Origin of the sequence: Cellulosimicrobium sp. 22598, from assembly GCF_052044445.1 — a bacterium.
GTDB lineage: Bacteria > Actinomycetota > Actinomycetes > Actinomycetales > Cellulomonadaceae > Cellulosimicrobium > Cellulosimicrobium cellulans_G.
On record NZ_JBQEMZ010000004.1, the window covers coordinates 1 to 115,343 of the forward strand.

Annotated in this window: 85 protein-coding genes (1 of these 85 running past the window's edge); 33 read left to right on the forward strand and 52 right to left on the reverse strand. The window is 74.7% G+C overall.

Translation table 11 applies throughout. The annotated features are described in order from the left end of the window. Positions 1 to 211: 211 nt before the first annotated feature. Positions 212 to 1,066, reverse strand: coding sequence for a DUF4352 domain-containing protein (locus ACTJIY_RS05590; RefSeq protein ID WP_440673568.1), 855 nt, complete (start codon positions 1,064 to 1,066; stop codon positions 212 to 214). A 205-nt stretch (positions 1,067 to 1,271) separates the two neighbouring features. Between ACTJIY_RS05590 and ACTJIY_RS05595 the strand changes: the two genes are divergently transcribed. Beyond that, positions 1,272 to 2,717, forward strand: coding sequence for a sensor histidine kinase (locus ACTJIY_RS05595; protein WP_440673567.1), 1,446 nt, complete (start codon positions 1,272 to 1,274; stop codon positions 2,715 to 2,717). A 167-nt stretch (positions 2,718 to 2,884) separates the two neighbouring features. Here ACTJIY_RS05595 and ACTJIY_RS05600 read toward each other — a convergent pair whose 3' ends face one another. Next, entirely contained in the window at positions 2,885 to 5,065 is a 2,181-nt protein-coding gene (locus ACTJIY_RS05600; RefSeq protein WP_440673566.1) for a family 43 glycosylhydrolase, read from the reverse strand. A gap of 294 nt (positions 5,066 to 5,359) precedes the next feature. Here ACTJIY_RS05600 and ACTJIY_RS05605 point away from each other — a divergent pair, with 294 nt between their 5' ends. Beyond that, positions 5,360 to 6,670: an FAD-dependent monooxygenase gene (locus ACTJIY_RS05605; RefSeq protein WP_440673565.1), complete on the forward strand. Its 1,311-nt coding sequence runs from the start codon at positions 5,360 to 5,362 to the stop codon at positions 6,668 to 6,670. Positions 6,671 to 6,702: 32 nt separating this feature from the next. Here the strand turns inward: ACTJIY_RS05605 and ACTJIY_RS05610 are convergent, their stop codons facing one another. Next, on the reverse strand, positions 6,703 to 7,008 hold the full coding sequence (locus tag ACTJIY_RS05610; RefSeq protein WP_440673564.1) for a hypothetical protein: 306 nt from the start codon (positions 7,006 to 7,008) through the stop codon (positions 6,703 to 6,705). 142 nt (positions 7,009 to 7,150) lie between these two features. Here ACTJIY_RS05610 and ACTJIY_RS05615 point away from each other — a divergent pair, with 142 nt between their 5' ends. After that, on the forward strand, positions 7,151 to 7,804 hold the full coding sequence (locus ACTJIY_RS05615; protein ID WP_440673563.1) for a response regulator: 654 nt from the start codon (positions 7,151 to 7,153) through the stop codon (positions 7,802 to 7,804). Between the two features lie 379 nt (positions 7,805 to 8,183). Here ACTJIY_RS05615 and ACTJIY_RS05620 read toward each other — a convergent pair whose 3' ends face one another. After that, a complete protein-coding gene (locus ACTJIY_RS05620) occupies positions 8,184 to 8,705 on the reverse strand; it encodes a hypothetical protein (protein WP_440673562.1) in 522 nt (173 codons plus the stop codon). A gap of 153 nt (positions 8,706 to 8,858) precedes the next feature. Between ACTJIY_RS05620 and ACTJIY_RS05625 the strand changes: the two genes are divergently transcribed. Together ACTJIY_RS05625 and ACTJIY_RS05630 are read left to right on the forward strand one after the other, a co-directional pair. Then, entirely contained in the window at positions 8,859 to 9,851 is a 993-nt protein-coding gene (locus ACTJIY_RS05625; RefSeq protein ID WP_440673561.1) for an SHOCT domain-containing protein, read from the forward strand. Positions 9,852 to 10,015: 164 nt separating this feature from the next. Further along, positions 10,016 to 10,645 carry a glycosyltransferase gene (locus ACTJIY_RS05630; RefSeq protein WP_353708197.1) on the forward strand — a complete coding sequence of 210 codons (630 nt, stop codon included), beginning with the start codon at positions 10,016 to 10,018 and terminating at the stop codon, positions 10,643 to 10,645. A 252-nt stretch (positions 10,646 to 10,897) separates the two neighbouring features. On the opposite strand, the gene ACTJIY_RS05635 is transcribed toward ACTJIY_RS05630, so the two are convergent. The 6 genes from ACTJIY_RS05635 to ACTJIY_RS05660 form a co-directional block, all read right to left on the reverse strand. Continuing rightward, on the reverse strand, positions 10,898 to 13,363 hold the full coding sequence (locus ACTJIY_RS05635) for an OmpL47-type beta-barrel domain-containing protein (RefSeq protein WP_440673560.1): 2,466 nt from the start codon (positions 13,361 to 13,363) through the stop codon (positions 10,898 to 10,900). A gap of 167 nt (positions 13,364 to 13,530) precedes the next feature. Then, on the reverse strand, positions 13,531 to 17,466 hold the full coding sequence (locus tag ACTJIY_RS05640) for a ThuA domain-containing protein (RefSeq protein ID WP_440673559.1): 3,936 nt from the start codon (positions 17,464 to 17,466) through the stop codon (positions 13,531 to 13,533). Between the two features lie 184 nt (positions 17,467 to 17,650). After that, positions 17,651 to 18,817: a multicopper oxidase domain-containing protein gene (locus ACTJIY_RS05645; protein WP_253054435.1), complete on the reverse strand. Its 1,167-nt coding sequence runs from the start codon at positions 18,815 to 18,817 to the stop codon at positions 17,651 to 17,653. 568 nt (positions 18,818 to 19,385) lie between these two features. Continuing rightward, positions 19,386 to 20,252, reverse strand: coding sequence for an alpha/beta fold hydrolase (locus tag ACTJIY_RS05650; protein WP_353708195.1), 867 nt, complete (start codon positions 20,250 to 20,252; stop codon positions 19,386 to 19,388). 114 nt (positions 20,253 to 20,366) lie between these two features. Further along, on the reverse strand, positions 20,367 to 21,482 hold the full coding sequence (locus ACTJIY_RS05655) for a hypothetical protein (protein WP_440673558.1): 1,116 nt from the start codon (positions 21,480 to 21,482) through the stop codon (positions 20,367 to 20,369). Next, a complete protein-coding gene (locus ACTJIY_RS05660; protein ID WP_440673557.1) occupies positions 21,479 to 22,087 on the reverse strand; it encodes an RNA polymerase sigma factor in 609 nt (202 codons plus the stop codon). The genes ACTJIY_RS05655 and ACTJIY_RS05660 overlap by 4 nt, the downstream gene beginning before the upstream one ends. Positions 22,088 to 22,225: 138 nt before the next feature. On the opposite strand from ACTJIY_RS05660, the gene ACTJIY_RS05665 reads away from it, so the two are divergent. Then, the gene (locus tag ACTJIY_RS05665) at positions 22,226 to 23,446 is read left to right on the forward strand and encodes a hypothetical protein (protein WP_440673556.1); all 1,221 of its coding nucleotides are present in this window, start codon (positions 22,226 to 22,228) and stop codon (positions 23,444 to 23,446) included. A 193-nt stretch (positions 23,447 to 23,639) separates the two neighbouring features. Continuing rightward, positions 23,640 to 24,314 carry a histidine phosphatase family protein gene (locus ACTJIY_RS05670; protein WP_440673555.1) on the forward strand — a complete coding sequence of 225 codons (675 nt, stop codon included), beginning with the start codon at positions 23,640 to 23,642 and terminating at the stop codon, positions 24,312 to 24,314. A gap of 109 nt (positions 24,315 to 24,423) precedes the next feature. Here ACTJIY_RS05670 and ACTJIY_RS05675 read toward each other — a convergent pair whose 3' ends face one another. Then, complete coding sequence (locus ACTJIY_RS05675) at positions 24,424 to 24,882, reverse strand: DUF6194 family protein (RefSeq protein ID WP_440673554.1); 459 nt, start codon at positions 24,880 to 24,882, stop codon at positions 24,424 to 24,426. Between the two features lie 39 nt (positions 24,883 to 24,921). Between ACTJIY_RS05675 and ACTJIY_RS05680 the strand changes: the two genes are divergently transcribed. Together ACTJIY_RS05680 and ACTJIY_RS05685 are read left to right on the forward strand one after the other, a co-directional pair. Beyond that, positions 24,922 to 25,743 carry a MerR family transcriptional regulator gene (locus tag ACTJIY_RS05680; protein WP_440673553.1) on the forward strand — a complete coding sequence of 274 codons (822 nt, stop codon included), beginning with the start codon at positions 24,922 to 24,924 and terminating at the stop codon, positions 25,741 to 25,743. Positions 25,744 to 25,910: 167 nt separating this feature from the next. Continuing rightward, positions 25,911 to 27,800, forward strand: coding sequence for a glycerophosphodiester phosphodiesterase (locus ACTJIY_RS05685; protein WP_440673552.1), 1,890 nt, complete (start codon positions 25,911 to 25,913; stop codon positions 27,798 to 27,800). A 64-nt stretch (positions 27,801 to 27,864) separates the two neighbouring features. Here ACTJIY_RS05685 and ACTJIY_RS05690 read toward each other — a convergent pair whose 3' ends face one another. Both ACTJIY_RS05690 and ACTJIY_RS05695 read right to left on the reverse strand, forming a co-directional pair. After that, a complete protein-coding gene (locus ACTJIY_RS05690) occupies positions 27,865 to 29,250 on the reverse strand; it encodes a hypothetical protein (protein ID WP_440673551.1) in 1,386 nt (461 codons plus the stop codon). Positions 29,251 to 29,316: 66 nt separating this feature from the next. Beyond that, entirely contained in the window at positions 29,317 to 30,150 is an 834-nt protein-coding gene (locus ACTJIY_RS05695; protein WP_440673550.1) for a VOC family protein, read from the reverse strand. 150 nt (positions 30,151 to 30,300) lie between these two features. On the opposite strand from ACTJIY_RS05695, the gene ACTJIY_RS05700 reads away from it, so the two are divergent. Further along, positions 30,301 to 31,614, forward strand: coding sequence for an endonuclease/exonuclease/phosphatase family protein (locus tag ACTJIY_RS05700; RefSeq protein WP_440673549.1), 1,314 nt, complete (start codon positions 30,301 to 30,303; stop codon positions 31,612 to 31,614). Between the two features lie 284 nt (positions 31,615 to 31,898). Further along, on the forward strand, positions 31,899 to 33,047 hold the full coding sequence (locus tag ACTJIY_RS05705) for a ScyD/ScyE family protein (RefSeq protein WP_440673548.1): 1,149 nt from the start codon (positions 31,899 to 31,901) through the stop codon (positions 33,045 to 33,047). Positions 33,048 to 33,131: 84 nt separating this feature from the next. Here ACTJIY_RS05705 and ACTJIY_RS05710 read toward each other — a convergent pair whose 3' ends face one another. Both ACTJIY_RS05710 and ACTJIY_RS05715 read right to left on the reverse strand, forming a co-directional pair. Further along, positions 33,132 to 33,674 carry a hypothetical protein gene (locus tag ACTJIY_RS05710; RefSeq protein ID WP_440673547.1) on the reverse strand — a complete coding sequence of 181 codons (543 nt, stop codon included), beginning with the start codon at positions 33,672 to 33,674 and terminating at the stop codon, positions 33,132 to 33,134. Positions 33,675 to 33,765: 91 nt separating this feature from the next. Further along, positions 33,766 to 35,217 carry a pyridoxal phosphate-dependent decarboxylase family protein gene (locus tag ACTJIY_RS05715; protein ID WP_440673546.1) on the reverse strand — a complete coding sequence of 484 codons (1,452 nt, stop codon included), beginning with the start codon at positions 35,215 to 35,217 and terminating at the stop codon, positions 33,766 to 33,768. A 220-nt stretch (positions 35,218 to 35,437) separates the two neighbouring features. Here ACTJIY_RS05715 and ACTJIY_RS05720 point away from each other — a divergent pair, with 220 nt between their 5' ends. Both ACTJIY_RS05720 and ACTJIY_RS05725 read left to right on the forward strand, forming a co-directional pair. Next, positions 35,438 to 37,057: an asparaginase gene (locus tag ACTJIY_RS05720; protein ID WP_440673545.1), complete on the forward strand. Its 1,620-nt coding sequence runs from the start codon at positions 35,438 to 35,440 to the stop codon at positions 37,055 to 37,057. Positions 37,058 to 37,272: 215 nt separating this feature from the next. Continuing rightward, a complete protein-coding gene (locus ACTJIY_RS05725) occupies positions 37,273 to 37,926 on the forward strand; it encodes a chitinase (RefSeq protein WP_253054464.1) in 654 nt (217 codons plus the stop codon). 112 nt (positions 37,927 to 38,038) lie between these two features. On the opposite strand, the gene ACTJIY_RS05730 is transcribed toward ACTJIY_RS05725, so the two are convergent. The 11 genes from ACTJIY_RS05730 to ACTJIY_RS05780 form a co-directional block, all read right to left on the reverse strand. Then, the gene (locus ACTJIY_RS05730) at positions 38,039 to 40,558 is read right to left on the reverse strand and encodes an alpha/beta hydrolase-fold protein (RefSeq protein WP_440673544.1); all 2,520 of its coding nucleotides are present in this window, start codon (positions 40,556 to 40,558) and stop codon (positions 38,039 to 38,041) included. Positions 40,559 to 40,701: 143 nt separating this feature from the next. Continuing rightward, positions 40,702 to 41,511 (reverse strand): HpcH/HpaI aldolase/citrate lyase family protein, encoded by an 810-nt coding sequence (locus ACTJIY_RS05735; protein WP_353708179.1) that lies wholly within the window; start codon positions 41,509 to 41,511, stop codon positions 40,702 to 40,704. A 74-nt stretch (positions 41,512 to 41,585) separates the two neighbouring features. Then, positions 41,586 to 42,806 carry a CaiB/BaiF CoA transferase family protein gene (locus ACTJIY_RS05740; protein ID WP_440673543.1) on the reverse strand — a complete coding sequence of 407 codons (1,221 nt, stop codon included), beginning with the start codon at positions 42,804 to 42,806 and terminating at the stop codon, positions 41,586 to 41,588. Further along, positions 42,803 to 44,875 (reverse strand): SUMF1/EgtB/PvdO family nonheme iron enzyme, encoded by a 2,073-nt coding sequence (locus ACTJIY_RS05745; protein WP_440673542.1) that lies wholly within the window; start codon positions 44,873 to 44,875, stop codon positions 42,803 to 42,805. The genes ACTJIY_RS05740 and ACTJIY_RS05745 overlap by 4 nt, the downstream gene beginning before the upstream one ends. A gap of 53 nt (positions 44,876 to 44,928) precedes the next feature. Then, complete coding sequence (locus ACTJIY_RS05750) at positions 44,929 to 45,981, reverse strand: ribokinase (RefSeq protein WP_440673541.1); 1,053 nt, start codon at positions 45,979 to 45,981, stop codon at positions 44,929 to 44,931. Then, on the reverse strand, positions 45,978 to 47,477 hold the full coding sequence (locus tag ACTJIY_RS05755; RefSeq protein ID WP_440673540.1) for an ADP-ribosylglycohydrolase family protein: 1,500 nt from the start codon (positions 47,475 to 47,477) through the stop codon (positions 45,978 to 45,980). The genes ACTJIY_RS05750 and ACTJIY_RS05755 overlap by 4 nt, the downstream gene beginning before the upstream one ends. Beyond that, positions 47,474 to 48,679: an ADP-ribosylglycohydrolase family protein gene (locus ACTJIY_RS05760; RefSeq protein WP_440697220.1), complete on the reverse strand. Its 1,206-nt coding sequence runs from the start codon at positions 48,677 to 48,679 to the stop codon at positions 47,474 to 47,476. Before ACTJIY_RS05760 ends, ACTJIY_RS05755 begins: the two co-directional genes overlap by 4 nt. 137 nt (positions 48,680 to 48,816) lie before the next feature. Continuing rightward, positions 48,817 to 50,106 carry an ABC transporter substrate-binding protein gene (locus tag ACTJIY_RS05765; protein WP_440673538.1) on the reverse strand — a complete coding sequence of 430 codons (1,290 nt, stop codon included), beginning with the start codon at positions 50,104 to 50,106 and terminating at the stop codon, positions 48,817 to 48,819. 42 nt (positions 50,107 to 50,148) lie between these two features. Beyond that, positions 50,149 to 50,976, reverse strand: a complete 828-nt coding sequence (locus ACTJIY_RS05770) for a carbohydrate ABC transporter permease (protein WP_253054486.1) — start codon at positions 50,974 to 50,976, stop codon at positions 50,149 to 50,151. A 3-nt stretch (positions 50,977 to 50,979) separates the two neighbouring features. After that, positions 50,980 to 51,942: a carbohydrate ABC transporter permease gene (locus tag ACTJIY_RS05775; protein ID WP_253054488.1), complete on the reverse strand. Its 963-nt coding sequence runs from the start codon at positions 51,940 to 51,942 to the stop codon at positions 50,980 to 50,982. Next, positions 51,939 to 53,039, reverse strand: a complete 1,101-nt coding sequence (locus ACTJIY_RS05780; protein ID WP_253054490.1) for a LacI family DNA-binding transcriptional regulator — start codon at positions 53,037 to 53,039, stop codon at positions 51,939 to 51,941. Before ACTJIY_RS05780 ends, ACTJIY_RS05775 begins: the two co-directional genes overlap by 4 nt. Before the next feature lie 265 nt (positions 53,040 to 53,304). On the opposite strand from ACTJIY_RS05780, the gene ACTJIY_RS05785 reads away from it, so the two are divergent. Both ACTJIY_RS05785 and ACTJIY_RS05790 read left to right on the forward strand, forming a co-directional pair. Further along, entirely contained in the window at positions 53,305 to 54,285 is a 981-nt protein-coding gene (locus ACTJIY_RS05785) for a glycoside hydrolase family 19 protein (RefSeq protein ID WP_440673537.1), read from the forward strand. Positions 54,286 to 54,385: 100 nt separating this feature from the next. Beyond that, complete coding sequence (locus tag ACTJIY_RS05790; protein ID WP_439157931.1) at positions 54,386 to 54,829, forward strand: YchJ family protein; 444 nt, start codon at positions 54,386 to 54,388, stop codon at positions 54,827 to 54,829. A gap of 87 nt (positions 54,830 to 54,916) precedes the next feature. Here ACTJIY_RS05790 and ACTJIY_RS05795 read toward each other — a convergent pair whose 3' ends face one another. The 6 genes from ACTJIY_RS05795 to ACTJIY_RS05820 all read right to left on the reverse strand — a co-directional run bounded on the left by ACTJIY_RS05795 (position 54,917) and on the right by ACTJIY_RS05820 (position 61,381). Then, positions 54,917 to 56,440: an FAD-dependent oxidoreductase gene (locus ACTJIY_RS05795; protein WP_440673536.1), complete on the reverse strand. Its 1,524-nt coding sequence runs from the start codon at positions 56,438 to 56,440 to the stop codon at positions 54,917 to 54,919. 114 nt (positions 56,441 to 56,554) lie between these two features. Next, positions 56,555 to 57,847, reverse strand: coding sequence for an ABC transporter substrate-binding protein (locus ACTJIY_RS05800; protein ID WP_253054498.1), 1,293 nt, complete (start codon positions 57,845 to 57,847; stop codon positions 56,555 to 56,557). Between the two features lie 83 nt (positions 57,848 to 57,930). Next, positions 57,931 to 58,764 carry a carbohydrate ABC transporter permease gene (locus ACTJIY_RS05805; protein WP_440673535.1) on the reverse strand — a complete coding sequence of 278 codons (834 nt, stop codon included), beginning with the start codon at positions 58,762 to 58,764 and terminating at the stop codon, positions 57,931 to 57,933. A gap of 85 nt (positions 58,765 to 58,849) precedes the next feature. After that, positions 58,850 to 59,791, reverse strand: coding sequence for a carbohydrate ABC transporter permease (locus tag ACTJIY_RS05810; RefSeq protein WP_253054501.1), 942 nt, complete (start codon positions 59,789 to 59,791; stop codon positions 58,850 to 58,852). A gap of 28 nt (positions 59,792 to 59,819) precedes the next feature. Beyond that, a complete protein-coding gene (locus ACTJIY_RS05815) occupies positions 59,820 to 60,689 on the reverse strand; it encodes a dihydrodipicolinate synthase family protein (protein ID WP_439157928.1) in 870 nt (289 codons plus the stop codon). After that, positions 60,686 to 61,381 (reverse strand): GntR family transcriptional regulator, encoded by a 696-nt coding sequence (locus tag ACTJIY_RS05820; protein ID WP_253054505.1) that lies wholly within the window; start codon positions 61,379 to 61,381, stop codon positions 60,686 to 60,688. Before ACTJIY_RS05820 ends, ACTJIY_RS05815 begins: the two co-directional genes overlap by 4 nt. Positions 61,382 to 61,572: 191 nt before the next feature. Between ACTJIY_RS05820 and ACTJIY_RS05825 the strand changes: the two genes are divergently transcribed. Further along, on the forward strand, positions 61,573 to 62,583 hold the full coding sequence (locus ACTJIY_RS05825; RefSeq protein WP_439157927.1) for a LacI family DNA-binding transcriptional regulator: 1,011 nt from the start codon (positions 61,573 to 61,575) through the stop codon (positions 62,581 to 62,583). A gap of 9 nt (positions 62,584 to 62,592) precedes the next feature. Here ACTJIY_RS05825 and ACTJIY_RS05830 read toward each other — a convergent pair whose 3' ends face one another. Beyond that, on the reverse strand, positions 62,593 to 63,579 hold the full coding sequence (locus ACTJIY_RS05830) for a ketose-bisphosphate aldolase (protein WP_440673534.1): 987 nt from the start codon (positions 63,577 to 63,579) through the stop codon (positions 62,593 to 62,595). Positions 63,580 to 63,662: 83 nt separating this feature from the next. Here ACTJIY_RS05830 and ACTJIY_RS05835 point away from each other — a divergent pair, with 83 nt between their 5' ends. Beyond that, on the forward strand, positions 63,663 to 64,721 hold the full coding sequence (locus ACTJIY_RS05835; protein ID WP_253054511.1) for a LacI family DNA-binding transcriptional regulator: 1,059 nt from the start codon (positions 63,663 to 63,665) through the stop codon (positions 64,719 to 64,721). A 57-nt stretch (positions 64,722 to 64,778) separates the two neighbouring features. Here ACTJIY_RS05835 and ACTJIY_RS05840 read toward each other — a convergent pair whose 3' ends face one another. Genes ACTJIY_RS05840 through ACTJIY_RS05860 form a run of 5 tightly spaced genes read right to left on the reverse strand, consistent with a single transcriptional unit; the run spans position 64,779 to position 70,150 of the window. Next, on the reverse strand, positions 64,779 to 65,423 hold the full coding sequence (locus tag ACTJIY_RS05840) for a class II aldolase/adducin family protein (protein ID WP_047231098.1): 645 nt from the start codon (positions 65,421 to 65,423) through the stop codon (positions 64,779 to 64,781). Continuing rightward, positions 65,420 to 66,919 (reverse strand): FGGY-family carbohydrate kinase, encoded by a 1,500-nt coding sequence (locus tag ACTJIY_RS05845; protein WP_440673533.1) that lies wholly within the window; start codon positions 66,917 to 66,919, stop codon positions 65,420 to 65,422. The genes ACTJIY_RS05840 and ACTJIY_RS05845 overlap by 4 nt, the downstream gene beginning before the upstream one ends. Continuing rightward, positions 66,916 to 67,845, reverse strand: a complete 930-nt coding sequence (locus tag ACTJIY_RS05850) for a carbohydrate ABC transporter permease (protein WP_439157924.1) — start codon at positions 67,843 to 67,845, stop codon at positions 66,916 to 66,918. Before ACTJIY_RS05850 ends, ACTJIY_RS05845 begins: the two co-directional genes overlap by 4 nt. After that, positions 67,842 to 68,810, reverse strand: coding sequence for a carbohydrate ABC transporter permease (locus ACTJIY_RS05855; protein ID WP_052877364.1), 969 nt, complete (start codon positions 68,808 to 68,810; stop codon positions 67,842 to 67,844). The genes ACTJIY_RS05850 and ACTJIY_RS05855 overlap by 4 nt, the downstream gene beginning before the upstream one ends. Before the next feature lie 2 nt (positions 68,811 to 68,812). Then, entirely contained in the window at positions 68,813 to 70,150 is a 1,338-nt protein-coding gene (locus ACTJIY_RS05860) for an ABC transporter substrate-binding protein (RefSeq protein ID WP_440673531.1), read from the reverse strand. A 459-nt stretch (positions 70,151 to 70,609) separates the two neighbouring features. Here ACTJIY_RS05860 and ACTJIY_RS05865 point away from each other — a divergent pair, with 459 nt between their 5' ends. Both ACTJIY_RS05865 and ACTJIY_RS05870 read left to right on the forward strand, forming a co-directional pair. Next, the gene (locus ACTJIY_RS05865; protein ID WP_440673530.1) at positions 70,610 to 72,214 is read left to right on the forward strand and encodes an FGGY-family carbohydrate kinase; all 1,605 of its coding nucleotides are present in this window, start codon (positions 70,610 to 70,612) and stop codon (positions 72,212 to 72,214) included. Continuing rightward, the gene (locus tag ACTJIY_RS05870; RefSeq protein ID WP_440673529.1) at positions 72,211 to 73,857 is read left to right on the forward strand and encodes a fucose isomerase; all 1,647 of its coding nucleotides are present in this window, start codon (positions 72,211 to 72,213) and stop codon (positions 73,855 to 73,857) included. The genes ACTJIY_RS05865 and ACTJIY_RS05870 overlap by 4 nt, the downstream gene beginning before the upstream one ends. Here ACTJIY_RS05870 and ACTJIY_RS05875 read toward each other — a convergent pair. Continuing rightward, positions 73,847 to 74,299, reverse strand: coding sequence for a VanZ family protein (locus tag ACTJIY_RS05875; protein ID WP_440673528.1), 453 nt, complete (start codon positions 74,297 to 74,299; stop codon positions 73,847 to 73,849). The genes ACTJIY_RS05870 and ACTJIY_RS05875 overlap by 11 nt on opposite strands. A 118-nt stretch (positions 74,300 to 74,417) precedes the next feature. Here ACTJIY_RS05875 and ACTJIY_RS05880 point away from each other — a divergent pair, with 118 nt between their 5' ends. Both ACTJIY_RS05880 and ACTJIY_RS05885 read left to right on the forward strand, forming a co-directional pair. After that, entirely contained in the window at positions 74,418 to 75,407 is a 990-nt protein-coding gene (locus ACTJIY_RS05880) for a TIGR03885 family FMN-dependent LLM class oxidoreductase (protein WP_439157921.1), read from the forward strand. Further along, a complete protein-coding gene (locus tag ACTJIY_RS05885) occupies positions 75,404 to 77,107 on the forward strand; it encodes an alpha-amylase family protein (protein ID WP_440673527.1) in 1,704 nt (567 codons plus the stop codon). The genes ACTJIY_RS05880 and ACTJIY_RS05885 overlap by 4 nt, the downstream gene beginning before the upstream one ends. A gap of 48 nt (positions 77,108 to 77,155) precedes the next feature. On the opposite strand, the gene ACTJIY_RS05890 is transcribed toward ACTJIY_RS05885, so the two are convergent. Continuing rightward, positions 77,156 to 77,395: a hypothetical protein gene (locus ACTJIY_RS05890; protein ID WP_253054529.1), complete on the reverse strand. Its 240-nt coding sequence runs from the start codon at positions 77,393 to 77,395 to the stop codon at positions 77,156 to 77,158. A 223-nt stretch (positions 77,396 to 77,618) separates the two neighbouring features. On the opposite strand from ACTJIY_RS05890, the gene ACTJIY_RS05895 reads away from it, so the two are divergent. From ACTJIY_RS05895 to ACTJIY_RS05905, 3 genes are all read left to right on the forward strand, one after another. Next, on the forward strand, positions 77,619 to 78,014 hold the full coding sequence (locus ACTJIY_RS05895) for a hypothetical protein (protein ID WP_440673526.1): 396 nt from the start codon (positions 77,619 to 77,621) through the stop codon (positions 78,012 to 78,014). A gap of 67 nt (positions 78,015 to 78,081) precedes the next feature. Further along, positions 78,082 to 79,218, forward strand: coding sequence for a threonine aldolase family protein (locus tag ACTJIY_RS05900; protein ID WP_440673525.1), 1,137 nt, complete (start codon positions 78,082 to 78,084; stop codon positions 79,216 to 79,218). A gap of 19 nt (positions 79,219 to 79,237) precedes the next feature. After that, positions 79,238 to 79,732 carry a nucleoside deaminase gene (locus tag ACTJIY_RS05905; protein ID WP_253054536.1) on the forward strand — a complete coding sequence of 165 codons (495 nt, stop codon included), beginning with the start codon at positions 79,238 to 79,240 and terminating at the stop codon, positions 79,730 to 79,732. A 54-nt stretch (positions 79,733 to 79,786) separates the two neighbouring features. Here the strand turns inward: ACTJIY_RS05905 and ACTJIY_RS05910 are convergent, their stop codons facing one another. Further along, a complete protein-coding gene (locus ACTJIY_RS05910; RefSeq protein ID WP_440673524.1) occupies positions 79,787 to 80,689 on the reverse strand; it encodes a hypothetical protein in 903 nt (300 codons plus the stop codon). A gap of 90 nt (positions 80,690 to 80,779) precedes the next feature. Between ACTJIY_RS05910 and ACTJIY_RS05915 the strand changes: the two genes are divergently transcribed. After that, positions 80,780 to 81,208 (forward strand): SRPBCC family protein, encoded by a 429-nt coding sequence (locus ACTJIY_RS05915; RefSeq protein ID WP_253054540.1) that lies wholly within the window; start codon positions 80,780 to 80,782, stop codon positions 81,206 to 81,208. Positions 81,209 to 81,302: 94 nt separating this feature from the next. Here the strand turns inward: ACTJIY_RS05915 and ACTJIY_RS05920 are convergent, their stop codons facing one another. Next, positions 81,303 to 90,743 (reverse strand): DUF5979 domain-containing protein, encoded by a 9,441-nt coding sequence (locus ACTJIY_RS05920; protein ID WP_440673523.1) that lies wholly within the window; start codon positions 90,741 to 90,743, stop codon positions 81,303 to 81,305. A gap of 210 nt (positions 90,744 to 90,953) precedes the next feature. Continuing rightward, positions 90,954 to 94,520, reverse strand: coding sequence for a DUF5979 domain-containing protein (locus ACTJIY_RS05925; RefSeq protein WP_440673522.1), 3,567 nt, complete (start codon positions 94,518 to 94,520; stop codon positions 90,954 to 90,956). A gap of 147 nt (positions 94,521 to 94,667) precedes the next feature. On the opposite strand from ACTJIY_RS05925, the gene ACTJIY_RS05930 reads away from it, so the two are divergent. Both ACTJIY_RS05930 and ACTJIY_RS05935 read left to right on the forward strand, forming a co-directional pair. Further along, positions 94,668 to 95,891 carry a glycoside hydrolase family 3 N-terminal domain-containing protein gene (locus tag ACTJIY_RS05930; RefSeq protein ID WP_440673521.1) on the forward strand — a complete coding sequence of 408 codons (1,224 nt, stop codon included), beginning with the start codon at positions 94,668 to 94,670 and terminating at the stop codon, positions 95,889 to 95,891. 23 nt (positions 95,892 to 95,914) lie between these two features. Continuing rightward, positions 95,915 to 96,967: a LacI family DNA-binding transcriptional regulator gene (locus tag ACTJIY_RS05935; RefSeq protein ID WP_440673520.1), complete on the forward strand. Its 1,053-nt coding sequence runs from the start codon at positions 95,915 to 95,917 to the stop codon at positions 96,965 to 96,967. A 26-nt stretch (positions 96,968 to 96,993) separates the two neighbouring features. On the opposite strand, the gene ACTJIY_RS05940 is transcribed toward ACTJIY_RS05935, so the two are convergent. From ACTJIY_RS05940 to ACTJIY_RS05955, 4 genes are all read right to left on the reverse strand, one after another. Continuing rightward, positions 96,994 to 97,272, reverse strand: coding sequence for a hypothetical protein (locus ACTJIY_RS05940; RefSeq protein ID WP_253054549.1), 279 nt, complete (start codon positions 97,270 to 97,272; stop codon positions 96,994 to 96,996). 25 nt (positions 97,273 to 97,297) lie between these two features. Next, positions 97,298 to 98,596 carry an anion permease gene (locus tag ACTJIY_RS05945; protein ID WP_440673519.1) on the reverse strand — a complete coding sequence of 433 codons (1,299 nt, stop codon included), beginning with the start codon at positions 98,594 to 98,596 and terminating at the stop codon, positions 97,298 to 97,300. Between the two features lie 212 nt (positions 98,597 to 98,808). Continuing rightward, a complete protein-coding gene (locus tag ACTJIY_RS05950; protein WP_440673518.1) occupies positions 98,809 to 100,539 on the reverse strand; it encodes a hypothetical protein in 1,731 nt (576 codons plus the stop codon). Between the two features lie 14 nt (positions 100,540 to 100,553). Further along, complete coding sequence (locus ACTJIY_RS05955; RefSeq protein ID WP_440673517.1) at positions 100,554 to 101,456, reverse strand: NUDIX hydrolase; 903 nt, start codon at positions 101,454 to 101,456, stop codon at positions 100,554 to 100,556. A gap of 97 nt (positions 101,457 to 101,553) precedes the next feature. On the opposite strand from ACTJIY_RS05955, the gene ACTJIY_RS05960 reads away from it, so the two are divergent. The 3 genes from ACTJIY_RS05960 to ACTJIY_RS05970 all read left to right on the forward strand — a co-directional run bounded on the left by ACTJIY_RS05960 (position 101,554) and on the right by ACTJIY_RS05970 (position 104,346). After that, a complete protein-coding gene (locus ACTJIY_RS05960; RefSeq protein ID WP_253054557.1) occupies positions 101,554 to 102,630 on the forward strand; it encodes an SPFH domain-containing protein in 1,077 nt (358 codons plus the stop codon). A 2-nt stretch (positions 102,631 to 102,632) separates the two neighbouring features. Further along, positions 102,633 to 103,550, forward strand: coding sequence for a hypothetical protein (locus tag ACTJIY_RS05965; protein ID WP_440673516.1), 918 nt, complete (start codon positions 102,633 to 102,635; stop codon positions 103,548 to 103,550). 151 nt (positions 103,551 to 103,701) lie between these two features. Further along, positions 103,702 to 104,346 (forward strand): zinc ribbon domain-containing protein, encoded by a 645-nt coding sequence (locus ACTJIY_RS05970; protein ID WP_253054561.1) that lies wholly within the window; start codon positions 103,702 to 103,704, stop codon positions 104,344 to 104,346. A gap of 47 nt (positions 104,347 to 104,393) precedes the next feature. On the opposite strand, the gene ACTJIY_RS05975 is transcribed toward ACTJIY_RS05970, so the two are convergent. Together ACTJIY_RS05975 and ACTJIY_RS05980 are read right to left on the reverse strand one after the other, a co-directional pair. After that, complete coding sequence (locus ACTJIY_RS05975) at positions 104,394 to 105,380, reverse strand: hypothetical protein (protein ID WP_440673515.1); 987 nt, start codon at positions 105,378 to 105,380, stop codon at positions 104,394 to 104,396. A 40-nt stretch (positions 105,381 to 105,420) separates the two neighbouring features. Continuing rightward, complete coding sequence (locus ACTJIY_RS05980; protein WP_440673514.1) at positions 105,421 to 107,787, reverse strand: S9 family peptidase; 2,367 nt, start codon at positions 107,785 to 107,787, stop codon at positions 105,421 to 105,423. Positions 107,788 to 107,860: 73 nt separating this feature from the next. On the opposite strand from ACTJIY_RS05980, the gene ACTJIY_RS05985 reads away from it, so the two are divergent. Continuing rightward, positions 107,861 to 108,697: a MerR family transcriptional regulator gene (locus ACTJIY_RS05985; RefSeq protein ID WP_253054567.1), complete on the forward strand. Its 837-nt coding sequence runs from the start codon at positions 107,861 to 107,863 to the stop codon at positions 108,695 to 108,697. Between the two features lie 4 nt (positions 108,698 to 108,701). Here ACTJIY_RS05985 and ACTJIY_RS05990 read toward each other — a convergent pair whose 3' ends face one another. Next, the gene (locus tag ACTJIY_RS05990; RefSeq protein ID WP_440673513.1) at positions 108,702 to 110,171 is read right to left on the reverse strand and encodes a DUF1254 domain-containing protein; all 1,470 of its coding nucleotides are present in this window, start codon (positions 110,169 to 110,171) and stop codon (positions 108,702 to 108,704) included. Between the two features lie 142 nt (positions 110,172 to 110,313). Here ACTJIY_RS05990 and ACTJIY_RS05995 point away from each other — a divergent pair, with 142 nt between their 5' ends. Continuing rightward, on the forward strand, positions 110,314 to 111,249 hold the full coding sequence (locus tag ACTJIY_RS05995) for a transglutaminase-like domain-containing protein (protein WP_440673512.1): 936 nt from the start codon (positions 110,314 to 110,316) through the stop codon (positions 111,247 to 111,249). Positions 111,250 to 111,301: 52 nt separating this feature from the next. Here the strand turns inward: ACTJIY_RS05995 and ACTJIY_RS06000 are convergent, their stop codons facing one another. Together ACTJIY_RS06000 and ACTJIY_RS06005 are read right to left on the reverse strand one after the other, a co-directional pair. After that, on the reverse strand, positions 111,302 to 113,029 hold the full coding sequence (locus ACTJIY_RS06000; protein ID WP_440673511.1) for an outer membrane protein assembly factor BamB family protein: 1,728 nt from the start codon (positions 113,027 to 113,029) through the stop codon (positions 111,302 to 111,304). A 21-nt stretch (positions 113,030 to 113,050) separates the two neighbouring features. Next, complete coding sequence (locus ACTJIY_RS06005; protein WP_440673510.1) at positions 113,051 to 114,895, reverse strand: outer membrane protein assembly factor BamB family protein; 1,845 nt, start codon at positions 114,893 to 114,895, stop codon at positions 113,051 to 113,053. Between the two features lie 167 nt (positions 114,896 to 115,062). Here ACTJIY_RS06005 and ACTJIY_RS06010 point away from each other — a divergent pair, with 167 nt between their 5' ends. Continuing rightward, a protein-coding gene (locus ACTJIY_RS06010) for a GGDEF domain-containing protein (protein WP_440673509.1) crosses the window boundary here: on the forward strand, positions 115,063 to 115,343 show its 5' end (the start). The gene runs 706 nt beyond the window's last position; only the first 281 of its 987 coding nucleotides appear in the window; it begins with the start codon at positions 115,063 to 115,065; the stop codon falls past the right edge of the window.

The following is a 115,343-nucleotide window of genomic DNA, read 5'->3' on the forward strand; positions in this document are numbered from 1 at the left end:
ACCACCACCTGGACCGACGTCACCGGCACCGCGACCACCACCAGCACCGCCGACCCGCTGCGCGTCTACGAGGCCCGGTCCCGCCTCGTCACCGACGACCTGCCCGACTGACACCCGCATCGAACCACCCGCGAGATCGACCCGAGCGGCCGAGATCGACCCTCAGAAGGCCGATCTCGCGACGCACAGGCCGATCTCGCGTGGTGGTTGCTCAGGCGAGCGACACCTCGACGCCTCCGGAGAGGAACGAGTCGTGGAGCGTGATCGTCGCCGGGACGGCGTCGGCGGGGACGTCGAACACGACGGTGCCCTCGACGCTGTTGCCCGGGTTGATGTCGGTGAGGAACGAGTTCGCGTCGCCGAGGTAGATCGCGGCGCTCGAGTCCGCGGAGTGCTCGCGCCCGGCGGTGTCGACGAGCTTCTGGCTGCTGCCGTCGAACATCTGCGCCTGGTCGCCGATGTTCGTCACCGTCATGTGCACGAGCACGAACTGTCCCTGCGCCTGCGCGTTGAGGTACTCGTCGCCGACCGTCGCGACGCCCGTCTCCACGGACGTCACGGTGAACTCGAACTTGCCGTCGCGCACGGCCGTCCCGACGCCCGGCGCCGCGGGCGCCGGCTCGTCCGCGGCGGGCTCCTCCGGGACGGGCTCGGCCTCGGGCGCCTCGTCCGCCGTCCCGGGCTCGACCGCGCCGTCCGTTCCGGCGACGGCGGCGGGCGTGGACGGCTCGTCGTCTCCCCCGCCGCCGAGGCTCGCACCGACGACGGCGAGCAGCACGACGACGCCCACTCCCGTGAGCACCTTGTGCTGCGCGAACCAGTTCTTGCGCGGCGGCGTCGGCCCGACGGGCGGCTGCGCACCGAGGTGCGGCTGCCCGGGCTGTCCCGGGTACGGGGGCTGGCCGGGGTACCCGGCCTGGCCCGGGTACGGGGTCGCGGACGCGTGTCCGGACGCCGCCCCCTGCAGGGGTGAGCTAGAGGGCTGGCCTGCGGGCGCCGTCGGGCCCTGCTGGGCCGGGTGCTGCGCGGGCTGCTGGGGGAACGTGCCCCCGCTGGGTGCGGACATCGTGATCTCCTCGTCTCGGCCGCACCGTGGTCGTGCGGCAGGTGCGGTGGTCGTCGCTGCGTTCGAGGACGATCGTGTCTGCGAGGGGGCGGTCAGCGGATCGGCCGAGCGGGTCGTCCCCGCGAGCCGGTCGGGGGACCCCGAGCGTCGGCCCCGAGCCGATCGGGGGACGTCCGACGTCGGCGCCCGTGCGTATGCTCGCCGCATGTACCCCCCTCCGCAGCAGCCTGGTGGCCCCGCGGTGCCGCCCGGCGCCGCGGGGCCACCGCCGTACCCGGGCCGACCGGCGCCCGGCCCGCCTGTCCCCCCGCCCGGCCCGGTCTCCTACGGCGTGCCGTACGGCCCGGCGCAGCCCGTCCCGTACGACGCCGGGTGGCGCCCGACGCCGGCCCCTCGCCCCGGAGGGGCGCGCCGGTTCTGGTCCGCGGCCGGGACCGCCGTCGCCGTGGCGGCGACGTTCTTCGTGGGCGTGCTGGGCATGTCCTTCGACGCCACACGCCACGGCCCCCAGATCAGCGGCGGCCAGCTCGGGCTCGCGATCCTGTGGATCGTCCTGGCGGCGTGCGTGTCGGCCGCGGTGGTCTGGCGCATCCGCTCTCCGCTCGCCGTCTGCCTCGGCACCGCGGCAGCAGGGATCCTCACGCCCGTCGGCGCGCTCGCGCCGCTGCTCGCGCTGCCGTTCGTCCTCGCGCGCGAGCAGCGCCGTCCGGTGCTCGCCGGCGCCGTCGCGGCGACCGCCGCCGCCGTGGGCGCCTCGTTCTGGCGGGACGCGGCGCGCGGCGGCGACGCCGTGATCTTCTCCTTCCGGCCGACGGACGGCGGAGAGACGTCCTACCTGGCGCCCGCCGGCTACGTCGTCATCGGCGCGCTGCTCGTCGCGGTGTCCGTCGGGGCGGGGCTGGTGCGCCGCTACGCGGGGCGTGCGCACGTCGCGCAGCAGACCGCCGCCGTCGAGACGCGCCGCGCGGAGACGCTGCGCACCCACGCCGAGGACCTGCGCTCCCAGACCGACCAGCTCCGCACCGAGATCTCCCGCCAGGACGAGCGCGAGCTCATCGCGCGCGAGATGCACGACACCGTCGCCCACAACCTGTCGGTCATGTCGCTGCAGGCCTCGGCGCTCGAGGTGACGACCGACGACCCCGAGGTCGTCGACGCCGCCCGGACCATGCGCTCGTCCGCCCACCGCGCGCTCGAGGAGATGCGCGCGCTCATCACGTCGCTGCGCGACGGCGCCGAGCAGTACACCGGCTCCGCGCCGGCGCTCGGCGACCTGGCGACGCTCCTCGACGACGCCCGCTCGTCCGGCGTCGACCTCGCCGCGACCGTGTTCGTCACGGACGCCGACTCGGCACCGCCCGCGCTCACGCGCGCGGTGTACCGGGTGGTGCAGGAGGCGCTGACGAACGTGATGAAGCACGCGCCGGGTGCGCGTGCGGACGTCGACGTGCGCGCGCGTCCCGGGGACGGCGTGGACCTCGCCGTGCGCAACGCCCTGACGGCGGACGCGTCCGGCGTCCCGGGCAGCGGCAACGGGATCGTCGGGATGCGCGAGCGCTGCGAGGCGCTCGACGGGACGTTCTCCGCGGGCGTCGAGGACGGACGGTTCGTCGTCCGCGCCCACCTCCCGTGGGAGCGGCCCGCGCCATAGCTGTCACGCACCCCGCAGGACGAGGTCGGCACCGGCGTCGACGAGCATGCTCCGGACCGTAGGGGCCACGGGCTGCCTCCCGCGGTCCGCGGGCGCGGTCACGGAACAGCACCCGCGGTGCCGCTCATCGGCCGAGCGGCACCGCGGGTGGTCCTCCCAGGATGCGCCTACGCGCAGGTGAGCGCGTCGTACGCGGCCGTCACCTCCGTCGTCGCGCCCGTGACGTCGGTGACGACGACGAGCGCCTCGCCGGCGTCGAGCGCACCGCGGGCCTTGAACGACTGGTAGGCGTTCTTGCCCGGGTCGACCTGGGCGAAGGACCGCTCGCCGTGGTCCGTCCGCAGGGCGATCGCGACGGTCTCGTCGCCGTCGTTGGTCGCGCGGACGGCGAGGTACGGGGTCCCGGCGAGGCAGCGGGGCTGCGCGGTGACGGTGACCTGCGGGTCGACGGGCGGGGCCTCGGCCGGGAAGACGTCGAGCGCGTCGAGCTCGGTGTACCAGGTGAGCTTGGTCAGGGCGACGGTGTTCCAGCCCTCCTTCAGCTCGACCTCGTGCGTCACGGACTGCCAGTTGCCCCACGTGGTGTGCGGGAACGTGACGACGCCGGCGTCCGCGCCGTTCACCGTGACGGTGCTCGACGAGGCGAGCGTGTAGCCGCCCCGCTCGGAGCCGTTCGCGAACCGGACGCCGAGCGTGTACGCCCCGGCCTCGTCGGCGTGGACCTGGAGCGCGACGGAGCTGTCGAGGAAGTCGAGGCCGCCGACCTTCTGCCCGCCCGAGGCGCCCGCGGCGCTCCCGACCGAGCCGCGCGTGATGACGCCGTCCTCGAACTCGTACCGCGTCGCGTCGGACGGGATGACGGGCGGGGCGGACGGGCGCGGGTCGCGGGTCGCGGGGTAGACGTCGAACGCGTCGAGCTCGGTGTAGAACGTCGCACGGGTCAGGGTGATCGTGTTGGTGCCCGCGACGAGGTCGACGAGGTGCTCGGACGTCTGCCAGTTGCCCCACGTGGTGTGCGGGAAGACGACGGTCTCCGCGACCACGCCGTTGACGGCGAGCGTGCTCGTGGAGGGCACGCGCGTCGAGCCGTCGAGGGAGCCGTTGGCGAACCGGATGCCCAGCAGGGCCGGGCCCGCCTCGTCGGCGTGCACCTCGACCGTCACGGACGAGTCCGCGAAGTCCAGGCCACCGACCTTCGCCCCGCCCGACGCCCCGCCGTCGGCCACGACGCGCGCGTTCGTGACGACGCCGTCCTCCGCCTGGTAGCGGTCGGACGCCTGCGGGACGAACGGGACGCCGTCGGCCGTCCACTCGAGGTCCGCGACGTACATCGCGCGGTACGTGAACGCCTCGTTCCACCCGTGGAAGACGAGGACGTCCGAGCCGTCCGGCGCGGTGACGACGTCCTGCCCGCCCGGGCCGCGCACGTCGCCCTGGAACCGGTCGCTCGTGAGGAGCTCGGTCGTCGCCTTGGTCCACGGGCCCGCGAGGCTCGACGCCGTCGCGTACGACGTGCGGTACGCCCCGCCGTAGAAGTCGTTCGCGGAGTAGAAGAGGTAGTAGGTGCCGTCGCGCTCCAGGAGCGTCGGGCCCTCGACGACGCGGCCCTCGTAGGGCGTATCGACGCGGACGAGCTCGACGGGCGGGCCCGTGAGCGTCGTGCCGTCGGGCGAGAGCGGCTGGGCGAAGATGATCGCCGTCTTGCCCGCGCAGCAGTTCCCGTCGGCCTTCCACAGCAGGTAGAGCTGGTCGCCGTCCACGAACGTCGCGGCGTCGATCGCGCCGCCGAGGTCCTCCGTGCCGGCCTCGCCGTTGGGGCAGACGATCGGGTCGTCACCGACGGGGACGAACGGACCCTCGGGGGTGTCGGACAGCGAGAGCCCGATGCACTGGCGCGGGCTCGTCGCGTCGCGCGCCGTGTAGTAGAGCGCGTAGCCGCCCTCGACCGCGGACACCTCCGGGGCCCAGACGCAGCGGTCGGTCGCGCCGCCCGGGGAGAACGTGCACGACTCGCTGACCCACGCGCCGAGGTCGGGCGCCGCGTCGGTCGGGGCGCTCCAGGTGACGAGGTCCGTCGACGTGCGGTGCTGCACGTTCTGGCCCTGGTCGTTGGTCGCGTAGGCGTGGTAGACGCCGTCGACGAGCAGGATGTCGGGGTCGGGGAAGTTGGCGTCGACGACCGGGGAGATCGTCGGCTCGGCGGCGGCCGCCGGTGCCGCGGTGGACGCGGTCGGCAGGGTCGGCGCCGCTGCGGCGGCGGCCGCGCCCGAGACCGCCAGCCCGAGCGCGACCAGCGCGCTCGTGACAGCGGTAGCACGCGAGCGCGCGCGGGACAGGGAGAGCTTCATCGGGTGTCCTCTCGACGATGAGGGGGCAAGAACCCGGGACGGCGTCGACCTCGGGGATTCGAGTGTCCCGGGCCGACCCACACAAGTCAACAACTTCTCGCAAGAATCAACATCCACGCTCCGGGTGCGGGGCGCGACGGGGCGCGAGGTCGTGCGACACGTGGCGACATGGTGCGACACGTGGCGGCGTCGGTGGAGAACGGTCGGCGAGCCGGTTCCCCCGCGCGGGAGGCGCGGAGCCCGCTCCGCCGCCGGTAGCGTCGCGGTCGTGAGCTTCTGCAGCAGGGACTCCTGGTGAGCGCGCGGGCCGTCGTCGTGGGCGGCGGGATCGGAGGGCTCGCGTCCGGCGTGGCGCTCGCGAGCGCCGGATGGGACGTCACCGTGCTGGAGCGCGCGCCGTCGCTCGAACCGGTCGGGGCGGGGATCGCCGTCGCACCGAACGCCGTGCGGGCGCTCGCGGCGCTCGGGCTCGGCGACCGGCTGCGCGACCTTGCCGCCCTCCAGGGCGAGGTCGGGCTGCGCCGACCCGACGGGCGCTGGCTCGTCCGCGCGAACGCCTCCGCCGCGAGCGCCCGGTTCGGCGACCAGACGCTCGTGCTCCACCGCGCCCAGCTCGTCGGGCTGCTCGCCGACGCCCTGCCCGACGGCGCGCTGCGGCTCGGCGTCGACGCCGCCGTCGTGGACCCGGGCGACGCGGGACGGCCCGCGCGAGTGCGGTTGCGCGACGCCGTCGGGCGGGAGGGCGACGGACCACGACAGGGTGACGCGCCCGCGGACGAGGAACGGTCGTCGGACCGGTCGAGCGTCGACGGCGGGTCGCCCGGCAGCACCGAGGAGATCGAGGCTGCGCTCGTCGTCGCGGCGGACGGCATCGACTCGCCGACCCGGCGCCGCTGGTGGCCGGAAGCGCCCGGGCCGGTCCCGGGCGGGTCGACGGCGTGGCGGCTCGTCGCGGACGCGCCGCCGACCGAGCCGGGTGGCGAGGTCGGGAGCGAGACGTGGGGTCGCGGGATCGTCGTGGGAGTCGTGCCGCTCGCCGACGGACGCGTGTACGCCTACGTGTCCGTCGCGGACGCGGCCGGAGTGCCCGCCTCGTTCGCCGAGCTGCGCGAACGGCTCGCCGACTGGCACGCACCCATCCCACGACTGCTCGCCGCGGTGGATCCCGGCCAGGTGCTGCGCCACGAGCTGCGGCAGCTCCCCGCTCCCCCGGCCTCCCTGGTCACCGGCCGTGTCGCGCTCGTCGGGGACGCGGCGCACGCCATGCTGCCGAACGTCGGGCAGGGCGGGTGCCAGGCGCTCGAGGACGCGGTGGTGCTGGGCGTACGGGCGGGCTGCCTCGCGGGGACGAGCCCCGACCGTGGACGCGGTGGCCGCGCGGATCTCGCGGCGGTGCCGGAGGCGCTGCGGCGATGGTCCGACGAGCGGCGGCCCCGCGTCCTGAAGGTCATGAGGATGTCGGCGCAGATGGGCGGGATCTCGCGGACCGTCTCCCCCGTCGCGACGGCCGTGCGCGACCTCGGCGCGCGCCTCGCCGGACCGTGGAGCCCCGCGCTCGGCGCGTGGGCGCTGCGCGGCGTGCTCGGCTGGCGCCCACCGGCCTGAGCAGACGAGCTCCGCGCCGTCGGACGAGCTCCCTACCTGCTCGACCAGTACTCGAAGCAGCGCTGCGCCTCGGTGAACCACGCGTCCTTGCCCGCCGTGAACCCACGCCCCGGTTCCCCGCCGGACTTCCCCACGACCAGGACGGCGAGCGACGGTTCACCGGCGTCGATGCACACGGTCGACACCTTGTCGAGGATCCGCGAGACGTGGCCCGGCAGAGGGATCTTCCGGTCGATCCCCACGGCACGGCCCAGCTCGCCGTACGTCAAGAGCGAGCGGCGCATCGCCGCGACGATCAGCGCCGCGCGCGCCTGCGAGGCCATGAGCTCGTAGTCCACCGTTCTCCTCCGTCGCAACCCGTGGACCGCCGTACGCGGCCCGTGGCGGCACCCAGCATGAGGGACACGAGGTGAACTGTCAGCCACCGGCGCGACACTTCACCCGCAGCACGCCGTGGGCGACCGTCGATAGGGTCGCCTCGTGATCAGGGTGCTGGTCGTCGACGACGACCCGATGGTGCGACGGCTGCTCCGGACGATCCTGCGACCGGACGACATCGAGGTCGTCGCCGAGGCTGCGGACGGCGACGAGGTGGTGACCGCCGTGCAGGCCCACCACCCCGACGTCGTGCTCATCGACCTGCGGATGCCGCGGGTCGACGGCGTGGCCGCCACGCGTTCCGCGCGGGGGCTCGCGGACCCGCCCGGGGTCATCGCCATGACGTCGTTCGACACCGAGGCCGTCATCCTCGACGCCGTGCACGCCGGCGCGTCGGGCTTCCTCGCCAAGGACGCCTCCCCGGAGGAGATCGTGGCCGCCGTGCGGGCCGTCGCTGCCGGCGACGGCGCGCTCTCGCCGCGCGCCGCACGGACCGTAATGGCTCAGGTCAGCGCCGCGCCGGGTGCAGCCGGGCGCCGCGAAGCGTCGGAGAAGCTCGCCGCGCTGACCGAGCGCGAGCTCGACGTCGCGCGGCTCGTCTCGGAAGGCCTCTCCAACGCCCAGATCGCGCAGCGGCTGTTCCTCGGCGAGGCGACCGTCAAGACCCACCTCGCCGCCGCGTCGGCCAAGCTCGGCGTCACCAACCGCGTGCAGCTCGCGGTGATCGTGACGCAGTCCGACACCGGCCCCGCGTAGCGATCAGCTCCCGCACGGTCCACGGGTCGTCGACGTCCGCGACCGCGGTCCCGAGCGGCGGGCGGGCGGAAGCCCGACGTCGGGCGGCCGGCATCGTCCTCGCGGTCGCCCGCGACGCGTCCGGGGACGTCCTGCGTCGCGTCCGGCTCGACGGACCCGACGCCGACGACCTCACCGCGCACTTCCTCGCGTGGGGCGCCGCCCGCGCCGCCGCGGGAGAGACCTGGGCGACCGGAGCGCTCGGCCCGGTGCAGGCGTTCGGCGTCAACGCGCTGCTCGCGGCAGCGCGCGAGGCAGGCATCACCGTGACGACCGGTCGCTGACGCCCGCGCTCCCCACCGCCGGGCGACGCGTGAGTCCTCGGGGACACCGCGGCCGGTCAGCGCGCCGCGAGCGCCTCGCGCAGGATCCGCACGGCCCGGGGCCCGACCCCGTGCAGGGCGAGCAGCTCTCGATCGCTGAGCCGCGCGACGTCGGACAGCGTGGTAATCCCCGCACCGGCGAGCGCGCGCGTGGCCGGGCGTCCGATGGCGGCGGGGAGGTCGCCGACGGACCCCGGCTCCGCGGCGTCGGCCGCGACGAGAGCAGCCCCGAGCCGTTGCGGCGCGCGGGCGAACCACGCGCGCCGCACCCAGTGGTTGGCCTGCTGGCCGTCGAGGGCGGCGAGCGGCACGCTCGCGCCGAGCAGGTGGTCGCCACGGGTCCACCGGCGCCCGGTGGGGTGCTCGGCGAGCACGCGCGCGACGTCGTCGTCCGCGAGGCGGAGCTGCACGACGGCGTCCCGCGTCACCGCCGCGAACCGTCGCCCGCGCACTACGAAGGACACAGTCCCGGTGGCCGCGTCCTCTGCCACCTCGGGCAGGGCGAGCGCGGCCGCGCGGACCTGCGCGAGCGTCGTCATGCCGCCACCCTGCCACGCATCGTGACGGTGCTCGAGGCCAGCACGCGGTCATCGACCGCCAGCCAGGGTGTCGTCGACCGTGTTCGGCGCAAGACGATCGTCGACCCCATGGTCCGCGGGAGCATGACAGCGGTCGCTCGTAGGATCGGGATGATGTCTGACCACACCACGAGGGCGTCCTTCCCGGACCCTCGGCACGACGAACCGCCTCTCCCGCCGTCCGCCGCTCTCGCGCGCAAGGTCGCCGACCAGAGGGCCATCCTGCGGCTGGTGGGCAACGACGGGTCCGTCGACGACCTGCCGCGCACGCCCGAGGGCCTCCTGGCCCCGCCGTCGAGCGTCGGGACGAAGATTCGCAACGGCGTGCTGCTCGTGCTGCTGTCCGGGGGCTTCGTCTGGCTCGTCACGGTCAACGCGTGGGACCACGACGGCTTCTTCCCGTGGTTCTGGAACGTCGTGTGGACGATCTTCCCGTGGGTGTTCCTCGGCCCGCTCTGGGCCGGGTACGCGCGGTCGCTGCGGCGGTCGCGCGACGACGCCCCGCTCTACGCCCAGTACCACCGCAACCGGAAGGCCGCGGTCCGCGAGGAGGGCGTCGTGACCGCGTCGGTCACCGACCGCACGGACTCGGGCGGGGTCGCGCAGTGCGTGGTCCGCGTGCGGCACGGCGCGCTCACGACGACGGTCACGCGTCTCGCGCCGGTGACGAACCTGCTCCCGTCGGAGGTCCCGCAGCCCGGCGACCCGGTGGTCGTGTGGCGCCTGCCCGGGGAGCGGGTCGTGGTGCAGGCGCGCCGCGACCGCACGCGCGCCCTGCACGACGCCGCACGGGCGGCTGCCCCCGGCGCCGTCACCGACGCGCCGGTCACCGCGTCCCCGGTGGCCGAGTCGCCGGTCGCCGAGTCCCTGAGCCCGGTGACCCCGAGGACACCGGAGGACACGCCTGCCTGGGGCTCACCCACGCCGGCCTCGTCGACGACCACGACCACCACGACCCGGACGACCCGCGGCGGGGGCGCTCCCGAGGTCACCCTGCAGCACGGGATCGCGGCGGCGCTCTCGGAGCTCGCGCACCTGCACGCCTCGGGTGCCCTGACCGACGACGAGTTCGCCGCGGCGAAGCGGATGCTGCTCGGCGGGTCCTGACCGACCGGACGCCCCGGCGAGGACGGCGCACCCAACCGACCGGGCGCGCGTCGTCGGACCCACCCCTGCTGCGCCGTCGAGCACGACATCCGTGTCGTTCTGAGCCCGATAACGACGTCGATGTCGTGTTCGGCGCCGGTCCGGAGTCCCGGCAGACTGTCCCCGTGAGCAGCCGCCCGCCCCGTCCCCCGCACCGGACCGGCATGGTGTGGACCGCCGTGCCCGGCGGGGTGCGGGGGCGCGAGCGCCTGACGCCGGTCGTCGACTACCTCGCGGTCCTGCTCGTCCTGCTCGTGCTCTTCGGCGGGTCGGTGTGGTTCGTCGTGTGGCTGCTGCTCCAGGAGGAGGGGGTCGCAGCGGCGGTCTCGTGCTTCCTGGTCGTCGGCTTCGGCGTCGCGCTGATGGCCTACGTGCGCGGGCCGTCGAACCAGGCCGTCGTCCTGCGCCCGCACGAGATCGAGCTGCCGGTGGGGCCGGAGCCGGCACGCGTCGTCGTGCGGTGGGACGACGTCGCAGGGGTGCGGGTGCTGGAGGGCGAGCGGCGTCCGGCGCTGCGGGTCGAGCTGCGCGACGGCGCGCGGGCCCGGCACGCCGAGGGGGAGGACCTGCTCCAGGTCCGCCCGGCGAACGGGCCGGACCCGGACTCGGTCGACGTCGCGGACGCCGAGGCGGTCGCCCGCGTCCTGCGGCACCTGCTGGACCACCCGGAGGACCGCGCGCGCCTCGCGCAGCGCGGCGGGGTGGGCATCGTCCTCGCGTTCGCGCGCCCGGTCTACGGCGACCCACCTGCCTGACCCGGTCGCCGAGGTCGGCCGCCACCCGCCGAGAACGACCCTGCGCGCGGTCGAGAACGACCCTGCTGTCGTGATCGCGCCCAGAACGACAGCAACCCCGTGTTCGGCGGCGGGGGGTGGGGGGCGGGCGGAGCGCGCGGGTGGGGTCGGGGGGGCGGCCGGGGGGACGACGACGGCCCGAGCCCGCACCTGGGGGGTGCGGGGTCGGGCCGTCGTCGATCGGACTGGTTCGGTCGGACCGTCAGGCGTCGGTCAGCGGCGACCGATGTCGGACAGCTCGGCCGCGGCGATGATGAGCTCGCGCTCGGCGTCGTCGAGCACGCCGTCCCACACGAGGTCCTCGGTCACGAGGCTCACGTGGTCGACGAACTCGCGGTGCGTCGGGTACTCGTCGGTCTCGGCGACGTAGTCGTTCACGGTGCAGCCCGTGCCGTCGTCGTAGTTCTGGACGGTGCTGTCGTGGCCGTCGATGATGACGGTCGGACGCACGTCCGAGCCCACGCAGCGGTCGCGGACGAGCTGCAGCACCGTGAAGGTCACCTCGCCCGTCGTGACGTTGCCGACGCCGTCGACGGCGCGGTAGCGGACCACGTGCTGGCCGTCGGCCGCGAACGCGACCGGGGCCGCGTAGCGCTGCCAGGAACCGCCGTCGGCCTGGAACTCGATACGGTCGACGCCCGACTCCTCGTCGACCGCGGTCAGCGTGACCCGGGCGCTGGCGACGAAGTCGCCGTCGCGGGTCCGGCTGCCGCTGACGGCGGCCGTGACGACGGGGCCGTCGGTGTCGCCCGGCTCCTCGCCGCCCGCGATGACGAACGTCGCCGTCTTCAGGGCGGAGACGTTGCCCGCGACGTCCGTCGCGCGGTACGTGACGGTGTGCGCACCGGGGGTCCGCACGGAGATCTGCTTCGCGTACGGGAGCCACTCCCCGCCGTCGACCTGGTACTCGACCGAGGCGACGCCGGAGTCGGCGTCCGTCGCGAGGAGGCGCAGGAAGACGGTCGAGAGGTACTCGCCGGCATCGTTCTTCGTCCCGCCCATCACGCGGTGGTCGACCGTGGGGGCGACGGTGTCGCCGCCCTGGCCGGCCACGACGTCGAACGTGAGGCTCGCGGGCTCCGTGACGTTGCCCGCCACGTCGGTCGCGCGGTAGGCGAGCGTGTGCCGACCCGGCTCGTCGACGACAACGGCCTCGGTGTACTCGGTCCAGCCCGCACCGTCGAGGTCGTACTCGACGGACGCGACGCCGGAGCCGTCGTCGGTCGCGGTGAGCTGCACGGACGCGGAGCCGACGTAGGCGCCGTCCTCGTCCTGCGTGCCGCTGAGCTGCGTCTCGACGACGGGGGCCGTCGTGTCCTCGCCTGCGTCGGCGACGACGACGAACTCCGTGACGGACTCCTCGGACACGTTGCCCGCGACGTCGGTCGCCCGGTAGACGAGCGTGTGCTCGCCGGGCTCGTCGACGACGAGCGGCGCGGTGTACGGGGCCCAGCCGGCGCCGTCGAGGTCGTACTCGACGGTCTCCACGCCGGACGCGTCGTCCGTCGCGGTGAGCGTCGCCGTGGCGGACCCGACGAACGCGCCGTTGTCGTCCTGCTCGCCCGTGATCTCGGCGGTCACGGTCGGGGCGGTCGTGTCCTGCTCGCCGTCCTCGACGACCGTGAAGGTCACCGAGCCGACCTCGGACACGTTGCCCGCGACGTCGGTCGCGCGGTAGGAGACGGTGTGCTCGCCGAGCTCGGTGAACGGCACCGTCGTCGTGTAGGGCAGCCACGCGCCGCCGTCGACCTGGTACTCGACCGACGCGACGCCCGACCCCTCGTCCGAGGCGTGGAGCATGAACGCGGCCGTGCCGATGTACGCGCCGTTCTCGTCCTGCTGACCCATGACCATGGGCTCGACGGTCGGCGCGGTCGTGTCCTCCTCGACGTCGCCCTCGACGACGGTGAACTCCGCGGTCTGGGCCTCGGACGTGTTGCCCGCCGTGTCGGTCGCGCGGAACTGCAGGGTGTGCGCGCCGACCGCGTCGACGAGGAACGGCTCGGTGTACGCCTGCCAGCCCGCGCCGTCGAGGTCGTACTCGACCCCGGCCACGCCGGACTGGTCGTCGGTCGCGTCGAGCGTGACCGTGGCGCCGCCGACGTACGCGCCGTCGCCGTCCTGCTCGCCCGTGAGGAGCGCGGAGACCGCGGGTGCGGTCGTGTCGTCGCCCCCGCCGCCGTCGGTGACGACGAGCTCGCCCCACATCTCGCCGTGGCCGGGGATCGCGCAGAAGTAGCGGTAGGTGCCGGACGTGAGGGTCACGTCCTTCTCGTGCAGCCCGCCGTTCGCGTCGAACGGGCTCGCGAGGATGTTCACGTCGAGGTCGTGGTTGTAGCCAGCCGTCGACGTGTCGAACGTGAGCGTGTGGCTCATGCCGAACGTGCTGCCGGTCGCGATGCTGTTCTCGAACACGATCGTGGCCGGGCCGGCCTCGGCCGTGGCCGGGAAGGACTTGTAGTCGGTCACGCTGTTGTCCGCGGTCCAGGTGAGGACCTGCGCGGCGGCGACGGTGCTGCTCGCGACGGACGAGACGGCGGACGGTGCCGTCGCTGTGGGGGCCGCCGAGGCCGGGGCGACGGTGAGGACCGTCGTCGCGGTGAGTCCGGCGACCGTGGCGGCGAGGAACCGCCGCGCGCCGCGGCGGCGGGGGCCGCCGGGACTGGTACGTCGTTCCATGAGGGTGCACTCCTCCGGGGGTGTCTGGGGTTCTGTCGGGCTGGTCGGGCTGTCCGGGCATGGTCGGGGCGGGCCGTGCAGCCTGCCCCGAGGGGCGCCGTCGTGCGGCACGACGGCGGCCCCGGGGTCGGCGGGGACGGCCGGCCGGCCGCCCCCGCCGGGCGGTGCTACAGGTCCGCCACCCGGACGTCACGGAACTCGATGAGGTCCGAGTTCCCGTGGTTCTGCAGCCCGATGAACCCGCTGTCGAACTGGCGCAGGTCCGTGGGCGGGTCGCCCGCGCGGGACGACTGGATCCCCGGCGCGTTCTCGAACTCGTTGATGACGACGCCGTTGCGGATGATCGTGTAGTGCTGGCCCACGACCCGGATCTCGTACTCGTTCCACTCGCCCTTGGGCTTCTCCCCGCCGGTGTTCAGGCCGACCGGGTCGAAGTTGTAGACCGAGCCCGTCTTCTGCGGCTCGCCCGTGGGTCCGTCGTAGATCTGGATCTCGTGGCCGCAGTAGATCGCGACCCACGCCGGTGAGGTCTGCCCCTGGGCGCACTGCGCGTCACCCGGGTCGTTCGGGTTCGGGAACCGGGTGAACACGCCGGTGTTGGCGTGGTGGTCGCCCGCCGAGACGTCGCGGTACAGGAGCTTCACGGAGAAGTCCCCGAGCTCCTCGCCCGCGTACCAGAGCATCCCCAGGCCGCCGCTCGACTTGAGCGAGCCGCCCGGCTCGAGCGTGAACTTGCCGCCCGGAGCCTGGTACCAGTCGTACAGCGACTCCTGCGTGCCGTCGAAGATCGTGCGGTACCCGCCGGGGTACGCGCCGATCTGGGACCGGGCCGCCGCGTCGACGAGGCGAGCACGCTCGCGGTCGCTGATGCGGCTGTCGTCGTACAGGCCCTTGGCCACCGACTCGACGTGCGCCAGGAACCGGGCGTGGGTGCGCCACTCCTTCTCGTCCTGGAACAGGTCGGCGATGTTGCACGCGCCCAGGTCACGGTTCTCGACCGTGGAGTCCACGTCGCCGAAGAACACGGTCTCGCGGTCGTCGGGCAGCGTGCACGACGGCGAGCCGTCGGTCGTGACCGTGGCCGTCGAGCCGTCGGCGTACGTGACGGTGAGCTTGGCCTCGTAGTTCTTGACGCGCGGGTACTTGTGCTTCGGGTTGGCCTGACGCGAGGTCGAGCCGTCGCCGAACTCCCAGAGGTAGGAGACGCCACCGGAACGCGCTCCGGTGAACTGCACGGTCAGCGGGTCGCCCTGGATGCTCGTCGCGGACGCCGCCGGGGCCGGGGTCGGAGCCCCGCCCTGGTAGGTGATCCGCATGAGCTTCTGGTTCGGGTCGAGGCTGAAGAAGCCACCCGCGTAGTCGACCAGGTACAGCGCGCCGTCCGGACCGAACTTCGCGTCCATCCAGCTCTGCAGCAGCCCGTCACCGCGGCCGCCCGGGATGATCTGGCGCAGGTCCTCCATGAACACGGGCGCGTCCAGGTTCTCCGGGTCGACCGTCACCGCGACGCGGTTGTTCGAGTTCGACTGGTCGCCGATGAACCACTTGCCCTCCCAGTACGACGGCCACGCGACGTCGGACTCGGGGTCGACCTGCGACTGGCGGTAGGTCGGGCCGGACATGACGGCCTGGCCGCCACCCCGCAGCCACGGGATGGTGTAGGTCGCCTCGCTGTCGACGTACGACGGGATGCCGTTGCCGCGGTCCGGGAACACCGGGCCGCCGCCCGAGGGCGAGTACCAGATCATGTTGTCGCGCACCGGCGGGAGGTCGACGAGACCCGTGTTGCGCGGCGACGTGTTCTTCAGGTTGTCGCAGTCGTACCAGCCGGTGAGGACGCTCGCGTCCTCGTTGCTCCGGTCGCGGTACGGCTGCCCGTTACCCATGCAGTACGGCCAGCCCTGGTTGCCCGCGGACGTGATGATCGTCGCGGTCTCGTACTTCGCCGGGCCGAGGTCCGGGTTCGGGAGCGTCGCGTCCGGCCCGACCCAGGCCGCGGTCAGCCAGTCCGTGTCGGGGTCGATCTGCAGGCGCGAGATGTTGCGCACGCCCATGACGTAGATCTCGGGACGCGTCTTGTCCGCGGGGTACTCGCCCACGGGGAACAGGTTGTCGTCCGGGATCGTGTAGGTGCCGTCGTCCTCGGGGTGGATCCGCAGGATCTTGCCGTTGAGGTCGTTCGTGTTGCCGGCGGTGCGGCGCGCGTCCTGGAAGCTCAGGCCCGCGTACTCCTGCGTCCAGTTGTTGCCGGAGTAGCCGCTCGAACCACCGGACGAGTTGTTGTCGCCGGAGCCGATGTAGAGGTTGCCCTTGCTGTCGAACGCCATGCCGCCGCCCGCGTGGCAGCAGCTGTGGATCTGCGTCTCCCACTCGAGCAGGTCGACCCGCGTGCTCTGGTCGATCGTCGGCGTCGCGGGGTCGTAGGTGAACCGCGAGACCGTCCGGTAGCCCACGCGACGCTCACGGTCGATGTTCTCGTGCGGCATCCAGTACACGTACAGCCAGTGGTTGGTCGCGAAGTCGGGGTCGGGCACGATGCCGAGCAGGCCCTCCTCGTTCTTCACGAGCTCGTCGCCGCTGCCGCGGTTGCCCATGACGTCGAGCGTCGTGAGGAGCTTCGCCTCACCCGTCTCCGGGTCCCACTGGTGGATCGTGCCGCAGCCGAGGCCCACGTTCGGGTCGCTCCACGGGACGATCGGGCCGGTCGGGCAGGCGCCGCGGCCGATGTAGAAGACCGTGCCGTCGGGCGCGATCGTCAGGCCGTGCTGCTCGCCGTTCTGGTCGAGCGTGCCAGCCGTGTTCACCTTCGACAGGCGCTCGGCCTTGTAGTTCGACGCGATCGTGGCCTGGCAGTCGCCGCGCACGACGCCCGTCGTCCACTGCAGCGCGCCGAGGAGGTGCTCGCGGAACGTCGCGTCCTGCCAGCTCTCGGGCGTGCCGCCCATGCCGGTGAAGAACGAGCGTCCGCCGTCGTAGTCGCGGCACCACGAGACGGGCTGGAACGGGTTGGTCGTCGGGCCGGCGTCGGGGCCGGGCTCGAGCGTCGCGACCGTGTGCACGTCACCGGTCGGGTCGTCGGCCCAGTCCAGCCACCTGTCCTCGCGGTCCCACGTGAGCGGGAGGTCCGCCGTCGCGGGGTGCTGGCGGTCGACCAGGTCGACCGTGCGCTCCTCGAGCGGGATCTCCGGGTCGGGCTGCTCGACGGAGTCGGGGCCGAAGATCGAGAACTCGGCGAGCTGGACCTCGGCGTCGCCCGAGTTCGCGGTGACGTCCAGGCGGTACCAGCCGTACTCCGTCTCGTTCCCGACGTCGAACGTGCGCGGCTGGAAGCGCTGGGGGAAGTCCTCGTCGGTCCGCGTGTCGAGGTCGACCCACGTCTGCCCGTCGGTCGAGCCCTGGACCTTCCAGTTCTTCGGGTCGCGGCCCGCGGAGTCGTTCGCCGAGGTGATGCCGTACTTCACGAGCGCGACGGGCTTCTCCATGCGCAGCGTGAGCTGGCCCGTGCGGGCGAACGTCAGCCACTTGGTGTTGGGGTCGCCGTCGACGGCCTTGGCCGGGGTCTCGGCGGCCGGGCTGCGGCCGGTGCCGGTCGCCTCGGCGACCTTCTCCGCCGTCATCGTCGCGCCCTTGATCCGGGCGCCGACGAGGCCCTCGAACCACTTCGACGCCTCCTGGGCGCGCGCGGCGTCGCGCACGCCGAGGAAGCCGCCGCCGGCGTTGACGTACGCCTGGAGCGCGGCCTCCTGCTCGCCGCTCAGCTCGATGCCCTCCGAGGAGAGCATGACGACGCCGCGGTACTCGCCGAGCGTCGCCTCGCTGATCATGGCCGGGTCGGACGTCGCCTCGACGTCGAACCCGTTGGCGGCACCCAGCTCGGTCAGCGCCGCGGTCGCGGCGACGACCGGGTCGGCCTGCTCGTCGGGCGCGCCGTGGAACACGAGCACGCGCACGGCCGTCGTGGTCGCCGCGGTAGCCACGGGCCCGGCGGCCAGGGCCCCGCTCGAGGCGACCGCGCTGCTCGGCGCCGTGGCGACGGGCTGCGCCGCCGCCGGGATCACGGCGGCGCTCGCGACGAGCGCGGCGCTCGTGAGGCCCACGGTCATGGCCAGTAGTGCTCCTGGTCGGGAGCGTCCCCTCGTGGGGGATGTCGATCGTCTGGACAGCACTCTCCAACTCCTTCGTCATCGGTGCGGCGCTCCCGGGCGGGCCGGGAGCGGGTCGTGCTGGTGCGGGTGGTGCTGGTGCGGGGCCAGCCCGCGGCCCGTCGGTCCTGGATCAGCCGACGGCTCAGTGGCCGGCGTGCCCCGCGAGGTCGACGACGGCCGGCCCGGTCCCTCCGGCCGCGGCACCACCCGTGGTGGCCGCCGCGCCGTCGGTCGTCGCGGCCCCGCCCGACGGTGCCGACATCGTGTGGCTGGCGTGGCCCTGGAACCGGTCGATGGTCTCCTGCGCACCGGGCGGCATGGAGCCGTCGGCGTTGCGCACGAGGAAGACGCCCGCCATCCCGCCGTCGGAGTGGAACTGGACGTGGCAGTGGTACATCCACGCCCCGGGCCCGACCCCGAGGCCGGCGACGACCTGGAACCCGAACGCGTCGCCCGGGTTGAGGTCGCGGTTGTCCACGACCTGGCTCGTGTCGTACTGGTCCGCGAGGAGGCCCGTCCGGTTGTTCGCCCAGCGGTGGGCGTGCAGGTGGAAGGTGTGGAGCTGGTTCCCGTGGCCGATGCAGATGAACTCGACGCGCTCGCCGAGCTTCGCCTCGTACATCGGCGTGTTCGGCGCGACCTTGTTGTTGATCGTCATGTCGTTGAAGACCATCGTGAACTGCTTCTGCGGCAGCACGTCCCCGACGCGGCGCACGACGAGCGCGCCGTAGAGCCCGGCGGCGATCCCCTGCGTGCCGTGGTCGCCCCACGCGTGGTCGTGGTAGTGCCAGTAGCCGGCGCTGCCCGGCATCCAGATGCCGCGGTCACGCGCCATCTTGACGGTCGACCAGGTGTACGTCCGCGTCTCGCCCGGCTCGTTGAACGAGTTGTTGAAGGCGCTGCCGTCGCTGTTGACGTCGTAGTTCACGCCGTGCGGGTGGATCGACAGGCGCTTGTCCGTCGTGTTGACGAGCGTGATCTCGAGGGTCTCGCCCTCCCACATCTCGAGGATGGGGCCGGGGACCGTGGCCTTGCCGCGCTCCAAGCCGTAACCGACGAGCGTGTCGGAGATCCGCTCGGCGTACATCGTGATCTTGCGGACGTCGCCCACGGCGGTGGCTACCGCACCGGTGGCCGCCGCGCCGGTCGTGGTCGCGGCGGCGGCCGGGGGTGCCGCCGCGACGCTGCCGCCGGCGCCCAGCAGCAGGGCGGCCGCGGGGCTCGCGGCGACGACGCCGGCCCCCGCGAGGAGCGCCCGTCGCGAGAGCGGCCTGGCGGGCGTCTCGGTCTCGGTCGTCGGGTCGGGCATGGGGACTCCTTCCGGGCGTACGGGGTCGTCCGGGCGGCTCGCGGGCGCGCCGGACCGGCGTGCCGGCGCTCGCCGTCACGCTGACCGGCGCCACGGGTGCGCGCGGAGGTTCCCCGGGTGGTGCTGTGGGGGGCAGTGTGGGCAGGACTGGGTCGTGCGGGGGTGTCCCGCGTCGCAGAGGGTCGAGACGGTTCTCGGTCGTGCGGGGCTCGACCCGCGACCGGTGGGAGACCGACCGTGGGGCGAGGTCCGGGGCCGCCGTGGCCCCGCCGGGGCACGCGTCGGTGCGCGCCGTCGGCTGTCGGTCCGGACGTCGAGCTCCCCTGCTCCGGCGTCCGGTCCCCTGGTCGGTTCCAGGGGCAACGAGGTTTATGACACCGCAGTCAGAGGCCGATGTCAACAGATAGGCGAAAGTTGTGTCGACAACAAGCAAAAGTCCCCGGTCGGTCGACACTTCTTCGTGTCGTGGCCCGGGGACGCGCCCGGCACGGGGTGGCGACAGGGCCTCGGGAAGGCGGTCGACCACCCCGTGCTCGGGGGTCGCTCAGCACGCGCGCCGCGCGCCAGGTCAGGCGTCGAGCACCTCGCGCAGCGCGGCGGCGAACGCCGCCGGGTCGTTGTGCGGCGACCACTCGCTCACCATGAAGCCGCCGTGGTCGCCGGGGAACGTCACCGCCTCGACGCCCAGCAGCTCCGCGAGCGCCACGCCGCCCCTCCAGGCGAGCGTCCCCTCGCCCTGCGCGCTGACCGCCGGCACGACCCGCGTCCCCGACGCCCGCAGCACCGCGCCGTCGGGAGCCCAGGACGGCATCGTCGCGAGGTTCCGGCCGAGCAGCAGGTCGTCGCGCGACCCGTCGTCCTCCGCGGGGAAGCCGAACGTCGCCGGGTCGGGGGCCGGCCGCCCGAGGTAGTCGGCCGGGAGGGGGCCCACGTGGCTCACGAGCGCGACGAACTTCGCCATCGCCGGGCCGAACCCCTCCCGGCCGTAGGTCTCGACGATGTCCGCCTGCACCGTCGTCGCGAGCTCGGCGTCCTCGAGCAGCGGCGTGATCGGCGGCTCGTGCGACACGAACGTCCGCACGTCCCCCGGGTACCGCTCGACCCACGACAGCCCGACCACGCCGCCACCGCTCGACCCGAACACGTCCACCGGCCCCAGGCCGACCGCCGACGCCACCGCGTGCAGGTCGTCGGCGTGCGCCTCGACCGAGACCTCCCCGTCGGGCGCGAGCGTGCTGCGCTCGGTGCCGCGCGGGTCGTACGTGACGACCACCCTGTCGTCGAGCAGCCCGGCGAGCTGCTCGAACCCGGACGCCGCCATGGGCGACCCCATGACGACGACCGGCCGTCGGTCGCCCGCGACGTCCGGCGTCCAGACGTCGTAGGCGACGACCGCTCCCGGTACGTCCACCGTGTAGGTCTTGCGCTCGCTCATGCCGTCCTCCGTGTCGTCGTGCCCGCGGTCGTGCACCGGGGCTCCCGAGCGTTCTGACGACGACGACGAGGAGAACTCATCGGCAGGGCCGACAGCCGGCCCGACCGCCGCGCGTCAGCTCGTCAGGCGCACGTACTCGTCCTTCGACACCTCGCGCAGGCCCGCGACCGACGGCTCGAGCAGTGCGAGCGACGCGGCGTCCCGCGGGTGCCAGGTGTACTCCGACGTCGTGACCAGGAGGCTGGTCTCGGTGGCGCCGTCGACGTAGTAGTGCTCGGTCCGCTCGTCCGACAACGGCAGGTGCGTCGCGTCGTCGAAGCACGCGGCCCGCGTCCAGTCGACGGTGCCCGGCTCGCCCCCGACCCACATCGACGTCTCGCTCGCCGGTGCCGCGGACCCGGGACCGGAGAGCTCGAAGCACGTCGCCGCACGACCACCGACCGTCCGTCCCTCAGGGCCGCCCGTGACGACGTCCGGCTGCTCGGCGAGCGCCTGGATCGCGTCCATCTGCGCGGCGAGGTCCGTCAGCTGCGTGGTGAGCTGTTCCCGGATGGTGCCCTCCTGGATGTCGTCCCAGTTCTCGACCGGCAGCGTGAACCGCGTGTAGACACCGGCCGTGGGGCTCACCCACCAGTAGGTCATCTGCCCCTCGGGGCCGGCCGGGTCGGCGTGCTTGACCTCCTCGACGCCCACCGTGCTGGTGCCGACCGACGCGACGAAGTCCTGCTCGGAGAGCCAGCGGGTCGCGCTCCCGTCGCCGGCCGTGAACTCCCGTGTCGCAGACGTGTCGAGCGCGGGCTCGCCCGGGTGCTGGACGCCGAACGTCGACCCGACCTCGAGCACCAGGGTCGAGAGGTCGACGTCCTGGACGGCCGTGCGCGCCCGCTCGACGTACGCGACGGCGGCCACCACGGTGCCGTCGGTGTCCGGGTCCTCGCCGACGACGCCGTCGCGCACCTCCGTGGTCGGCGACGACGCGGCCACGGGCTCGGGCTCGGCGTCGGGTCCGGACCCCGGGACGAGGCCGGGCAGGGCGAGCGCGCCGGCGAGGACGGCGACGGCACCCACGCCCCCGACGGTGGCCACCCGCACGGTCCGCCGCCGCCGGGCCAGCGCACCCGGGTGCTCGCCCGCCGTCCGGGCGTGGATCGTGGCGAGGACGGCGTCGAGCGGGACGTCGGTGTCCGGGCGCGTGCTCTCGGTGCGCAGGCGGTGGATCGGGTCGTTCACGGGGTCGTCCCTTCTCGGGGTGAGGCAACGGCGGTGGCGGTGGCGTACGACGGCGCGGGACCTGGGGGTCGCGGCACGGGCCGGCTCGGCGTCGCCGTGGACCGGTCGAGCTCGGCGTAGAGGCGCGCGAGGCGCTCCTTGGCGCGCCGCACCCGCACGGACGCGGTGTTGGGTCGGCACCCGAGGGCCTCGGCGAGCTCGGGGACGGACAGGTCCTCGAGCACGAGGAGCCGCAGGACCTCCTGGTCGCGGGCGGGCAGCCGCGCGAGCAGGCGCTCGGCGGCGTCCTGCCCGACGACGTCGCCCGCGTGGTCCGGGACGCTCGCCGGGAGGACACCGGTGACGCGGCGGACGAGCGCGGCCCGGCGCGAGCCCGCGCGCAGGTGGTTCGCCATGACGTTGCGCGTGACCCGCAGGAGCCACCCGAGCTCGTACGGCGGCACCTCCGTGATCCGGCGCCAGGCCACCACGAAGACCTCGCAGACGACGTCCTCCGCGTCCTGCGGGGACAGCCGCGTCGCCGCGCACCGGTACACGGACCGCGCATGGTCGCGGTAGAGGCGGTCGAGGCGCTCGCGCGCCTCCGCCTCGGGGGGTGGGGACATCCGCCCTCGCTCCTGTCGTCGTCCTCGACGCCGCCCCTCGCGGCGCTCCGCAAGGGGATGTCCGGCAGCCTGCCCAGGATGACAGCCGGGACGAACCGGTCGGTGCGACCAGCGGCACGGTGCCACTACCCTCGCAGGATGCCGTCATCGAGGACCGTCCCCGCCGTCGTCGTCGCCGGAACGCTCACCGCCGTCCTCTGGGTGGTCACGGGCCGCCTCGGGGACTGGCTCTCCGGGACGCCGCTCCCCGTCCCCGGCACCCTCGTCCGCGCGCTGCTCCCCCACCCGACCGCGTCCGTCGCGGGCGGTGCGCCCGTCTCCGGCAGCACGCTGCTCACGGCGGCGCTCGCGGGGGCGGTCGTCGCCGCCGGCACGCAGCTCGTGCTGCGGCGCCTGCCGTCGGGCACGGGCCGGTGGGCGACGTTCCTCGGCGTCTGGTTCGCCGTCGTCGCCGCGTCGGCCCTCGCCGCGACGGCCGCGTGGTTCGCCGGGGTCACGCTGCCGTGGCGCGCCGACACGATCACGGAGCTCGTCGCCACCGCGCTCGGCGGGTGGTGGGGACTCGTGAACGGCCTGCTCGTCGGGCTCGCGGTCGTCGTGACGCGCGCACTGACCGACCATCGCGACGACCCGGCGGGCACGCGGCACACCCGCGCCCCCGCGACGGTGCGCGCCTGGCCGGCCGCCCTCGCGGCGGGCACGGCGACGGGCGTGCTCTGGGCGGCCGCCGGCGTCGGGCGGACCCTGCTCCCCGGGGCGTCCGACCCGCAGTCCCCGTGGGGCCTCGCCCGGGACGTCGTGCTGCTGCCCTCCGCACGGCTCACCCTCGACCGGGACGCGCTCCTCGCCGACCCGGTCCACCTCGTGCTGCCGCTCGGGGTCGGGCTGGCGGTTGGCCTGCTCACCGCGCTCGCCGCGCGCCGCCTGCCCCCGGCGGAGGGCCGCTGGGCGCTCCTGCTCTCCGTCTGGTTCGCGTGCGTCACGGGCGCGGCGCTCGCCGCGGCGGTGCCCGTCGTCGTCTCGACCGTCGCCTCCGGCGGCGTCCTGCCCGACGCCGGCCGCGTCCTCCCCGTCCTCCAAGCGGGCCTGGGGTGGGGGCTGGTGTGCGGGGTGCTCGTCGCGCCGCTCGCGGTCGTCGTCCACCGGGCGGCCGGCGCGGTGCCGGACGCCGCCGGGGACGCCGAGGAGCCGTGGCCCGCGCCCGCCGCGACGCCCGCGACGGACCCGGAGGAGTCGAGCGCCGCACCGGGCGCGGACGGCTCGTCGACGCAGCCCGCGGACGCGGCCGACCGCTCCGACGGCTCGGATCGCGAGCGGGCGGCGCGCGCCGAGCGCGACGAGGTCCCCGCGTCCGTGTGACGGTCGCCGGGTCGCCTAGCCCTGGTCCTCGGAGCCGGTGTGCGGCCGCGCGGCTGTGCCGCGGCGCGTCCGGACCGCGGCGTTCCGGCGTCGGCCACGCGTTCGTCACCGGGACGTCGTCGTCACGACACCGGGACGACCTAGCCTCGGCCGTGACCAGCAGACCGGGACGACCGGAGAGGGCACAGCGACGATGACCCTGACGATCACGCTCGTACGACACGGGCAGACCTACCTCAACGCACGCCGCCACCTGCAGGGGTCGTGCGACTCCCCCCTGACGCGCACGGGACGCGCGGGCGTGCGCGTGACCGCGCAGCACCTCGCGCGGCACGACTTCGCGGCCGCGTACTCCTCGCCGCAGGGCCGCGCGGTCCTCACGGCGATGGAGATCCTGCGCCACCACCCCGACCTCCCGCTGACGGTCGACCACGACCTGCGCGAGCTGTCGTTCGGCGCGTACGAGCGGCGCCCGGAGTCGCACCTCGACGCGATCGAGCCGTGGGCCGAGCTCGTGCCGCGCATGCTCGCGGGCACGCACCCCGGCGTCGGCGGCGGCGAGCCCGGCCGGGACTTCATGGCCCGGGTGCGCGACGTCTTCGCGCGGGTCGTCGCCGCGCACGACGACGCGTCCCGCCCCGGTGCGGTGCTCGACCGGCACGTGCTCGTCGTCGGGCACGGTCTCACGCTCGGTGCGTGGCTCGCGACGCTCGACCCGTCCGGCCTCGCGGCGCTGCCCAACGCGTCGGTGTCCACCGTCGAGGTGACCGACGGCGTCCCGCACGTCCTCGCGGTCGGCGTCGACGTCGCCGGGCACGGCCACGTCGCCGCGCGCCCCGCGCCGTCGGGCGCCGCCGTCCCGGTCTGAGCCACTCCCGTCGACCACGGGGTTGCTGTCGTTCTCGACCGGAGAACGACAGCAACCCCGTGCTCGGCGCGGTACGACCTCGTGGTCGGCGGGAGCCAGTGGGCCCCCGCTACCTCGCGGTGCGGCGGGCGGCGCGGGCGCGGGCGTCGTCGTGGGCGGCGCGCAGCAGGTCGAGGACGAGCGCGGTCGTGCGCTCGCCCGGGGTGACGACGCACACCCAGCCGAGCGCACCGTAGACGGGGTGCGGCACGACGACGTCGGTCGACTCCGCCTCCGCCGCGTCGCCGTCGCGCGGGTCGTCGCCGACGAGGTCGCGGAACCGGTCGCGGCCCACGTGCACGTTGACCCTCCACCGACCCTCCTCGCCGAGCCGCGACGCGGTGTCGTCGGGGTAGTCCTTGGTGACGACCGTGCCGTACGGCTGCCCGTGCGGGATCTCGCCGTCGGGGGCGTAGTAGAAGAAGTGGTCGCCCCACGCCAGCTCGGGGAACTCGCTGCCCGGGCCGGGCGAGAGCACGAGGACGCCGTCGAGGGACCGGACCGTTCCGAGGATCTGCTCCATACTCATGGTTCGAGTGTGTGCTTGAAGCGCTTGTGGAGGGTTGGAGTGACGATCTCGGGGCGCGGTGCGGCACGGCGCGAGGAGGCGGACGGCGAGGCGTCGCGGCCGCTGCGCACGTCCGACGTCGCGCGCGCGGCCGGGTGCTCGGTCCAGCAGGTGCGCGACCTGGAGGCCCTCGGCGTCGTGCCGCCCGCGGGCCGGTCCGCGAACGGGTACCGCACGTTCGGCGACGAGCACGTCCTGGCCCTGCGCGCGTACCGCGGCCTCGCAGCCGCCGTCGGGCCGGTCGTCGCACGACGGGTGCTGCGCGACGCGCGGTCGCTCGGTCTCGACGAGGCGGTGGCCCTCGTCTCCGGGCTGCACGTGACGCTCGCGCGCGAGCGCGACGAGGCCCTCGCCGCACGGCGCGCTCTCCTCGTGATCCGGTCGGAGGACGACCCGGCCGGCTCGCCCGGCAGCACGACCGCAGGGGCGACCGAGCGCGACGGGTCGGTGCTCACGATCACGGAGCTCGCCGCGGCGCTGGGTGTCCGGGCGTCGACGCTGCGGTTCTGGGAGCACGAGGGGCTCCTCGCGCCGGAGCGCGTCGCGTCCCGCACGGGCGCGGTGTCGGCCCGTCGCTACCCACCCGCGACCGTGCGCGAGGCCCGGGTCGTCGCGGCGCTGCGGGCGGCCGGGTACCGGGTCCCGGAGGTCCGCCACGCGATCGACGCGCTGCGCGGGGCCACCGGTCCGGCCGACGTCGCCGACCCGCTCGCCGCGCTCGATGCGCGGCTCGACGCGATCGCGCGCCGCACCCTCGCGCTGCTGGAGGCCGGGCACGACGTCGTGCGCCTGCTGGCGCGCGTGCCGGAGCCGCCCGGGTGACGCTCGGGGCGGCGTTTCGAGGGGGTGCTCGAAGGGGCCCGCGGTGGACGTCCGGGACCTGCGTCCCGTCACCTGCCCGACCCTCCGGCGTCGCCCGGAGTCCACCGGGCCGTCACGCGGCATTCCTAGCGTCGCCGGGGCAACCGTCCCGACGCTCGGAGGACCCGATGACGACCACCCGACGCCGCGCCGTGCGCGGTACCGCGGCCGCGCTGGCAGGAACCCTGCTCGCGAGCACGCTCGCCGTGGCAGCGACCACGACGACGACCGTCCCGTTCGCCACCCCGGCCGCGGCCGAGCCCGGCGACGTGCTGCTCGCCGAGTCGTTCGACGGCGACACCCTCCCGGAGGGCTGGACGCCCGTGCTGGGCGACTGGCAGGTGCGGGACGGCAGGCTCGTCGGCGACGCGCCCGACGGGTCGTCGCCCGCGCGCATCGTCTTCGGGCGGTCGGCGGAGAACTACCGCCTCGACGCGACGCTGCGCTTCGAGAGCGTGGACAACGCGTCGCGCTGGGCGGGCGCGATCCTCGACGTCGCGCCCGACGGGACGGTCCCGTGGTGGCAGGCGGTCCTGCGCAGCACCACGACCGCGCACAACGGCGTCGAGATCGCGCAGCGGACGGCCGCGGACGCCTGGAACGTGCCGTACACGGCGTCCGCCCCGGCGGACGCGGCGACCGGTCGCGACGTGCACCTCTCCGTCGAGGTGCAGGGCGCGGCGGTCACCTACGCGCTCGACGGGAAGACCCTCCTGGAGGGCCGGATCGACCGTTCCCGCGACGGCGCGCTGGGCTTCGTGACCGCCGGGGCGACCGTGAGCGTCGACGACGTCACCGTCACGGAGATCGAGCCGGCGTCCTACGTCGGCGGCGACGGGGAGCTCCCCGTCACGGTCGCGCACCGCGGGTACTCGTCGGTCGCGCCGGAGAACACGCTCGCCGCCGTGGCGGCGGGCATGCGCAGCGGCGCCGAGTACGTCGAGATCGACGTGCACACCACGGCGGACGGGCTGCCCGTGGTGCTCCACGACCAGACCGTGGACCGCACGACCGAGGGCTCGGGCGACGTCGCCGTGCTGCCCGGCGAGCAGGTCACCGCGCTCGACGCCGGGTCGTGGTTCTCCCCGGCGTTCGCCGGTCAGCACCTGCCGACGTTCGCGCAGGTGCTCGACCTCCTGGAGACCGGCTCGTCGACCCTCCTGCTGGAGATCAAGGGCCCGGAGACGTCCGCCGAGGTCGAGCGGGTCGTGGACATGGTCGTCGAGGCCGGGCTCGAGGACCGCGTGGTCCTGCAGTCGTTCGACGTCGCCGCGCTGCGGTCCGCGCGCGAGCACGCGCCGCAGATCCCGCGCGGCCTGCTGCGCGGCGCGCTCGACGCCGACCCCGTCGCCGTGGCGCAGGACCTCGGGGCGGTCATGTACAACCCGTCGGCGAGCGCGCTGCTCGCGCGCCCGAGCGTCGTCGCGGACCTCAACGAGGCCGGCATCGCCGTGATGCCGTACACCGTGAACTCCGCGGCCGACTGGGCCCGGCTCACCGAGATCGGGGTCGACGGCGTCATCACCGACCGTGCGGGCGCGTTCATCGGCTGGAAGCAGGCGCGCGAGCAGGAGGCACCGGCCCCCGCCGCGCCGACGGTGGAGGTCGTGAGCCCGGCCGACGGCGCCGAGGTCGAGCGCGGCGGCGCGCTCGTCGTCGCCGCGAGCGCCACGGACGCGGACGAGGTCGTCGTCGCGCTCGACGGCGAGCCGGTCGAGAACGGCGCGGCCGTCGCCGCCGCGGACCTCGCGCTCGGCGAGCACACCGTCTCCGCGACGGCCCGGGGAGCGGGCGGCGAGGCGACGGCGGAGCGGACCGTCGTCGTCACGGTCACGCCCGAGGGCCTGCGCACGCGCCTCGCGCTGCTCGACCTCCCGCCCGGCCAGCTCGTGGGCGCGCTCGGCGCGGTCGAGGCGGGGCGCTGGGAGTCGGTGCGGCGGACCGTCGAGAAGTTCGTCGACGACGCGGCCGTGCGCGGGCGCCTGCTCGAGGAGATCGCGCACCTCGACGGCCGCTGACGCGCGGCACCCCGCCGGCAGCGGGTCCGTCCCCGGTCGACACGACGGCCGGGGACGGGCCCGCTCACGCGTCGGACAGGAAGCGGCGCCGGTCCGAGCGGGCCGAGCCCAGCCCGGCCCACCCGACGAGCGCGAGCACGCCGCCCGCGATCCAGACGGCGACGTCCCACCCGCGCGAGCCGTCCGACCCGACGACGGCCCCGTCGGTGGCGAGGATCGCCGCACCGAGCCCGAGCAGCCCGAGGCCGAGCACGACGAGGACCACGTCACGGGCGGTCTTCCCCGCGCTGCGACGGGGCGCGCGGGCCGCGAGCGCCCCCTTCTCCTGCGGGGTGAGGGGCGCCGTCGGGCCGAGGGGCTGCACGCGCTCGGACCCGTGGCGGAACCGGGCAGGGTCCTCGACGGCCTCGACGAGCGCCGACGGCAGTCCCAGGAGGTACGCGAGGTCGGCGACGGGGTCGCCGGACCAGGTCGACGCGGCGAGCAGCGCGCGCAGCCGTCCCGGGTCGCGCGGCTCGCCGAACACCTCGACGAGCGCGTCGAACGCGCCCTCGGTCCCGGAGGTCGACAGGTCCGTCCACGTGTCGTTCCAGCTCCCGAAGACCCACGGGCGACCGCGCGTGGTGAGCGTCCACGACACCCCGGTCCCCGCGCGCTCCAGGCTCAGCATCGCCTCCCCGGCGCGCAGGCCGCGCTCGATCGTCGAGCGCGCGCGGAACTCCCCGCCGAGCGCCGCCGTGAAGGCCTCCCGCACGTCGTCGTCCGGCTCGCCCGGGACGGGCGCGGGCGGACGTTCGAGCGTCCAGACGGCGGTGCGCTCGTCGGTCGCGCGCACCCACGCCGACCCGGCGCGGCGCACCGCGGCACGCACGAACGCGGCGTCGGCGCGCACGAGCTGGACGACGGCGTCGGGCGCCGCCGAGTCGGTCGCGGGGAGGTCGGCGAGCGCGGTGAACACGTCGAGGAGGTCGTCGGGGTGCTCGAGCTCCCGCAGGCGGTCCGGCGCGGTCGCCGCGTCCCGCAGCCCGACGAGCGCGTCGACGGCCGCGAGCACGTCGCCCGGGTCGCCGTCGAGGCGCATCGCGTGGTCGGTGCTCGTCGCGGACGCGTCGACGGGCGCCCAGGTGACGACGGCGGGCGGGGCGACGGGGTCCGTCCGGGCGGCGAGGACCGCGCTGACCCCGGGCGGGAGCGGGTCCGACCCGCCGTCGAGCTGCACGACCCACGGTGCGGCGACCAGCTCGTCGACCCGGGCCAGGGCCTCGGCGACCGACCCGGGCACGTCCGGGTCGCGGTCCACCGCCGAGCCGTCGTCGGTCTCGACCTCCGTGTCGACCTCGGCGAAGGTCCAGCCGCGCTCGTCCGTGGGGCCCACGCGTCCGTACTCGAGGCGCGCGGCGCGCAGACGGTCGACGACCTGGGCGTGCGGGGTGCGGGTGACGACGTTCACCGCGTCATGATGCCGCACGCGCGCGGCCGGGACGGCGCGGCGACCACGCCGCGCCTGGTCCGTGCGTCAGAAGTCCTCGGGCGGGGTGAACTGCGACAGCGTGAGGACCGCGCCCTGCGGGTCGCGCACCTCGGCCTCGCGCGTCCACTCCGTGTCGGCCGACGAGAGCACGACCGCGCCCGCGCGCTCGGCGGCCGCGGCGGCGGCGTCCCGGTCGGCGACGGCGAACGTCACCGTGTGCCGCGCGGGCCCGCCGTCCTCGACCACGCCCGCCACGACGTCCCGGAACCCGGGCGGTGCGCCCTCCTGGTTCGCGTCGATCTCCGGGTAGACGGTCCGGGCGAGGTGGTCGCCGTACCCCGGGACGCGGGCCATGCCCGCGCCGAGCCCCGCGTCCACCTCCCACCCGAGCAGGGGCCCGTAGAAGTGGAGCGCCCGCGCGACGTCGGGCGTGTGCAGCACGCTGAAGTTCCACGTGCCCGGCTCGTTGACCCGCTGCGCGCCGACGCGCGTCCCGGGCTCCCAGAGCCGGAACGTCGCGCCCTGGGGGTCGCGGACGGACGCCATGCGGCCGGGCGGCCCGATCGTCGTCGGGCCGTCGAGGACCTCCCCGCCGAGGTCGGGGACGCCGCGGGAGGACGCGTCCACGTCGTCGACCGCGACGTACGTGACCCACGCGGCCTCGCCGGTCCCGGACGCGACCGCGGCGACGTCCTGCCCGCCGAGCGACGCCACGACGTACCGCTCCCCCGTGCCGGGCGGGAGCCTCTCCTCGAACTCCCACCCGAAGAGCGCGCCGTAGAACGCGAGCGCGGCGTCGACGTCGGGCTGCTCGGTGTCCACCCAGCACGGCACGCCGTGCGGGTACGTGCGGGTCGGCCGGGACTGCGTGGTGTCCATGCCTCAGGATCCCACCGGGCGCCCACACCGGCAGGGCCACCGGGGCGTTCACCCGCCGGTCACCTCGTCGCCCTTCCCCGCCGGGGCGGGCGTGCGTACGGTGACGAGGAACCTCTCGACGACCACCGTCCCCGACGACGAGGAGCCACCGTGTCCACGAGACCCGCTCACCCCGCCCCCACCGGCCGTGCCGCCCCCGCCCGCGCCGTCCCCGTCGCCCTGGCCCTCGCCCTGTCCGTCGCCCTCACCGGGGGCGCCGTCGGCGCCGCGGCGAGTCCCGCCGTCGCGCACGGCGGCCACGCGAACGGGCACGGAGACGGCCACGGTCACGACCGCGGGACCCTCCGCGTCGCGACGTACAACGCGAGCCTCAACCGCGCCGCGGCCGGAGAGCTCGAGGCCGACCTCTCGACCCCCGACGACCCGCAGGCCGCGACGATCGCCGAGGTGCTCCAGCGCACCCGGCCCGACGTCGTGCTGCTCAACGAGTTCGACTACGTCCCGGACGGACGCGCCGTCGACCTGTTCCGCGACCACTACCTCGAGGTCCCCCAGGGCGGCGCGGAGCCGATCGAGTACCGCTACGCGTACGTCGCGCCGTCGAACACCGGCGTGCCCAGCGGGTTCGACCTCAACGACGACGGCACGGTCGGCGGGGGCGACGACGCGTTCGGCTTCGGGGCGTTCGAGGGCCAGTACGGCATGGTCGTGCTGTCGCGCTACCCGATCGACACGCGCGGCGTCCGCACGTTCCAGCACTTCCTGTGGAAGGACATGCCCGGCGCGCTCCTCCCCGACGACCCGGCGACGGCCGCGCCCGCGGACTGGTTCACGCCGGAGGAGCTCGAGGTCGTGCGGCTGTCGAGCAAGTCGCACTGGGACGTGCCCGTGCGGGTCGGCCGGGAGACGGTCCACGTGCTCGCGTCCCACCCCACACCGCCCACGTTCGACGGCCCCGAGGACCGCAACGGGCGGCGCAACCACGACGAGATCCGGTTCTGGGCCGACTACGTGACGCCCGGCAAGGCGTCGCGGTACGTCTACGACGACGCCGGCCGCCGCGGCGGGCTGCACCCGGGCGAGAGCTTCGTCGTCCTGGGCGACCAGAACGCCGACCCGCTCGACGGCGACTCGGTCGACGCCGCGATCGACCAGCTCCTCCACCACCGCCGCGTCCAGGACCCGGCACCCCGCTCCGACGGCGCCGTCGAGGCCGCCGCGCTCCAGGGCGGCGCGAACGCGACCCACCGCGGCGACCCCGCGCTGGACACGGCCGACTTCGCGGACAGCGCGCCCGGCAACCTGCGCGCGGACTACGTGCTGCCGTCGCGCGACCTGCGCGTGCGCGACGCCGGGGTGTTCTGGCCCGTCCAGGCGGACCCGCTGTCACGGCTCACCGGGGTCTTCCCGTTCCCGAGCAGCGACCACCGGCTCGTGTGGGTGGACCTGGCGGTCCGCGGCTGACGCGGCGCCGGGCGGTCCCCGCCCGCCCCGGGCGCTCGTCGCCCGGGGCGACGGTCCTGGACCAGGACGGTCGCGGGGTGCACACTCGGAGGTCTGTGCTCACCGCCGACGCACAGCAGACTCCCGGCCGGCGCCACGCCGGTCGCACGGCACGCCCGCGGCGCGCCACGTCGTCCGGCCCGACGACCACCCACCCACGTCCCCGGCGCGACGCGCGCGTGCCGCCTCCGCGGCACGGCGACGACACCCCCGCCGCGCCCCGGACCGCCGGACCAGGAGCACCCATGAGACGACTCCGCACCACCCTGCCCGCAGGCGTCGCCGCCGCGACCGCCGCCCTCGTCCTCGTCGCGAGCCCCGCCGTCGCGCACGGCGGCGGAAAGCCCGACCCGCGCCCGCCCACCGTGACCGACGTCGCGACCGGGCTCGTCACCCCGCTCAGCCTCGCGGCCGGACCACGCGGCACGACCTACGTCACCCAGAACTTCCCCGGCCTGCTCACGGCCGTCGGGCGCGACGGCACGCCGAGCGTGCTCTACGCCTCGCCGGACGGCGGCGAGGTGGGCGGCGTCTCCTACGCCGACCGCCGCATCACGTTCACCGAGACGCAGCTCGGCGAGGAGGGGCCGGTCGCGTCGGAGGTCTCGACGCTGCGCACCGACCGCTGGGGGAACCCGACGGGCACGCCCCGCGTCCTCGCGGACACGTTCGCGTACGAGCAGGCGAACAACCCCGACGCCGGCGTGACGTACGGCCTGCGCGAGACCGACCCGGCCTGCGTCGCGCAGGTGCCTCCGGTGCCCATCCCGGGCCTGTACACCGGGATCGCGGACTCCCACCCGTACGCGACGGCCTCGTCCCGCGGCACCACCTACGTCGCCGACGCGGGCGCGAACGCGATCCTGTCGATCAGCGACCGCGGGAAGGTCCGGACCGTGGCCGTCCTCCCCGCCCAGCCCGCGGTGGTGACGGCGGAGGCCGCGGCGGCCGTCGGGTGGCCCGACTGCGCCGTCGGCGAGACCTACTGGTTCGAGCCCGTCCCCACGGACGTCGAGGTGGGTCCCCGTGGCGTGCTCTACGTGACGACGCTCCCCGGCGGGCCCGAGGACGCGAGCCTCGGCGCGCGCGGCGCCGTCTACACGGTCGACCCGTGGAAGGGGAAGGTGCGCCCGCTCGGGTCCGGGTTCGTGGGCGCGACGAACCTCGCCGTGACGGACCGGGGGACGGTCTACGTGGCCGAGCTGTTCGGCGGCAAGATCTCGCAGGTCGGCAAGCGCGGCCCGAGCACGGTCGTCGAGGTCCCGCTGCCCGCCGGGCTGGAGTGGGACGGCACGGGCCTGCTCGCGACGACGAACGCACTGCCCCCGGACGAGACGACGCCGCCCGACGGGCATCTCGTGCGCGTCGACCTCGGCAAGCACCGCGGTCGCTGACCGCCCTGCTGCAGGGCCCGGGCGCCTCCCGCTGCGGCGGGGACGCCCGGGCCGCGTCGTGCCGGGGCTCTGCGCGTCGGGCCGTCAGCCCCTCCCGAGGGTGAGCGCGAGGACCGCCGCGGCCAGGGCGACCGCCAGGCCGACGCCCGCCGCCACCAGGCTGACGATCGTCGCGGCGCGGTTCCGCGCCGACGCGCCGACGCTCAGACCGAGGCTCTGGGCCGCCTCGGTGACGATCCGGCGCCCGGCCGCCGTGTCGAAGAGGACGCGCGTCCGCGCCCCCGACTCGTCGTCGGCGATCGACGCGGTGAACGTCGAACTGATGCTGCCGCGCGAGACGGAGCGCACCCAGCCCCGCTCGGGCTCGACGAACCGCCCGTCCGCGTCGAGGGCCCAGTGGGTGTCCCGCACGACGTCGGTGAGCTCGACCCGCAGCCCGTCCGGCAGGACGCGGACCTCGTGGGTGACGAGGGTCGCGTAGTAGCTGTGGGAGAAGATCCGCCACCACGCCACGTCCGGGCGGTCGAGACGCAGCGTGAACCCGTCCGGACGCTCGTCGACGATCCGGTACGGCGTCCCGTCGGTGCGCGCACGGACGGCGGCGGCGAGGTCCTCGGCGGTCGGCACGGCAGCGAGTGTAGGCGCCGCTCCCGGGGCCGGGGGCGGGCGGGGCCGAGCCGGTCCGGACCGCGCCGGACCTCGACGTCGGTGCCCGGCCTCACTCCGACGACGCGGCGCGGCGCAGGGCGTCGAGGCTCACCCGGACGTCGTCGTCCGTCGTCGCCCACGAGCTCACCGACACGCGGAGCACCGCGCGGTCGTGCCACCGCGACCCGGACATCCAGGCCGTCCCGTCGTCGAGCACGCGACGCACGACCTCCTGCGTGCGCGCGTCGTCCCCGAACGCCGCGCACACCTGGGTGAAGACGACGTCGTTGAGCACGACCGCGCCGTCGATCGCCCGCATGCCCGCGGCGAACGCGGCCGCGTGGCGGCAGAAGCCGTCCACCAGCTCCGCGACCCCGGAACGCCCCAGGGCGCGCAGCGTCGCCCACACCGGGAACGCGCGCCCGCGGCGCGAGAGCTCGGGCACCTTGTCGAGCGGGTCGCCCGTGTCGCTCTGGATGAGGTAGTCGCCGTGCATCCCCATCGCCGCGCGCAGGGGCCCGGGTTCCGCGACGATCGCGAGCCCGCAGTCGTACGGCACGTTGAGCGTCTTGTGCGCGTCGGTCGCCCACGAGTCCGCCGCCTCGTACCCCGCGACCAGGTGGCGGAACGACGGCGACGCGGCGGCGAAGAGCCCGAACGCGCCGTCGACGTGCACCCACGCGCCGTGCCGGTGCGCGACCTCGACGGCCGCGTCGAACGGGTCGAACGCCCCCGAGTGCACGTTCCCCGCCTGGAGCACGACGATCGTCGGGCCGTCCGCCGTCCCCGGCGAGGGAGAGCCCTGGTCCCGCGAGGTAGAGCCCCGGTCAGCCCAGGTAGAGCCCTGGTCCCGCGAGGTAGAGCCCCGGTCCGTCAGCGCCTCCTCCAGCGCGGCGACCGAGATGCGGCCCTGGTCGTCCGCGGCCACGACCTCGGGCGCGCCGAGCCCGAGGTAGGACAGCGCGAGGTCGACCGACTCGTGCCGCTCGGCGCCCACGAGCACGCGGACGCGCGGGGCGCCCGTCAGCCCGCCGCGACGCACGTCCCACCCGGCACGCCGCAGGACCTCGCCGCGCGCCGCCGCGAGCGCCGTGAAGTTCGCGGTCGTCGCGCCGGTGACGAACCCGACCGCACCCGTGGCGGGCAGGCCGAGCAGGTCGAGCAGCCACGCGCTCGCCACGTCCTCGACGGCGGTGTGCGCGGGCGTCACGGTGCGCAGCGCGGAGTTCTGGTCCCACGCGCTCGTGAGCCAGTCGGCGGCGAGCGCCGCGGGGTGGCTGCCGCCGATGACCATGCCGTAGAAGCGGCCGGACGGCATGGCCGTGAGGCCGGGGCCGCACGCGGTCGCGAGGAGGTCGACGACGTCCGCGGCGCTCGTCGGGCCGTCGGGCAGGTCTGTGCCGAGCGCGGCGACGACGTCCCCGACGGTCGCCTGCGGCGGGACGGGCCGCGTCGCGAGGGAGTCGAGCCACGCGGCGGCGTGCTCGTGCGCCCGCAGGAGGGCGGCGTCGCGGTCGTCCATGACCGGCTCCTGACCGGGCCGGACCGACGCCGGCCCCTCTCGCCAGGCTGGACCTGCCCGGCGTCCGGGGCAACCGCGGCCCGAGGGTCGGCGCCCGTCGGCGGGACGGCAACCCGCCGATCCGGTACGCGAGTACTTCTTACGTCCAGGCAACCATCAGGCAACACACGGTCCCTAGCGTCGGGCGGGCCAGATGTTCCCCCCGACGGAAGGCCCCCTGTTGAGAACGTTCACCCTGACCCTGTCCGGCCGCGCCGTCGCGGCCGTCGTCGCGCTCGTCCTCGCGTGCGCGGCCCTCGCCGCGACGGTCGCGTACACCGTCGCCGACTCCCGGGCGTCGGCCGCCGCCGCGCGCGCCGAGGGCGCCGCGGCGCCGGTGCTCGCCGCCGGGACGGCCCCGGCCAACCCGCTCGGCATCGCGTCCGCGCAGTACGCGACCGCGACGGCGACCGCCGCCGCGGAGAAGCCGAAGGTCGTCGTCGTCGCGACCGGAGGCACGATGGCCGGCAAGGCGACCGGCCGCGACACGTTCACGAGCTACCGCGCCGGCACGTACCTCATGGAGGACATGCTGAACACGTTGCGCCCCGAGCTCGACGCGGTCGCCGACGTCACGGCCGTCCAGTTCGGCAACGCCGGCTCGTCGGGCTACTCGATGGAGCAGTTCCACGCGCTCACGCTCGAGGTGGAGAAGCAGCTCGAGACGGCGGACGCCGTCGTCGTCACGACGGGCACCGACACGCAGGAGGAGTTCGCATACTGGCTCGACCTCACGGTGCGGTCGCGCAAGCCCGTCGTCACGTCCGGCTCGATGCGCCCGTGGGGGTCGGGCGCCGGGCCGGACTCGAGCCTCGTGTTCGGCACGGACGCGCCCGCGAACCTCTACAACGCGATCAAGGTCGCGGCGTCGCAGCAGACGTTCTGCTTCGGCACCGTGCTCATGCTCAACGACGAGATCCAGGCGGCTCGCGAGGTCACCAAGACGAACTCCTACCGCACCGACACGTTCCAGACGCGCGAGTACGGCGTGCTCGGCTGGATCGACGGCGACAACATCACGCTGGGCCGCGCGCCGGCACGCGTGCTGGCGTGCGACACCGAGGAGTGGTTCACGCCGTTCGACCTCGCGAAGGTCGACCCGAAGACCCTGCCGCGCGTCGAGATCGTCACGTCCTACCAGCAGGCGGGAGGCGAGGGCGTCGCGGCGTTCGCGAACGCGGGCGTCCGGGGCATCGTCACGGCGGGCACGGGTGCGGGGGGCATCTCGTCCGCGATGAGCCAGGCCCGCACCGCGGCGATCCGCGACAAGGGCGTCTGGTTCGTCTCGACGACGCGCACCGGTTCCGGGTCGTCGTACGGGGGCGGGAACGGCATCATCGCGGGCGGCGACCTCACGGCCGTCAAGGCGCGGCTCCTGCTGCTCCTGTCGCGCGCCTTCACCGAGGACTTCGCGACGGCGCAAGGCTGGTTCGCGACGTACGGCGACGCGTCGTTCGACCAGTCCGCGACGGCGGCCACGATCGGCGCCGAGCCGGGGTCCACGAGCGTCCTCTTCACGGCCACGGCGACGCCGTCGTGCAAGGCGGCGGGCAAGCAGCTCTGGCTGACCACCTCGGTGACGAACACCGACACGGTACCGATCGACGTCCGGGTCACGACGGTCTCGGGCGAGCACAAGTTCACGAAGATCCCCGCCGGGGAGACGGTCGAGAAGACGTTCTCGGTCAAGGGCAAGACGCTCACCGCCGGCGAGGCGACGCTCGTCGCGTACAAGAACGTCGACGGCCACGCCGTCCAGACGAAGTCGACGGCGCCCTACCCGGAGACGACGTGCGCCTGACCTCCTGACACCCAGCCGCCGAGCACGACATGAGGGTCGTTATCCAGCCGATAGCGACCCTCATGTCGTGCTCGAGGGCGGGTGGCGTTGTGCTCGGTGCGAGCCGCGGGGAGCGGCGGGCGAGCTCGCCGCGGGTTACGCAGGTCTCCTCACGAATCGCCTAGGGTGGGTCGGGGCGCGACGCCGCGCCCACGCCGACCCGACGAGGGGGACCCATGACCGACCCGACGCCGACCGCCGCCACCCCGCCGACGTTCGTCGTGACCGAGCAGCAGTTCGAGGCGATGTTCCCCGAGCGGAGCGCGTTCTACACGTACGCGGGGCTCGTCGCCGCGACGGCCGCGTACCCGGAGTTCGCGACGACGGGCGGCGACCGCGTCGCCCGGCGCGAGGCGGCGGCGTTCCTCGCGAACGTGAGCCACGAGACGCACGGGCTGGTGCACGTCGTCGAGGTGAACACCGCGAACTACCCGCACTACTGCGACCCCGCGCAGCCGTACGGGTGCCCCGCCGGGCAGGACGCCTACTACGGCCGCGGCCCGCTCCAGCTGAGCTGGAACTTCAACTACCGCGCGGCCGGCGAGGCGCTGGGGATCGATCTCCTGGCCGACCCGTGGCTCGTCGAGCAGGACCCGACCGTCGCGTGGCAGACCGCGCTCTGGTACTGGAACACGCAGCCCGGCACGGCCTCGATGACGTGCCACGAGGCGATCGTCGGCGAGCACGGCTTCGCCGAGACCATCCGGTCCATCAACGGCCCGCTCGAGTGCGAGGGCGGCAACCCGCGCCAGATGAACAACCGCGTCCGCCTCTTCCGCCACTACGTCGAGATCGTCGGCACCACGACGGGCGACCACCTCACCTGCTGACCACCCGCCCCCCACCCCGCGCCGAACACGACGTTGCTGTCGTTATCCGGCGGATAACGACAGCAACGTCGTGTTCGACCGCGCGCGGGGTCGTGGTCGGCGGCAGCAGCGGTCAGGCGCAGGCGAGCGCGGCGTACGGGACGACGGCGGTGCGGCCGTCCGCGGTCGCGGTCGCCTCGCCCGCGGGGAGGGTCGCGGCGCGGGCGGGGAACGCCTGGTAGGCGCTCGCGCCCGGAGCGACGTCCGTGACGGCGCGCGAGCCGAACGGCGTGGCGAGCTCGACGTCGACCGGTGCGTCCGCCGTGCTCGTGGCGCGCACCGCGACGTAGGCCTTCCCGGCCAGGCACCGCGACTCGGCGGTGACGGTCAGCGGCGGCTCGCCCGTGCCGGAGCCCGGTACGACGGCGTCCCACGGCACACGCGCGACGAACACGTCCGCAGCACCCGCGTTGGTCGTGCCCGCGGTGGCGCCGTACGTGAGCCCGGTGAGCAACGCCGCTCCCTCGCCGGTCGTGCCGGCTGAGTCGTCCGAGTCTGGCCCGGAGGCCGGGGCCGGAGCCGCGAACAGGTTCGCGTCGTCCCACTCGTCGGCGCCGTCGCGCTCGCGCGACCCGGTCTGGGTCGCCTCGCCCGGGGCGCCGTCGGCCGCGACGGGGATCGTCACGACGTCGACCCCGCCGACGGCCGTGCCCAGCGCGCCGTACGTCGTGCCGACGACGAGCACCGCGTCGTCCGCGCCGAGGACGCCCGTGACGCCGCGGTCGTCGGTCGACGTGCCGACCTGCGTCGTCCACAGGACCTCGCCCGCGGGATCGAGGGCCTGCACGACGACGTCGTTGTCCCCGAGGTTGCCGCCCTCGCCGAGCGCCCCGCGCGTGTGCCCGACGGCGACGACCGACCCGTCCGAGCGCGCCACGAGGCCGTTGACCTGGTCGTTCTCGCTCGTCGCGACGGCGCGCAGCCACTCCAGCTCGCCGTCGGCGTCGTAGCGCGCGACCCAGCCGTCGTTCGCGCCCGCACGCTCGGTCCCGGGCATCCCGCCGCCCGACACCCCGCCCACGTACACCGCGCCGTCGGGCGAGGCCGCGACCGCGAGCGCCTTGTCCTCGCCGGGCCCGCCCACCTGGCGCAGCCACAGCAGCTCGCCCGCCGCGGAGACCCGCCCGACCAGCGCGTCCTTGTCCCCGGCGCTCGGCGCGTCGCCCACGGCACCGGTCGTGTACCCGGCGACGTAGGCGCCGCCCGCGCCGTCGGGCGCGACGGCGTAGAAGCGGTCGGCCGCGGCGGGGTCGCCGGTCTGCAGCGTCCAGGCGCGCTCGCCGTCGGCGGTGACGGCCGCGACGAACCCGTCGTCGCGCGTCGTGCCCGCGTGGGCGCCGTCGAGGTCGCCCTTGGTGTACCCGGCGACGAGCACGCGGCCGTCGGCGCCCGGCACGACGCCGTACGCGCGGTCGTCCGCGGCCGTCGCGACCGCGTGCCGCCAGACCTCGGCGCCGTCGGCGTCACGCCGCACGACGACCGTGTCGAGACCGCCCGCGGGCTCGTACCCGTCCCACGCGCCGGCGAGGTTCAGCGCGACGGCGGTCCCGCCGTCGGGCAGGGCCGCGACCCCGCCCGCGCGGTCGTCGCCCGCGGAGCCGAGGAGCTCGGCGTCCCACGGCGCGGCGGGCGTGGTGCGCAGGCGCGCCGAGACGTCGACGACCCCCTCGCGGAACGCGGGCCGCCAGACCTCCCAGTCGTGGCCACCGTCGAGCACGCGCAGCTCGGCCGTCACGCCCGGGACGCGGCGCGCCTGGTTGTAGAGGCGCGCGGACTCGAAGTCGATGTCGTGCGTGGCCTCGGCGGGGTCGGGGTTGGCCCACTCGTCGTCGCCGACGGCGACGAACAGGTGCACCGGGAGCGCCGGGTCGAGCGCCGCGAGCGCCGTCGGGTAGGACAGCTCCGTGTACCGGTCGGCGTCGAACGGCGCGGTCCCGACGCCGTAGCCGCCGTGGTCGCGGGCCGAGGAGTCGGCCGGCGGCTGCGGCACGTAGACGGCGGGGCTCAGCACGATGCCCGCGGAGAACGTGTCCTGGTGGGCGAGCGTGAACCGCAGCGCGCCCGCGCCCCCCATGGAGTAGCCGCCGACGGCGCGCGCCTCGCGGTCCTCGACCGTGCGGTAGGTCGCGTCGACGTGCGCGACGAGGTCGCGCGTGAACGCCGTCTCGACCGCGGTGCCCGCGCCGGCGCCCGTCGCGTCCCCGGTGTACAGCGAGTCCGTGTACCAGGAGCCGCGGTCGTTCCACGGCGCGTCGGGCATGACGACGACCATCGGCTGGATCTCGCCCGCCCCGATGAGCTCGTCGAGGTCGCCCGTGACCTGCTGCCACGCGGCCTGCGTGTCGCCGCGGCCGTGCAGCAGGTAGAGCGTGGGGTACTCCTGCTCCGCGTCGTCGTAGCCGGGCGGCAGGTAGACCGTGTAGTCGATCGGCCCGGCCGCGGAGTCCGCGACCCGCCCCGGCTCGACCGTGCCCTGCTCCGCGGCCGTCGCGGGCAGCGCGAGCCCTAGCCCGCCCAGGCCGACCGCGAGGGCCAGCGCCGTCCCGACCGCCGTCGTCCCGGGCCGCCGGTGCGGCCGTGGTGCTCCGTCCATCGTGTTCTCCTCGTCGAGATCCGTTGATGTGCTGCCCCCTCCCCCTCCCCCACGCGCCGAACACGACATGAGGGTCGCTATCCGGTCGATATCGACCTTCATGTCGTGGTCGACCGCGGGCGGGGTCGTGCTCGGCGCCGGGGCTAGCCGGCCGGGCGGCGGTCCGCCAGGGCCAGCACGGTGCGCGCGCGCTCGACCATCGCGACGTCGAGGAACGTGCCGTCCGCGAGCGCGACGACGCCCGTGCCCGACGCCGCGGCGTCGCCGACGCGGTCCACCACCTCGTGCGCGCGGGCCACCTCGTCCGGGGTCGGGAGGAACGCGTCGCGGATGGTGTCGAGCTGCGCGGGGTGGATCGCGGTGCGGCCGCAGAACCCGAGCGACCGCCCGGCGCGGCACGACGCCGCGAGCCCGGCGAGGTCGCGCACGTGCGTGAACGCGGACATCGCGGGCGACGGCAGCCCCGCCGCCCGGGCCGCGACGACGACCCGGCTGCGCGCCCACGCGAGCCCGGCCTCGTCGTCGACCCGCAGGTCGGAGCGCAGGTCCGCCTCGCCGAGCCCGAGCGACGCGACCTGCGGCGACGCCGTCGCGAGCTCGAACGCCCGCTCGACGCCGAGCGCCGACTCGACCAGCAGGTGCAGCGCCCGCCCGGGGAGCGCCGCCGCGAGCGCGCGCACCTCGTCGGCGGACTCGACCTTCGGCGCGCGCGCCCCGACGGCGAGCGGGAGCCCGGCGAGGGCCGCGACGTCGGCGGCGTGCCACGGCGTCGCGGGGTGGTTGATCCGCACCTGGACCCCGCGCGCGGCGGCGGCCTCGTCCAGCAGCCCGACGGCGTTCCCCCGCGCCTCGTCCTTGCGCGCCGGCGCGACGGCGTCCTCGAGGTCCACGAGCACGACGTCGGCCGCGGACCCGAGCGCCTTGGCCACCCGGTCGGGCCGGTCCGCGGGCACGTACAGCAAGGTCAGCGGCGGCGCACCGGCCCGGGACGCGCGCCGGTCTCCCGGACCCGGCCGAGCGCCCGCACTCATACCGCGCCCTCCGCCCGGAGCTCCGCGACGCGCTCGGGCGAGAAGCCGAGCTCGCCGAGCACGGCGTCGGTGTCGGCGCCGTGCGCGCGGCCGGTGAAGCGGATGACGCCGTCGTTCTCGGACATCCGGAACAGCGGGCCCTGCATGAGCATCGGCCCGAGCTCGGGGTCCTCGATCTCGTGGATCGTGCCGAGCGCGCGGAACTGCGGGTCGTCGACGATGTCCTGGGCGTCGTAGATCGGCGCGACGGCGGCCTGCGCCTCCTCGAACGCGGCGACGACCTCGTCGCGCGTGCGCTGCGCGATCCAGCCGCCGACGGCCTCGTCGAGCAGGTCGGCGTGCTGCGCGCGCTCGACGCCGCTCGCGAACCACGGCTCGTCGACGATCTCGGGGCGCCCGACGAGGCGCATCACGCGCTCGGCGATGGACTGCGCCGACGTCGACACCGCGACCCACTGCCCGTCGCGCGTGCGGTAGGTGTTGCGCGGCGCGTTGTTCGCGGACCGGTTGCCCGTGCGCGGCTGCACGGTGCGGAGCTGGTCCCAGCGCGTGACCTGCGGCCCGAGCATCGCGAGGATGGGCTCGATGATCGCCGTGTCGACGACCTGCCCGTGCCCGGTGCGCTCGCGCGTGGACAGCGCGACCATGACGGCGAACGCCGTCGCGAGCGACGCGACGCCGTCGGCGAGCCCGAACGGCGGGAGGGTCGGCGGGCCGTCGGGCTCGCCGGTCATCGCGGCGAACCCGCTCATCGCCTCGGCGAGCGTGCCGAACCCGGGGCGGGTGCGGTACGGCCCGACCTGCCCGAACCCGCTCACGCGCGCGAGCACGAGCCGCGGGTTGCGCGCGGACAGCTCGTCGTAGCCGAGGCCCCAGCGCTCGAGCGTGCCGGGCCGGAAGTTCTCGACGACGACGTCCGCCTCGGCGACGAGCGCGAGGAACACCTCGCGCCCGCCGTCGCTCCCCAGGTTCGCGGTGACGGTGCGCTTGTTGCGCCCGAGCGTCTTCCACCACAGGTTCACGCCGTCCTTCGCGGCGCCGTGCGTCCGCGACGGGTCGGGCTTCGTGGGGTGCTCGACCTTGACGACGTCGGCGCCCAGGTCGCCGAGGTGCATCGCCGCCATGGGCCCGGCGAACAGCGTCGACGCGTCGACGACGCGCAGGCCTGCGAGCGCGCCCGCGGCCGGGTCGCGCGAGACGCGCGGTGCGTCCGTCATGCCGTCACCCCCGTCCCGTCGTCGGCGAGGTCCCACGCGCAGCGGAACCCGACGGTCGCGCCGCGCGCGAGCCCCAGGCCGGGGACGAGGAGCTTGACGGCGTAGTCGGCCGCGTGGCGCCCGCCCTCGACGTACCAGTCGGAGCCCTCGGCGCGGTGGTCGCTGCCGCCCTTGAGCATGACGAACCGGGTGCGGCCGTCGGAGTGCTCGGAGCCCGTCCAGCTCCACACGGCCGGCTCGCCGCGCGTCCAGCCGGGCTGCTCGGCCGCGAGCTGCCACTCGTCCTCGGTGGGCAGGCGCCCGCCGCGCCACGCGCAGAACGCGCGCGCGTCGTCGAGGTCGACGAACGTCACGGGCTCGCCCTCCGTGCCGGGCGCGGGACGGCCGTCCGCCCAGTGCGCGAGGAAGCGGTGCGCGACGGCGGGCGCGTACCCGGTGGCCGCGAGGAACTCCGCGAACTCCGCGTTCGTCACGTCGGGGCCCACCGCCACCGGGGCGGCGAGCTCGCCGTCGCGCTGGAGGGTCCGCGCGTCGTGCAGACGTGGCGGGAGCGGCTTCCACTCGTCCACGTACGGCGCGCCCTGGTACATCCCGGTCTCGCGCGCCCGGTACCGGACGGTCAGCACGTACGGCCCCGCGGGCACGACGACGGCCCCCGCCCCGGGCGCACCGCTCGCCCCAGGAGCCGCGACGGTCTCGGCAGCGGGTGCGAGACGCCGCGCGAGGCGGTGCGGGAACCGCGCGTCGGGGTCGTGCGGCGCGGTCTCGTCGAGCGCGGCGACCGCGTCGCGCAGGTGCGGCAGCCAGTCGGGCTCGCCGACGCCGTCCGCCACGCACAGCATCGCGGCGACCCCCCGCCCCGGCACCCGCACGCCCCGCCGAACCCGGGATTCCTCCCCACCGACGGCCCCGGCCGAGGAACGATCCAGGGTTCGGCGGGAGGGGTGGTCGGGCGGGAGGAGGGGGCCGGCGTAGTCAGTGGCGCCTCGGTTCACCAGCGTCCACAGGGTCACGCCGTCGAGGTCCCAGCGCGAGGCGTAGACCCCCGCCTCCTCCGCCTCAGGGGCGAGCTCGGTGAGGGGCGTCCACTCGCCGTCGAGCAGCAGCGGTCGCGCCGCGCGCTGGACCGTGACGAGGCGCTTGACCGTCGCGGCGTCGCGCCGCGACCACCCGACCCACACGCCGAACACGACCTCCCACACCATGACGCCCACGCCGTTGAGCCACGCGGACTGGAGCTCCTCGGAGTGGTCGCGGTGCCAGCGGCGCACGTGGTGCTGCATGTGCCGGCGCTCGTACCAGTGCGCGCGCAGCACGCCGGGTACGGGCGAGTCGGCGAAGAACTGCGCCCACGACGACGAGTGGTCCTCGATGCGCTCGACCGGGAGCTTGGACTCGCCCTCCAGGACGATGCCGGGGCGCGCGGCCTCGAGCCGCGCGACGAGCTCCGGCTCGGCCTTCTTCAGCGTGTCGAGGAAGACGCCGTCGGCACCGAGGTCGCGCACGACGGCGGCGAGCTCGGTGAGGTCGTCGTCGCCGCGGCGCGTGCCGACGTCCCACGGGTTGTAGTCGACGAACACGTGCAGGCCCGCGTCGTGGAAGGTCCGCACGAGGTCGACGATGCCCGGGACGTCGCGGTAGAAGTCCCACTGGTTGCGCTCGTCGATCCCGATGACGGGGTACGCGTGCCACAGCACGACGGCGTCGAGGCCGCCGAACCGCTCGCGCGCGTCGGCGAGGAACCGCTCGGGCGTGAACCGGTGCTCCTCGAACGAGTACAGCAGCTCGTCCCACAGCCACACCTGCGCGACCGTCGAGCACCCCGCGGCCCACGCCGCGTCCGGGCGGTCGTACGCGGCGCCCGTGTACCCGTGGCGGCGGCGCGCGTCGTCGCGCCACGCGGAGAGGCGCTCGCGCCAGGCCGGGCGGTCGGCGGGGTCGGCCGGGCCGACGAAGATCTTCGCCTCGTCGAGCGCGAGGGACTGCTCGGGCGTGAGCGGCCCGTCGAGCGCGACCTCGGTCGGCAGGTCGATCGGGCGCGGGACCAGCGGGTCGAACGTGTAGGTCATGGTGCCTTTCCCTCGGCGGGCCGGGCCCGCGCTCGGTCGTGCGGTGAACAGGCTCAGGTCGGTCGGGTGAGGTCCTCGGCCCGCCGCGCGAGCGCGACGACGTCCGCCGCGTCGGGTACGGCGTCCTGCGCCCCGGGCCGGGTCACCGCGAGCGCGCCCGCGGCGGCGGCGAGCCGCGCGGCGTCGGGCAGGTCGGCGCCGCGAGCGAGCGCCGCGGCGAGGACGCCGCAGAACGTGTCGCCCGCGCCGGTGGTGTCCACGGCCTCGACGGCGACCGCGGGGACGTCGGTGAGCAGCTTCCCCCCGGGCAGGCGCTCGGCCACGAGGCTCCCCCGGCCGCCGAGCGTCACGACGACGGCCGGGACGCGCAGGAGCAGGAGAGTCGCGAGGCTGCTCGGGTCGGTCCCGCGCGCCGTCGTCCCCTCGGGACCCGGAGCGCCCTCGACTCCCTGCACGTCTCCGGGAGGTGGCGCCGCACGGAGGTCAGCCCCGGCGAGGTCCGCAGCCTCGTGCTCGTTGACGACGAGCACGTCGATCGCGGCCCAGAGGTCGTCCGGGAGGTCGCGCGACGGCGCCGCGTTGAGGACCAGCAGCGCGCCCGGGCGGCGCGCCGCGGCGGCGGCGCGCACGACGTCGAGCGGGATCTCGAGCTGCGCGAGCACGACGTCCGCGGCGGCGATCCGCTCGGCCTGCGCCGCGCCGACCGTCACGTGCGAGTTCGCGCCGGGCGCCACGACGATCGCGTTCTCGCCGTCGGGCGAGACGGTGATGAGCGCGGTGCCCGTCGCGGCGTCCCCGCGCTCGACGAGGTCGGTCCGCACGCCGCCGCGGTCGAGCGACGCGAGCAGCAGGTCGGCCGCGTCGTCGTGCCCGAGCGCGCCGACGAACGTCGTGTCGGCACCGCCCGCGCGCGCCGCGCCGACCGCCTGGTTCGCGCCCTTGCCGCCGGGGTTGCGCCGCAGCTCGCCGCCGAGGATGGTCTCGCCGCCACCGGGGTGCCGCGGCACGTCGACGACCAGGTCGACGTTCGCCGACCCGACGACCACGACCCGCCCCGACCCGCCCGGGACCGTGGCGCCCTGCTCCCCGTCCGCCGTCGTGCTCATGCCCGTACCTCCTCCGCGGAACCCTGCACGGCTCCCCCGGCCACCACGACCGGGACCGTCGCGAGCGCGACCGTCCGCGCCGCGAGGTCCACGATCCTCTGCTCGCCACCGGGCAGCGAGGTCGCGATGCGGCCGTCGAGCGGGCGCGTCCACTGCGGGCCGATCCCGTCGACGCCCTGCAGCGCACCCACCACGCCGCCGACCGTCGCGCCGGCGGAGTCGGTGTCCCACCCCGCGGTGACGGCGATCGCGACGCTCGCGCCGAAGTCGCCGCGGCCGTCCGCGCCGCGCCCCGCGGTGAGCGCGTAGGCGATCACCGCGGCGTTGTTGAGCACGTGCACCCAGTGCAGGTCGCCGTACGCGGCGTGGATCGCGTCGAGCCCGGCGCGCACGCCCGCCTCGGACGCGTCGCCGTCGCGGCCCGCGTCCCTGCCGAGCCGGATCGCGGCGGCCAGGCGGCTGCCCGGCGGCACGACGGCGTCCGCCGCGTCGAGCACCTCGTCCACCGTCTCGCAGACCATCGCCGCCGACGCGAGCGCGGCCGCCCACATCGCGCCGTACGCGCCGTTGCGCGTGTGGCTCAGGCGCGCGTCCGTCCACGCGAGGCGCGCGGCCTCGCGCACGTCGCCGGGCGAGACCCAGCCGAGCACGTCCGTGCGGATGAGCGCGCCGATCCACTCGCGGAACGGGTTGTGGTGCGTCGCCGTCTCCGGCACCGGCCGCGCGTCCAGGATGTTGCGGTACGCGGCGCGCTCGGCGGTGAACACGCGGCCCGCGGGCAGCGCGTCGAGCCAGAGCTGCGCGACGTCGTCGGTCGTGAAGCCGCGCCCGTGCCGCTCCAGCAGGGCGAGCGCGAGGATCGGGTAGTTGAGGTCGTCGTCCTCCGGCATCCCGTCGATGTTCTCCTCGAGCGACGTCGGGGCGCTGCGCCGGTTCCACGGCCAGCGCGCGGCGACGTCGTCGGGCAGCCCGACGGCGGTGAACCAGCGGTCGAGGGGCCACCGGCCCGTCGCGCGCAGGATCTCCTCGATCCCGGCGCGCGGGATCTTCTCGACCGGCTTGCCGAGCAGGCAGCCCGCCGCGCGGCCGGTCCAGGCGCCGAGCACGCGGTCGGCGTACGCGGCGTCGGCGGCGGTGGCGGTTCCGGTCGCCGCGCCGGCGGCGAGGCCGTCGGAGGACCCGACGGCGCCCGGGCGGGTCGGCAGGCCGGGCGCCGCCGGGAGCGTGGCGAGGATCGCGTCCCAGTCGTCGGGCTCGTGCGGCGCGGGCGCCGCGGGCAGCGCGTCCAGCTCGACGAGCAGGTCGCGCGCGAGCGTGCGGAGCGCCGGGGTCGCGGGCACCGGTCCGGCACCGCTCACCGCGGGGACGGGGTCCCCGCCCGCAGCGGTCCAGCGCTCGCGCACGTCGGCGAGCGCCGCAGGGTCCTTGCCCTCCGCCGTCGCCTGGACGAGCTCGTGCGCGAGGAGGTCCTCGGGCTGGGCCCAGGTGAGCCTCACGCCGGGTCACCCGCCCGCGCGGGCTGCGCCGCGCCGTCGGGCACACCGGGTCCGCTCCCGTCCACGGACGCGCCGCCGAGCTCGGCGAGCGCGCGCAGGCGCGACGTAGCGCGCTCGCGGTCGGAGCGGAGGATGTCCGCCGCCGCGGACGCCATGAGGCGACCCGTCTCGCGGATGTCCATGCGGCTCGCGTCCTCGATCGCGTCGAGCCACTCGTCCGGCACGACGGCGGTCCCGCCCAGCCCGGCGCACACGGCACCGGCCATGACGGCGATCGAGTCGGCGTCGCGCCCGTAGTTCACGGCGCCGAGCACGGCGCCGCGGAAGTCGCCGCGGTGCCCGAGCACGAACCCGAGCGCGGCGGGGAGCTCCTCGATGGACTTGGTGCGCGACGGGCGGCGCGCGTCCATCGACATCTGCCGGTACGCGGGTCCGACGGAGTCGAACGGCGCGACCGTGTCGCGGATCAGCCGCGCGAGGGCGCGCTCCTCCTCGTCGGTCGTGGGCGCCGTCGTCCAGCCGTCGAACGCCTCGACGACGGCGCGCAGCGCGGCGGCCGTGCCGTCGTGCGCGACGTCGAGCGCGGCGTGCACGACGTCGTCGACCGTCGCCCCGGGCGCGACGGACGCGGCGACCATGGCCGCGAACACGCCCGCGGCCTCGCGGCCGTAGCTCGACTGGTGGGCGCCCGTGAGGTCGATCGCCTCGGCGTACGCGCCGCGGGGGTCGCCCGCGTTCGCGAGGCCGACCGGCGCGACGTACATCGCCGCGCCGCAGTTGACGACGTTCCCGACGCCCGCCTCGCGCGGGTCGACGTGCCCGTAGTGCAGGCGCGCGACGATCCACTTCTCGGCGAGGAACACGCGCTGGAGCAGCAGCGCGGTCGACTCGAGCTCGGGGATCCACCGCGGCTCGCCGATCATGAGCGGCACGAGGTCCTCGGCCATCGCGTACGCGTCGAGGTGCTCGCGCCGCTTCGCGTACACCTCCACGAGCGCGCGCGTCATGAGGGTGTCGTCCGTGACGTGCCCGTCGCCCTTGTGGTAGGGCGCGATCGGACGCGCGTCCTGCCAGTTCGGGTACCAGGGCTCGACGATCCCCGTCACGCGCCCCCCGTGGCGCTCCTCGATCTGCTCGGGGGTCCAGCCCTCGGTGGCGCCCCCCAGCGCGTCCCCCACCGCCGCTCCGGTGATCACTGCCACCGCTCGGTCGTCCAGCCAGGTCACGGTCCACTCCCTGTCGATCTCTCCTCGGCGCGGGTCGCGCCCGGTGCGACCCGTGGGGGCCGCGGTTCCCGGCGGGGGCGGTCGACCACCGACCGACCCCGCCGCTTGTCCTGCTACTTGGTGATCTCGTCCCAGCCCGACTCGAGCTCGGTCGCGAGCTGGTCGGCGTCGATCTCCTGGGCGAGGAACTTCTGGTACGCGGGCGTCGCGACCGTGTCCTTCCACTGCGCGTACGCGTCGACGAACAGGTACGGCGCGGACGTGAGGAACTGACCGGACGAGAGGATCGTCGACCAGCCGTTCTCGTCGCCGAGCGACGCCGCCATGGCCTCCTGCGCCGACGTCGTCGCCGGGATGAGCGCGTCCGCCTCGTTGAGCGCAGCGAGGTTCTCGGTGTCGGTGAAGAACTCGATGAACTCCGCGGACTCCTCGACGTGCTCGGAGTCGATGTTCACCGACAGGGTCTGCGGGTTGGCGGCCTGCTCGGCGCCGTCGGGACCCTCGAGCGGAGGCAGCACGACCCAGTCGAAGCCCTCGGGCGCGTCGTTGGCGATGTTCGCGGCCTGGAACGAGCCCTGGATCGTCATCGCGACCTGGCCGCCGTAGAACGACGCGAGCGTCTCCGACCCGGACTGCGTGAGGGTCACCGGCAGCACCGTGTTGTCGGTGTGCGCCATCTCGTCGACGAGCTCCGGCAGCGCCATCTCGCCCTCGCCGATGGTGATGCTCGCGTCGGCGCCGGTGCCCTCGAAGTACTGGCCGCCGAACCCGGGAGCCATCGCCATGAACGCGGCCGTCGGGCTCGCGAGCCCCCACCCGAGCCCGTACGCGCCGTCCTTCGTGGTGGCCTTGGCGATCTCGCGCAGCTCGTCCCACGTCATGGTCTCGCCCGTGGGGATCTCGACGCCCGCGGCCTCGAGCATCGTCTTGTTCGCGAACACCATGTAGGACTGCAGCTCGGTCGGGTACGCGATGACCTGGTCGTCGACGGTCACGGAGTCGAGGATGCCCTCGGGGATGTCGGCGCGCTTCTCGTCGGACATGTACTCCGACAGGTCGGCCAGGTAGCCGTCCACGGCGAAGGGCACGATGCTCGCCGCCTCGTAGTGGATGATGTCCGGCGCGGCGCCGCCGTTGAACTGCGTGATGAGCTTGTCGTAGATGCCGTCCCAGCCCGCGGGCACGATCTCGACCTGGACGTCGGGGTTCGCCTCGTTCCAGTCGGCGACGATCTTCTCGGTCGCCTCGATCGCGGCGGGCTGGTCGGACAGCGACTGGAACTTCAGCGTCACGGGGCCGCCGTCGGTGCCGTCGTCCCCGCTGCCGCCCCCGCTGGAGCAGGACGCGACGAGCAGGGTCGTGATCGTGAGGCATGCGGCGATGGACGCACCACGAGTCTTCATGGTTCTACCTTTCGGGTGGGGGTGGTTCGGGGGTTCATGGGGTCACCCCTTGACGGCGCCGGACAGCAGGCCGCCGGTGAGCTTCTTCTGCATGATCGAGAAGAAGACGATGCTGGGGATGGCCGCGAGCACGGAGCCCGCGGCGAGGGGACCGAGCGCCACCTTGCCCTCGCCGCCGATGAACATCTTCAGCGTGATGGGCAGCGTGTAGTTCTCGGGCGACTGGAGCAGGACGAGCGCGAAGAAGAACTCGTTCCACGAGGACACGAAGCTGAACATCGCCGTCGCGACGATGCCCGGCATGAGCAGCGGGAAGACGATCGTGCGGAGCACGGTGAACCGGCTCGCGCCGTCCATCGAGCCCGCCTCCTCCAGGTCGACCGGGATCGCGGAGACGTAGCCCTGCATCATCCACAGCGCGAACGGGAGGGTGTACGTGGTGTGGACGAGCGTCAGCCCGACGAGCGAGTCCGTGAGCCCGATGGTCCGCAGGATGAGGAACAGCGGCAGGATGATGAGGATCACCGGGAACACCTGGCTCACCAGGATCCAGCCGACGCCCGCCGCGCGGATCTTGCCGCGCAGGCGCGCGAGCACGTACGACGCCGGCAGCGCGATGACGATGACGAGCATCGTCGAGACGACCGCGACGATCGCGCTGTTCCACGCCGAGCGCACGAGGCCCTGCCGCGAGAGCGCCTGGGAGTAGTTCTCCCAGTGGAAGTCCTGCGGGACCAGGCTCACGGTGAGCGAGTTGAGCTCGCCCGACGACTTGAGCGAGGCCGAGATGAGCCACAGCAGCGGGAAGCCGAGGAAGAGGATGTAGAACGCCAGGGCCACGTACTGGGCCGGGCGGACGAGTGCGCGCACGGGTCAGCTCTCCTTCTCGGAGCGGAACTGCGACCGCAGGTAGATCGCGAGCAGGAGGACGACGACGACCACGAGGACCACGCCCATCGCGGCGGCGTAGCCGATGTTCCGGTTCTTGAACGCCTCCAGGTACGTGAAGAGCATCGGCAGCATGGTCCGACCGCCCGGCCCGCCCTCGGTGAGCACGTAGACCAGCGAGAACGAGTTGAAGTTCCAGATGAAGTTCAGCGACGTGATGGACGTGATGATCGGCCGCAGGCTGGGGAGCGTCACCGCCGTGAACCGGCGCCACGCGCCCGCGCCGTCCATCGCCGCGGCCTCGTGCAGCTCCTCCGGGATCTGCTGGAGCCCGGCGAGCAGCGTCACGGTGGTCTGCGGCATGCCGACCCACACCCCGACGACGATCACCGCGGGCAGCGCGGTGGAGAAGTCCGCGAGCCAGTTGACGTCGTCCGGGAGCCCGAGGGCGCCGAGGAACGCGTTGAGCGGCCCGGCGTTGGGCGAGTAGATCATCTGCCACATGATCGCCACGACGACCGGCGGCATGGCCCACGGGATGAGCGCGAGGACGCGCGTCAGCCCCTGGAGCCGGAGCCCGGAGTTGAGCAGGAGCGCGAGGCCCATCGCCGCGACGAGCTGGAGCAGCGTCACCGAGACGGCCCAGATCATGCCGATGCGGAACGAGTCCCAGAAGAACGAGTTGTCCGCGAGGCGCACGAAGTTGTCGACGCCCACGAACTGGTAGTCCGGGTGGCGCACGAGCCGGGCGTCGGTGAACGCCAGGGCCACGCCCATGACGAGCGGCGCGACGCTCAGCACGAGGATCGGCAGGAGCGACGGCATGACGAGCGCGATCGCCTCGCGTCGCTTGGCGCGCGCCATCCCGCCGGTCCGGCGCGGGGCGCCCCGGTCGGGCCGACGCGCTGCGGCGGCGTGCGGGTCGCCCGCCAGGGTCGGGGCGCTCATCGGCGGTCACCTCCGGTCGTGGCGGCCGTGGCGTCCTGCCCGACGGCGCCGCTCACCCCGCCCTGCGCCCCCGCCTCGGGCGTCGCGGCGGTCGACTCGCGCACGACGAGGCGCGGTCCGACGGCGGTGTGCCGCCCGGCCTGCGCGTCGCCGTCCACGAGGTCGACGACGAGCTCCGCGGCGATCCGCCCGCGCTCGGTCGAGCCGAGCGAGACGCTCGTGAGGCTGGGCTGGAACACCCGCCCGATCTCGGTGTCGTCCATGCCGGTCACGGCGACGTCCTCGGGGACCGACAGCCCGCGCTCGCGCACGGCCCGGATCGCGCCGATCGCGAGCAGGTCGTTGGCCGCGACGATCGCGTCGGGGCGGGCGCCGTCGTCGGTCCCGTCGAGGAGCGCGAGCGTGGCCGCGAGGCCCGCCGCGACGGTGAAGTCCGCCGCGACGACGGCGTCGGCACGCTCGCCCGTGAAGTCGTCGGCGCGCGTCGCGGCGTCGAAGCCGCGCTGCCGCGCCTCACCGGGCGTGGTGTCGAGAGGGCCGTTGAGGAACGCGAGGCGGCGGCGGCCGAGGCCGAGCAGGTGACGCACGGCCTCGCCGATGCCGCCCGCCGAGTCGGTGGACACGGAGTCGATGCCGCGGTCGGCCAGGGTGCGGCCGATGACGACGACGGGCACGGGTGCCTGCCGGATCTCCTCGACGAGCTCGTCGTCGGTGCGCAGCGGGCTGAGGATCATCGCGTCGACGAACCCGCTCGACAGGCTGCGCACGAGCTCGACGGTCGACCGCGTGGTGTCCCCCGTCGTCATGACGACCACGCGGTACCCGTGCGGCGCGAGCACCTCGTGGATCGCCGTCATCATCTCGACGTAGACGGGGTTGCCGATGTCGGCGACGGCGAACGCGACCTGGAACGTCTTCTTCAGGCGCAGCGAGCGCCCGATCGCGTCCGGGCTGTAGCCGAGCTCGGTGGCCGCGGCGCGCACCCGCTCGACCATCGCCGGGCTCGCGCCCGTCCCGTGCAGGGCGCGGGAGGTCGAGGCCAGGGAGACCCCGGCCCGCTGTGCCACCTGGATCAGCGTGGCGCGTGATGACGTCACTGTCGTCCACCTCGTCGTCGAAGGACCGTCGCGTTTTGGAAACGTTTCCAGATCGGCGACCATGACCACTCTGGAAACGTTTCCGGATTGCGCACACTCTCGCACCCGCCGAGCCCGGACGTCAACCCCTCGGCACGCCCTCGCCGAGGACCGGGGCCCTGCCTCGCGCCTCCCCTGGGTACGGGGTTCCGCGTACGGGGGTTGTCCACCGTGGCGACGCCCCACCAGGCTCGAACCGACCCGACCATCGACGAAAGGTGCACCGATGCACACCCGAACTCTGGCGTCGCCCTCCCCCGCGGCGGCCGCCGCGGTCGCCCAGCGCCCCGCGTCCCGTCCCCTCGCCCTGCTCCTCGCCGTCTTCCTCGTGCTCGCGGGAGCGCTCTCCTGGGCGGTCGCCGGGCCGGCGCAGCAGGCGCACGCCGCGACCTGCGCCCCCGCGTGGAGCTCCGGCGCCGTCTACCTGGGCGGCGCCGTCGTCTCCCACGGCGGCCAGAACTGGAAGGCCGGCTGGTGGACCCAGGGCGAGACGCCCGGCACCACCGGCGAGTGGGGCGTCTGGCGCTCCCAGGGCGCGTGCGGCGGCGGGACCGACCCGGGCAACCCCGGCAACCCCGGCAACCCGAGCGGCTTCGTCGTCTCCGAGGCCCAGTTCAACCAGATGTTCCCGAACCGGAACGCGTTCTACACGTACCAGGGCCTGGTCGACGCGTTGTCGGCCTACCCGGCCTTCGCGACGACGGGCGGCACCGAGGTCGCCAAGCGCGAGGCTGCGGCGTTCCTCGCCAACGTCGACCACGAGACCGGCGGGCTCGTCTACATCAAGGAGATCAACACCGCGAACTACCCGCACTACTGCGACGCCTCGAAGCCGTACGGCTGCCCCGCGGGCCAGAGCGCGTACTACGGCAAGGGTCCGATCCAGCTCAGCTGGAACTACAACTACAAGGCGGCCGGTGACGCGCTCGGCATCGACCTGCTCAACAACCCCTACCTCGTGGAGCAGAGCTCGGCCGTCGCCTGGAAGACGGGCCTGTGGTACTGGAACACGCAGTCCGGGCCGGGCACGATGACCGGCCACCAGGCGATCGTCAACGGCGCCGGCTTCGGCGAGACGATCCGCTCCATCAACGGCTCTCTCGAGTGCAACGGCGGCAACCCGGCGCAGGTGCAGTCGCGCATCGCGGCGTTCCAGCGCTTCGCGCAGATCCTCGGCACGACGACGGGCTCGAACCTGTCCTGCTGACCGTCCGTCCGGCGCAGACGACCGTGGCCCGTCCCGACTGGGGGGCGGGCCACGGTCGCGGACGACGAGCCCCGCCCGAGGCACCGGTAGGTTCGGCGGCATGAGCGCGCACCCGACCGCCGACGGCGTCCGATGCCCCTGCCTGTCCGGCGACGCCTACGGGGCGTGCTGCGGCCGCTACCACGCGGGCCTGCGACCCGGCCCGGACGGCGCGGCACCGGGCCCGCACGCCCCGACCGCGGAGGCGCTCATGCGCTCGCGCTACAGCGCGTTCGCCGTCGGCGACGCCGGCTACCTGCGCGCGACCTGGCACGCGTCCACCCGGCCGGCCGACCTCGACCTCGACGACGACCTCGAGTGGCGCCGCCTCGACGTCCTGCGCACGGAGGCCGGCGGCCCGTTCGACACCACGGGCGTCGTCGAGTTCGCCGCGTACCACCGGTCGCGCACGGACCGCTCCGACCGCGGTCGGCTCCACGAGGTCAGCCGGTTCGTGCGCGAGGGCGACCGCTGGTACTACGTCGACGGGGCCCATCCCGCGTAGCCGACCGACCGCGCGCCCGTGGCCCGCCCCCGGGTCGGGACGGGCCACGGCGGGTCGCGAGAGCGCGGCCGGGCGGTCGGAGCGTCCTCAGAGGCGCGGGGCGCGACCCGTGAACGTCTCCGCCTCGGCGAGGTAGGCGTCGTGCGCCTCGCCCGCGGCGAGCGCGGCGTTCACGGCGTCGACGGCGAGGCGGCGCTCGCGCTCCACCGCCACGGGGTCGCGGCGCAGCGACGCCCCCTGGTCCAGCAGGGTCGCCTGGACGTCACGGTGGTCGACCTCGCGCGGACGCGTACCGCTCTTCGCCGCCAGCGCCGCGAGCGTGCCCGCCGCGTGGCCGATGGCCATGACGCCGCCTTGCGTCCGGAAGGAGCCGTGCGCCGCCTGGTCCGCGGAGATCGCGCGGCCCGCCATCACGAGCCCGTCGAGCTCCACGGGGATGAGCGCCCGCTGGGGCACGTCGTACGTGTCCTCGAGGTCCTGCCACGTCCCCCCGCCCGTGTACCCCGACTTGCCCTTGAGGTTGTGGATGTCGATCGGGAAGTAGCCGCGCGAGACGACGTCGTCGAACTTCCGCCCGTTGACGACGTCCTCCCCGGTGAGCACGTACTCACCCGTGATGTGGCGGCTCTCGCGGATCCCGAGCGCCGTCCCGGTCCCCGCGAGCTGGGCGTTCTCGAACCCGGGCACCTTCTCGACGAGGAAGCGCGAGAGCGACATGACCTGGCGGCGGGCGTCGATCTCCGCGCGGGTGAGGGACTCCGCGTCGGTGGCGTCGACCTCCGCGACGCGCGTCGAGTTGAAGTGCAGGACGCCGTGGTGCGTGGTCGTGAGGAAGAGGATCGAGTCGCGGCCCAGGTAGAGCTCCTCGTCGGCCATGGCCTTGCCGACCATCTCGACGAAGCCCTGGCCGACGAAGTGGTCCTTCGGCTGCGGGAGCCGGGGCGAGTAGTCGGACACCGCGACGAACTCGGAGGCCCACTCGAAGTCCTCGGGGTGCTCGTCCATGTACCTCTTCACCGCGAGCGTGTCGACCCCCTCCATGTCGAACATGAGCGTCGCGGGCTGGGACAGCCCGTGACCGTTGCCGACGGTGTGGGCGGCACCGGCCCGCGCGGCGACGTCACCGTCGCCCGTCGCGTCGACGACGACCTTGGCGCGGATCTCGCTCCTGCCGCCCTTGTTCTCCACGACGACGCCCCGCACGGCGCCGTCCTCGACGATCGTGTCCGCGATCCAGGTGTGCAGGAGCGGGGTGCCGCCGGCCTCGAGGAACAGCGTCATGGCCGACCACTTGTACTGCTCGCGGTCGTAGAAGCACAGGTAGCTCCCGCTCCCGTGCGGGTTCGTGCAGCGGATGTGCCCCGTAGAGCCCCCCGCCGCCACCATGTGCCGGACGAAGTCGTACGGCACGCCCGCGATGACGCGCTCGTCCTTGAAGTAGAAGGGCGAGATGGGACCCAACCACCCGATGGTCGCCATGCCGCCGAGGAACCCGTACCGCTCCACGAGCAGGGTCTTCGCGCCCGTGCGTGCCGCAGCGATCGCGGCGATGAATCCGGACGGTCCGCCCCCGCAGACGATGACGTCGAAGTCGGTCGAGGTGGTGCTCATGGAGTGTCCTTCCTGGGTGGTGGTGCTCGTTGCCGTGCTGCTCGTGCCGTGCTGCGTCCCTGCGGCGGGACGGTGGGCCGGGACGGCCCGCGGGCCGTCCCGGTGGACCGGTGGTCAGCCGCCCGAGTAGGCGGACGCCGCCGTCTGGAGCGACGGGAGCGGGTCGGCTCCCTTGAAGACCGTCTGCTGGCCGGCCGACACCAGGGCGGCGCTCAGCTCGTTGAACCTCGTCGACGTGACCTCGGGGCGCCCGTGCTCGGCGATGTAGTCGCGCCAGGTGCGCAGCTCCTCGGCGTTGCCGAGGCTCGCGAAGTCGTCCGAGTCGTAGACCGAGGACCGCGAGGGCAGGACGCCGGCCTCGGCGAACGCCGTCGCCGACTCGACCGACGTGTAGTACTTGATGAACTCCCACGCGCCCTCCGGGTCCGAGGAGTTCGCCCCGATGCCCATCGTCTGGCCGGCGACCGCCGTGGGCAGCGGGCCCGCGGCGTCGAACGGCACCGGGACGACCTGCAGGTTCTCGCCGATCCCGTCCCCGGCACGCGCCGCGCTCACGCGCTGCGTGCCCTCGATCGCCATGCCGATGGTCCCCGCCGAGACCCCCTGCACGACGTCGTCGGCCGTCATGCTGAGCGCCTCGTCGCCGAACGCGCCGGCATCGTGGAAGTCGCTCATAAGGTCGAGCGCCGCGACGCCTGCGTCGCTCGCGAACGCGGGCTCGCCCGAGTCGTCGAGGATCTCGCCGCCGTTCGCCCACGTGAAGGGGATGAACTTCTCGACGAAGTCGGCGCCGAGGCCCTGGTCCGAGAACCCGATCGCGAGACCCGTCGTCACGTCGGTCTCGGCGCTCAGCCGTCCCGCCACGTCGACGAGCTCGTCCATCGTCGAGGGCACCTCGGCGCCGATCTCGTCGAGGAGGTCGGCGCGGTACCAGAGCATCCACGCCCGGACCTCCCACGGCACGGACATGACGTCGCCGTCGAACGTGACGCCGTCGAACGGGAAGATCGAGTCCGCCTCGAGCTCGTCGAGCTCGGTGCCCGCCACGTCCCCGAGGGGTTGGAGCGTGCGCGCGTCCACGTGCGTCGCGAGCTGGGTGCTGTACACGTTGAGGATGTCCGGGCCCTGGCCGCTGCTCGTCGCCCGGATGACCTCGGCGTCGATCTGCGCGTAGTTGATCGAGCGGACGGTCACGGTCACGTCGTCCTGGCTCGCGTTGAAGCCGTCGACGATCTCCTTGAGCGCCTTCCCGCGCGCGTCGTCGGCCGAGCTCGGGTCCAGGAACGTCCAGAGCTCGAGGTCGGACGAGCCGCCGGACGACGAGTCCCCGCCGCATGCGGCGAGCGAGAGGGCGAGCGCCCCGGTCGCTGCGAGCGCGACGGCCCTGCGGGTGGTGGAGGTACGCATGGTTCCTTCTTCCTTGAAGTGCGTGCGGAGGTGGGTGCTGCTCGAGGACGTGGGCGCGGCGCGCCGGGTCGGCGGGACCCGGCTCACCCCTTGGTCGCGCCCGCGGACAGGCCCGAGACGATGCGCTTCTCCATGAGGACGAAGAGCACGATCATCGGGACGACGGTGACGACGACGGCGGCGGTGAGCTGGCCCCACTCGATGCCGTACTGGGACAGGTAGTTGTAGAGGCCGACGGCGACCAGGCGCTTCTCGTCGGAGCTGACCATGGTCGAGGCGATGAGGAAGTCGTTCCAGACCGCGACGAACGCGACGACGGACGCCGCCGCGATGCCCGGCTTGGCGAGCGGCAGCACGAGCTGGACCATGATCCGCAGGTCGCCCGCGCCGTCGATGCGCCCCGCCTCCTCGAGCGAGCCGGGGATCGACTGGAGGAAGCCCCGCAGCATCCACAGCACGGTCGGGACCTGCCACGCGGTGTAGACGAGGATCATGCCGGCGTAGGTGTCGTACAGCCCGGTGCGGACCGCGAGGAAGTACAGGGGCACGAGGATCGCGATGCCCGGGATCATCGACGTCATGAGGATGAGGAACAGGCTCGCGTCGCGGCCGCGGAACGCGAACCGGGCGGTCGCGTAGGCGCCGAGCAGGGCGAGCACGATGGTCAGCACGACCGATCCCGCGGCGACGACGATGCTGTTGAGGAGGTAGCGCGGCACCTGGGACTCGAAGAGGACCTTGGTGTAGTTCTCGAGCGTCGGGGCGGCCGGGATCCAGCCGCTGTCCGAGAGCACCGCGCCCTTGCTCTTGAACGAGGTCGACAGCGCCCACAGGAGCGGGAGCACGGCGAACACGGACGCCGCGACGAGGCCGACGTACGCGAGCGGGCCGGCCGGCCGGTGCCGCCCGTGGGACACCGCACCTCCGCGGGGCCGCGACCGCCGTCCGGCCCGGGTCGAGGACGGCGTCGGCGCGGTCGCCGGCGCCAGGGTCGTGGTCGTCTCAGGCATCACGGTCACCCCGCAGCATCTTGATGTAGGCCAGGCCGAAGACGACGTTGAAGACGAACAGGATCACGCTGTACGCCGCGCCGAGGCCGAGGTTGAAGAAGCTGAACGACTGCTGGTAGGCCTCGAGGCTCACGAGCAGCGTCGCGTTGAAGGGCCCGCCGCCCGTGAAGGTCAGGACGAGCGTGACCATGTTGAAGTAGAGCAGCGTGAGCATGATCGCCACGACGAAGACCGTCGGCATGATCATGGGCAGGGTCACGGAGCGGAACCTGCGGAACGCGCTCGCGCCGTCCACCTCGGCCGCCTCGTGCAGCTCGGCCGGAACGCCCTGGAGCGCGGCGAGCGTGAGGATCGTCGCGAGCGGGTAGCTCAGCCACACGTTCACCAGGACGAGGGCGACCATCGCGAGCACCGGGTCGGCGAGCACGTCGACGCGGGAGCCGCCGAGGCTCCCCAGGCCCAGCGGCCCGTAGTCGGGGTTGAGGAGCCAGCGCCACAGGAGCGCGGCCACGGTCTGCGAGATGACCCAGGGCATGAGGATCAGCACGCGGAACACGCGACGGAACCTCGCGGGGCGGTCGAGCAGGTGGGCGAGGCCGACGGCGAGCGGGAGCGCGAGGACCAGCGACCCGAGCACGTAGACCATCGAGCGGCCGATCATGGCCCAGCCCTCGGTGGTGCCCAGCACCTGGGCGTAGTGCTGGAGACCGACGAAGTCCTCGACCTCGGTGTACCGGGTCTCGTGCACGGAGAGGTTGAGCGCGAAGAGGATGGGGAACACCGACACGATCGCGACGAGCACGACCGCCGGCGCGAGCAGCGCGACGGGCAGGCGGGTCGACCTCAGCGACCGGCGGCGGGGCGGGCGTGCCGGCGCACGGGCCGGCTCGACGTCCGCGGGGGGCGGCGTCGTGGGCGGGGTGGTCAGGCTCATGGTCATCGTCGACCTCCGGGCGGGACGGTCAGGCCTGCACGACGGCAGGTGGTTCGGGGACCGGGTCGGTGGCGGGTCGGGACACGTGCGGGACGCGCACGGCAGAGGAGGCGAGCAGGCCCTCGGCGACCAGGCGCGCCTTCGTCGCGGCGAGGTCCGGGCCGTAGACCCCGACGAGCGCGTCGACGGCCGGCCGGACGGCGAGCGCCGCCGCGACGTCGCCTCGGCGCAGCGCCTCGGCCTGGCGCAGGAACGGCTCCGGTCCCGCCTGCATGACTCCCGAGACGACACCGGCCCCCCCGGCCTCGACGACCTCGGGCAGCAGAGCGTCGTTCCCGGAGTAGACGACCGCCCCGGCGGGCAGCGCGTCCACCAGGCGACCCACGTAGTCGACGCCTGGGACGCTCACCTTGACCCCGTCGAGACCGGCCGCCACCACGACGGCGGCCAGGTCCTCGGGCGAGATGTCGAGGCCCGTACGGTCGGGAAAGACGTAGGCGAACAGCTCGCACCCGTCGAGGGCGCGGCGCAGTCCCGTGTAGTAGTCGACGAGCGCCGCGCGCGGCACGGCCGTGTAGTACGGGGTGATCGCCGCGAACCGTCGGGCGCCGAGCTCGTGCGCGCGCATCGCGAGTCGGACGGCCGCGTGCTCGGACGCGGCTCCCACGTGGGCGAACACGTGCTGGGGCCCGATCTCGTCGACGGCGGCCCCGATCACGGCGAGCCGCTCGTCGTCGGACAGCGTCACGAACTCGCCGGTCGTGCCGGCGACGAAGTGCGCCTCGACGTCGAGCGTCGCCGCCCGGGCGAAGAGCCGGCGGCACGACACGAGGTCGAGCGCGCCGTCCTGGCCGAACGCCGTCACCAGGGCGGGCAGCAGGTGAGGGGTGGTAGTCATGCGGGAAGCTCTCCGTCGGTCGGGGTCGAGATGCGGGCGTGGGCCTGCACCATGCGCGTGCGGGCGCCGAGCAGGTGCTCCTGCACCTCCGCCACGGCTTCCTCCACGCGGCCGGCCCGCGTCGTCTCGAGGATCGCGACGTGCGAGGCGAACGACGGGCCGAGGTCGATGTCCTCGGCGTTCGTGATCTGGAGGAGCACGGCGAAGGTGGGCTCGTACTGGCGCCAGATGTCGAACAGCCGCCTGCTGCCGGACAGCGCGTAGAAGGACGAGTGGAACGCGAGGTCGGCACGCGCGTAGTCGTCGTACCGGTCGTCGTCGGCCGCGGCACGCATGGTGTCGAGCGCGGCGAGCGCCGCCGCCCAGTCGGCCGCGTCGGCGCGCTGGTGCGCGAGGCGCAGCGCGAGGACCTCGATCGCCTCGCGGATCGCGTACAGCTCGACGATGTCGTCCGCGGTGAGCCCCGCGGCGAACACCTTGCGTCGTCGCGTGACGACGAGGCCCTCCGACTCGAGCTGGCGGAGCGCGTCGCGCACCGGGCCGCGGCTCACGTCGAACGACTCGGCGAGCCGCGGCTCGGCGAGGTGGGACCCCGCCGGGACCTCTCCCGCGATGATCATGTGCCGCAGCCTCTCGGCGATGTGGTCGCTCAGTGCCGTCGTCGGCACCGGTTCCACCGCTGTCCAGGTCATCGCCACGCTCCCCTCTGAACGTCAGCAGTCAACTGTTAACAGGTGACAGTAATCGATTACACCCGCCGCCGCAAGACCCCACCGCACCGACCGCCGTCCGGCGCGCGCCCTACGATGAGCGGCACGGCGAGCACAGCCGCCCCGGCGCACCCCGGACCGGTGCGCACGACCCCCGCCGAGGAGGCGCTCCCATGACCCGTATCGTCGACGTCGCCCGGCACGCGGGCGTGTCCACGGCCACGGTCTCCCGGGTCCTCAACGGCAAGAGCGTCCGACCCGAGCTCGCGGCCGCCGTCCACGCCGCGGTCGAGGACCTCGGCTACGTGCCCGACCGCACGGCGCGCTCCCTCCGCCGCCGCTCCAGCGACGTCGTCGCGCTCGTCCTGCCCGACGTCGAGAACCCGTTCTTCACGGCCGTCGCGCGAGGCGTCGAGGACGTCGCGCAGGAGGCCGGGTACTCCGTCGTGCTCTGCAACACCGACGACGACCCGGCCAAGGAGGAGCGCTACCTCGCGGTGGCGGAGCACGAGAACATGGCGGGCGTCGTCGTCGCGCCCGCGAGCGGGTCTCCCGAGATCGCCGCTCTGCGCGCCCGGCGCCGGGCGGTCGTCGTGATCGACCGCCGCGTGGGCCAGGACGTGGACCAGGTGCTCTTCGACAACGTCGCGCTGGGGCGGCGGGCCGCGCAGGCGCTGGTCGAGCGCGGGTTCCGGCGGATCGCGTGCGTCACGGGGCCGGTCGCGACGAGCACGGCGGTCGACCGCGCACGCGGCTGGCGGGAGGTGCTCGACGACGCGGGCCTCCCCGCCGACGACCTCCTCGTGCACGCCAACTTCCGCGTCGACGGGGGCTACGACGCGACCGTCGCCCTGCTGGCCCGGTCCGACCCGCCGGACGCGGTCGTCGCGACGAACAACCTGGTGGGCGTCGGGGTGCTCCGTGCGCTCGCCGACGCGCACGGCCGCCCTGCGGCGTCACCGGCCGACGCGGGGCGCGACAGGGGACCCGGCGACGGGCCCGCGCTGGGCGTCGGGATCGTGGGCGACCTCCCCTTCGCGACCTCGCGCACGTCCGACGTCGCGCTCGTGCCCCTGGACCCCCGTGCGCTCGGCACGACGGCGGCCCGGCTCCTGCTGGACCGGCTCGCGGGCGACGAGGAGCCGGCCCGGCAGGTCGTCCAGGAGACGCCCGCCGGGCCGTGAACGCCGGGCTCAGCGCGGTGCCGCGGCCTCCCGGGCCCCGACGTCGGCCGCCCGCCCCGCCTGCCCGAACAGGACCATGCGCTCCTCGAGGAGCCGCTGCGCCCAGCGCCGGCCCTCGGCGAGGTAGCCCGCGGGGTCCACGTCCCCGGGGGACTGCGCGAGCGCGACCCGGACGCCGGCGGTGAACGCCATGTAGTGGTCCATGCCCTGGTTGATCTTGCGCACCCCGAGGCTCGCCGCGCGCGCCTTCTCCGCGTCGGGGACGCCCCACGACTCGGGCAGGTCGCCGCCGTGCGCGTTGATGGTCGCGCGCAGGTCGGCCGGCAGGCCGGAGGACCCGTGCATGACGAGGTGCGTGCCGGGCACCCGGGCCGCGATGCGCTCGACGAGGTCCATGTGCAGGACCGAGCCGTCCGGCGGGCTCGTGAACTTGTAGGCGCCGTGCGACGTCCCGATCGCGACGGCGAGCGCGTCGACACCGGTACGGCGCACGAACTCCTCCGCCTGCTCCGGGTCGGCGAGGACGATCTCGGCGTGGCTGCGCCCGTCCTTGGAGCCGCCGATGGTCCCGAGCTCCCCCTCGACGGACACGCCGTGCGCGTGCGCGTGCGCGACGACGCGGCGCGTGACCGCGACGTTCTCCTCGAAGCCGGCCGGGCGGCCGTCCGGACCGATCGAGCCGTCGATCATCACGCTCGTGAAGCCGGCGGCGACGGCCCGCGCGCAGGTCGCCTCGTCCGGCCCGTGGTCGAGGTGGAGCGCGACCGGCACGTCCGGGTAGGCGCCGATCACGGAGTGCAGGGCCGACCACCAGGTCCGGTCGTCGCCATAGGGGTGCGACCCGGCGAGCGTCTCCACGATCACGGGGCTCGCCGTCGCGCGCGCGGCGTCGAGCACCGCGGTGGCCATCGCGAGGTCCGCGACGTTGAAGGCGCCGACGCCGTAGCCACCCCGGGCGGCGGCGTCGAGCAGGGTACGGTTCGTGACGAGGGTCATGGCTGACCTTCCTGTCGTGTCGTCGGGAGCGTGCCGCCCGGGCGGACGGCGACGGGTTCGTGCGGGCGACGGGCGGAGGCGACGTGACGCAGGACGACGACCGGACCGCGGGAGCGGGTGGCCGGTCCGTGCGGCTGGCCGACATCGCCGCGCGTGCCGGGGTGTCCATCAAGACGGTGTCGCGCGTCGTCAACGACGAGCCGCACGTCGCCGCCGCCACGCGGCGCCTCGTCGAGGACGCGATCGCCGAGCTGGGCCTGGAGGGCGAGGCGCGCCCGCGGGGACGCAAGCGCCGGACCGGCGTCGTCGGGCTCGTGTTCCCCGACGTGCGCAACGACTACTTCGCCGCGGTGAGCCGCGCGCTCCAGGAGCGGCTGGCCAACGTCAGCCCGACGCTGCTCTCCGCCGACTCGGACGACGACCTGCACACCGAGGAGTCGATCCTCACGGCCTTCCGACGCCTCGACGTCGACGGCCTCGTGATCTTCCCGACCGGCGCACCGGGCCTGGTGGAGTTCGCGCAGTCCGTCCCGACCGTCGTCGTGGACCGCACGGTCCCCTCCGTCCGGGGTCTCGTCGACCACGTGCTGCCGGACGCCCGGCACGCGGCCGAGCAGCTCACCCTGCACATGATCGAGCAGCACCACGTGCAGCGGGTGTGCCTCGTGGCCGGAGACCTCGCGGTCTCCACCCTGCGCAACCGGCACACGGCGTTCCAGCGCGTCGTCAGCCGGACGGGGACCGAGAACCACGTCCTCGCCGGGCTCACGACGTCCGAGGAGGCCGCGACCGCCGCGTACTCGCTGTTCCGGACGCTCGAGCCGCCGTTCGGCGTGCTCGCGACGAACAGCCTCATGTTCTGGGGCGTGCTCACCGCGGCGCAGCGCCTGGGGCTCAAGGTGCCGTCCGACGTCGTGCTCACGACGTTCGACAACGTGCCCGGCGTGGGGACGACGGGCCTGGTGCCGACGAACGCCGTCGCGCCGGCCGCGACGCTCGCCGCGCGGACCGTCCAGCTCCTCACGGAGCGCATGAACAACCCGACGCTGCCGCCCCGCCTGCTCGACATGGACTACGACATCGCCTACGGCACGACGTGCGGCTGCGTGCCGATCGACCCGGCGCGCAACGTCCTCGGGTAGCGCCCGGCGGCGGGCCGCCGGGCCGGCCCCGTGGGGACGGTGCGCACCGGGCACGGGTCAGAGCGTGTGCGTGATGCCCAGCGAGGCGTAGTCGAGCACGATCGGCTCGTCCGTGACGGCCCGCGCCGCGGAGAGCACCTTCGCCGCGCTCTCCACCGCGACGCTCGTCTTGAACGCGTCGCGCAGGTTCGGGCCGACGGTGAGCAGGCCGTGGTTGGCCCACACGACCGCGTTGCGGTCCTCGAGGTAGCGCGCCATGTCGCGGCCGAACTCGGTCGAGTTGCTCAGCGCGAACGGCATGATCGGCACGTCGCCCTTGGTGTAGATGACCATGTTGACGAGCGCGCCGCGGATCGGCTCCCCGAGCACGCCGAACACGTTCGCGTACGTCGGCTCGGTGTGGACGATCGCCTGCACGTCGGGGCGGGCGGCGTACACGGCGAGGTGGACCGTCACCTCGGACGACGGCAGCAGGTGGCCCTCGACGACGTTCGCGTCCTCGTCCACGACGACCAGGTCGTCGGGCGTCATGCGGTCGTACTCGAGGTCCGTCGGGGTGATGAGGAACGTCGACGTGCCGGGGATTCGGAGGCTGATGTTCCCCTGCGTGTTGAAGTTGAGCCCGAGCTTCACGGACTCCAGGCAGTACGCGAGGACGTCCTCGCGCGCGGCCTGCAGGTCGAACGTGTCCAGCGTGGTCATGCGATCTCCTTGAGTGCGGTGCCGTCGAGGGGCTCGACGGCGAGGGACGTGCTGACGGGGGTGAGGAGGCGGTGGAGCGAGTCGAACGTCGCGCGCTGCCGCGCGTACCACGCCGCGTGGCGCGGGTCCGGGCTCGCCTCGTGGAGGACGGGTGGAGCGGGCAGGTCGAGCACGTCCCGGAACGTGCCGACCCCGAGCGCCGCGAGCAGCGCGGCGCCCCGCCCCGCGGCCTCGCGCACGACGGCGCGCAGCGGGACGCCCGCGGCGTCGGAGCGCGCCTGCAGCGCGGCGAGGTTGGCCGAGCCGCCGCCGACGGCGTGCACCTCGACCGGGGGGACGCCACGCTCCGCGAGCGCGGCGCGGATCTTCGCGAGCTCGAACCCGGACGCCTCGACGAACGCGCGCGCGATCTGGGCGGTCGTCGTCTCGAGCGTCAGCCCGAGGAGCGCTCCGCGCGCCGCCGGGTCGTTGTCGAGCGTGCCGGAGCCCGCGAGGTACGGGGCGACGAGGAGCGGGGGCGGGTCCACCGCGCCGACCTCGTAGAGCGACGCCCAGGGGTCGATCCGGTCGTGGTGGACGATGGTCGAGAACCAGTCGAGCGCGAACCCGCCGGCGGCGGTCCCCGCGAGCGTGACCCACAGGTCGTCGCCGACGGGGTAGGTCGCGAGCCCGGTGCCGTCGAGGCCGCCGGGGCGGGCGCGCGTCCCCACCGTGAGGCAGTCGCTCGAACCGAACGAGAACACGGCCCGGTGCCCGGGCCGCCCCCCGCCGCCGAGGAACGCCGCGGCCTGGTCGTGGACGCCGGCCACGACCGGCGTGCCCGGTCGCAGGCCCGTGCGCTCGGCCGCGTCCGCGGACACGGTGCCGACGACCTCGCCCGCAGCCACCGCCGGGGAGAAGAGGTGCCCGGGGACGTCGAGCGCGTCGAGGACGGTGGCCGACCAGGTGCGCGAGCGCACGTCGAACGCGCCGGTGCGCGCCGCCATCGTGAGGTCGACGGCGGGCGCCGCGCCCAGACGGGTCGCGACGAAGTCGTCCATCGTGCGGACCGCCGCGGGCAGCGCGGCGTCGGGCAGGAGGTCGTGGACCTTGTGCACGGAGAACATGGGGTGCAGCGGCTGGCCGGTGATCTCCTGGGCGACGTCGTCGCCGAGCGTCTCCCGGAGCCGGGCCGCGGAGGCCGCGCCACGGCCGTCCATGCTCAGCGGTGCCGGACCGAGCGCCCGGCCCGCGCGGTCGACGGGCACGACGGCCTCACCCAGCGTGGAGAAGGACAGCGCCTCGACGGGGTCCGCGCGGACCGCGGGCTCGCCGACGACGTCGCGCACGAGCGCCTCGACGCCGTCCAGGACGGCCTCCGCGTCGACGTGCGCGCGGCCGGGTGCGGGTCGCACGACGGTGGTGCGGCGCGAGCGCGCGACGAGCTCGTTGCCGCTCTCGTCGTAGACGCCGACGCGCGTGCCGGTGGTCCCGAGGTCGATGCCGAGGTAGCTCACTTGACCGACCCCGCGAGCCCGTTCACCAGGTACCGCTGGATGAACAGGTAGACGACGACGATGGGCACCGAGATGAGCACGAGCACCGCGAACAGCGCGCCCGGCTGGCTCAGGTAGATCCCCCGGTACGCGAGGGGGACGAGCGTCAGCGGCTTGAGGTCGTTGTCGCTGATCGCCACGAGCGGGAGGAGGAAGTCGTTCCACGTCATCATGAGCTGCCAGATGACGACGACGGCCGCCGCAGCCTTGCCGAGCGGGAAGTAGATGCGCCAGAAGATGGTCCAGGCGGAGGCTCCGTCGACGAGCGCGGCCTCGTACGTCTCGTCGGGGATCGCGAGGTACGTGGTGCGGATCATGATGACGGCGAACGGGAGCCCGAGCGCGGTGTAGGCGAGCACGAGGCCGAGGAGCGAGTCGTAGAGGCCGATCGCCTGGAGGATCTTGAAGACCGCCACGACGATGCTCGCCATGGGCAGCACGAGCGCGAGCAGCAGCCCCACGAACACGACGCCCCGGAACGGCACCCGCAGGCGGGCGAGGGCGAACGCCGTCATGGAGCCGAGGAGGACCACGAGCAGGATCGACGGGACCGACACCAGCAGGCTGTTCAGCAGGTGCTGGAGGATCGGGTTGGTCTCGAAGATCGTCACGTAGTTGCGCAGCGTGGGCTCCTCGGGGAGCAGCCCGAGCGCCGTCGTCGAGGGGTTGGACGTCGGCAGCAGCGAGATCCCGAGCACCATGACCACGGGGACCATCCACAGCACGGCGAGCGGACCGAGCAGCCAGTGCGACCACCGCGGCGGCGCCTCCACGTCCTTGCTGCGTCCGTGACCGCGGCGGCGGCGCCCCGCCACGACGGTCTCCCGTGCGGCGGCGTCGTCGGGCGCGCGCCCCGCGCGGGCGGTGCCGGAGCTGAGTGCCGTCATGACTTCTCCCCCGTGATGAACCCCGCGCCGAACGTGCGCAGCATCGCGACGGACGAGCCGATCGCGAGGACGAGCAGGACGACCGAGATCGTCGCGCCGTAGCCGAACGACTGGAGCTGGAAGGCTTCCTTGAACATGTACGTCGGCATGAGCTCCGACGCGTGGTTGGGCCCGCCCTCGGTGAGCACCCAGACGAGCTCGAAGGTCTTCAGCGACCCGATGATCCCGAGCAGGACGAGCGACAGGTGGGTGGGCTTGAGGAGCGGCAGGACGATCCGGCGGACCAGCGACCAGCCGCTGGCGCCGTCGATGCGCGCGGCCTCGAGGACCGAGTGGTCGAGGAGCTGGAGCCCGGCGAGGTAGAAGAGCATCGAGAAGCCCGACCACATCCACACGTTGACGACGATCACCGTGACGATCGCGGTCGACGGGTCGGACAGGTAGGGACGCGTGAGGACCTCGAGGCCGGTGGCCCGGCCGAGCTGCGCGAGCACGCCGTTGAACGGGTCGAGCAGGCGCTGCCACACGATGCCCACGACGACGGGCGACAGGACGGCCGGCAGGAAGAAGATCGCCCGGTAGACCGTCCTCCCGCGCAGCCGGGTGTTGAGGAGCCACGCGAGCGTGAAGCCGATGACGGCCTGCGGCACGATCGTCAGGAGGATCCACAGCAGCGAGTTGCGCAGCGTGATGTGGAAGACCGGGTCCTGCGCGAGGTCCGCGTAGTTCTGGACGCCCGCCGGCGTCCCGGCGTTGACGCCGTCCCAGTCGAGCGTGCTCGCCTGGACGTTGAACACGATCGGGTACACGACGAACACGGCGAAGAGCAGGAGCGCGGGAGCGATGAAGCCGAGCGCGACGAGCTGCTGGCGGCGACGCGTGCTGCGTCCCGTCGGCGTCGTCGCGCGCGACCCGGCGACCCGCGGCGTCGCCGCCGCGGGTCGCCCGGAGACGAGGGCTGCCATCGTCAGCCCAGCCCGTCCTGGACCGCCTGGACCGACGCCGCGGCCTCCTCCGGCGTCGACTGGCCCGCGGCGACCGCGGACAGCGCGTCGGCGACGGCCGTGTCGATGTCCGGCGACTCGAAGTAGCGCGAGTACTGCACCTCGGGCATCCAGTCCTCGGTGAACGTCGTCCACATCTCCTGCTGCTTGTCGCTCGTGAACTCCTCGGGGTCGAGGCCCTGCACGGCGGGCAGGTCGTTGAAGGTGTTGATGAGCACCTGGGCGCCGTCGCCCGCGATCCAGTCCGTGAGGACCTGGCACGCGAGGTCGGGGTTCTTCGCGTCCTTCGAGATGCCGAGCGCGACGTCGATGCCGCCGACGAGCTGCGGCTCCGGAGCCCCGCCCGGGATCGTCGGGAAGAGGAAGGGCTCGTAGCCCTCCATGCCCTGCGAGAGCGGCGGGATGTCCGAGCGCGAGGGGTCGGACTGCTGGATCCACCACGCGCCGAGGGGGATCATCGCGGCGTTGCCCGCCTCGAACTGGTTGACGCCGTTCGGGTAGGCGTCGAGGGCGAGGGCACCCTGCTGGGCGATCCCGTCGGTGAACAGCTTCTGCCAGTACGTGAACGCCTCGACGACGCCCGGGTCGGTCCACGACGCCTCGCCCGACTCCGCCTGGTAGACGAGCCCGGGCTCGATGTTGTTGGCGATCTGCAGGAACACGACGTTCCGCAGCCACGAGTCCTTCGCGGGCAGCAGGAACGGCGCCGCCGAGCCGCCGCCGAGGGTGTCGACGGCGCTCTCGAGGTCGGCCCACGTGGCCGGCGGCTCGATGCCCGCCTCGTCGAGCAGGTCGGAGTTGGCCCAGAGGTTCACCGTCTGCACGAGGAGGGGCAGCGCGTAGTAGTGCTCGTCGCCCTCGGGGTTGCCCATGCGGGCCTGCTCGAGGCCGATGGGGAAGAACTTCGACTCCCAGTCGTCGCCCCAGGTCTCGGCCGCGCAGTCCTCCAGCGGCATGAGGTTCTCCCGGTACTGCTGGGTCAGCGCGCCGGGCTGCAGACCCACGATGTCGGGCATCGTGCCCGAGCTCGCGCGGGTCTGCAGGTCCACGACGTACTCCGGGTAGTTGAAGATCGTGGCGTCGATCGTGACGTCCGGGTTGGCGGTGGTGAACGCGTCGATCATCTGACGCGTGGTCTGCTCGATCGGGCTCCAGGAGCGGAACGACACCGTCGTCCCGCCCTCGCCCCCCTGGCCCGACTGCTCAGGATCCGCGCCGCCCGCGCACGCCGCGAGCGACGTGACGATCGTGAGCGCGACTCCGGCCTGGATGCCGCGGTGCGCAGTTCGGGGAAGCTTCATCGCGTCCGTCCTCTCTCCGTCGTTGGATGCGAGGGCCTCATCGAACGTCTCCGGGTCGAGGTCGTCAACGGCTCCGCCGACCCCGTCGCCGCCGCGCCGGCCGCGTGTCGTCCGTGCCTGTCCGGTGGCCGCCGCCACGCGGGCGCGGCGTTGTCGCCGGTGCCGAGCCACGGGCCGACAGCGCGGTGTCCGTTGTCCGACAACGGCACCACCGCCGAGCGCGGAACGGTGCGGCACGCGCCGCCGGGGCAGGCACCGCCGGGGCGGGTGACAACCGGTCTCGCCGTCGCTGTCCCGGGGCGGCGCGGGGCGGGCCCCGACCCCGGGACGGCGCGCCGACACCCAGGTCACAGTTGCGTCAACCCTCGAATTCGTCTCACCTGGCGAGACATCGCGGAACAAGAGCGCAGGTCGGGGCGACCGTTGTTTCTGTAATCGATTTCTGTCATGCTGGTCGGCATGCCCAGACCTCCCGTGACCCCGGGCCTCGTCGGCGTCGACGTCGGCACCTCGAGCACCAAGGGCGTGCTCGTCGGACCCGACGGCGCGATCCTCCGCTCGACGACCCGCGCCCACACCGTGGACCGGCCCGCTCCCGGCCACGTCGAGATGGACGCCGCCGTCTGGTGGGACGAGCTCGTCGCGATCGTCACCGAGCTCACGGCCGACCTGGCCCCGGGCGCCGTCCGCGGCTCCGACGTGCCCGCCGACCTCGAGGTCGCGGCCGTCGGGGTGTCGGGCATGGGTCCGTGCGTCCTGCTGACGGACGACGTCGGGACGCCGGTGCGCCCGGCGATCCTGTACGGCGTCGACACGCGCGCGACGCGTCAGATCGCCGCGCTCGACGCCGCGCTGGGGCGCGCGACCGTCCTCGACCGCTGCGGCTCCGCGCTCTCGTCCCAGGCCGCGGGACCCAAGATCGCCTGGGTCCGCGAGCACGAGGCCGAGGCCTGGTCCCGCGCCCGGCGGCTGTTCATGCCCGCGTCCTACCTCGCGTTCCGGCTCACCGGCGCCTACGTGCTCGACCACCACTCCGCGTCCCAGTCGACGCCCCTCTACGACCCGCGCACGCACGAGTGGATCGACGACTGGGCCGACCTCGTCGCCCCCGGCCTCGAGCTCCCCGCCCTGCGCTGGCCGGGCGAGGCCGCAGGCGTGACGCGCGAGCCCCTCGCCGGGGTCCCGGCAGGCACGCCGGTCGTCACCGGGACGATCGACGCCTGGTCCGAGGCCGTGAGCGTCGACGCGACGCACGTCGGCGACCTCATGCTCATGTACGGCACGACCCTGTTCCTCGTCGCCACCGTCGCCGAGCCCCTGCGCAGCGAGACGATGTGGGGCACCGTCGGCGCCTACCCCGGGACCCACAACCTGGCCGGGGGCATGGCGACGTCGGGAGCGATCACGTCGTGGCTCCGCGACCTGACCGGGGCCGGCTACCCCGAGCTGCTCGCCGAGGCCGCTGCCTCCGGGCCGGGCGCGCGCGGCCTCCTCATGCTCCCCTACCTCGCGGGCGAGCGGACCCCGGTCCAGGACCCCGACGCGCGGGGCGTCGTCGCCGGCCTCACCGTGACGCACACGCGCGGCGACCTCTACCGCGCGGCGCTCGAGGCCACGGCGTTCGGCGTGCGGCACAACGTCGAGACCCTGCGCGACGCCGGGGCCGACATCTCCCGGGTCGTCGCCGTGGGCGGCGGCACCCAGGGCGACCTGTGGACGCAGGTCGTCTCCGACGTGACCGGGCTCCCCCAGGTCGTCCCGACGCGGACGATCGGCGCGAGCTACGGCGCCGCGATGCTCGCCGCCGGGCTCGTGCACGAGGAGGGGCGGCTCCTCGACGTCGCCGCGTGGAACCCCCCGGCACGTGTCGTCGAGCCCGACCCGGGGACGCGCTCCGCGTACGACGAGCTCTACGGCCTCTACCGCACGCTCTACCCGGCGACGCGCGACGTCGTGCACGCGCTCGCCCGCCGGACCGGCCGCACCGCGGGTCCCGCCGCCCCGGAGCGCCCCTCCGCCACCCTCTCCACCCACCGCGCCACTCTCGAAGGAGCACCCGCATGACCAGCACCTACGCCGTCCCCGAGCTCGCACCGGAGGCCCGGGCCCCCGAGCGCACGGTCTACCTCGTCGCGTCGGGCGACCTGCGCGAGTCCGCGAACGTCGCAGGCTGGCCGACGCAGGTGGAGCTCGAACGCGTGCTCACCGACGCGTTCGCGGCGAACGGCTGGAAGGTCGTGCGCGCCAACGACGTCGACCCCGAGACCGGGCACGGCTTCATCAGCTCGCAGCGCATGGGGCTCGACGTGTTCGCGACCATCCCGCCCGACGCGCCGCTCGTCGTCGCCGAGGCGGTGTGGCAGTACAGCCACCACGTGCTCGCCGGCCTGCGCACGCACCGTGGCCCGATCCTCACCGCCGCGAACTTCGCGGGCGACTGGCCGGGGCTCGTCGGGCTCCTGGGCCTGAACGCCGGCCTCACCAAGATGGGCACGCCGTACTCGACCGTGTGGACCGTCGACGGGACCGACGCCTGGTTCCAGGACGCGATCCGCTCGTGGGTCGCGACCGGGACGATCGCGCACGACGACTCCCACGTCCACCCGCTCCCCGCGCTCCCGGACTCCCCGGAGAAGCAGCTCGGCGAGGCCCTCGCGGCCCAGCTCCTGCGGGAGAAGGCGATCATCGGCGTCTTCGACGAGGGCTGCATGGGGATGTACAACGCGATCTTCGACGACGAGCTGCTCAACGGGCTCGGCATCTACAAGGAGCGTCTGTCGCAGTCCGCGCTCTGGGCGGAGATGCAGCGCGTGACCGACGACGAGGCCGACGAGGTCCAGCGCTGGCTCGAGGACGCGGGGATGACCTTCCGGCTCGGGACCGACGAGGCGACCGAGCTCACGCCCGCGCAGCTCCGCTGGCAGCACAAGATGTACGTCGCGGCCCTCCGCATCGCCGACGACTTCGGGCTCGACGCGGTCGGCATCCAGTACCAGCAGGGCCTCAAGGACATCTGTCCCGCGTCCGACCTCGCGGAAGGGCTGCTCAACAACGTGCAGCGCCCGCCGGTCCGCTCGCGCGACGGGCAGCGGATCCTGTGGGACGGCCAGGCGTTCCCCCACTTCAACGAGGCCGACGAGGGCGTCGCCGTCGACGCGCTCGTCACGAACCGGCTGTGGACGGCGATGGGGCTCGACCCGGCCACCACGCTCCACGACGTGCGCTGGGGCGAGGAGTTCGACGGGCAGTTCGTGTGGGTCTTCGAGATCTCCGGCTCGGTACCCGCCTCGCACCTCGAGGGCGGCTACGCGGGCGCGGAGGGCTGGCGCCAGGATCCCGTCTTCTTCCCGGCCGGCGGCTCCACCCTCAACGGGGTCTCCCGGGCCGGCGAGATCGTCTGGTCCCGCGTCTACATCGCCGACGGCGTCCTGCAGGTCGACCTCGGCCGGGCCTCGGCGGTGTCGCTCCCCGAGGAGGAGACGCGTCGGCGCAAGGAGGCGACGAACCCGGAGTGGCCGATCATGCACGCCGTGCTCCACGGCGTGAGCCGCGACCAGTTCATGGCCCGCCACAAGGCGAACCACCTGAACGTCGCGTACGCGCCCGACCCCGCGACCGCCGACCGTGCGCTCGAGGCCAAGGCCGCGTTCTTCGCCGCGCTCGGCATGCCGGTCCACCTGTGCGGGGACAGCGCGCTCACCCGGTGACGGGTCGGCGCGCGCCGACGGCGAGCACGACGACGGCGGCGAGCGCCGCGCCCAGGAGCGCGCCGGCGGTGTTCATCACGACGTCCTGGACGGTCGGGACGCGGCCCGGCAGGACGTTCTGGGTCAGCTCGATCGCGACCGACAGCGCGCAGCCCGCGAGGGTGACGACGCCGACGGTGCGCCGCACGCCCAGGGGTGCGCCGCGCCGTCGGGCGGTGGCGCCGCGCAGGAGCGGGACCCCGAGCACGCCGAAGGGCCCGAACATGACGACGTTCGCGAGCGCCTCGAGCACCGGGAGGGTGATCGGGATCCCGAGGCCCTGGAGGAACCCGAGGGTCGCCGTGGCCCAGCCGGGCGCGTCGGTGGTCTGCGGCGACGGCCACAGGGTCACGACGAGGACCGCGGCGAGGTAGGCGGCGAACGTCCAGGTCAGCAGGCGCATCGCGTCAGCGTACGAGGGCCGTCGCGGGACGGGGCGCCTCCTGCGGAGCGCGCACGATCCCTCCACCGGTCCCCCTCCTCGCCGAGCGTGTCACCCGGACCCTCGGTTCACTGGCGCCATGGCCTCCCTCGGTTTTCACGCGTCCCACGAGCAGATCGCCCCGGGCCCTCTGCTGGGTGCCGCACGGCGTGCCCAGGAGGTGGGGTTCGACGCCGCGATGTGCTCCGACCACCTCGCGCCCTGGAGCGTGCGGCAGGGCGAGTCGGGGCACGCCTGGTCCTGGCTCGGCGCCGCGCTCGCCAGCACGGACCTGCCGTTCGGCGTCGTCACGGCGCCCGGCCAGCGCTACCACCCGGCGGTCGTCGCGCAGGCGGTCGCGACGCTCGGTGCGATGTTCCCGGGCCGGTTCTGGGCGGCGCTCGGCTCGGGCGAGGCCATGAACGAGCACGTCACGGGCGACCCGTGGCCCACCAAGGCCGAGCGGGACGCACGCCTGCGCGAGTGCGTGGACGTGATCCGCGCGCTGCTCGCGGGCGAGGAGGTCACGCACCACGGCCACGTCACCGTGGACCGTGCGCGCGTGTGGTCGCTGCCCGACGTCGTCCCGCGCCTCGTGGGCCCGGCCGTCACCCCGGCGACGGCGCGCCGGCACGCGGACTGGGCCGACGGTCTCGTGACCGTCAACCAGCCGGTCGAGTCGCTGCGCCGTGTCGTCGGCGAGTACCGCGACGCGGGCGGCCGGGGGCCGCTGGCCCTCCAGGTCCACGTCGCGTGGGGCGACGACGACGAGGCCGCCTTCGCCGTCGCGCACGACCAGTGGCGCTCCAACCTGCTGCCGCCGAGCGTGAGCTGGCACCTGGAGACGCCCGAGCAGTTCGACGCCGTCGCGGACCTCGTGCGTCCGGAGGAGGTGCGCGGGACGGTCCTCGTCGAGCACGACGCCGAGCGGTTCGCGGACCGCGTCGCCGAGCTCGCGGCGTGCGGGTTCGACGAGGTCTACCTGCACCACGTGGGGCAGGAGCAGGACGCGTTCCTCGACGCGGCGGGCGAGACGCTGCTGCCGCTCCTGCGGACGGCGACCACGACGACCGGCGGAGGTGCGGCGTGAGGATCAGCGACACGGGCGACCTCTGGTGGAAGAACGCGGTGGTCTACTGCCTGGACGTCGAGACGTTCATGGACTGGGACGACGACGGCGTGGGCGACCTCGCCGGGCTGGTGCAGCGCCTCGACCACCTCGCCGACCTCGGGGTCACGTGCCTGTGGCTCATGCCGTTCTACCCGACCGCCGACCGCGACGACGGGTACGACATCACCGACTTCCTCGCGGTCGACCCGCGGCTCGGCGACGTCGGGGACCTCGTCGAGCTGGTCCGGACGGCGCACGACCGCGGCATCCGCGTCATCGCCGACCTCGTGGTCAACCACACCTCCGACCGGCACCCGTGGTTCAAGGCCTCGCGCGCGAGCACGGACAACCCGTATCGCGACTTCTACGTGTGGCGCGCCGACGAGCCGCCGCCCAGGACGGACCAGGTGATCTTCCCCGACCAGGAGGAGGGCATCTGGACGAAGGACGATCGCACGGGCGAGTGGTACCGCCACCGTTTCTACCGCCACATGCCGGACCTCAACACCGCCAACCCGAAGGTCCGGGACGCGATCGCGAAGACGATGGGCTACTGGATCCAGCTCGGCCTCTCGGGCTTCCGGGTCGACGCCGTCCCGTTCTTCCTCGGGGACGCGGCGGCGAACCCGTCGGACGAGATCGAGGACCCGCACGACTTCCTGCGCGCGCTGCGCTCGTTCCTCTCGCGCCGCGCGGGCGACTCGATCCTCATGGGCGAGGTCAACCTGCCGTTCGCGGAGCAGCGCCTCTACTTCGGCGACGACGGGACGGGGGACGGGAGCGAGTCCGGACCGTCGAGCTCCGAGCTGACGCTCCAGTTCGACTTCAACGGCATGCAGGCGCTGTACCTGTCGCTCGCGCGGCACGACGCCGGGCCGCTCGCCGCGTCGCTCGCCGCACGCCCCCCGATCCCCCACGACGCGCAGTGGGCGACGTTCGTGCGCAACCACGACGAGCTGACGCTCGACAAGCTCTCCGACGACGAGCGCCAGGAGGTCTTCGCCGCGTTCGGGCCCGAGGAGGACATGCAGCTCTACGGGCGCGGGCTGCGCCGTCGGCTCCCGCCCATGCTGGGCGGCGACCCGCGCCGCGTCCGGATGGTGTACTCGCTGCTCTTCGCGCTCCCGGGGACGCCGGTCCTCTTCTACGGCGAAGAGATCGGCATGGGCGAGAACCTCGCCGCGGACGGTCGGCTCGCCGTGCGGACCCCGATGCAGTGGACGTCGGAGCGCAACGGCGGCTTCTCGCGTGCGCCCGCCCGCCGGCTCGCGGGGCCCGTTCCCGGCGACGGCTACGCGCCCGAGCACGTCAACGTCGCGGACCAGCGGCGCGACCCGGACTCGCTGCTGACGTTCGTGCGCCTGCTCGCGCACCGCTACCGCGAGTGCCCCGAGCTCGGCTGGGGCGAGGTGGACGTGCTCGACCAGCCGGAACCGTCGGTCCTCGCGCTGCGCAGCACGTGGCAGGAGGCGTCGATGCTCACCGTCCACAACCTGTCCGCGGACCCGGTCGTCGTCCGGCTCGCGCTCGGCGACCTGCCCGCGGAGGCGCGCCTCGTCGACCTGCTCGACGCGGACGACGTCGAGCCGGACCCCGACGGGACCGCCGAGGTCCGGCTCGACGGCTACGGCTACCGCTGGCTGCGCGTCACGCACCCGGGCTCGCGCCGGCTCCTGTGATCCGGCGGCCGTTCAGCCGCACCCGGGAGCGCGACGCGCGGACCGTCCTCAGTCGTCGTGGCTCGGCTCGTCCGGGCCGACGGGCCGGCCCGGCGACGACGGCCAGTCGGGCGGCGAGTCGGGGACCGGGTCGGACGGTCGCGGCTCGCCGGGGACCGGGTCCGCGTGGCTCGGGTCGCGCGGCGGCTCCGACGGGTCCGGGGGCGGCCCCGGGGACTTCGGCGGCTCGACCGTGGGCTCGACCGGAGGGACCGGCTCCGTGCCTGGCTCGTCAGGGTTCGTGGTCATGGCTGCACCTCCGTGCTGCTCGGTACGGCTCCTCGGGACGCCCGCGGCGTCCCTCCTCGACGCTAGGCGCGCCGCGCCCCGCTCGCGCGCGGCGGGGCCGCCGCTCGTCCCCCATGGGGACGGGTGCCCATGGCCGGTCCGAGCCGGTGGTGCCTACGATCCGGACGTCCGCCGTCACGGCTGTTCGCCGCTCCGGACGGAGCGGCCCCTGGAAGGAGCACACATGAGGACTCGTCAGCTCGTCGCCGTCGCCGCCACGGCCGGCGCCCTGGTGCTCGGGACCGCGATCGGCGCCTCCGCGGGCACCTCCGGCACCGTCTACAGCGCCGGCAGCCCGCACTACGCGAGGGCGACGTTCGCCCCCAACGACCCGGGGCGCCACAGCGCGTACGTCGCGGTCGTCGACAACCGCAAGGACGGCGCCAGCGCCGTCGCGCAGGTCCGGTTCGACGGGACGACGAAGACCGTCCGTGCGAGCGACGGCGTCGGCTCGAGCGTGTACTGGTACTCGAGCGGCATGTCCAAGGGGAAGTCCGTGTCGGTCCGTGCGTGCCGGCAGGACCTCTCGGCAGGCGGCCCGATCAAGGACTGCGGCGCCTGGCGGACCTTCGTCGCGTGAGCCGGCCGCCCGGCCGGTCACGGCCCGCCCAGGGCGGCGGTCACCGGCCGCGGCCTACCCTGGGCACGTGACGTCGTTCGCCTCGGACAACTACTCCCCCGCCCATCCCGACGTCCTCGCCGCGCTCGCCGCGGCGAGCGCCGGGCACGAGATCTCGTACGGCGAGGACCCGTGGACGGCACGCCTCCAGGACGCCGTACGGTCCCGCTTCGGCCCGGACGCCACGGCCTACCCGGTGCTCACGGGGACGGGTGCGAACGTCGTGGCGCTCATGGCCATGCTGCCGCGCTGGGGCGCGGTCGTCGCGACCGAGCACGCGCACCTCAACACGGACGAGAACGGTGCGCCCGAGCGCGTCGGCGGGATCAAGGTGCTCGCGCTCCCGGCGCCGGACGGGAAGCTGACGCCCGACGCCGTGGAGCGGTTCGCGGGCGACCTCGGCGACCCGCACCGCGCGCAGCCGCTCGTCGTGTCCCTCACGCAGGCCACGGAGCTCGGCACGCTCTACACGCCCGCCGAGATCCGCGCGGTGGCCGACGCGGCGCACGCGCGCGGCATGCGCGTGCACCTCGACGGGTCGCGCCTCGCGAACGCCGCCGCCGCGCTCGACGTGCCGCTGCGCGCCCTCACGACCGACGCGGGCGTGGACGTGCTGTCGTTCGGCGGCACCAAGAACGGGCTCGCGCTCGGGGAGGCGGTCGTCGTGCTCGACCCGTCGGCCGTCGACGGCGTCGAGTTCGTGCGCAAGGCGACGATGCAGCTCGCGTCCAAGATGCGCTACGTCTCCGCGCAGCTCCTCGCGCTGTTCGAGCCGGTGGGCGACGCCGTCGCCGAGGTCGACGAGATCGCGGACGCGGACGAGCTCTGGCTGCGCAACGCACGGCACGCGAACGCGATGGCGGCGCGCCTGCGCGCGGGGCTCGCGGACGTCGTCGTCCCCGCCGCGCTCGGGCCGGACGACGCCGTGCGCGCCACCCCGACCGGCCTCGCCTTCACGCAGCCCACGCTCGTCAACGCGGTCTTCGCGACGCTCCCCCGCGCGGCCGTGGAGCGCCTGCGCGAGCGCCACCGCTTCTACGACTGGGGACCGGGCGAGACCGCCGACCGGGTCGAGGTCCGGTGGATGTGCGCGTGGGACACGACCCCGGACGACGTGGACGGGTTCGTCGCGGACGTGCGCAGCGTCCTCGCGCTCGCGCGCTGACCGGGCGAGGATGGGCGCCATGACTCCCGAGACCCTCCCCACTCCGGACGACCTCGTGCACCTGCGCCGCTGCGTCGAGCTCGCGCGCGAGGCGCTCGACGACGGCGACGAGCCGTTCGGCTCGCTCCTCGTCGACCGCGACGGAGCCGTGCGGTTCGAGGACCGCAACCGCGTGAAGGACGGCGACGCGACCCGGCACCCGGAGTTCGAGATCGCCCGCTGGGCCGCCGAGCACCTGACGCCCGAGGAGCGTCGCGACGCGACCGTCTACACGTCCGGCGAGCACTGCGCGATGTGCAGCGCGGCGCACGCCTGGGTCGGGCTCGGGCCGATCGTCTACGCGTCGAGCACGACGCAGCTCGTCGGCTGGCTCGACGAGTGGCGCGTGGCGCCCGGACCCGTGCGCCCGCTCGCGATCGGCGACGTCGCGCCGGGCGTGCCCGTGCGCGGCCCGGCCTACGAGCTCGCCCCCGAGATCCGGTCGCTGCACGCGCGCCTCCACGGCGTGTCGTGAACCTGTCGGCGCGACACGCCGCGCCCTGATGCGACCTGGCGCTGACAGGTCGCGTCAGCCGTCCAGCGCGGCCGCCACCGTGCCCGCCACCTCCGGGAGCGCGAGGTAGCCCGCCGGGCTGCCGTCGGAGAGCAGCACGGCTGCCGCGTGGTGGCCCGGCGCCGCGTTCGCGACGACGAGTTCCTCGATCGCGGGCCTCGGCGGGTCGAGCGGGAACGCCGCAGGTCCGAGGCCGTGGAGCGCGAGCGCGTCCCGGCGGTCGCGCGCCGCGACCCAGCGGCGCACCGGCGCGGGCACGCGCAGCGGGGCGCGCGCGGCGAGGACGTCGCGGATCGCCCGGATCGCGAGCGGGGAGCCCAGCGTGAGCAGCAGCGGCACGTCCCACCGCGCGGCGTCGGGGTGCTCGCGCAGCACCGAGTACGCGACGACCGACCCGAGCGAGTGCGCGACGACGACGGCCGGGCCGTCGGTCGGGATCGCGGCCGCGAGCGCGTCGTCGATCGTCCTGCGCACGGCGTCGTCGTGCAGGTACGCCCACACGTCGCGCGCGAGCAGCACGACGACGCCGCTGCTCAGGCCGGGCACGTACCGGTCGAGCGCGGACAGCAGCAGGTTCAGCCACTCCCCCGCACCGGCCCCGGCGCCCTCGGGGCGCGCCGGCACGCCCGCTCCCGCTCCCCGCAGCACCTCCTCGACGACGGCCGCGACGAACGCGAGCTCGTCGCCGGGCAGGGCCGCCAGCGCGTGCACCGTCACCGCCGGCGGCTCTGCGTCTCCCGCGACGAGCCCCGCGAGGGTGTCGCCGTAGAAGACGAACGACGTGTCGGCGTCGTGCAGCACGCGGCTCGACCCCGCCGCGCGCAGCCCCGCGTCCAGCACGGTGGTCCAGGTGCGGTCGAGGACGTCGGCGTCGAGGCCCTGGTTGTCGCGGCCGTGGACGAGCACGAGTCGGGTCACGCGCCCGAACCTACCGGCTGCCGGTGCCGCCCGGAGGGTCTACCGTCGCCCCAGAAGCGGACCCCGCCCCCGAGCCCCCCGGAGGTACTCATGACCGACCCGACCCTGACCGAGCACAGCACGACCGCCGAGATCCACGTCGCGCGGCCGCCGCAGGTCGTGTGGGCCGAGCTGCTGCACCCGAGCGCCCGCTGGATGCTCGGCATGAACGTCGAGACCGACTTCCGGCCCGGCAGCCCCGTGACGTTCGAGGGGCACTACATGGGCCGCGAGTTCGCGGACTGGGGCACCGTCGTCGCGGTCGAGCGCCCGCGGTTGCTGCACTTCACGCACTTCTCCCCGACGATGGGCCTGCCGGACGTCCCCGAGAACTACCACGACATCGCCATCACGCTCGAGCCGGACGACTCCGGGACGCGCGTGCGCGTCGTCGAGCGCAACATCGAGACGGCCGAGCGCGCGGAGCGCGCGCACGCGCTGTGGACCAAGGCGCTCGGGACGCTCGCGGGCCACGACTGAGGTCGGGCGCCGCTCGCGGCTACGACGACGGGCCGGTCACCCCGCGGGGTGACCGGCCCGTCGTGCGTCGCGGTGGGCGACGACGTCCCGCCCGTCAGGCGGTCCGGCGGCGCCTCGTCACGGTGAGCAGCGCGGCCCCGCCGAGGACGAGGAGCGCGCCCAGGCCGACGAGCCCGCCCGTGGTCGCGCCGGTCACGGCGAGCCCCCCGGTCGTGCTCGCCGTGTTGGTGAGCGTCACGTCCGCCAGCTCGCCGACGGCGACCGTCAGCTCGGCGGTGCGCTCGCCGTCGACCGTGAAGGCCGGCGTGCCCCACCGGACGCCGTCGATGCTCGGCAGGTCGACCTCGCCGAGCGTCACGACGGTCCCCTCGGGGAGGTCCGCGGGGCCCGTGACGACCGCGCCGTCGGCGCGGACCGTGAGGCGCCCCGACGTCGGGCCGCCGTAGAGCGTCCCGCCCGGGACGTCCGCGGTCCAGGTGACCGTGAACGTGGTGTCGTCGGGCACCCGGCCCGCCGCGTTCCCGGTGACGACCTTGTGCACGGCGAACCCGCCGACGAGGTGCGCGTCGTTCGCGGTGTTGGTCAGGGTGACCGCGACCGCGGTGTCCGCGGCGACCGTGACGGTCGCCGGGTCGACGGCCACGCCGTCCACCGCGAACGTCGGCTCGCCCCAGAGGACGCCCCGGACCTCCGGCAGCGGGGTGCGCTCGGTGAACGTCACCTCGGTCCCTACGGGCAGGTCCTGCGGCCCGGCGACGACGGTGCCGTCGGCGAGGACGGTGAGCGTGCCCTCCGTGGCCCCGTCGTACTCGACCCCGGCCGGGAGCACGGCGGTCCAGGCGACCTGGAACGCGGTACCGGCCGGGACGAGGCTCGCGGCGTCGCCGCCGACCTCCTTGTGCACGGTGAACCCGCCGGCCTGCGCGACCGCCGTGTTCGTCACCGTGACCGCCACCGGCGCGTCGGCGCCCCCGACCACGACCGTGGCCGGGTCGAACGTCGGCGTGCCCCACGCGATCCCGGGGACGTCGGGGAACGTCGGCTCGGCGAGCGTCACGGCGGAGCCGTACGGCAGCGCGGGCCCGTCGACGACCGTCCCGTCCGCGAGCACGGTGAGCGTGCCGCTCGTCGGGCCGTCGAATACGACGCCGTCGGGCACGGTCGCCGACCACGTCACGGTGAACGCCGTGTCCTCCGGGACCGCGCCGGCCGCGGCGCCGGTGAGCGCCTTGGCGACGGTGAACGTGCCGAGCACGGTGTCCGCGGTGTTCGTGACGGTCACCGCCACCGGCTCGCCGTCGTTCTCCGTGATCGTCAGCGCACCCTCGGGGTCGAGGCTCGGCTCGCCCCACGCCACGCCCGGGACCTCCGGCAGCGGCGTCTGCTCCGCGAACGTCACGACCGTGCCCACGGGCAGGTCCTGCGGACCGTCCACGACGGTCCCGTCCGCGAGCACCGTCAGCGTGCCCGCGAGCTCGCCCGCGTAGGTGACGCCGTCGGGCAGCGTCGCGGACCAGTCCACGTCGAACGCGGTGTCGCCCGGGACGACGCCCGCCGAATGCCCGTCCACGACCTTCTGGACCGTGAACCCGCCGACGACGCTCGTCGCCGTGTTCGTCACGGTGACCGCCGTCGGGGTGTCACCGGTCTCGGTGATCGTCACCGACTCCGGCGAGATCGTCGGGGTGCCCCAGACGACGTCCGGCACGTTCGGCGGCGTCTGCTCGGCGAACGTCACGACCGTGCCCACCGGCAGGTCCTGCGGGCCGTCCACGACGGTCCCGTCTGCCAGCACCGTGAGGGTCCCGGTCAGCGGGTCGTCGTAGGTCACGCCGTCGGGAAGCACCGCGGACCAGTCCACCAGGAACTCCGTGTCGTCCGGCACGATCCCCGCCGCGTTCCCGGCCAGCGCCTTGGCCACCGAGAACCCGCCGACGACGCTCGTCGCCGTGTTCGTCACGGTCACCACGACCGGCTCGTCGCCCTCGGCGATCGTCACCGACTCCGGCGAGAGCTCCGGCGTGCCCCACACGACGTCCGGCACGTCGGGCAGCGGCGTCTGCTCGGCGAACGTCACGACCGCGCCGACCGGCAGGTCGTCCGGGCCGTCGGTGACGGTCCCGTCCGCGAGCACCGTGAGGGTGCCGGTGAGCGGGCCGGGGTACGTCACGCCGTCGGGCAGGGTCGCCGTCCAGTCGACGAGGAACGCCGTGTCGTCCGGCACCACGCCGGCCGCGTTCCCCGCGAGCGCCTTGGCCACCCCGAACGACCCGGTCACCGCGTTCGCGGTGTTGGTCACCGTGACCGCGACGGGCTCGCCGTCGTTCTCCGTGACCGCGAGCTGCGCCGGGTCCACGGACACGGCGCCCCACGCGACGCCCGGGACCGCCGGCGGGGTGGCCTCGGTGAAGGTCACCGTGGTCCCGACCGGCAGGTCCTGCGGGCCGTCCACGACCGTGCCGTCCGCGAGGACCGTCAGCGTCCCGGTGAGGAACCCGTCGTACGTGACGTCCGGCGGGAGGGTCGCGACCCAGGTCACGGAGAACTCCGTGCCGTCCGGCACGATCCCCGCGGCGTCGCCGATGACGGACTTCTGCAGCGTGAAGCCGCCGACGACGCTCGTCGCCGTGTTCGTCACGGTGACCTCGGTGGGGGTGCCCCCGGTCTCCGTGATCGTCACGGACTCCGGCGAGATCTCCGGGGTCCCCCACACGACGTTCGGGACCTCGGGCAGCGGCGTCTGCTCCGCGAACGTCACGACCGTCCCCACGGGCAGGTCCTGCGGCCCGTCCACGACGGTCCCGTCCGCGAGCACCGTCAGGGTCCCGGACAGCGCGCCCTCGTACGTGACGCCGTCGGGCAGGGTCGCCGTCCAGTCGACGAGGAACTCCGTGCCGTCCGGCACGACCCCCGCCGCGTTCCCGGCCAGGGCCTTGGCCACGGCGAACCCGCCGACGACGCTCGTCGCGGTGTTCGTCACCGTCACGAGGGTCGGCGTCTCGCCCGTCTCCGTGACGGTCACCGACTCCGGGGAGACGACCGGGTCGCCCCACACCACGTTCGGGACCTCGGGCAGCGGCGTCTGCTCCGCGAACGTCACGACCGTCCCGACGGGGAGGTCCTGCGGGCCGTCCACGACGGTCCCGTCCGCGAGCACCGTCAGGGTCCCGGACAGGTCGCCCGCGTACGTCACGCCGTCCGGCAGCGTCGCGGACCAGCCGACCTGGAACTCCGTGCCGCCCGGCACGATGCCCGCCGCGTCGCCCGCGAGCGCCTTTTGCACGGCGAACCCGCCGACGACGCTCGTGGCCGTGTTCGTCACCGTCACGGTGACGGGCTGCCCGTCGTTCTCCACGATCGTCAGCTCGGCACCCGGCGCGAACGACGGCTCGCCCCAGACGACGCCCGGCACGGCGGGGAGCGGCGTCTGCTCCGCGAACGTCACGACCGTTCCGACCGGCAGGTCGTCCGGACCGTCGGTGACGGTCCCGTCCGCGAGGACGGTCAGCGTGCCGGAGAGGTCGCCGTCGTAGGTCACGCCAGCGGGCAGGGTCGCCGTCCAGTCGACCAGGAACTCCGTGCCGTCCGGCACGATCCCGGCCGCGTCGCCCACGACCGACTTCGCCAGCGAGAACCCGCCGACGACGCTCGTCGCCGTGTTCGTCACCGTCACCACGACCGGCTCGTCGCCCTCGGCGATCGTCACCGACTCCGGCGAGAGCTCCGGCGTCCCCCACACCACGTTCGGCACCCCGGGCAGCGGCGTCTGCTCCGCGAACGTCACGACCGTGCCGACCGGCAGGTCCGCCGGACCGTCCGCGACGGTGCCGTCCGCGAGCACGCTCAGCGTGCCGGACGTGTCGCCGTCGTAGTCGACCCCGGCCGGGATCGTCGCGGTCCAGTCGACGAGGAACGCCGTGTCGTCCGGGACCACGCCGGCCGCGTTCCCCGCGAGCGCCTTGGCCACCCCGAACGACCCGGTCACCGCGTTCGCGGTGTTCGTCACGGTCACCGCGGACGGCGCCCCACCGTTCTCGGCGACCGTCAGCGTCGCGGGGTCCACGGACACCGCGCCCCACGTGACGCCGTCGACCGCGGGAGGCGTCGCCTCGGTGAACGTCACCGTGGTGCCCACCGGCAGGTCCTGCGGGCCGTCCACGACGGTCCCGTCGGCCAGGATCGTCAGCGTCCCGGTGAGGAACCCGTCGTACGTCACGCCCGCAGGGAGCGTCGCCACCCAGGTCACGGAGAACGCGGTGTCGCCCGGCACGAGGCCCGCGGCGTTCCCGGTCACGTCCTTCTGCAGCGTGAAGCCACCGACGACGCTCGTCGCCGTGTTCGTCACGGTGAGCTCGACGCCCGTCGCGCCCTCGACGATCGTCACCTGGGCGCTCGGCGCGAACGTCGGCGTCCCCCAGACCACGTTCGGCACGTCGGGGAGCGGCGTCTGCTCGGCGAAGGTCACCACGGTGCCCACCGGGAGGTCGGCCGGACCGTCCACGACCGTCCCGTCCGCGAGCACCGTGAGGGTCCCGGACACGTCGCCGTCGTAGTCGATCCCGTCGGGGACCGCCGCGGTCCAGTCGACGAGGAACGCGGTCTCGTCCGGCACCGCTCCGGCGGCGTTCCCCGCGAGCGCCTTGTGGACCGTGAACCCGCCGACGACGCTCGTCGCCGTGTTCGTCACCGTCACCGCGACGGGTGCACCTCCGTTCTCGGTGATCGCCAGCTCGGCGCCCGGCGCGTACGTCGGGGTGCCCCACACCACGTTCGGCACCTCGGGCAGCGGCGTCCGCTCCGCGAACGTCACGACCGTGCCCACGGGCAGGTCCTGCGGACCGTCCACGACGGACCCGTCCGCCAGGACCGACAGCGTCCCGGACAGGTCGCCGTCGTAGGTCACGTCGTCCGGGAGCGTCGCCGTCCAGTCCACGAGGAACGCCGTGTCGCCCGGCACCGCGCCGGCCGCGTTCCCCGCGACCGACTTGGCGAGCGCGAAGCCGCCGTTCACGGTGCTCGCCGTGTTCGTCACCGTCACCGCGACGCCCGTCGCGCCCTCGACGATCGTCACCTCGGCTCCGGGGTCGAGTACGGGCTCGCCCCACACGACGCCGTCGACCTCCGGGAGCGGCGTCTGCTCCGTGAACGTCACGACCGTCCCCACGGGGAGGTCGACCGGGCCGGCCACGACCGTCCCGTCGGCGAGCACCGTCAGCGTCCCGGACAGGTCGCCGTCGTACGTCACGCCCTCGGGGAGGGTCGCGCTCCAGCCCACGACGAACTCGGTGTCGTCCGGCACGAGGCCGGCGGCGTTCCCGGTCACGGCCTTGGCCACCGTGAACCCGCCGTCCACCGTCGAGGCCGTGTTGGTGACCGTCACCGTGACGGGGTCGCCCCCGTTCTCCACGACGACGAGCGTCGACGCGGGCGCGAAGGACGGCACGCCCCAGACCACGCCGTCGACCGACGGCAGCGGGGCGCGCTCGGTGAACGTCACCGTGGTGCCCACGGGGAGGTCCTGCGGGCCGTCGACGACGGCCCCGCTCGCGAGCACGGTCACGGTCCCGGTCAGCGGGCCCCCGTACGTGACGCCGTCGGGCAGCACCGCCGACCAGTCGACGAGGAACGCGGTGTCACCGGGCACCAGCCCGGCCGCGTTCCCGGTCAGCGCCTTGGCGACCGAGAACCCGCCGTCCACCGTGGTCGCGGTGTTCGTCAGCGTCACGACGACCGGCGCGCCGGCGTTCTCGGTGATGGTGACCGTGGTCCCCGGGTCGTAGGACGGCGTGCCCCACACGACGCCGTCGATCTCCGGGAGCGGGGTCTGCTCGCTCAGGGTCACGACCGTCCCGACGGGCAGGTCGGTCGGGCCGTCCACGACCGTGCCGTCGGCGAGGACGGTGAGGGTGCCGGACGTGTCGCCGTCGTAGTCGACGCCGTCCGGGATGTCGGCGCTCCAGTCCACGAGGAACGCGGTGTCCTCCGGAACGATCCCCTGCGCGTTCCCCGCGAGCGCCTTCGCGACGCCGAACGACCCGACGACCGCGTTCGCGGTGTTCGTCACCGTGACCGCGACGGGCTCGCCGTCGTTCTCGGTGACCGTGAGCTGGGCCGGGGTGAACGACGGCGGGCCCCACACGACGTCGCCGACCTCGGGCAGCGGGGTCTGCTCGGCGAACGTCACCACGGTGCCCACCGGGAGGTTCGCCGGGCCGTCCACGACCGTCCCGTCGGCCCGGACGGTCAGCGTCCCGGTGAGCGGACCGTCGTAGGCGACGTCCGGCGGCAGGGCCGCGGTCCAGGTGACCGTGAAGGTGGTGATGTCGGGCACGATCCCGGCCGCGTTCCCCTGGACGTCCTTCTGCAGCGTGAAGCCGCCGACGACGCTCGACGCCGTGTTGGTCACCGTCACGAGCGTCGGGGTGTCCCCGGTCTCCGTGACGGTCAGCGTGGCGGGGTCGAACGACGGGTCGCCCCAGACGACGTTCGGGATCGTCGGGAGCGCCGTCTCGGAGAACGTCACGGTCGTCCCGACCGGGAGGTCCTGCGGTCCGTCCACGACCGTCCCGTCGGCCAGGACGGTCAGCGTCCCCGTGAGGGAGCCGTCGTAGGTGACCCCCGCGGGCAGCGTCGCGACCCACGTCACCGAGAAGGGCGTGGTCCCGGGCACGAGGCCCTCGGCGTCGCCGACGACGTCCTTGGCGACGGCGAACCCGCCCACGGTGCTCGTCGCGGTGTTCGTCACCGTGACCGCGACGGGGGCGCCGTCGTTCTCGGTGACGGTCACCTGGGCGCCCGGGTCGAACGACGGGTCTCCCCAGACGACGTTCGGCACCTCGGGCAGCGGGGTCTGCTCGGTGAGCGTGACGACCGTGCCGACCGGCAGGTCCTGCGGCCCGTCGACGACCGTCCCGTCCGCGAGCACGGTCAGCGTCCCGGACAGGTCGCCGTCGTACGTGACACCCGTCGGCAGCACGGCCGACCAGTCGACGAGGAACTCGGTGTCGTCCGGCACGGCGCCGGCCGCGTTGCCTGCGAGCGCCTTGCTCAGCGAGAACCCGCCGACGACGGACGTCGCGACGTTCGTGACCGTCACCGCGACCGGCTGCCCGCCGTTCTCGCTCACGACGAGCGACTCGGGCGAGATGATCGGGTCGCCCCACTGGACGCCGTCGACCACGGGGAACGGCGTCTGCTCGGCGAACGTCACGACCGTCCCGACCGGCAGGTCCTGCGGACCGTCCACCACCGTCCCGTCCGCGAGCACCGTCAGCGTGCCGGCGAGCGGCCCGCCGTAGGTCACGTCCGACGGGAGGGTCGCGGACCAGTCGACGAGGAACGCCGTGTCGCCCGGCACCGCACCCGACGCGTTGCCGATGACCTCCTTCTGCAGCGTGAACCCACCGTTCACGGTGCTCGCGGTGTTCGTCACCTGGACGATCGCGGGCTGCCCCTGCCCGACGGTGAGCTCGGCCGGGCTGATGGACGGCGTGCCCCAGACGACGCCGTCGACCGCCGGGGGCGCGACCTCCGTGAACGTGACGACCGTCCCGACGGGGAGGTCGACCGGACCGGCGTACGGGGTGCCGTCCGCGAGGATCACCGCCTGCCCCTCGGTCTCGCCGTCGTAGACGACGCCCGCCGGGATCTCCGCCGTCCACGTCACCGTGAACGCCGTGTCGTCCGGCACGAGCCCCGCGGCGTTGCCGTCCACGATCTTCACCACCGTGAACCCGCCGACCTGCGTGGTCGCCGTGTTCGTCACCGTGACGAGCGTGTTCTGCCCCTCCCCGACCGTCACGGTCGAGGGCTCGACGACGGGCGTCCCCCAGACGACGCCGTCGACCGGGTCCGGGGTCACCTCCGTGAACGTCACGGTCGTGCCGACCGGCAGGTCCTGCGGGCCGTCGACGACCGCGCCGTCCGCGAGCACGGTGAGCGTGCCCGCCAGGGCGCCGTCGTACGTCGCCCCCTCGGGGAGCGTCGCCGCCCAGTCGACCTGGTACTCCGTCGCGGGGTCGACGGCGTCCGCCGCGTTGCCCTGGAGCGGCGCCTTCTGCACCGAGAACCCGCCGGCGGGTGCGCCGACGTTCGCCGTGTTGACGACGGACACGCTCGCCATCGTGCCGTCCGCGGGGACGGTGAACTCGGCCGGGAGGCCCAGCTCGTTCCCGTTGACCCGGAACACCGGCGACCCCCACGAGACGCCGTCGACCTCCGGCAGGGTCGGCTCCGAGACCGTCACGACGGTCCCGACGGGGAGGTCCGGGCCCGGGACGAGGTTGCCGTTGAGCGGGACCTCGAGGTCACCCTCGCCGGTCTCGCTGTCCGGTGCCGGCGTGACGTAGGAGTAGTGGACGGTGAACACCGTCCCGGCCGGGACGTCCGCCGCGGCGGCGCCCGTCACCGTCTTCTGCACGACGAAGCTGGAGGTCGGGACACAGTTGAACGGCCCCGGACCGATCCACGGGTAGTTGTGGATCTCCAGGCCGCTCTGCGAGCCCTCGCCGCCGAACGTGAGGTCGCCGCCGACGTACACCCGCCCGTTCATGTGGTTGTACAGCTGGACGTCCGCCGCCGGTGCCATGACCGACCCCATGAACTGCGCCGCCCCGGCTGGGCCGAGCTGGACCGCGTCGGCGTCGACGAAGTTCCACATGATCCGCGAGGCCCAGTTGCCGAAGTCCGGGCTCCCGAAGTCGTCGAACCGGACGTTGTTCGCGGCGAAGTAGTTGGGCTGGAAGTCGACCGGGCCGCCCACCACGTTGACGACGATCGGGGAGCCGTCGGCGAACCCGTCGAAGTTGAGCGTGTTCACGCCGTTGAGCGCCGCGGCGTCCACCGTGAACACGTGCAGGTCGGTGCTCGTCGAGCCGTCGAAGGTCGCGATGTTGCCCGACACCGCGACGGGTGTCCCGGTCAGACCGGCGAACGTCGTCGACGCCTGGGAGACCTGGTCCCCGAAGTCACCGAACGGCGCGAGCGCGGGCGCCGTGCCGAGGTTCGGCCGCAGCTCCCCGCCGTTCGTGTCCACCGTCCCTGCACCGGTCTTCGCCGCGCCGACCTGGACGTCACCGCCACCCTGGCCCGAGTAGCCGGCCCCCACGATGACGTTCGTCGGTGCGACCACGTCGAGGGTGCCACCCACGTGGAGCATGACCGTGCCGGGGTCCGGTGCGATCTGCGAACCCGCCCCGACCGTGCCGACGTTGAACGAGTTCCCGCTGAGAGTCCGGTTGAACGTCGCATTCCCGCCGACGACCAGCACGCCCTCGGCCTCCGAGGCCGACCCCGTGGCGAGGAAGTTTCCCCCGGCGTACACCGAGACGTTGTTGTCCGTGAACTTCGGGGGCAGGTTCCCGATGCCGGGGAACTGGCCCGGGTCGGGGCACTGCCCGACCGCGGCGAACGAGGGTGCGGCCTGGGGCCCGGTGACGAGCACGACCGCCCCGGCGAGCGCGAGCGTGGCGGCGGTGACGGCGGCGACGACGCGGCGCAGGGGGTCGAGCGTGCGGGGGCGGGAACCTCGGGTCATGCGTGCTCCTGGTCAGGCCGGCGACGGCGCCCCGGGTCGCGGCGCCGTCCTCTGTCTCTGAGACATCGCTGCTCTTCCCCCATGACGCATTCTGCGCTGTGATCTCGGTCTCGTCCTCTTGAGACGGTTTGGTCCGGTCGGTCCTACCTCGTCCTCCCGGCGCGACGACGGCCGGCACCCGCGCGGGTGCCGGCCGTCGATCGGTGCGCGTCAGGCGAGGCGGCGCTGCCGGGCGCGGAGCAGCAGGAGCGCGCTGCCGGTCCCGAGGAACGCCAGGGCGAGGACGGTCACGAGCACCGCGTCGGTGCCGGTGATCGCGAGCTCCTCGTCGTCCGCGGTGTTGGTGAGCGTCACGACCACCGTGCCGTCGCCGACCGTCACCTCGGTGACCGCCGTCCCGTCGACCGTGAAGGTCGGCGTGCCCCAGTCGACCCCGCCGATCTCGGGCAGGTCGGTCTCGGTGAGCCGGACGACGGTCCCCACGGGCAGGTCCTGCGGGCCGTCGACGGCGACCCCGTCGGCGCGGACGGTGAGCGATCCGGTGACGGCGCCGTCCGGGCCGTCGTACGCGTAACCCACGACGAACTCCGTGGTCGGGGGGACGGCGTCGGACGCCTCGCCGGTCACCCGCTTGACCACGGAGAACCCGCCGAGCGCCTGGTTCGCCGTGTTGGTCGCGGTGACCAGCGTGTTCTGCCCGTCGCCGACGACGACCGTCGGCGGGCTGAACGTCGGGACGCCCCACGCGACGCCGGGGACGTCGGGCAGGTCCGCCTCCGTGTAGGTGACGACCGTGCCGACCGGGAGGTTCTGCGGGCCGGCGACGACCGTTCCGTCGGCCGGGACCTGGAGGTAGCCGCCGACGAGGGTGCCGTCGAGCTCGTACGAGTACGCGACGGTGAACTCGGTTCCGGCGGGCACGAGGTCCGCGCGGTCGCCGGTCACCTCCTTGGCGACGGAGAACCCGCCGACTTCGGCCACGTCCTGCGTGGTGTTGGTCAGCGTGACGAGGGTGTTCTCCTCGTCGCCGACCGTCACGGTCTCCGGGGAGAACGTGGGGGCGCCCCAGACGACGCCGTCGACCTCCGGCAGGTTGATCTCGGTGAACGTCACGACCGTCCCGACCGGGAGGTCCTGCGGGCCGTCGACCACGGTGCCGTCCGCGAGCACGGTCAGCGTCCCCGTGAGGGGGCCGTCGTACGTGAAGCCCGTGGGCAGGGTCGCAGACCACTCGACCTCGAACGCCGTCCGGGGGGGCACGCTCCCGGCGAGGTCGCCCTCGACCGTCTTCGCGAGCGAGAACCCGCCGACCTGCGCGGTCGCCGTGTTCGTCACGACCACGCCCGCGACCGCGTCCCCCTCACCGATGGTGACGGTGCCGGGCGAGACGGTCGGCTGCCCCCAGTCCACGCCGGGGACGTCGGGCATGGTCTGCTCCGTGAACGTCACGACCGTGCCCGCGGGCAGGTCCTGCGGGCCGTCCACCACGGTCCCGTCCGCGAGCACGGTCACCGTCCCGGAGGTCGGACCCTCGTAGCCGGAGTCGGGCGGAACCTCCGCCTCCCAGGCGACGACGAACGCGGTGCCCGGCGGCACGGCCCCGGACGCGTCGCCCGTGACGGTCTTCTGCACCGCGAACCCGCCGACCTCCTCGGGCGCGATCGCCGTGTTGGTCACGGTCACGGCGACGCTCGTCGGCCCCTCGACGATCGTGATCGGAGACGCGGGCTCGAGCGTCGGCAGGCCCCAGACGACACCGTCGACGTCGGGCAGCGGCTGCTGCTCGACGAGCGTCACGGTCGTGCCGACCGGCAGGTCGGACGGGCCGTCCGTCACGGTCCCGTCGGCGAGGACGGTCAGCGTGCCCGACGTGTCGCCGTCGTACGCGACACCCGCGGGGACGGTCGCCGTCCAGTCGACGAGGAACGCGGTCTCGGACGGGACGACGTCGGCCGCGTCGCCTTCGAGCGACTTCTGGACCGTGAAGCCCCCGACCACGGCGTCCGCGACGTTGGTCACCGTGACCGCGACCCCGGTCGCGCCCTCGACGATCGTGATCGGCGACGCCGGGCTGAGCACGGGGTCGCCCCACTCCACGCCCTCGACCTCCGGCAGCGGCGTCTGCTCCGTGAGCGTGACGGTCGTGCCGACCGGCAGGTCGGACGGGCCGTCCACCACGGTCCCGTCCGCGAGGACGGTCAGCGTGCCCGCCAGGTCGCCGTCGTACGTGGCCCCCTCAGGGAGCGTGGCCTCCCAGTCGACGAGGAACGCGGTGTCGTCGGGGACGAGCCCCGCGGCGTCGCCCGTCACGGCCTTGGCCACGGAGAACCCGCCCACCACCGGGACGGCACCGCCGTTCGCCGTGTTCACCACGGTCACCGTGACGGTCTGGTTCTCCTGGATCGTGAACTGGGCGGGGTCGCCGAGCGGCTCCCCGTTCACCTGGATCACGGGCGTGCCCCACTCGACGCCCGGCACCGTGGGCAGGTCGGTCTCGGTGATCGTGACGACGGTGCCGACGGGGAGCGTCGGCCCGCTGACGAGCGCACCGCTGATCGGCACGACGAGCGTGTCGCCGCCGGTCGTCCCGTCCGGCTCCTCGTACGTGTACTCGACGTCGAACGTCGTGTCCGCGGGCACGTCGGCGGCGGCCTCGCCCGCGACGGTCTTCTGGACGACGAAGCTCGCCGACGGGATGCAGCTGAACGGCCCCGGGCCGATCCAGGGGTAGTTGTGCTGCTCGTTGCCGCTGCCCGACGTCGTGAGGTCGTTGCCCGCGTAGACGCGCCCGTTGGTGCTCGACGTGAGCGTCACCTGGTCCGCGGACGGGGCGAGGATCGAGCCGACCCACTGCCCCGCGCCGCTCACGGTGACGTCGCCGCTCCCCGTGAAGTTCCACATCAGCCGCGCCGCGGCGTTGCCGATGTTCGCCGGGTCGTCGACGCGCGCGCCGTTGATGTCGACGTAGGCGGCCGAGACCGTGACGGGCGCGTCGCCGACGACGTTCACGACGACGGGTGCGCCGTCCGGGACGCCCTCGAAGAAGAACTCCGACGCGCCGTCGAGGACGGCCGCGTCGACGGTGAACGCCTGGAGCGTCGTGTTGCTCGGGTCGGTGCTGGTGAACGTGACGCGCCCTCCGTCGCGCGCCGCGGTCCCGGTCGCCGGGACCGCGCCGAGCACGAGCGACTCGTCGACGATCACGGTCTGGAACCCCTCCCACGGCGCGAGCGCGGCGTCCGTGCCCATGTTCGTCTCGACCGCGCCCCCGTTGGTGTCGAGCCCGCCCGCGTCCTCCAGGTCGCCCCCGACGTGCACCGCGCCGCCGCCGTCGAGGTTGGCGCCCACGATGACGTTGGTCCCGGCGGCGATGCTCATCACGCCGCCGACGTGCAGCATGGGCGACCCCGGCTCCGGCACGATGCCCGAGCCGGCCCCGACCGTGCCCACGTTGAAGCTCCCCGGGGTGTCGAACGTCGCGTCGCCCCGCACGACGAGCACGCCCTCGCTCTCGGCCGAGGTCCCCGTCGCCGTGTAGTTCCCGCCCGCGTAGACGGCGACGTTGTTGTCGGTGAACCCCGGGACCGGCACGGGTCCGACGTTCGGGAAGTCGTCCGGGTCGGGGCAGAACCCGATCGCCGCCGCGGCGGGCCGGGCCTGCGGGCCCGCCACCAGCGCGACCGCACCCGCCAGCGCGAGCACGGCGGCGACGAGTGCCGCGGTGGCCCGACGAGCACGGTCGAGGACGACGGGACGGGTGGGCGAGCGGTAGGTCATGCCGTGCTCCAGGATCGGTGACGTCGGCTGCGGCACGCGGGTCCCGACGCACCGTTGCCCCGGGACGCGGCACCCCGTGCGGGCATCATGTCGCGCCGCGCCAGGTTCCGCCCGTCGAACGCGGTCGGGCTACGGTGGCCGCTGGAGGTGCCGCCCTTGACCCCCCGTGCCCGGACCACCTGGATCGTCGTCGCCGTCGTCGCCACGCTCGCCGCCGTCTCGGCGGTCGCGTGGTACCTCACCCGCCCAGGCCCCGCCCCGGTCCCGTCACCGTCGGGCGCGCCGAGCGCCTCGCCCGAGCCGTCGCCGTCGGCCACTCCCCCGACGCCGTCCACCCCGTCCGAGGACCCGCTGGCCGGGTGGACGCTCGAGCAGAAGGTCGGGCAGCTCTTCATGGTCGGCGTCGACGTGAGCGATCCGCAGCAGGTGAGCTACGACGCGGTGTCGCAGCTCCACGTCGGCAACGTGTTCCTCGCCGGGCGGTCGCAGGCGGGCACCGGTCCGACGGCCGACCTCGTCGCCGGCTTCACGGCGCTCGTCTCGCCGGAGACGACGAACGGCACCCCGCTGTTCGTCGCGACGGACCAGGAGGGCGGCTACGTGCAGGTGCTGCGCGGACCCGGGTTCTCGCAGATCCCTACGGCCACGGACCAGGCGACGCTCGACCCCGCGACGCTGCAGGCGGACGCGACGACGTGGGGCGGCGAGCTCGCGGCGGCCGGCGTGAACCTCAACCTCGCGCCGGTGATGGACCTCGTGCCCGAGGGCACGGCTGCGCAGAACCCGCCGATCGGGTACTTCCAGCGGAACTACGGGTTCACGCCGGACGCGGTGACGGCCCACGCGAACGCCTTCAGCGCCGGCATGGAGGCGTCCGGGGTGGACGTGACGATCAAGCACTTCCCGGGGCTGGGCCGCGTCACCGAGAACACCGACACCGACGCGGGCGTCACGGACGACGTGACGACCCGCGACGACCCGTCCGTCGCCGTCTTCGCCTCGGGGATCGAGGCGGGCGCCGCGTTCGTCATGACGTCCACCGCCGTCTACGCGCAGATCGACGGGTCGTTGCCCGCGGCGTTCTCGCCCGTCGTCGTCGACGGGATGCTCCGGGGCGACCTCGGGTTCGACGGCGTCGTCATCACCGACGACGTCTCCGCGGCCCAGCAGGTGCAGGCGTGGTCGCCCGCCGAGCGCGCCGTCCTGACGATCGACGCGGGCGGCGACATGGTGCTCGCGTCCGCCGACCCGAGCGTCGTGCAGCCCATGGTCGCGGCCGTCGTCGAGCGCGCGACGACCGACCCGGCGTTCGCCGCCAAGGTGGACGCAGCGGTGCTCCGCGTGCTCGCCGCGAAGGAGCGTCTGCGCTGAGCCCGGGCGGTATAACTGACGCCATGGCTGCCCGTCGCCCCTCCCCCCGCCCGACGCTCGAGGCCGTCGCGGCCGTCGCCGGCGTCTCCCGCGCCACCGTGTCCCGCGTCATCAACGGGGTGCCGACGGTCGACCCGGCGATCGTCGAGGTCGTCGAGAAGGCGATCGACGAGACGGGCTACGTCCCCAACCTCGCGGCGCGCACCCTCGTGACGCGACGCACCGGGTCGGTCGCGCTCGTCGTCTCCGAGCCGACGGAGCGGCGGCACACCAGCCCCTTCCTGGAGCGCCTGTTCACCGACCCCTACATCGGCCGGGTCACGGCCGGCGCGCAGCAGGTGCTCCGGCCGCGCGACATCCATCTCGCGATCCTGCCCGCCGACCCGCCCGCGCACGACCAGGTCGTGCGCTACGTGCGCCAGGGCCACGTCGACGGCGTCCTGCTCATCACGTCGAGCTCCGGCGACCCGCTCCCCGCGCGGTTCGCCGCGCTGTCCGTGCCGGTCGTGCTCTCGACGCACCTCGACGGGGCCGACGAGTCGGCCGGCGTGAGCTGGGTCGACCTCGACCAGGCCGCGGGCGGCCGCCTCGCGGCCGAGCACCTGGTGGCCCGCGGCCGGACGCGCCTGGCGACCGTCGCCGGGCCCGCCGACGTCCCCTTCGCGCGCGCCCGGCTGGAGGGCTTCCTCGACGCGGTGCGGGCCGCCGGTCTCCCCGAGCCGTACGTCGTCGAGGGCGACTTCACGCGCGCGGGTGGCGAGGCGGCCGCGCGCGAGCTCCTCGCCGCACGCCCCGACGTCGACGGCGTGTTCGGCGCGAGCGACCTCATGGCCGACGGCGCGTCCACGGTCCTGCAGGAGGCCGGCCGGCGCGTCCCGGAGGACGTCGCGGTCGTCGGGTTCGACGACTCCACGGTCGCGCACCAGGCGCACCCCCCGCTCACGACGGTGCGTCAGCCCGTCGAGGAGATGGCGGCCGAGATGGCGCGCCTCCTGCTCGCGGCGATCGACGCCCCGGAGACCGAGCCTCGCTCGGTCCTGTTCGACCCGACCCTCGTGGTGCGCGACTCCGCCTGACCCCGCCTCGCGGGGGGGGAGCCGGGTCAGTGGCCGCCGCTCGCGATGAACGCGATGCCCGCCGCGATCGCGACGACGACGACGGCGAAGCACACGAGCGCGCCCGCCCGGCGACCGCGGGTGGCGCGCTCGACGCGCACGGTCCGGCCGTCGGACGTGAAGCGGCCGTCGGGGGTGCCGACCTCCACGGGCACGGCGCGGCCGGCGGCGAGCCGGACCCCGAGCGCGAAGAGGGCGGGCAGGCCCGCGCCGACGACGAGGCCGGCGACGACGACCTTGAGCAGCGAGTCGATCTCGACGAACACGGTTCTCTCCTCCGGGCTGCCGGGGTCAGACGCTCGCGCGCTGGCGCGCGGCGGCCGGGGTCACGGTGGGTGCGCCCGCGGCGGGCACGGGCGACGCGGCCTGCGGCTCGGCGTCGGCGAACGGGTCGGCCGCGTCGAGGCGGCGCTCAAGCGCGGCCTCGCGCGCCTCGACGACCTCGGCCTCGAGCCCGGCGTCCACCGTGCCCTCCTCCCAGGCGTCGTTGACGTTGTTGTGGTCCACGGGCTTGCGGCGCGACGCGACCCAGATGGCGACGGACGTCGCGACGAGGATCGCGAACACGACGACCGTCCCGGCCGCGCCGCCGATCCCGTGCTGGATGCCGTAGCAGGTCGCGCCGACGAGGCCGGCGGCCGGGAGCGTCAGGCCCCACGCGGCGAGCATGCGGCCCGCGACGCCCCAGCGGACCGTGGCGCCCGGCATCCCGACGCCCGAGCCGAGGATCGAGCCGGTCGCGACGTGCGTCGTCGAGAGCGAGTACCCGAACAGGCCGGACATGAGGATCACGGCCGCGGACGACGTCTCGGCGGCCATGCCCTGACGCGTGTCGATCTCGACGAGGCCCTTGCCGAGCGTGCGGATGATGCGCCAGCCGCCCAGGTACGTGCCGAGCGCCATGAAGGACGCGCAGGCGAGGATCACCCAGAACGGGACGCCCGAGTCCGCCGGGACGGCGCCCGCCGCGATGAGCGCGAGCAGGATGATGCCCATCGACTTCTGCGCGTCGTTGGTGCCGTGCGCGAGCGAGACGAGCGACGCCGAGCCGACCTGGCCCCAGCGGAACGCCCGGGTCGAGACGTCCTCGGGGACGTCGCGCGTGAGGCGCGCGACGGCCCACGTCCCGACGCTCGCGACGCCGACCGCGACGAGCGGGGCGAGCAGCGCGGGGACGAGCACCTTGGCGGCGACACCGCTCCAGATGACGCCCTGCGTGCCGACGGCCGCGAGCACCGAGCCGACGACGCCGCCGATCAGCGCGTGCGACGAGCTCGACGGGATGCCGAGCAGCCAGGTCAGCAGGTTCCAGGTGATGCCGCCCACGAGCCCCGCGAGGACGACCTCGAGGGTGATGACGTCGGCGTCGACCAGACCCTTCGCGATGGTCGCCGCGACCGCCAGGGAGAGGAACGCTCCGACCATGTTGAGGACGGCGGAGAGGGCGACGGCGGTCTTGGGCTTGAGGGCCTTGGTGGCGATGGAGGTGGCCATCGCGTTGCCCGTGTCGTGGAAGCCGTTGGTGAAGTCGAAGGCCAGTGCGGTCACGACGACGAGCACCAGCAGGAGCGTCTCGGTCACGTCGTCCATGGTGGGGTCATCCCCGGAGCGCGCTCGACCATCCTGTGGATTCTTCCGCCACTGTTCACCGACAGTTCATCCGGCGTTCGAAGCCGGTGTTCGAACGCCGGACGGGGCCTGGCCGGGCACGGCCGGACGGCCCGCGGGAACGGGCGGCCCGGCCCTGGTGAGGACGACCCGCGGGGTGCCGCACAGGGCGACGCACGGCGACGGCCGGGACGTCAGGCGACGGTCGGCGCGCCCAGGTCGGCGAGGGCGTCGTCGAGGTCGTCGACGACGGTCGCGACCGCCTCGCGCTGCGTCCGGGCGCGCTCCGCCTCCGCCGCGACGGCGGTGCGCGCCTCGGCCAGCTCGGCGTCGAACCGCTCGGCGCTCGCCTGCACGGCGGCACGCTGGTCCCGCGCGCGCTGCTCGCCCGAGAACCACTGCCACGCCGCGACCACGGCCGCGACGACGGTCACCGCGTACCAGGCCGGCGCGACCGCGATCCCGAGCACGAGCGTCACCACCGCGAGCGCCCCGACCCCGCCGACGACGCCCCACGACACCCCGTCGACGGGGCGCGCGAGGAGCTCCGCCCGTGCCGTCGCGGCGGGCGACGCGCCGTCGTCGGCCGGCGTGACGGTGACGGTCCGGCCCGCGAGGCGCAGCACGCGCGACGGCGCCGGGGACGCCGCGAGCTCGGAGGCCCGCGCGTGGCTCGCGACGCGCAGGTCGTCGACGAGCAGCGGTGCCGCGATCGCCACGAGCCCCGGGTCGGTGCCGCGCGCGTCGTCCACCAGCAGGTCGACGAGCGTCCCCGCGGACGCGTCCCACTCCGGGCCGTCGTCCTCGGGCGCGCGGCCCACGCGGTCGGCCAGGAGCTCCGCCCGCTCGAGGAGGCCGCGCTCCACGGGCGCACCCTCGTTCACGAGCGACCCGACGACCCGCAGCAGCGCCGCGCCCGGGGCGGGTGCGCCGCTCGACGTCGCAGCGGTGCCCGTGGCGCCCGACGACGCCCCGAGGGCGAGCGGACCGGGTGCCGCCGCGGGCACGGTGATCTCCCCGGCGACGACGGCCCGCGACCACGCGGTCCAGGACCGCAGCAGCGGCAGGGCGTCGGGCGCCGCGGTGCGGCGACGCGTCCCGGACCCGTCGGCCGCGGCGGCCTCGGGCGATCCCCAGTCGTCCGCGCTCCCGGGGAGCGCGGGCGCGGCCTCGAGGAGCCGGGCGCGCCAGCGGGCGTGCGCGTCGTCGTCGAGCAGGGCCACGCGGTCGGCGAGCGCCGCGCGGACGACCGCGACGCCGTCGTCCCCGAGGTGCCCCGCGGCCGCCGCGCACCACAGCGCCCGCTCGGAGACCGACACGAGGACCTCGTCCGGCCGCTCGCCGGGGCGCTCCGGTGCCGCCTCCGGCTCCCCGTCGGCGCTGCCCCAGCCGCCCTCGGGGAGGACGGGGGCGTCGAGCACCCAGGGCGTCCACTCGCGCGCGAGGCCGGGCTGCCCGACGAGCGCGCACACCGCGACGAGGTACGTCGCGGCCCGACGGCGGTCGCGCAGGAGCGCCTCCTGCGCCGCCTCGGGGTCGAGCCGACCCACGGGCAGCTCGGCGACGGCGAGCGCCGCGGGGACGAGCCAGTAGCCGGGAACGTCGGCGAGGTCGGGCGACCGGCGCAGGTGCGACACGTCGCCCTCGCCCGCCACGACCGCACGCGTCAGGGCGCGCGCCGCGTCCCGGGCACGTCGGGCGGGCGTGAACAGCGCGAGCTCCTCGCGCACCTCGCCCAGCTCGATCAGCGCGTTGACGAGGCGCGTGAGCACCTCGACCCGGCTGGACAGGTCCCCCTCCAGCGAGCGCAGGCGCCGGTTGAGCGACGCCTCGCGCGACCGCGCCATCGCGGCCTGCGCGGCGAGCTCGTCCGAGAGGGCCTGCATGTTGCCCTGGTCGCTGCGCCAGTAGCTGTACGTCGACATGCGCGCGAGCGTACTCAGCCGCGCGCCGCTGTCGAGGGGGAGTTCTCCCCCGGGTGCCCCGCCGCTGAGCGTCGCGGACGCATGAGCGGCGGATCGAGGACGGCGGGCACGCTCGCGGGCGCGAGGTCCGGGTCCGCTGCCGAACCCGGGGTCGCTCCCCACGCGGGGCCGGTCGTGGGGAGGGACCCCGGGTTCGGCGCGGCGCGGTAGAGGGTCGCGGGGCGGCCGGTGCCGCCTGAGGTCGTGCGGCCGGTGTCCTGGAGGAAGCCCGGGGTGGTCGTGGCCTTGCGTGAGAAGTTGCGGGGGTCGAGCCGCACGCCCCAGACCGCCTCGTAGACGCGCCGCAGATCGGCGACCGTGAACTCGGGCGGGCAGAACGCCGTCGCGAGCGCCGAGTACTCGAGCTTGGCGCGGGCCCGCTCGACGCCGTCGGCGAGGATCCGCGCGTGGTCGAACGCGAGCCCGGTGCCCGACGGCGCCCGGTCGCCCGACGCCGTCGACCGGGCCGGGGCCTGCGCGAGCAGGGGCGCGACGGGGTGCCAGGCCGCTCCCCCGGCGTCGGACCCGGCGCGCACGACGCCGAACTCGGGGGCGAGCAGGAGGTAGGCGACGGAGAGGACCGGCCCGCGCGGGTCGCGGTCGAGCGGCCCGTAGGTACGGAGCTGCTCCAGGTGGCCGGGCGGGCGGACGCCGGTCTCCTCCGCGAGCTCGCGCCGGGCCGCCCCGGCAAGCCCCTCCTCCGGCAGCACGAACCCGCCCGGGAGCGCGAGCGCGCCGCGGAACGGCTCGATGCCGCGCTCGACGAGCAGCACGTGCAGGGCGTCGTCGCGGACCGTGAGCGCGACGACGTCGACCGTGACGGGCAGCAGCGCGGCGGTCGGCGGGACGCCGGGGGTCGGGCTGACGGACGGGGTCATGCGGTCATCGTCGCACATTAGCGTCAGGTTGACGAGAACGATCGGAGAGGTCTAGCGTCCTTATCGTCAGAACGACGAGAAAGAGATGGAGACGACCATGGCGACTATCCGCACCTACCCGTGGACCCGGCACTTCCTCGGCAGCCCCACCGGGCACGTCGTGCACCTGCGCCGCGGGCGCGTCGCGCACGAGGGCGTGGGTCAGGCGTTCTGGTTCCGGCCGACGACGTCGGTCCTCTCGGAGGTCCCCGTCGACGACCAGGAGCTGCCCGTCTTCTTCCACGCCGTGACCGCCGACCACCAGGACGTCACCGTCCAGGCCGGGGTCACCTACCGGTTCACCGACCCCGTGACCGTCTCGCAGCGCCTCGACTTCGCCGTCGACCCGGGCAGCGGCGAGACGAGCACGGCGGGCCGGGACCAGGTGACCAGCATCGTCGGCCGGCTCGCGCAGAGCCGCGCCGCCGACGCGCTCGCGGCGATGCCCCTCGCCGACGCCCTCACGGCCGGCGTGCCGCGCGTGCGCGACGTCCTCACCGACGCGCTGACCACCGACCCGCGCCTCACCGCGACCGGGATCGTGGTCATCGGCGTCCAGGTGCTCGCCGTCCGCCCCGAGAAGGACGTCGAGCGCGCGCTCCAGACGCCGGCGCGCGAGCGCGTGCAGGCCGAGGCTGACCGTGCGACGTACGAGCGCCGGGCCCTCGCCGTGGAGCGCGAGCGCGCGATCGCCGAGAACGAGCTCGCGAGCACGATCGAGCTCGCGACCCGCCGCGAGCGCCTCGTCGCCCAGGAGGGCGCGAACGCGCGGCGCGAGGCGGAGGAGAAGGCCGCCGCCGCGCTGGTCGACGCCCGCGCGACCGCCGAGCGCGCTCGGCTCGCGACCGACGCGCAGGCCGAGCAGGTGCGCGTCGTCGGCGCGGCCGAGGCCGCCGCCGAGCAGGCCCGCATGGACGTCTGGGCGAGCGCCGGCCCGGGCACGCTCCTCGCCCTCGCGGTCCGCGAGGCGGCCGGCGCGCTCCCCGACGTCCAGAACCTCACCGTCACGCCCGACCTCCTGACGGGTGTGCTGGGCTCGCTGCTGGGCGGCGCGCTCGGTGGGCCCGACGGCGGACCGGACGGCGGGCGGTCGGGGACGGCCGCGGGCGCCGGGACCACGGGGAAGGCGGCCTGACGGTGCTGCGGCGACGCGCCGTCGTCGTGCACCGGCGCACGGAGCTCGACGACCTGCTGGACCGGCACGGGACCCGTGGTCAGGCGGAGTTCTTCCTCCGCTCGCGCGGTCGGTCGCTCGCCGAGGTCCAGGCGCGGCACGACGCGCTCGCGGCGGCGCGCGACGCCGTCGTGACCGCCCTCCCGGCGGGCTGGGCGCGTGCGGACGTCGAGCGCGCCGACCTGTCGCGGTTCCTCCTCGCGCCGGAGGACGTCGTGGTCGTCGTGGGGCAGGACGGTCTCGTCGCGAACGTCGCGAAGTACCTGCGCGGGCAGCCCGTGCTGGGCGTGGATCCCGAGCCCGGGGTGAACCCCGGGGTGCTCGTGCAGCACTCGGTGGGGGCCGCCTCGGCCCTCCTCCGCGGTCTCGGTGACGACGCCCCCGCGGGCGCGCCCGACCCCACGGCGGTCCTGCCCGTCGACGCGCTCACCATGGTCCGTGCCGACCTCGACGACGGGCAACACCTCACCGCGCTCAACGAGGTGTTCGTCGGGCACCCGAGCCACCAGAGCGCGCGCTACACGCTGCGGTGCGCGGCGGGCGAGGAGCGGCAGTCGTCGTCGGGCGTGCTCGTCGCGACCGGCACCGGCGCGACGGGCTGGTGGGCGTCGCTCGCGCACGACCGGGGCGGCCGCCCTGCGCTGGGTCGCACCGAGCACCGGCTCGGCTGGTTCGTGCGCGAGGCGTGGCCCTCGCCGGCGACGGGCGTCACGCTCACGGAGGGCGTCGTAGAGGACGGCGCGGACGTCGCGCTCACCGTCGCGTCGGACCGGCTCGTCGTGTTCGGCGACGGTGTGGAGGACGACCGGCTCGTCGCCTCCTGGGGCCAGACCGTGACGGTCCGCACCGCCGACTCGCCCCTGCGGCTCGTCCGCCCCTGACCGCCGGGTGCCCGATTTCACCCGGGTGATCCGTCCGGGCGGCGAGGGTCCGTGGGTAGCATCGCTGCGGTCATGGGATCCCCATGACGCACCCCTCCCGCGGGCCTGGCCTGCGGGGACGCCGCCCCCCGAGCCTGCCGAGGTCCCTGCCATGAGCGCGCCCATCGCCTTCACCGACAACGTCCGCGACCTGTCGAACGCGGGCGGCTACCAGTTCGAGTTCCGGTGCGAGCGATGCGGCAACGGGTACCGGTCCGCGTACCAGGCGGACCTCGTCGCCAAGGGCAGCAGTCTCGTCCAGGCGGCGGGCCGGTTCTTCGGCGGCAAGGTGGCCGACCTGTCGTACGCGGCGGGTTCGTGGGCCGCCGACCGGCAGACCAACTCGTCCGCGAAGGACAAGGCGCTCGACGCCGCCGTCGGCGAGGTGCGCGACGCCTTCCGCCAGTGCCACGGCTGCGGCGACTGGATGTGCCACGAGGTCTGCTGGAACGACGCCGTCGGGCAGTGCGTGCGCTGCTCGCCCCAGCAGGCGGAGGAGCTCGCCCAGCTCCAGGCCGAGGCGCGCCGCTACCAGCTCCAGGAGCAGCTCCGGACGACGGACCTGGTCGGCGGCGCGGACCTGCGGACGCCGGTCGTCACGCAGTGCCCGTCGTGCTCGGCCAAGGTCGGAGGCGGCAAGTTCTGCCCCGAGTGCGGCGAGCGCCTCGCGCAGGTCGCCGCGTGCCGCGAGTGCGGCACGCAGAACGCCGCGGGCGCGCGGTTCTGCGCCGAGTGCGGCAGCCCGCAGGCCGTCTGACCGCGGGCCGCCTCCACGCATACCACCCGGACCGCCGGGCGGCGGACTCAGAGGTCCGGAGGCGTCCCGCCCGACCGGCCCCGACGCGCCGCCTGACGAGCCTCCCGCGCCTCGCGGGCCTCACGGTCCCGGCGCGCGCGGAGCACGGCCTCGCGCCGCTCGCCGATCTCGTCGCTCGTCAGGCTCGTCAGGTGGTCCTCCGCACCGCGCGCCGCCGCCCGCTCCGCCTCGACGCGGGCCCGGTGCTCGGCCGACTGCGGGCGCGTGCGCACGACGCGCGGGTCGAGCCGGTACTCGTCGCCGTGCCGCTCGAGTCGGCGCCGCGCCGCCAGGCGTGCGCGCTCGCGGTGGAACCGCCACGTCCAGGCCCGGCGGAGCGCGACGACGGACCAGAGCGCGAACGGGACCGCGGCCACGACGAGCCCGACCCGCCAGCCGGACGGCAGCGCCGTCGACGCCCCGGTGCTCGCGAGCACCCAGGCGATCCCTGCGGGGACCGCGGGCCAGAACTCGCGGAAGTCGAGGTTCCAGCCGCACGCGTAGAAGCGCATGAGGGTGTCCGTGAGCCGCGTGCGCCGCTGCGGCTGGAGCGACATCGCGACCGGACCCGGCACGGGCGGGCCGAGGGTCGTGCCGGGCGCGACGTGGCTCGTGAACGAGAGCCGGTCGCCGCGGTACGCGGGCCGCAGCGCGCGCCCGGCGTACACGAAGGACAACGCCGCGAGCGGCCAGATCGCGCACGACAGGTACCACGCGACCGGCCCCGCGAGCACCACGACGATCGGCGCGACCACGGCGAGCCGGCCCAGCACGGCGCCGGGCGAGGCCACGAGCTCGGCCCACGGCTCCTGGTCCGCGGGTGGCTCGAACAGCCCGTACGCCGCGACCGCGAGGTACAGGCCCAGGACGAACAGCCCGATCGTCGTCCACACGAGCCCGATCGCGAGGTAGCCGACCGGGCGCAGCAGCAGCGCCGCCGTCGCCGGGGGCGTCGCGTCGCGCGCGGACCGCGGGTCGGGCGTCGGGCCGCTCACCGGACCGGTCACCGTGTCGTCACCGTGTCGTCACCGGCGCTCACCGCCCCGCGAGCCCGAGCACGTCGAGCACCCACGCGTCCTCGTACGCGACCTCGCGCCACCCCTCGTACCGGCCCGAGACGCCGCCGTGCCCGGCGTGCATCTCGATCTTCAGCAGCGCGGGCGCACCGGCGGCGCGCAGGCGCGCGACCCACTTGGCCGGTTCGACGTAGAGCACGCGCGTGTCGTGGAACGACGTCACGGCGAGGATCCGCGGGTAGTGGGCCGCGTCGTCGGGCACGTTCTCGTACGGCGTGTAGGTGCGCATGTACCGGTAGACCTCGGGGTCGTGCAGGGGGTCGCCCCACTCGTCCCACTCGACGACGGTCAGCGGCAGGGACGGGTCGAGGATCGACGTGAGCGCGTCGACGAACGGGACCTGCGCGAGCACGCCCGCGAACAGCTCGGGCGCGAGGTTGGTCACCGCGCCCATGAGCAGCCCGCCCGCGGAGCCGCCCTGCGCCACGAGGCGCTCGGGGCTCGTCCAGCCCGCGTCGACCAGGTGGCGCGCGACCGCGACGAAGTCGGTGAACGTGTTCCGCTTGGCGAGCGTCTTGCCGTCGTCGTACCAGCGGCGCCCCATCTCGCCGCCGCCGCGCACGTGCGCGACGGCGAACACGACCCCGCGGTCCAGCAACGACAGTCGTGCGATCGAGAACCCCGGGTCGATGCTGATCTCGTACGAGCCGTACCCGTAGAGCAGGAGCGGCGCGGGCTCCGCGCCCGTGCCGGTCGCGTCGAGCCCGACGGCGTCGCGCCGCCACACGAGCGAGACCGGCACCTGCGTCCCGTCCTCGGCCGTGGCCCACTCGCGGCGTTGCACGTAGTCCGCGGCGTCGTACCCGCCGAGCACGGGCTGCTGCTTGAGCAGCGTGAGCTCGTCGGTCTCGACGCGCAGGTCGTACACGGTCGACGGCGTGACGAAGCTCGCGTAGGACAGGCGCACGTTCGGCTGGTCCCACTCGGGGTTTCCTGCGAGCGCGGCGGTGTACAGCGGCTCGTCGAACGCGACCTCGCGCACGTGCCAGTGGTCGCCCGAGGGTGCCGGGGTGTCGCCCGTGCGGATCGGGGTCGGCAGGCCCGCCGGGCGCGGCGGCTCGGCCGACGCGAGGTCGATCACCCCGACCCGCGAGAGCGCGTCGCGCCGGTAGGAGACGACGAGGTGCGAGGCGAAGGCGTCGACCCCCTCCAGCCGGGTCTCGGGGTCGTGCGGCACGACGACGGTCGCCTCGCTCGGCCCTCCCGGGGACGTGCCGCCGTCGGGCACGCCGGTCACGACGAGCTCGAAGTTCTCCGCGCCGTCGTTGTGCAGCACGAGCAGCACGTCCCGCCGCTCTCCCGCCGAACCCGACGTCGCTGTCGTTCTCGCGGCCTCTCCGCCACCTTCCTCGTGCTCGACGGCGGGGAACCACGTGCTCGGCAAGACCGCGTGCTCGACCGTGTACTCGACGCCCTCGCGGCGCGGCCACACGACGCGCGGCTCGGCGGTCGGGTCGGCGGCGTCGATCAGCCAGGTCTCCGACGTGATCTTCGAGCCGACGTCGATCTGCACGAACCGCTGCGAGCGCGAGACGCCCACGCCGACCCAGTAGCGCTCGTCGGGCTCCTCGAAGACGACGACGTCCTGCGTCGCCGGGGTGCCCACCTCGTGGCGCCACACGCGCCAGGGCCGCCACGCGTCGTCGACCGTCGGGTAGAACACGAACCGCCCGTCCGGGGAGAAGACGGCGCCCGGGAACGTGCCGGGGACCTCGTCCACGAGGTCCGTGCCCGTGTCGAGGTCGCGGATGCGCAGCGTGTACCGCTCGTCGCCGACGACGTCGACCGCGTACGCGAGTCGCGTGCCGTCGACCGACACGTCGAACGACCCGAGCGAGAAGAAGTCGTGCCCCTCGGCCTCGACGTTGTCGTCGAGCAGCACCTGCTCGCCCGGCACGGGCACGCCCGGCTCCAGCACGGGCGGCACCCAGGACGACGGCGCGTCGCTGCCGAGGCTCGCGTCGATCGGCGCGCGCGCCCGGATCGGGTACTGCGAGCCCTCCACCGTGCGCGCGTAGTACCAGTGCGCGCCCTGCCGCACGGGCACGGACAGGTCCGTCTCGAGCGTGCGCGCCTTGATCTCCTCGAAGATCCGCTCGCGCAGCGGCTCGAGGTGCGCGAGCCGCGCCTCGGTGTACGCGTTCTCGGCCTCCAGGTGGGCGACGACCTCGGGCGACTCCTTGTCCCGCAGCCACTCGTAGTCGTCCTCCACGGTCTCCCCGTGGTGCGTGCGCGGCGCCGGGCGGCGGGGCGCGACGGGCGCTGCCGGCTCCTCCCGCTCCGCGGGGGTCGGCGGCGTGGCGGTCTGCGTGAGGTCGTCAGGCATCTGGCCAGGGTAGTGCCGCCCGACGGCGCCCGGCCGCCGTGGCGCGTCCCGCACCGGTCGTTACGCTCGACGCGTGACGCAGGAGCAGGGGGCCCGCCCGACGTCGGAGACGCTCACGAGCGGCGAGATGGTGCGCGCGTCGGGGCTGTCCATCAAGGCGCTGCGGCTCTACGACGCGAACGGGCTCCTCGTCCCCGCGCGCGTCGACCCCCGTACGGGGTACCGCGCCTACGCGCCCGAGCAGGTCGAGCGGGGGCGCGCCCTGGCGCTGCTGCGCCGGCTCGACGTGCCGCTCGCGCGCGTCCCCGAGGTGCTCGACGCCGACCCGCGCGACGTGCGCGACGTCCTCCTCGGGTGGTGGGACGAGCAGCAGCGGGCGCTCGCGGAGCAGCGCGCGACCGCCGAGGAGCTCGCCCGCCGGCTCGCCGCGCGACGCGGTGAGGCCGAGGTCCGGTGGCGCGACGTCCCGGCGTGCACGGTCGCCACGATCACGTCGTCCACGACCCAGGCCGACCTCGTCCCGACCTTCAGCGCCGACCTGCTGACGATCCGGGCGCACCTCGCCGCCGCGGGCGCCGAGGCGGGCGCCGCGCACTGGGTGATCTACCACTCGCCCGTCGGCCGCGACGTCCCCGGTCGCGTCGAGGCGTGCGTCCCGTACCGGGGGCCGGTCGTCCCCGTCGGGCCGGTCGTGCTCCGCGAGGACCCGGCCCGCACGGAGGCGTACGTCGAGGTCCCCTCGCGCGACTGCCGGTTCCCGCAGATCGTCGGGTACCTCGACGCGCTGCGCGTCGCGACCGGGCAGGCGCACGCCCCGTCCCGCGAGGTCTACGCCGTCCCGTGGTCCGACGAGCCGGACGCCGTCGTCGCGGAGGTCGCGCTCGCCGTCGGGCCCGGCCCCGCGCGCTGACCCGTCAGTCCTCGACGAGCTCCAGGTCTCCGGGGAGCCAGGTGCGGTCGAACCACGGCTCGAGCGGCCCGTACAGGCGCAGCATGGGGAACCACGACCTGCCCGGGACCGTCTCGACCCAGTTGCTCTCGCGCCCCGCGGGCGGCTCGGGCCCGAACCACAGCACGGTGCTCCCGTCGGGCTCCGTCGCGACCGTGCCGCTGAGGCTCATGACGCTGGGGTACGGGTTCGCGGTCTGGAGGAGCGACCGGGTCTGCGTGTCGTAGAGGTCCACGGACCAGAAGTTCTTCGCGGGCGGGTTCGGCGGCAGCACGAGCCGGTACGTGCGCGCCCCGTCGAGGATCCGGCCCTGCGCGTCGTGGGCGGTGTACGCGTAGGCGGACCCGGCCCCGACCTGGGCGTGCGCCATGGCGGGGGTGATGACCGTCGCGAAGAAGTGGAACTGCGTGCGCGCGTCCAGCAGGCGCGCACCGTCGGCGAGGAACTCGTAGGAGCCACCGAGGAACGCCTGGAGCCAGCTCGACCCGGGCGCGACGCGCGCCTCCGGGTCACGGGGCGAGTACACGAGCGCACGGCTGATCGCCGCGCCGGCCCGCGCGGCGGTGTCGAGCGTCGCGCGCAGCTCCGGGCTCGGGGCGAACGGGCGGCCGGGCACGATGCCCACGGCGCGCAGCAGGCCCGCGCGCTCCGGGTCGAGCGCGCTCGTCGGCTCCTCCGCGACGATCTCGGCGACCTCGTCGAAGAACGAGGCGTCGTTGGCGTGCACCGTGTTGACGCGCGAACCGGCGATGTTGACGAACTCGGTCGGCGCAGGGTCCGCAGCGTCGGCGAGCGGGTAGATCCGCGTCTCCTTCATGGCCGGCACGCCGCCCAGCGCGCGCAGCACGACCCAGTTGGTGAACGTGGGCGTCCGGTAGACGAAGTAGCCGTCCGGCACGTCGCCGTCGTAGCCGGGCGGGAGGAAGAGATAGCGGCCGCCCTCGCCGCGGTCCGGACCCGCGATGCCCATGTCGGCCACGTAGCGGAACCAGAAGTCGTCGACGACGCACAGCGACTGCTTCGGCGGCTCGATGACGAGCGGTCCCGTCTCGCGCAGGTCGACGAAGAGCGACCCGTACGTCGTCTCCGTGTTCGGCGTGAGGAAGATGCCGCCCGAGTCCGCCCGCGGGTCGGTGTAGCCGACCTGGTTCGACCGCAGGAGCCCGAGGCTGCGGAACCCGCGCCGCATCGCCACGAGCGAGGCGCCGGGCACGGTGCTGAGGAACGCCTCGACCCCGCGCAGGAAGTCCAGCGACCCGTAGAGCCGCTCGACGGACTCCGGGGTCGGCACCCCGTCGACCAGCTCGAACCGCCCCAGCGGGGTGTCCACCGGCGACGGCGTGCTCACGGCGGCGACCGCCGCGGCCAGGGCGTCGGCCCCGGTGCTCGTCGCCGTACTGGTCTCGGTGCTGGTCTCGGTGCTCGCGTCGGGCATGGCTCAGGCCCCCTCGTCGGTCGATGCACGGCACGCACGCTCGACTCCGAGCTTGCTGCGCCGACCGTAGGCCCGGGGCCACCGCGCCGCCACCGGGAACACGGCTTGACCCTGCCCCTGGGGCGGACCCGAGGCTCGCGGCATGGACGTCTCGCGCTACGCCACCCACAGCCCCTGCTCCGACCCGCGCCACCACGCGCCGCTCCTCGCGGCCGTGGCGCCCGACCCGGCGAGCCTGCACGCGGCCGTGACGAACGCCGTCGTGCACTACCGCGCCGGGGCGACCGCCGCCACGCCGGACCAGCTCGACGACGTCGACCGGCGCTGGACGGCGTCGATCCTCGACGCGGTCGTGGAACGTTCGCCCGGCCCCCTCGACGCGCCGCGCTCCTCCGAGCGTCAGGTCGGGGGATGCTGCCGCGACCACTCCCTCCTCGCCGTCGCCGTCCTCCGCGAGCACGGCGTCCCGGCCCGGACGCGCCTCGGGTTCGCGGACTACCTCGGCACGGACGGGTTCCACCACGACCACGTCGTCGTGGAACGGCACGACGGCGCGCGCTGGGTGCGCTCCGACCCGGAGCTCGGGCCCGACGACGTCGCGTTCGACCCGTTCGACCTGCCGACCGGCGAGGGGTCGCCCTTCGAGACCGCCGCGGAGGTCTGGACGGCGTACCGCGCCGGACACCGCGACCTCGCCGACCACGGCGCCGGTCCCGACCTGCCCTGGCTGACCGGGCCCGGGTTCGTCCAGCGGTACGTGCTCGCCGACCTCGCGCACCGGCAGCGGCACGAGCTCCTGCTGTGGGACGTGTGGGGGGCGGCCGCCCTGCCCGGCGCCGCCCCGGACGAGCGCGCCGTGGCGCTCACGGACCGGGTCGCCGACCTCACGCTCCAGGCCGACGCGGGCGACCGGACCGCCGAGGCGGCGCTCACCGTGCTCTGGGCGACGGACGACCGCCTGCGGCCCGGTCGCTACGTGACGACCTGGTCGCCCACCGGCCGGCTCGGCTGGACCGACCTGGTCGCGCGCCGGACCGGCTGGGCCGCCGTCCCGCGCGACGCTGCTCTCGTCGGGTGAGCCCCGCGGGTGAGCCCGGTAGGCGGGTCCCACCTGCCGCGCCGGGTGCGGCTCAGCCCAGCAGCGCGACCGTCCGGCCGTCCCAGCGCAGGAGCCGACCCTGGGCCGGCACGAACGACGCCCACTCGCCCTCGAGGTCCTGCTCCCAGACGACCGAGCCCGACGACAGCTCGAGCGCGACCACGCGCGGGTGGGTGCCGGTGGACGGGTCGACGAGCACCAGGATCGCGCACCGCCCGTCCGTGAAGGCCTGCGTCACCATCGCCGACCGGCCCTCGTCGCCCCCGAGGTCGTCGAGGAACCGCGACCAGGTCTGCTCGCCCGAGAGCGCGTCGAGCGCCAGGACGGTGCTCGCCGTGCCGACGACGGCCGTGCCCTCCGCGAGCACGTAGACGGCCTCCGGGACGCGCGCGCCGTCGTACGTCCACAGGCGCGCGCCCTCGTCGTCGTACGCGCGCAGGTCGATCCCGTCGCGCACGAGGAGCACGCCGGGCGCCGGGTCGTCGGTCGCCTGCGGGTCGAGCACCTCGCCCGGGGCGTCGAGGACGGGCACCCCGGCCCCGTCCAGCACCCGGTCGGGTCGCAACGCCCCGGTCGTGCCCTGCCGGTCGGCGTCCACGAGGAACCGCCCGCCCGCGAGCGGGACGGCGCCGTCGGTCGGCAGGTCCGGGTCGTCCAGGCGCTCGCCGTCGGGGAGGAACGACGCCGCGACGCCGCAGCCGCCGACGTCGACCAGGGTCTCCGTCGCGACGAGCGTGAGCCGGTCCGGGTCGATCTCCTCGCCGCCCGTCTCCGGGTCCCACGTGGTGCACGACCACGGCACGTCCTGGAACGGGAGCTCGCTCCGCCAGCGCACGTCGCCGGTCAGGGCGTCCTCGACCGTCACGACGACGTCGCGCCCCGCGACGCCGTCGACCGACTCCCCGGCGCCCGGGTCGACCGCGACGGGCGGCCCGCTCGGCTCGCCCGGCTCCCCGACGCGCTCGGCCCGGACCAGCCCGCCGTCGGGCCCCGGCACGAGCACCGCGCCGTCCACCTCGACGTCGCGCTCCCCCACGACCTGACCCGCCGCGCCGAGCACCGTCACGTGCGCCGGCGGGACGTCCGCGCCCGGCTCGGGCTGCGACCGCGTCCCGGGGTCGTACCAGAACGGCCCGACCCCGGATCCCGCGACGCACACCACCTCGCGCGACGCCACGCCGGGCAGCTCCCACGGGCTCCAGGACCCGCACACGGCCTCGTCGCCGCCGAGCGGGGCCCGCCACGCCTCGGCGCCGCTGTCCAGGTCCAGCGCGACGGCCTCGTCGCCCTCCACCGTCACGAGCAGACCCGGCAGGAACCCGACGCCGCGGTCCGTCGCGGCCGACGCCGTCCACCTCTCGGTCGGGGCGGCGTCGAGGGGCCGCACCGCCCCGCGCGCGACCTCGAGCCGCTCCTGCGCGTCACGGCTCGTCACCGTGTCGACGACGAGCATCCCGCCCACGAGCACCACCACGACACCGGTTACCACGGCGGCGGCGACCCAGCGCGCTCGCCGGCGGTCCCCGCGCGGCTCGCGCGGATGAGGGGGCGGCCCCTCGACGTCCACCCCGTCCGGGCCGTCGCCGGCGGCCACCGTCGCGTCGTGCGCCCCGAGGCCGGGAGGGGTGTCGCGAGGGAGCGCACCGAGCAGCACGGGGTGCGGCGCGTCGAGGAGGTCGGGGTCGACGTCGATCCCGGCCGACTCGACGAGCTCGAACGTGCGGCGGTCGTCACCGCCGTCTCGTCGTCGGAGCGGCACCAGCCCAGCGTAGGACGGGCGTCAACCGAGCCGCGTGATCTCCGTCTCGCTCATCCGCAGGAGCCGACCCTGGAGCGGCGCGACCCAGGAGCCCCCGTCGTGACCGGTGGTCTGCGCCGTCCACGCGACGCCACCGTCGGCGAGGTCGAGCGCGATCAGGGACGTCGTCCCCGCCTCCCAGTCGGAGACGGCGAGGATCGCCCGGGACCCGTCCGTGTAGGCCACCTCGGCCGACCAGCCCGCCCCGATCTCCAGCCCCGCGATCAGCTCCTCGCGGTCGAGCGACCAGCGTTCGCCGCCCGTCGTGAGGTCGACGCCCGCCAGGGCGCCGTCCCCGTACCCGTGGGCGACGACGAGCGTCCCACCCGCGGCGACGAGCACCGCGTCCGGGGTGCTCTGCTCGGACGTGCGCCAGAGCTCGGTGCCCTCGGCGTCGAACGCGACGAGGTCCAGACCGTCCCGCACGAAGGTCGGCACCGGGCGCCCGTCGGTCGACGGCGGCGAGAGGACGCTGCCCGGCGGCTCCCAGCGCACCGACCCGTCCGCCCCGAGAATCGCGGGCGCGGACGTCGGCTCGGTCCCGCTCGACGGGCCCCAGCCGTAGTCGTTGCCGGTCGGGTCGCGGGAGTAGGTGCCGTCGACGAGCGCGACGACCCCGTCGACGGGGTTGTCGGGCTCGTCCAGACGCGTGCCGTCGTGCGTGAACCACGACGTGACGCCGCAGCCCTCGACGCGCACCAGGCGCGTCTCGACCGCCGTCCACAGGTTCTCCAGGTCGGCGCGGACCGTCTCGTCGCCGTCGGCCTCGCTCCACACCGTGCACTGCCCGGACCCTGCGACGAAGGGGAGCTCCGCCTCCCAGCGCAGGTCCCCCGTGAGCGCGTCCTCGACCTGGACGACGGCGGGGCGTCCCTCCGGGATCTCGTTCGGCATCCCCGTCAGGTCGTCCACCTCGACCACGGCGCCCTCGCCGGCCGGGACCTCGCCCACGCGCTCGGCACGGACGATCGACCCGTCCGGCCCCGGGGTCAGGAGCGCGCCGTCCGTGCTCGCGTCACGTTGACCCAGCACCTCGCCGTCGTCGTCGACCACCGTGATCGTCCAGGTCGTCGCGACGACGCGGCCGGTCATGGGATCGACCTCCCGCGGCCCGTCGCGGACGATCCCTCCCGAGGGCTCGGGGACGGGCGCTACGCACACGAGCGTGTCGTCCGGCTCCCCGGACGGCGAGAGCCAGTAGAGCCAGCTGCCGCACGTCGCGTCCTTCCCGACGTCGACCCGCCAGCGCTCCTCGCCGCTGTCGAGCGAGACCGCGACCGCCTCCCCGTCCTCCACCGTCACCATGCTGTCGGGCAGCAGCGCGAGACCACCCGTGAGCCCCACGTCGGCGGTCCACTGCTCCCGGGGGGCGTCGGGCAGCGGCTCGACGCCGCCCGGTGCGGCGCGCAGGCGGTCGAGACCGGCCCGGCCGTGCCACGCGTCGACCGCGAGCATCCCGCCGAGCACGAGCGCGACCCCGGCGGCGACCGCCCCGACCATGGCGGGGCGCCGCCCGCGGCGGGGCGCCCTCGGACCGTCCGGGCCGTCCCCCGCGGGACGGGGCTCCTCCCCGTCGGGCGCGTCCTCGGCGTCCTGGTCGCGGGCGTCGGGTCCGAGGGCGGCTGCGTCGAGGTCGACCGGCCGCGCGACGCCCGACCGCACGGCGCCCGGCCAGGTCGCACCCGCGGCGCCACCCCGCGGCGCCTGTCCGGGGCCCGTCGCGGAACCCCATGCCGGCGCGTCGTCCTCGAGGTCCGCGTCCGCGTCCGCCGACTCGACCAGCTCGAAGGTCAGTCGGTCCCGGGCGTCACGGCGTCGGAGCGGCACACCGTCCAGCCTAGGGGACCTCGCGGTCGCTCCATCCTCGGGACTCGCACCACGCCCGCGCCGCTCCGGTGACGCCCGACGACCGGCGCGTGACGCCGTCGTGAACTCTCGACGAACACTCGTGCTCGTCCCGGCCGCGACCGTCGCGGCGCCGCCACACTGCCCCTGTGCACGACGAACTCACCGAGCTGGCTCAGCACACCGCGATGCGCCCGCCGGCGCGCGCGAGCGGCGCCGTCGCGGACCTCGCGCGGCCGGTCCTGTCGGTCGGCTCCTCCATGCCGGTCGGGCAGCTCGAGGTCGTGTTCCGCGACCCCGACGTCGCGTGCGTCGTCGTGCACGACGACGCGGTCCCCCCGCCCGGTGCTCCGGCCCCGCGCACGGGGGTCGTGGTGCGCGCGAGCCTCGTCGCCGCGCTCACCGGCCGGCTCGGCTACGGCCGCGCGGT

What these genes read in the sequence shown, in the direction of transcription:
- ACTJIY_RS05590 (WP_440673568.1), bottom strand. Translation starts at nt 1,066, where the DNA reads ATGTCCGCACCCAGCGGGGGCACGTTCCCCCAGCAGCCCGCGCAGCAC.
- ACTJIY_RS05595 (WP_440673567.1), top strand. Translation starts at nt 1,272, where the DNA reads ATGTACCCCCCTCCGCAGCAGCCTGGTGGCCCCGCGGTGCCGCCCGGC.
- ACTJIY_RS05600 (WP_440673566.1), bottom strand. Translation starts at nt 5,065, where the DNA reads ATGAAGCTCTCCCTGTCCCGCGCGCGCTCGCGTGCTACCGCTGTCACG.
- ACTJIY_RS05620 (WP_440673562.1), bottom strand. Translation starts at nt 8,705, where the DNA reads ATGACGACGCTCGCGCAGGTCCGCGCGGCCGCGCTCGCCCTGCCCGAG.
- ACTJIY_RS05625 (WP_440673561.1), top strand. Translation starts at nt 8,859, where the DNA reads ATGTCTGACCACACCACGAGGGCGTCCTTCCCGGACCCTCGGCACGAC.
- ACTJIY_RS05635 (WP_440673560.1), bottom strand. Translation starts at nt 13,363, where the DNA reads ATGGAACGACGTACCAGTCCCGGCGGCCCCCGCCGCCGCGGCGCGCGG.
- ACTJIY_RS05640 (WP_440673559.1), bottom strand. Translation starts at nt 17,466, where the DNA reads ATGACCGTGGGCCTCACGAGCGCCGCGCTCGTCGCGAGCGCCGCCGTG.
- ACTJIY_RS05645 (WP_253054435.1), bottom strand. Translation starts at nt 18,817, where the DNA reads ATGCCCGACCCGACGACCGAGACCGAGACGCCCGCCAGGCCGCTCTCG.
- ACTJIY_RS05650 (WP_353708195.1), bottom strand. Translation starts at nt 20,252, where the DNA reads ATGAGCGAGCGCAAGACCTACACGGTGGACGTACCGGGAGCGGTCGTC.
- ACTJIY_RS05660 (WP_440673557.1), bottom strand. Translation starts at nt 22,087, where the DNA reads ATGTCCCCACCCCCCGAGGCGGAGGCGCGCGAGCGCCTCGACCGCCTC.
- ACTJIY_RS05665 (WP_440673556.1), top strand. Translation starts at nt 22,226, where the DNA reads ATGCCGTCATCGAGGACCGTCCCCGCCGTCGTCGTCGCCGGAACGCTC.
- ACTJIY_RS05670 (WP_440673555.1), top strand. Translation starts at nt 23,640, where the DNA reads ATGACCCTGACGATCACGCTCGTACGACACGGGCAGACCTACCTCAAC.
- ACTJIY_RS05675 (WP_440673554.1), bottom strand. Translation starts at nt 24,882, where the DNA reads ATGAGTATGGAGCAGATCCTCGGAACGGTCCGGTCCCTCGACGGCGTC.
- ACTJIY_RS05685 (WP_440673552.1), top strand. Translation starts at nt 25,911, where the DNA reads ATGACGACCACCCGACGCCGCGCCGTGCGCGGTACCGCGGCCGCGCTG.
- ACTJIY_RS05695 (WP_440673550.1), bottom strand. Translation starts at nt 30,150, where the DNA reads ATGGACACCACGCAGTCCCGGCCGACCCGCACGTACCCGCACGGCGTG.
- ACTJIY_RS05705 (WP_440673548.1), top strand. Translation starts at nt 31,899, where the DNA reads ATGAGACGACTCCGCACCACCCTGCCCGCAGGCGTCGCCGCCGCGACC.
- ACTJIY_RS05715 (WP_440673546.1), bottom strand. Translation starts at nt 35,217, where the DNA reads ATGGACGACCGCGACGCCGCCCTCCTGCGGGCGCACGAGCACGCCGCC.
- ACTJIY_RS05725 (WP_253054464.1), top strand. Translation starts at nt 37,273, where the DNA reads ATGACCGACCCGACGCCGACCGCCGCCACCCCGCCGACGTTCGTCGTG.
- ACTJIY_RS05730 (WP_440673544.1), bottom strand. Translation starts at nt 40,558, where the DNA reads ATGGACGGAGCACCACGGCCGCACCGGCGGCCCGGGACGACGGCGGTC.
- ACTJIY_RS05740 (WP_440673543.1), bottom strand. Translation starts at nt 42,806, where the DNA reads ATGACGGACGCACCGCGCGTCTCGCGCGACCCGGCCGCGGGCGCGCTC.
- ACTJIY_RS05745 (WP_440673542.1), bottom strand. Translation starts at nt 44,875, where the DNA reads ATGACCTACACGTTCGACCCGCTGGTCCCGCGCCCGATCGACCTGCCG.
- ACTJIY_RS05750 (WP_440673541.1), bottom strand. Translation starts at nt 45,981, where the DNA reads ATGAGCACGACGGCGGACGGGGAGCAGGGCGCCACGGTCCCGGGCGGG.
- ACTJIY_RS05765 (WP_440673538.1), bottom strand. Translation starts at nt 50,106, where the DNA reads ATGAAGACTCGTGGTGCGTCCATCGCCGCATGCCTCACGATCACGACC.
- ACTJIY_RS05775 (WP_253054488.1), bottom strand. Translation starts at nt 51,942, where the DNA reads ATGAGCGCCCCGACCCTGGCGGGCGACCCGCACGCCGCCGCAGCGCGT.
- ACTJIY_RS05785 (WP_440673537.1), top strand. Translation starts at nt 53,305, where the DNA reads ATGCACACCCGAACTCTGGCGTCGCCCTCCCCCGCGGCGGCCGCCGCG.
- ACTJIY_RS05790 (WP_439157931.1), top strand. Translation starts at nt 54,386, where the DNA reads ATGAGCGCGCACCCGACCGCCGACGGCGTCCGATGCCCCTGCCTGTCC.
- ACTJIY_RS05795 (WP_440673536.1), bottom strand. Translation starts at nt 56,440, where the DNA reads ATGAGCACCACCTCGACCGACTTCGACGTCATCGTCTGCGGGGGCGGA.
- ACTJIY_RS05800 (WP_253054498.1), bottom strand. Translation starts at nt 57,847, where the DNA reads ATGCGTACCTCCACCACCCGCAGGGCCGTCGCGCTCGCAGCGACCGGG.
- ACTJIY_RS05810 (WP_253054501.1), bottom strand. Translation starts at nt 59,791, where the DNA reads ATGAGCCTGACCACCCCGCCCACGACGCCGCCCCCCGCGGACGTCGAG.
- ACTJIY_RS05815 (WP_439157928.1), bottom strand. Translation starts at nt 60,689, where the DNA reads ATGACTACCACCCCTCACCTGCTGCCCGCCCTGGTGACGGCGTTCGGC.
- ACTJIY_RS05820 (WP_253054505.1), bottom strand. Translation starts at nt 61,381, where the DNA reads ATGACCTGGACAGCGGTGGAACCGGTGCCGACGACGGCACTGAGCGAC.
- ACTJIY_RS05825 (WP_439157927.1), top strand. Translation starts at nt 61,573, where the DNA reads ATGACCCGTATCGTCGACGTCGCCCGGCACGCGGGCGTGTCCACGGCC.
- ACTJIY_RS05830 (WP_440673534.1), bottom strand. Translation starts at nt 63,579, where the DNA reads ATGACCCTCGTCACGAACCGTACCCTGCTCGACGCCGCCGCCCGGGGT.
- ACTJIY_RS05840 (WP_047231098.1), bottom strand. Translation starts at nt 65,423, where the DNA reads ATGACCACGCTGGACACGTTCGACCTGCAGGCCGCGCGCGAGGACGTC.
- ACTJIY_RS05850 (WP_439157924.1), bottom strand. Translation starts at nt 67,845, where the DNA reads ATGACGGCACTCAGCTCCGGCACCGCCCGCGCGGGGCGCGCGCCCGAC.
- ACTJIY_RS05855 (WP_052877364.1), bottom strand. Translation starts at nt 68,810, where the DNA reads ATGGCAGCCCTCGTCTCCGGGCGACCCGCGGCGGCGACGCCGCGGGTC.
- ACTJIY_RS05860 (WP_440673531.1), bottom strand. Translation starts at nt 70,150, where the DNA reads ATGAAGCTTCCCCGAACTGCGCACCGCGGCATCCAGGCCGGAGTCGCG.
- ACTJIY_RS05865 (WP_440673530.1), top strand. Translation starts at nt 70,610, where the DNA reads ATGCCCAGACCTCCCGTGACCCCGGGCCTCGTCGGCGTCGACGTCGGC.
- ACTJIY_RS05870 (WP_440673529.1), top strand. Translation starts at nt 72,211, where the DNA reads ATGACCAGCACCTACGCCGTCCCCGAGCTCGCACCGGAGGCCCGGGCC.
- ACTJIY_RS05875 (WP_440673528.1), bottom strand. Translation starts at nt 74,299, where the DNA reads ATGCGCCTGCTGACCTGGACGTTCGCCGCCTACCTCGCCGCGGTCCTC.
- ACTJIY_RS05880 (WP_439157921.1), top strand. Translation starts at nt 74,418, where the DNA reads ATGGCCTCCCTCGGTTTTCACGCGTCCCACGAGCAGATCGCCCCGGGC.
- ACTJIY_RS05890 (WP_253054529.1), bottom strand. Translation starts at nt 77,395, where the DNA reads ATGACCACGAACCCTGACGAGCCAGGCACGGAGCCGGTCCCTCCGGTC.
- ACTJIY_RS05895 (WP_440673526.1), top strand. Translation starts at nt 77,619, where the DNA reads ATGAGGACTCGTCAGCTCGTCGCCGTCGCCGCCACGGCCGGCGCCCTG.
- ACTJIY_RS05905 (WP_253054536.1), top strand. Translation starts at nt 79,238, where the DNA reads ATGACTCCCGAGACCCTCCCCACTCCGGACGACCTCGTGCACCTGCGC.
- ACTJIY_RS05915 (WP_253054540.1), top strand. Translation starts at nt 80,780, where the DNA reads ATGACCGACCCGACCCTGACCGAGCACAGCACGACCGCCGAGATCCAC.
- ACTJIY_RS05920 (WP_440673523.1), bottom strand. Translation starts at nt 90,743, where the DNA reads ATGACCCGAGGTTCCCGCCCCCGCACGCTCGACCCCCTGCGCCGCGTC.
- ACTJIY_RS05925 (WP_440673522.1), bottom strand. Translation starts at nt 94,520, where the DNA reads ATGACCTACCGCTCGCCCACCCGTCCCGTCGTCCTCGACCGTGCTCGT.
- ACTJIY_RS05935 (WP_440673520.1), top strand. Translation starts at nt 95,915, where the DNA reads ATGGCTGCCCGTCGCCCCTCCCCCCGCCCGACGCTCGAGGCCGTCGCG.
- ACTJIY_RS05945 (WP_440673519.1), bottom strand. Translation starts at nt 98,596, where the DNA reads ATGGACGACGTGACCGAGACGCTCCTGCTGGTGCTCGTCGTCGTGACC.
- ACTJIY_RS05950 (WP_440673518.1), bottom strand. Translation starts at nt 100,539, where the DNA reads ATGTCGACGTACAGCTACTGGCGCAGCGACCAGGGCAACATGCAGGCC.
- ACTJIY_RS05955 (WP_440673517.1), bottom strand. Translation starts at nt 101,456, where the DNA reads ATGACCCCGTCCGTCAGCCCGACCCCCGGCGTCCCGCCGACCGCCGCG.
- ACTJIY_RS05960 (WP_253054557.1), top strand. Translation starts at nt 101,554, where the DNA reads ATGGCGACTATCCGCACCTACCCGTGGACCCGGCACTTCCTCGGCAGC.
- ACTJIY_RS05970 (WP_253054561.1), top strand. Translation starts at nt 103,702, where the DNA reads ATGAGCGCGCCCATCGCCTTCACCGACAACGTCCGCGACCTGTCGAAC.
- ACTJIY_RS05980 (WP_440673514.1), bottom strand. Translation starts at nt 107,787, where the DNA reads ATGCCTGACGACCTCACGCAGACCGCCACGCCGCCGACCCCCGCGGAG.
- ACTJIY_RS05990 (WP_440673513.1), bottom strand. Translation starts at nt 110,171, where the DNA reads ATGCCCGACGCGAGCACCGAGACCAGCACCGAGACCAGTACGGCGACG.
- ACTJIY_RS05995 (WP_440673512.1), top strand. Translation starts at nt 110,314, where the DNA reads ATGGACGTCTCGCGCTACGCCACCCACAGCCCCTGCTCCGACCCGCGC.